Source organism: Hydrogenophaga sp. RAC07, assembly GCF_001713375.1.
Lineage (GTDB): Bacteria > Pseudomonadota > Gammaproteobacteria > Burkholderiales > Burkholderiaceae_C > Hydrogenophaga.
The window spans coordinates 1123314-1233631 of record NZ_CP016449.1 but is presented as its reverse complement, the minus strand read 5'-3'; the positions used below and the strand labels follow the sequence as shown (position 1 = coordinate 1233631).

Genomic DNA, 110318 nt, shown 5'->3' with positions numbered 1-110318 from the left:
CGCACCCGGGGCCCCGTTTCACGACCCGACGGCCGGCTGGCGAACCTAGGGTAAATACCGATCTTTAAAAACTAACCAGTTCGTACATTACTGACTCAAACGATCCAGGAGACGCGCGTGATCCAGACCCTCATCGACAAGTACTGTCAGGCCCTGTCCTGGTTGATGGTGCTGTTCCTCGCCCTGATGGTGGTGATGGTGTTTGGCAATGTGGTCATGCGCTACGGCTTCAACTCCGGCATCACCCTGTCGGAAGAGCTCTCGCGCTGGCTGTTCGTCTGGATGACCTTCCTCGGCGGCGTGGTGGCCCTCAATGAACGCGCCCACCTCGGCACCGATTCGCTGATCTCCCGCCTGCCGGTGGCCGGGCGCAAGCTCTGCCTCGCGGTCAGCCTGATGCTCATGCTCTTTGTGTGCTGGTTGATCTTCCAGGGTGCCTGGGAGCAGACAAAGATCAACTGGGACTCCACCAGCGCGGTGATGGAAACCTCCATGGGCTACTTCTACGCCAGCGGCCTGGTCTTCGCGGTGCTGGCCGCACCCATCCTGCTGCTGCACCTGTGGCGCCTGCTCGCGGGCCACATGTCCGAGAGCGAGCTCATCGGCATTCGCGAGTCGGAAGACATGCCGCACGGCAATCCCCATCCCTGACCCCAAGGCAGGCACGACATGACCATTGCCATCTTCCTGGGTTCCTTGCTGGCCGCCATGGCCATCGGCATCCCCATTTCCTTCTCGCTGATGCTCAGCGGGGCCGCGCTCATGTGGCACCTGGGCATGTTCGACGCGCAGATCCTGGCGCAGAACCTGATCGAAGGCTCCAACAGCTTTCCCTTGCTGGCCGTGCCCTTCTTCATGCTGGCTGGCGAAATCATGAACGCGGGGGGCCTGTCGCGCCGCATCGTGAACTTTGCGATGGCGCTGGTGGGCCATGTGCGCGGCGGCCTGGGCTATGTCGGCATCATGGCCGCCGTTTTCATGGCCGCGCTGTCGGGGTCTGCGGTGGCCGACGCGGCGGCACTCTCGGCATTGCTGCTACCGATGATGGTGCACGCCGGGCACGACAAGGCCCGCTCTGCTGGCCTGCTGGCCTCGGCCAGCATCATCGCGCCCATCATCCCGCCCAGCATCGGATTCGTGATCTTCGGCGTGGCTGCCAACGTGTCGATCTCCAAGCTGTTCCTGGCCGGCATCGCACCGGGTCTGCTGCTGGGTATGGCGCTGTGCTTCACCTGGTGGTACGTGGCACGCAAGGAAATGGTGACCCCGCCCGGACGCAAGAACCGGGGCGAGATCTTCGCGGCGCTGAAGGACGCGCTGTTCGCCCTGGGATTGCCGGTGATCGTGGTGGTGGGCCTGAAGTTCGGTGTGTTCACGCCCACCGAAGCGGCCGTGGTGGCGGCGGTGTACGCGCTGGTGATCTCGGTGTTCGTCTACCGTGAGCTGCGCCTCAACCAGTTGTTCGGATTGTTCCTGGCCGCAGCCAAGACCACCGCCGTGATCATGTTCCTGGTGGCCGCCGCCATGGTCTCGGCCTGGCTGATCACCGTGGCGCAGTTGCCCGACCAGCTGGTGTCCTTGCTGGAGCCGCTGCTCGAACACCCGCGCTTGCTCATGGCCGCCATCATGGTGCTGGTGATCGTGGTCGGCACGGCCATGGACATGACACCCACCATCCTGATCCTCACGCCGGTGCTGATGCCCATCGTCAAGGCCGCAGGCATCGACCCGGTCTATTTCGGTGTGCTCTTCATCATGAACAACGCGATCGGCCTGATCACGCCACCGGTGGGCACCGTGCTCAACACCGTGGCCGGCGTCGGCAAGATCAGCATGGACGACGTCACCAAGGGCGTGTGGCCCTTCATGCTGGCCCAGTTCGCGCTGATGTTCCTGATGGTGCTGTTCCCCCAGATCGTCATGGTCCCCGCCCGCTGGCTGGCGGGCTGAGTCCTCTGTTTCACACACGGCCTGTGCGTGGTGCGCCACAGGCTTTGGTTCACGCCCAGCGCACTGCCACCCTGTTCTTTGGAGACAACATGAAACGCCTGATGCTCAAAACCCTCGTCGCCGCCCTCGGAGTGACCGCTTTCGGCACTGTCCACGCCCAGGACAAGACCATCAAGTTCGCGACCCAGAACCCCAAGGGTCACCCGATCGTGATGGGTCTGGAAAAATTTGCCGAGATCGTGGCGGCCAAGTCGGGCGGCAAGATCAAGGTCAACCTGTTCCCCGGCGGCACGCTGGGCAGCGACCAGGCCAACGTCTCGGCCATTCAGGGCGGCACGCTGGAAATGGCCTCGATGAACTCGGGCATCTTCGCCAGCCAGGTGAAGGAATTCGCGATCTACGACTTCCCCTTCATGTTCGCGAACTCCAAGGAAGCCGACGCCGTGGTCGACGGCCCGTTCGGCAAGAAGCTGCACGACAAGCTGCAGGACAAGGGCCTGATCGGCCTGGCGTACTTTGAACTGGGCTTTCGCAACATCACCAACAGCAAGCGTCCCATCACCAAGCTCGAAGATCTGGAAGGCCTCAAGCTGCGCGTGATCCCCAACCCGATCAACGTGGACTGGGTGAAGGCCCTGGGCGCCAACCCCACGCCCCTGCCCTTCCCCGAGGTGTACGCCGCGCTGGAGCAGAAGGCCATCGACGGCCAGGAAAACCCGATCACGGTGATCAATGCCAACAAGTTCTACGAGGTGCAGAAGCACGTGGTGTTGAGCAACCACCAGTACAACCCGCAGTCCGTGGTCATCAGCAAGAAGTTCTGGGACACCCTGGACGCTGCGCAAAAGAAAATCATTGCCGACGCGGCGGTGGAAGCCGCCAAGTACCAGCGCGAGCAGGCACGCGGCCAGGTGGCCGCCGCGCTGGACAACATGAAAAAGGGCGGCATGCAGGTGAGCGAACTCTCGCCGGCCGAAACCGAAAGGCTGCGTGACCGCATGCGCCCGGTGATCGCCAAGTACTCGGTGGCCGTGGGCCAGGAAACCATGCAGAGCCTGCAGGCCGAGCTGACCAAGGTGCGCAGCAAATAATCGGCACTGCGCGCGGTCGTGTCGCCCATTGGCCTGGCGGTCCGCGCGTCCTCTCAACACCCTGGAGAAAAGATGAAAGTTCTCGTCCTGCACGGCATCAACCTCAACATGTTCGGCAAGCGCGACCCCAAGCAGTACGGCACGGTCACGCTCGACCAGATCAACGACCAGCTCGGTGTACTGGGAAAGGAACTGGGCGTGGCGGTGGAGAACTTTCAGACCAACTTTGAAGGCGCCCTGTGCGAACGCATCCACCAGGCCCACCATGACAAGGTGGACGCGGTGCTGATCAACGCGGGCGCGTGGACCCACTACAGCTACGGCATTCGTGATGCGCTGAGCATCCTGACCTGCCCGATCGTGGAGGTGCACATGTCCAACATCCACGCGCGCGAGGCGTTCCGCCACCACTCGGTGCTGGCCGACATCGTTCAGGGCCAGGTCGCCGGTTTCGGCGTCGACAGTTACCTGCTGGGCCTGCGCACCGCGGTGAACCACGCACGAGCACAAAAAGGCTGACGCGTTTGCGCCTCGAACCCGCACCACCATGATCAACGGCACCACCGAGCTCATCGCCCACATCGGCTACCCGACGCACAGCTTCAAGTCGCCCATGATCTACAACCCGTACTTCGAGCAGGCGGGTGTCAACGTGGTCGTGGTGCCCATGGGCTGCCAGACGCCCGACTACCCGGCCTTCCTCAGGTCGGTCTTCACGCTCACCAACATCCGCGGCGCGCTCATCACCATGCCGCACAAGGTGGTCACGGTCGGGTTGCTCGACGATGTCACGCCCACCGTGAGAGTGGCCGGTGCCTGCAACGCGGTAAAGCGCTTGCCCGACGGGCGCCTGGTCGGTGACCAGTTCGACGGCGCCGGCTTCGTGCGCGGGGTCCAGCGCAAGGGCCTGAACCTGACCGGCGCGCGCGTGCTGGTGGTGGGCAGCGGCGGCGTGGGTTGCGCCATTGCGGCCTCGCTGGCTGGTGCGGGCGTGGCGGCCATCAGCCTCTTCGACGTCAACACCGCGTCCGCCGAGACCCTGGGCCAGCGCATCCGCGACCATCACCCGGCCATCACCGTGAGCACTGGCAGCAACGACCCGGCCGGCTTTGACCTCGTGGTGAATGCGACGCCGATGGGCATGAACGAAGGCGACCCGCTGCCACTCGATGTCACGCGCCTGCAACCGCACACCTTCGTGGGCGAGGTGGTCATGCGCACCGAAACCACGGCCTTTCTCGCGGCGGCCCGCGCGCGGGGCTGCCAGGTGCAGGTGGGTTCGGACATGCTGTTTGAACAGATCCCCGCGTACCTCGAATTCTTCGGCCTGCCCAGCACCACCGCCGAGGTGCTGCGCTCGGTGGCGCGGCTGAGCTACTGAGCCGGCGTGAGCGACCAGGCTGCCACACAGCACTCCGTCCTGGGCATCGCCCTGGTGATCGGCGCCACGCTGTGCTTTGCCTTGCTCGACACCACATCGCAGTTTGTCGGCCCGGTCGTGCCCGTGGTCATGGCGGTCTGGCTGCGCTACCTCACCCAGACCGTGATGACCACGGCCCTGCTGATGCCGCAGCGCAGGGGCAGCCTGCTGCACACACGGGCGCCGGGCTGGCACCTCGGGCGCGGCGTGCTGATGGTGGGCTCCAGCGTGGCGGCCTTCATCAGCCTGCGCCATGTGCCGGTGGGCGAGTTCACCGCCATCATGATGCTGGTGCCCCTGGTGGTCACCCTGCTGGCCGCGCTGATGCTGCGCGAACGCGTGTCCGCCCTGTCATGGACCCTGGTGGCGGGGGGCCTGGTCGGCGCGCTGATCGTCATCCGGCCCAAAGGCAGCGACTTCCATGGCGCGATGCTGATGCCGCTGTTGCTGGTGCTGGTGAACGCCGCCTACCAGATCGTCACCAGCCGCATGGTGCGCACCGAAGACCCGGGCACCATGCACTTCTACACCGGGCTGCTCGGGCTGGTCTGCTGTTCGCTGGCGTTGCCCTGGGCCTGGGCGCCCATGGCCGACTGGCGGCTCTGGGTGCTCGCGGGATTGATGGGCGTGTTCGGCTCGATCGGCCACTACCTGCTGATCCAGGCCTACCACCATGCTCCGGCTTCGCGCCTCACGCCTTACATGTACGCGCAGATCGCTTTCGCCACGCTGGCCGGCTGGTGGGTCTTCGGCCACACGCCCGATGCCTGGTCGATGGCAGGCATTGCGCTCATTGCGCTGTGCGGCGGGCTGGGCGTGCGGGTGCGGCGGGGCTGAACTCAGGCGCGCGTTGGCTTCAGGCGCATCTGATTGGGCAGCGGCATCGACCGGCGCATCACGTCCTCGGCCAGCCACAGCGCCGAGCGGCGCGCGCGCTCGGCCACCATCGGCAGCGGCATCTGCTGGTAGTCGTCGTTGAACACCTCGAAGCTGTAGTCGCCTTCGTAGCCCAGCGCGTCAAGCTTGAGCACCAGCTCGACCAGCTGTTCGCTGTGCACACCCTCGCCGGGAAACACACGGAAGGTGCGCGCGGTGGTCATGCGCTCCTCGAAGGTTTTGGTCTCTTGCCACATGAAGTCGGCCAGCTGCACCAGGAAGATCTTGGAAGGATCGAGGTAGTCGATCTCGTCCAGCGGGGTCTTGGCCGCGAAGATGTGAAACGAATCGATGCCCAGACCGAGGTTGGGGCAATCGGCGCGGCAGACCACGTCCCACGCGGTGGTGAACTCGTTGATCGTTCGGCCCCAGGACAGGCCTTCGTAAGCGATGCGGATGCCGAAGGGAATCGCCAGCATCGCCAACTTGCGCAGGTCGCGTGCGATGTGATCCAGGTCTTGCGAAGCGTGCACCGAGGTCGAGGAACACGCCAGCAGCACCTTGCAGTCCAGCGCGGCACACATCTCGAGCATGCTCTTGGCGATGTCGACCTTGTAGAGGTGCAGGTGGCCCGAGAGGCCTTCGAAGTCGCGCAGTACCTGGAAGCCGGTGCCGCGCAGACCGCTGTCCTTCACCGCCTGCAACGCCGCACCCAGGCCGCCGGGGTGCCCCACCAGATCGTTGGCCTTGAGCATCACCTGCGTGAAGCCCGCGTCTTTCATGGCGGCGAGCTTGGCCTCCAGCGGGCCCGCCAGCGTGATGGTGTCCATGCCGAAGCCGCTGATGGCTTCGGTCGCAGCGCGGTGTGTGTTCATGGCCTCACGCCTTTTCACTGTGGACCAGCTCGAAAACCACCGAGCCCAGGTAGGTCTTGCTGATCGCACCCCGCTGCTCGGTGTGCGCCGCCTGGGTTTCAACAAACTCCACGCCCAGGGCGCGCAGCGCCCGCACCGCGGCCAGCACGTCGGGCACGCCCAGCCCGATGCGTTGCAGGCGCTCGTCGCTGTCGACCACGTTGAGTTCGGGTTCGATCAACTGCAGCATGAACCGGTTGGCCGGGTCTAGCGCAGGCACCCGCAACAACATGCCCTTGGGCATGATGCCGAAGCGCTGTTCATCGGGAATCAGCTCGGCGCCAAAGAGCTCGTTGTAGAACGCAATCCAGTCGTTGCTGCGCTCGGGCCCGATGTACTGCACGACGCCGAAAAAGTGGATGCCGGCGGTGGCCGGCGGGTGCTGGTCCACCGAGGGGATGGGCACAAAGTCCACGTTGTAGATGGAGAACTCCTTGTACCGGTCCACGAAGTAGATGCGGCTGCTGCCCGCGCCGTGGATGGCCGGAATGTTGAGCTCCATCACCTCGGCACGGGTGGTGACCGACCAGGCGCCTCGCTCCAGCACGCACTTGTAGGCCGCACCGGCGTCGCGCACCCGCAAGGCCATGGCCGAGAGCGTGGCCACACCGCTGCCGTGGCCGGCGCCCCGCGCGTCCACCGGATGGGCATTCACCACGATGTTGAGGTCGCCTTGCCGGTACAGCAACACCTCGCGCGAGCGGTGGCGTGCCACCGGTCGAAAGCCCATCATTTCCAGCACCTGGCCCAGGGCCTGCGGCTGCGAGGTGGCGTATTCGATGAACTCGATGCCATCCAGCCCCAACGGGTTGGCAGCGTCACTGAAAGAAGCTTGCAGGGGCTCTCGGCCCTCGGTGGGGTTGAGCAGCAGGTCACTCATGCGGGGTCTCCGGGTGGGGCGCAGGCGCACCCGCCCATGCAGGGGCCGCACTCTCTTGGCACTGTAGAAGCACCAGCCCTGAAAAAGGCAAACAAGCGGTTGCCTATGATCGATAATCGCGCATTCCAGTTCGATCATCGATCGAATTGCGGGTTTTCCACTGCCGCCCCACCCTTACCCCATGGACATCATCACGCCCTCGCCCACGCCGTCGCTGGACAAACGCGACTGGATCGCCGGCCTGGAAAAAGGCCTCGGCATCATCGAGGTGTTTGACGACCAGCACCCGCGCCTGACGGCCAGCCAGGCGGGCGCGCGCTGCGGGCTCACACGCACCGCGGCCCGGCGCTACCTCCTGACCTTGGCGCACCTGGGCTACGTGGGCACCGACGGCAAGCTGTTCTGGCTCACGCCACGCATCCTCCGTCTGGGCCACGCTTACCTGGAATCGGCGCGGTTCCCGCGCCTGGTTCACCCATTCCTCCAACGCATCGCCGGCGCCACGCAGGAAATCGCCTACCTGGGCGTGCTCGACGGCGAGGAGGTCGTCTACATCGCGCGCAGCGGTGCGCAGCGGCACATGAACACCGGCTACATCCTCGGCTCCCGCATGCCGGCCCAGTTGTCCACGGCGGGCATGGCCATCCTCGCCGGGCTGGGCGAGACAACCTCCGAAGCCTGGCTCGCCGCCCGCACCCTACAGGCATACACACCCTTCACCCTGGCCACACAACAGGCCTGGCGCGACGAACTGCAACGGTTCAGCCGCCAGGGTTGGGCCATCCTGGAGCAGCAGCTGGAGCTGAACACGCGCGGCATTGCGGTGCCGCTGCTGGACCGGCACAACGGCGTGCACGGCGCCATCAGCATCACTATGCTGATCAACCAGGAAAGCCAGGCCGACGCGCTGGCGCGGGTGTTGCCGGCGCTGCAAGAGGCCGCGCGCGGCCTGCGCCCCTTGCTCTGAGGCTCAGGCGCTCGCCACCGGACGGTTCAAACGCCACAGGCGCAGCGCACACACCATGGCCAGCAAGGCGCAAGCCGCGGACAGCCAGAACACGCTGGCCAGCCCCCAGGCGGAACTCACCACACCGCCCGCGATGCCCCCGATGACCCCCGACAGGCCATAACCGAGCACCGAATACAGCGCCTGCCCGCGCCCGCGCAAGCGGCCTGGAAAGTGGTGTGACACCAGCGCGATGCACACTGTGTGGTGCGCGGCAAAGGTGATGGCATGCAGGGCCTGCGCGAGCAGCAGCAGGGGCCACACCAGCGGCAAGCCGGCCGTGAGGCCCATGCGCAAGGTCATCAGCGCGGCGGCCAGCACCAGCCAGGCCGAGAGCGAGAGCCGCGGCAACCAGCGGCCCTGGGTGAAGAACCAGCCGATCTCGATCACCACCGACAACGCCCACAGCAAGCCGATCACCATCTTGCTGTAGCCCAGCGAGTCCAGGTAGAGCGAGAAGAAGATGTAGATGAAGATGTGCGCCAGCACATGGAAGAACACCGCCGCGAACAACCAGCGCACCGCTGGCTGGCGCAGCACCGGCCACACGCTGGGCTGCGCCTCGACGGCGTGGCCCGGTTCGCGAAAGTCGGGCAAGAGCCACACGCTGATCGTCACAGCCGCCAGCGTGGCAAGCGTCCAGGCGGGAAAGTGCACCAGGCCGAAGTGCTCGAACCAGAAACCCGCGGCCACCACCGTCACGAGAAAACCCAGCGAGCCCCACAGGCGGATGCGGCCATAACGTTTGGCGTCAAACGCGCCGCCATGGCTCACCAGGTGCGCCAGCGCGGCCTCGCTCATGGGCATCATGCCGCTGGTGTGGGTGAACGTGAGCAGCAGCACCACGAACAGGCCCACACCACCGAGGTCGAACCACAGGCCCAGCGAGAGCAGGAGTGCCGCCGTGGCGCCATAGCGCAGCAGCCGCACGCGCTCGCCGGTGCGGTCGCTCAGCGAGCCCCACAGGTACGGCGCAAACAGGCGCGAGGCCGACTGCACCGAGGTCAGCACGCTGATGGCCAGCAGGCTGAAGCCGAGCTCCTTGAGCCAGAGCGGCAGGTAGGGGTTGAAGAAACCGATGTGCGCGAAGTAGCTCGCGCTGAGCATGGCGAACGGAAACAGCTGTTTTTTCTGGCTCACAAGAGTTTCCGTTCGCCCTGAGCTTGTCGAAGGGCTCGCAAGGGCTTCGACAAGCTCAGCCCGAACGGCGTGGGGCTCAGCCGCGGGCCTTGGCTGCGATGTCGGGCGTGGGCAGTTGCACGTCGCCGCACTGCGCGCGGTGGCGCAGCGCGTGGTCCATCACCACCAGCGCCAGCAGCGCTTCGGCAATCGGCGTGGCGCGGATGCCCACGCAGGGGTCGTGGCGGCCCTTGGTGATGATCTCGGTGGACTCCCCCGCCACGTCGATGGTCTCGCGCGGAATGAGGATGGAGCTGGTCGGCTTGATCGCGATCGACACCTCCAGGTCCTGCCCGGTGCTGATGCCGCCCAGCACACCACCGGCCTTGTTGGCAGCGAAGCCTTCGGGCGTGAGGCTGTCGCCATGGGTGCTGCCCTTGTCGGAAACGCTCGCAAACCCGGCGCCGATCTCCACACCCTTGACGGCGTTGAGACCAAGCATGGCGTAGGCGATGTCGGCATCGAGCCGGTCGTACAGCGGCTGGCCCAGGCCCACCGGCATGCCTTGCGCGGTCACGCGGATGCGCGCGCCACACGAGTCGCCGCTCTTGCGCAGCGCGTTCATGTAGTCCTCGATCGCGGACACGTCGGCCACGGGCGCGAAGAACGGGTTGTGGGGCACGTGGTCCCAGCTCTCGAACGGTATGACCACGTCGCCCACCTGCGTCATGCAGCCGAGGAAGGTGGTGCCGAATTTCTCCTTGAGCCACTTGCGCGCCACGGCGCCGGCGGCCACGGTGGGCGCGGTCAGGCGCGCCGAGCTGCGACCCCCACCGCGCGGATCGCGGATGCCGTATTTCTGCCAGTAGGTGTAGTCGGCGTGACCGGGGCGGAAGGTCTGGGCGATGTTGCCGTAGTCCTTGCTGCGCTGGTCGGTGTTGCGGATCAGCAGGGCGATGGGTGTTCCGGTGGTCTTGCCCTCGTACACGCCGCTGAGGATCTCGACAGCGTCGGGTTCGTTGCGCTGGGTGACGAATTTGCTGGTGCCCGGTCGGCGGCGGTCCAGTTCGACCTGGATGTCGGCCTCGCTGAGTTGCATGCCCGGCGGACAGCCGTCGATCACACAGCCAATGGCCGGGCCGTGGGATTCACCAAAGTTGGTGACGCAAAACAGGGTGCCGAAGGTGTTGCCGCTCATGCGCTGGATTATCCCTGAGGCACGCTGGTGCGCCGATGGGCCAGTCTGGTGCGTGATCTGCCCGACATGCCGCGTCTGAGAGCCATCGGGAGACAGGAACATTTCGTGCTTCGCGCTGCAGTGCAGCAAATGATGGCTGTGCAGCCCCAGAAAGGAGCGTTCCATGCTCGACCGCACCAGCACCCTGTTCTCGCACGTCAAAGGCACCGACAACCCATGGGTCGGTGGTGGTTTGCGGGACTTTTTTCTCTACCGCGACCTCGGCATCGCCGCAGCCACGCACGGCCAGGTGATCGCGCACCTGGTCAAGGCCAACCTGCCGCCCGAGGAAGGCACGGGCTGGCACCGGCACGAAGCCGACTTCCAGATCGTGATCATGATCAAGGGCTGGGCCAAGTTCATGTACGAGGACCAGGTGACGCTGGTCGAAGCCGGCGACTGCGTGCACCAGCGCCCGGGGATTCGCCACTACCTGTTCGACTATTCGCCGGACATGGAGTACCTGGAGATCGTTTCTCCGGCGGATTTCAAGACGGTGGATGTGGAGCCGGTTTGCGAGATTCCGAAGCCGACCCCTTGGGAATGATGCAGGCGCGATTTGCCTTGGACCAGAGGTGCCGCGGAACCGGCGTTGCCGGGCCGCAGGCGCCGCCCCCTTGAGGGGGTCGCGCGCCGCGCGGCGGGGGTGGCTCAGAATTCAGCATCCAGTTCATCGATGTCATCCGGCTCAGCCTCCGCAGCCGCCACCCACTCCTTCATCGCCGGCAGCGCCATGATGGTGTCGCAGTAGGCCACACACACCTCGTCGATCGCCACCCCGTAGGTGATGAAACGCGTCACCACGGGCGCAAACATCGCGTCCGCCATGCAGGGTTTGGCACCGAACAGGTAGGGCCCGCCGTACGTTTCCAGACACTCCGTCCAGATCGCCTCGATGCGGTCGATGTCGGTGCGCGCACGCGACCAGAGTTTGAAATTCGGAAAGTGCGCCTTGATGTTCATCGGCAAGGACGAGCGCATGGAGCTGAAGCCCGAATGCATCTCGCCGCAGATCGCGCGGCAATGCGCACGCGCCGCGCGGTCGGCCGGCAGCAGGCCCGCCTTGGGTTTGATTTCGTTGAGGTATTCGCCAATCGCCAGCGTGTCCCACACGTGGATGCCGTCGTGCTCCAGCGCCGGCACGCGCATGGAAGCCGAGAGCAGCAACATCTCGGCTTTCATGGCCGGATCGTCGGGGGAAATGATCTTTTCGGTGAACTCCAGCTTGGCCAGGCGCGCCATCAACCAGCCGCGCAGGGCCCAGGCGCCGTAGTTCTTGCTGCTGATCGTGAGTACCGTTGTGGCCATGACTGCTCCTCGTTGACCCTGCGTCGTAGACCCTGCTCTCAGCAAGGGCTGTGCCACCAAAATGACACACCACGCACCGGGCCGGTGCAGTGCTGGTTGGCGCGTTCCTTGCCTGCAGGGCAACACCTTGTTTCGGGATCCCGACATGCTGTACCAGGCCTACCAGACCCAGTCCGACCTGCTTTCGCCGTTGCGACTCATGGCCCAGCACCTGAGTGCCTCGCTGTGGTTGCAGGACACCGAACGCAGCGTGGTGCGCAAGGTGGCGTCCGCCTGCGACGTGATCTCCCGACTGCGCCTCACCCACTCGCGTCCGCCCTACAACATCGGCGAGGTGATGGTGGGCGACAGGGCCGTACCCGTGACCGAAGAGGTCGTGCTCACCCTGCCCTTCGGCACGCTGCTGCACTTTCGCAAAGACGGTGTGGAGCCGCAGCCGCCGGTGTTGCTGGTGGCGCCGCTTTCCGGCCACTTTGCCACCCTGCTGCGCGAGACCGCGCGCACCCTGCTGCAGGACCACGACGTGTACATCACCGACTGGCACAACGCACGCGACGTGTCGCTGCTGCACGGTGGCTTTTCGCTCGACGACTACATCACCTACATGATCCGCTTCACCGAGGCCATTGGCCCGGGCAGCCACATGGTGGCGGTGTGCCAGCCCTGCGTGGCTGCCCTGGCCGCCACGGCCGTGATGGCCGAAGACGACAACCCCGCGCAGCCGCGCAGCCTCACGCTGATGGCCGGCCCGGTGGACTGCCGCGTGAACCCCACCGAAGTCAACCGGTTGGCCACGAGCAAGCCCATTGAATGGTTCGAAAAGAACCTGATCAACCACGTGCCGCTGCCGCACGCCGGTTTCATGCGCCGCGTCTACCCCGGCTTCATCCAGCTCTCGGCCTTCATGGCCATGAACCCCGAGCGTCACAAGCAGTCGTTCCGAAACATCTACGACCACCTGGAGCACGGCCGCACCGAAGAAGCACGGGCGATCCAGGATTTCTACGAGGAATACCTCGCTGTCAACGACCTGCCGGCCGAGTTTTACCTGGAGACCGTGGCCAAGGTGTTCCAGACCTACGACCTGCCGCGCGGTGAACTCACCTGGAACGGGCGCAAGGTCAACCCGGCCGCCATCCGCCGCACCGCGCTCATGACGGTCGAAGGCGAGCGCGACGACATCTGCGCGGTGGGCCAGACGGTGGCGGCGCAAGACCTGTGCAGCAGCGTGCGCCCTTACCTCAAGACGCACCATGTGCAGACCGGCGTGGGCCACTACGGCGTGTTCAGCGGGAGGCGCTGGAACCAGCAGATCTACCCACGCGTGCGCGACATGATCCACGCCACGATGGGTTGAACCCTTGGCCCTATGAGAAACGCCCCGGCTTGCGGGGCGTTTCTCATGGGGCCTGTGCGGTTCAGCGTGCGCGGGCGGCGGGTTGCGGCTCGTCTTCGGCCGGCCAGTCGCGGATGTAGGCCTTGAGCATCTGGTTCTCGAAGTTCTGGCTGTCCACCACCGCCTTGGCCACGTCGTAGAAGCTGATCACGCCCATCAGCATCTTGTTGTCCATCACCGGCATGTAGCGGGTATGCCGCTCCAGCATCATGGGGCGCACCTGCTCCAGCTCGGTCTCGGGCGTGCAGCTCATGGGGTGGTCGTCCATCACGGTGCGCACGGTCTTCTCGCCGAGTGCGCCGCCATTGCGTGCCAGGGTGTGGATGATCTCGCGGAAGGTGAGCATGCCCACCAGCTCGCCGTGGTCCATCACCGCGAGCGAACCAATGTCGAACTGCGACATGGTCTCCACCGCGCGCTGCAGGGTTTCCAGGGGGTGGGTGGTGTAGAGCGTGCCGCCCTTGACGCGAAGGATGTCGCTGACTTTCATGCCTGGTCTCCTGTTTTCGGTGGTGTCTCCAGCATGGCTGGCATGCCCGCAATATACCCCCACAATACCGCTCAAAACCAGTGCGCGCCAGCCCCCGTGCCGCGACACCGGCACACCCAGGAGACCTTTCCCATGTCCGGTTACTCAGACCCAGGCTTCGACACGCTCGCACTCCACGCGGGCGCCGCGCCCGACCCCGCCACCGGTGCGCGTGCCGTGCCGATCCACCTCACCACCTCCTTCGTCTTCGAGTCGAGTGACCACGCCGCCGCGCTGTTCAACCTGGAGCGCGCGGGCCACGTCTACAGCCGCATCAGCAACCCGACCAACGCGGTGTTCGAGCAGCGCATGGCCGCGCTCGAAGGCGGCATCGGCGCCATTGCCACCGCCAGCGGCCAGGCCGCGCTTCACCTGAGCGTGGCCACGCTCATGGGCGCGGGTTCGCACATCGTGGCGAGCACCGCGCTTTACGGTGGCAGCCAGAACCTGCTGCACTACACCATGCGCCGTTTCGGCATCGAGACCACGTTTGTCAAACCGGGCGACATCGACGGCTGGCGCGCCGCGGTGCGGCCGAACACCCGGCTCTTCTTCGGCGAGACCGTGGGCAACCCCGGCCTGGATGTGCTGGACATCCCCACCGTCTCGCAGATCGCTCACGAGGCCGGCGTGCCCCTGTTGGTCGACTCGACCCTGACCACGCCCTACCTGATCAAACCCTTCGAGCTCGGCGCCGATCTGGTCTACCACTCTGCCACCAAATTCCTGAGCGGCCACGGCACCGTGATCGGTGGTGTGGTGGTGGACGCGGGCAGCTTCGACTGGGAAAAGTCGGGGCGGTTTCCCGAGCTCACCGAAGCCTACGAAGGCTTCCACAACATGGTGTTCAGCGAAGAGAGCACGGTGGGCGCCTTCCTGCTGCGCGCGCGCCGCGAAGGTCTGCGCGATTTCGGCGCCTGCCTCTCGCCACACAGTGCCTGGTTGATCCTGCAAGGCATCGAAACGCTCTCTCTGCGCATGGACCGCCACATGAGCAACACCGAAAAGGTGGTGCAGTTTCTCGCCAGCCACCCGCTGGTGAGCCGCGTGGGCCACCCGCTGCTGGAAAGCCACCCCAGCCACACGCTCGCCGAGAAGCTGTTGCGCTTCGGCGCGAAGGGCGCAGGCTCGGTGTTCAGCTTCGACATCCGGGGCAGCCGCGAGCAGGGCAAGGCCTTCATCGAAGCGCTCAAGATCTTCAGCCACCTGGCCAACGTGGGCGACTGCCGCTCGCTGGTGATCCACCCGGCCAGCACCACGCACTTCCGCATGAGCGACGAGGCGCTGGCGGCCGGTGGCATCGGCCCGGGCACGATCCGGCTCTCGATCGGACTGGAGGACGCCGACGACCTGATCGACGATCTCAAGCGCGCTCTCAAGGCAGCGGAAAAGGCGGGGGTCTGACCATGTACCTGCAAGTCAACGGCGCCAACACCTACTGCTATACCGGCGGCAAGCCCTTCGATGCCGCCAAGCCCACGGTCGTCTTCGTCCACGGCGTGCTCAACGACCACAGCGTGTGGGCACTGCAAACCCGCTACCTCGCGCACCACGGATGGAACGTGCTGGCGGTGGACCTGCCTGGTCACTGCAAGAGCGAAGGCGAAGCGCCTGCGTCGGTGGAAGCCGCCGCCGACTTCGTGGCAGCGTTGCTGGACGCGGCGGGTGTGCAGAAAGCCGCGCTGGTCGGCCACAGCTGGGGCTCCCTCATCGCGCTGGAAGCGTCCGCGCGCTTGAAAGAACGTGTGAGCCACCTGGTGCTGGTGGGCACGGCCTACCCCATGAAGGTCTCGCCTGCGCTGATCGAGGCTGCACTGAACGAGCCCGAAAAGGGCATGAAGATGATCAACGTGTTTTCGCGCAGCACGCTGGCGGCACCACCCTCGGCGCTTGGTCCCGGCACCTGGGTGTACGGCTCCAGTCTTGCGTTGAACCGCCGGGTGTTGCGCAGCAATGCGAAGGTCAATGTGTTTCACCGCGGATTCGTGGCCTGCGACAGCTACGCAGGCGGTGAAGCGGCCATGGCGCGGATCACCTGCCCGGTGCTCTTTGTGCTGGGCGGGCAGGACCAGATGACGCAGCCCAAAGCCGCGCAGGGCCTGGTCGCCGCGGCCAAGGCCGCCGGCCACCGCGTTTCGGTGGTCAACGTGCCGGTGGGCCACCACCAGATGACCGAGGCGCCCGAAGAAACCCTGGCGGCCATGCGCGACTTTCTGCGCGCCACGCCATGAGTTTTGTGCTGCGGCCCGAGCACATCACGCCGCCCATGGCGCCCGATCGTGCGCGCGACATCGCTGCCCGGTTCGACCTGCGCGCGCTCCCGCCCGACTTTCTGGCCAACCCCTACCCGGTGTACGCCGCGCTGCGCGAGCACGAGCCCGTGCGCCGCATGCCCGACGGCTCGGTGTTCCTCACACGCTGCGCCGATTTGATGGCGGTGTACCGGGACGCGCAGGCCTTCAGCTCCGACAAACACGTCGAGTTCGCGCCCAAGTACGGCGCGGGCTCCGCGCTGTTCGAGCACCACACCACCAGCCTGGTGTTCAACGACCCGCCGCTGCACACGCGTGTGCGCCGCCTCATCATGGGAGCGCTCACGCGCCGGGCCATTGCCGACATGGAGCCGGGCCTCATTGCGTTGGTGGACTCGCTGCTGGACGACCTGGCCGAGCGCGGTGGTGGTGACCTGATCGAGGACTTCGCCTCGGCCATTCCGGTGGAGATCATCGGCAACCTGCTCGATGTGCCGCACGCAGACCGCGGCCCACTGCGCGACTGGTCACTCGCCATCCTGGGCGCGCTGGAGCCCACGCTCACACCGCAACAGCAGGCCCTGGGCAACCAGGCCGTGACGGACATGCTGGCCTACCTGCGCACGCTGGTGGTGCAGCGCCGCCAGCACCCTGGCGACCCGGAACGCGACGTGCTCACACGCTTGATCCAGGGCGAGGACGGCGGTGAACAGCTGAGTGAAGTCGAGCTGCTGCAGAACTGCATCTTCCTGCTCAACGCCGGCCACGAGACCACCACCAACCTGATCGGCAACGGCCTGATCGCGTTGCAGGAGCATCCGCAGGCGCGCCAGTTTCTGCACACCGCGCTGAAGCAAACGGAAGACGATGCAGCAGCGCAAGAGGCGGTGCTCACCCGTGCGGTGGACGAGTTCCTGCGCTTTGAATCGTCGAACCAGCTCGGCAACCGCCGCGCGGTGAAGGACACGCAGGTGGGCGGTGTGGCCCTGCCCGCCGGCACGCTGGTGACGCTGTGCATCGGCGCGGCCAACCGCGACCCGGCGCAGTTCCCCGACCCCGAGGTGCTCAAGCTCGCGCGTGAGAACAACAAACATCTGGCCTTCGGCTTCGGCATTCACCAGTGCGCAGGCCTGAGCCTGGCGCGGCTGGAAGGTCGCGTCGCGATCGGTCGCTTCCTGCAGCGCTTCCCCGATTTCAAGTTGACCGAAGCGCCGGTGCGCGGCGGCCGGGCCCGGTTTCGCGGTTTCCTGCGCGCGCCGTTTTCGGTGAGCTGAACCCGCGTCAGCCCGAGGCGACCGAAGGGCCTTCCGCCATTTCCTGCGCTGCCGTCGACAAAGGCGTGGACGCCAAGGCCTGCGCCAGGCTGAGCCCGGCCCAATGGCTCTCCGACCAGAAACGCGCGGTGTTGGGCTGCCGGGCGAGCAACAGACGTTCCACCAACGGCGCCATGGGCGTGCGCGACGGGTCGACCAGCATCACATACCGCTCGCCGTCTTCGTCGAGCCGGCCCAGCCAGTCCAGCGCGACCAGCGTGGCCACGGGTTCTTCCAGCTGCAAGGCATCCACCCGCAACACCTGGGCCAGGGCTTCCAGGCTCAGGCCCTTGGGCGACGTGTCGCGCGCGGTGTGCAACTGCTCCAGCACTTCCAGCGCGAGCTGAAAGCTCCAGCCCGGCGTGTCGCCGCGCCGTGCAATGCCCGAGAGCAGGCTGGGCAGGTAGGCGGCCACCACAGCGCCCAGCAGCACGATCACCCAGGCCACGTAAAACCACACCAGCAGGATCGGCACAGTGGCAAACGTACCGTAGACCACCGAGTAGGTGGGCACCTGCGCGAGGTACCAGGCCAGCAGCTTCTTGGCCAGCTCCAGCCCGGTGGCCACGAAAATGCTGCCGATGAGCGCATGGCTCCAGCGCACCCGCGTGTTGGGCACATACCGGTACAGCGCCGCAATGCCGCCGGTGACCAGTGCGAACTGGATCGTTTCCAGCAGAAAACGCACCCCACCCGGCAGGCCGGACACCACCCCGCGCGAGGCGGTGACGGCGTAGGTGGTCACCGTCAGGCTGCCCGCCAGCAGCAACGGCCCCAGCGTGAGCACCGCCCAGTACACCAGCACCCGCTGGGTGAACGAGCGCGGCTGGCGCACGCGCCAGATGTCGTTGAGCTTGCGGTCGATGGTGAGGATCAGCGCGAGCGCCGTGACCAGCAGCACCAACGCGCCGGCCCAGCCGATCTGCCCGGCCTTGCCGGCGAACTGGTTGAGGTAACTGAACACCTGCTTGGCGATGTCGGGCGGCACCAGGCTTTGCACCAGCCAGCGCTGCAGCGTGACCTGCAACCGGTCGAACATCGGGAACGCGCTGAAGATGGCCAGGGCCACGGTGAACAGCGGCACCAGCGAGATGGTGGTGGTGAAGGTCAGGCTGCTGGCGGTGATGCCCAGGCGGTCTTCGCGGAAGCGTTCGCGAAGAGTGATGGCGGTGTTGGCCCAGGGGAAATTCAGGGCATCGCGCCACAGGGCGCGAGCGAGGGTTTCCAGTGCACGCGCTCTCTCTTTGAAGGTCATCCCGGTATCATGCCACCTGCTCTTTCTCCCCCGCCATGCCCGACATCTCCTCCGCCCCCAGCCCCGATGCCCTCCTCCCCACTCAGGGAGATTCGGCACGCGCCGTCAACGCCACCCGCTGGCTGGCCGTGGGCAGCCTGCTGGGCCTGATCGTTCTCGGATTTCTGTGGGAGATGTGGCTGGCCCCGCTGCGCGAAGGCGGGTCCTGGCTGGTGCTCAAGGTGCTGCCGCTCACGATTCCACTGGCCGGTCTGCTGAAGAACCGCATGTACACCTACCGCTGGGTCAGCCTGATCGTGTGGCTGTACTTCACCGAAGGCGTGGTGCGCGCCACCAGCGACACCGGCCCTTCGGTGTGGCTGGCGCTCATCCAGACGCTGCTGTGCGTGGCCTTGTTCGTGGCCTGCGCCCTGCACGTGCGCATCCGCCTGCGCGCGGCCGGCAAGGAAGCCGTGGCGGCCGATGTGGCCAGCAACACCGCCGCAGCGCAGGGCACGGCGCCCGCTGCCCCCGCCCAGCCATGAGCGCGCAACACGCCGGGCTGCTGGCGCAACTGCGCCAGACCGTGGGTGACGCTCACGTGCTCACGCACGACGATCCCGCCACCGACCTCTCGGCCTGGGAACAGGACTGGCGCAAGCGCGCCCACGGCCGTGCACTCGCCGTGGTGCGGCCCGGCAGCACCGCCGAGGTGGCTGCGGTGGTGCGCGCGTGCGTCGCTGCAGGTGTCTCGCTCGTGCCGCAAGGCGGCAACACCGGCCTGGTGGTGGGCTCGGTGCCCGACGCTTCGGGCACGCAGGTGGTGCTGAGCCTCATGCGCCTGAATGCCGTGCGCGCCATCGACCCGGCCAACCTCACCATGACGGTGGAGGCCGGCTGCGTCTTGCAGACCTTGCAGGACACGGCGGAGAAGGCCGGCTTTCTGTTCCCCCTGAGCCTGGCGGCCGAAGGCAGCTGCAGCATCGGCGGCAACCTCGCCACCAACGCCGGTGGCACGCAGGTGGTGCGCTACGGCAACGCACGCGACCTCTGCCTGGGTCTGGAGGTGGTGACCGCGCAAGGCGAGGTCTGGCAAGGGCTGAGTGGTCTGCGCAAGGACAACACCGGTTACGACCTGCGCGACCTGTTCATCGGCAGCGAAGGCACGCTGGGTGTGATCACCGCCGCCACGCTCAAGCTGTATCCGCTGCCCGCCGCGCAGCTCACCGCCTGGGCCGCGCTGCCCACGCTGGACGCTGCGGTGGCCCTGCTCGGTCTCGCGCACCAGCACCTGGGCGCGGGGCTCACCGGCTTCGAGGTCATGGGGCAATTTGCGCTGAGCCTGGTGGACAAACACATGCCGCAGTTGCGGGTTCCGTTGTGGAAGGACACACCCTATTGTGTTCTCCTGGAGAACAGCGACAGTGAATCCGAAGCGCACGCGCGGGCCCAGTTCGAGCGTCTGCTGGAAACGGCCTTCGAGCAAGGCCTGGTGACCGACGCGGTGGTGGCCGAGAGCCTCGCGCAGGCCCATGCGCTCTGGCATATCCGCGAGAGCATTCCACTCGCGCAGGCCGAGGAAGGCCTGAACATCAAACACGACATCAGCATCCCGGTCTCGCACATCCCGGCCTTCTGCGCCGAGACCGACGCCTTGCTGCAGCGCGAGATCCCGGGCGTGCGGCTGGTGAACTTCGGCCACCTGGGTGACGGCAACCTGCACTACAACGTGCAGGCGCCCGAGGGCGGTGACGCCCGGAAATTCCTGAACGAGCAGGAAACGCGCGTGAACAGGCTGGTTTTTGACGCGGTGGCGCGCTACCATGGCTCGATCAGCGCCGAGCACGGCGTGGGCAGCCTCAAGGCCGACCACCTGCCCCATTACAAGGACCCGGTTGCCCTGGGTTTGATGCGGGCCGTCAAGCAGGCGCTGGACCCGCACAACCTCCTGAACCCCGGCCGCGTCCTCACACCATGATCTCCCGCCACCTGCTCCGCTGTCTGCTCACGCTGGCGCTCGCCGCCGCGGGTCAGGCGCACGCGGTCGACGCGGCGCAGCGCCAGGCCTGGCGCGAACAGGCGCAAGCCCTGGAGCACGGTGAGGGTGTGAAGCGCGACACCGAAGCCGCCATCCGCCTGTATTGCCAGGCCGCGCTGGCGGGCGATGCGGTGGCGGCCTACAACCTCGGCTGGCTCTACGCCAACGGCCGCGGCGTGGAACGCCACGACGGCTACGCCGCCCACTGGTTCGCCCGCGCGGCATTGCTGGGCGACACCCACGCCGAAGGCATGTTCAACCGCCTGTCCACCCCGGCCGACAAGCCCGAGTGTGTGCAGCAGGCCGAACGCACCGAACTGCAACGAGCCAACGAAGCCGAGCAGGCGGCCGAGGTCACCGCACAGGCCACGCGTTACCAGGACCTGGTGGACACGCCCGAAGAGCGGCGCATCATGAAGATCGTCTACAAGCTCGCGCCGCAGTTCGGCATCCAGCCCGGCCTGGCGTTTGCGGTGATCCGCGCCGAGTCCAACTTCAATGTGAACGCCCTGTCCGACAAGAACGCGCAGGGCCTGATGCAGCTCATTCCCGAAACGGCCGAGCGCTTCAACGTGCGCAAGCCTTTTGACGCCGAGCAGAACATCCGCGGCGGGCTGTTGTACCTGCGCTGGCTGCTGGCCTATTTCAGGGGCGACGTGCCCCTGGTGCTGGCCGCCTACAACGCGGGCGAAGGCACGGTCGACCGATTCCGTGGCGTGCCGCCCTACCCCGAGACCCAGGGCTACATCAAGCGCATCCAGCAGGTGTTTGCGCTGCAACACCACCCCTTCGACGCCCGCATCACCTCTCCTTCGCGGGCCCTGCCCCTGCGCAATCCATGACCCGTCCCATCCGTTCCCAGTACGAAGACTTCATGCGCCACGTGTTCACCACGGGCGTCCAGAAAACAGACCGCACCGGCACCGGCACCACCAGCGTGTTTGGCCACCAGATGCGCTTTGACCTCAACGAAGGTTTTCCGCTGGTGACCACCAAGAAGGTGTTCACCAAGGCCATCATCGTGGAGCTGCTGTGGTTCCTGCGCGGCGACAGCAACGTGAAATGGCTCCAGGAACGCGGCTGCACCATCTGGGACGAGTGGGCGCGTGACGACGGCGACCTGGGCCCGGTCTACGGCGTGCAGTGGCGCAGCTGGCCCACGCCCGATGGCGGCCACATCGACCAGATCGCCGAGGTGGTCAAGCAGCTCAAGACCAACCCGGATTCGCGCCGCATCATCGTGAGCGCATGGAACGTGGCCGACCTGAACAAGATGGCGCTCATGCCATGCCACGCGTTCTTCCAGTTCTACGTGGCGCCCGCCACCGAGCCGGGAGGTCGCGGCAAGCTCAGCTGCCAGCTCTACCAGCGAAGCGCCGACATCTTCCTCGGCGTGCCTTTCAACATCGCCAGCTACGCGCTGCTCACCCACATGCTCGCGCAGCAGTGTGACCTGGACGTGGGCGACTTCGTCTGGACCGGTGGCGACTGCCACATCTACAGCAACCACCACGAGCAGGTGCAGCTCCAGCTCTCACGCCAGCCCATGGCCTACCCGACGCTGCACATCAAGCGCCGCCCCGCCAGCATCTTCGAGTACGAGCTCGACGACTTCGAAGTGCAGGGCTACGAACACCACGCGGCCATCAAGGCACCGGTCGCGGTGTGATCAACCGCCGCCAACTGTGGGCGCTGCTCGCGCTCACGCTCATGTGGGGCGTGAACTGGCCCATGATGAAGCTCTCGCTGCAGGAGCTCTCGCCCCTGTACTTCCGCGCCAGCACCATGCTGCTGGGTGGTTTCTGGTTGTTTGTGTATGTGGCGCGGCGCGGTGAGCGCATGTGGCCGGCACGCGCCGAGTGGGCTACCATCGCCTGGCTTGGTCTGCCCAATGTGCTGGGCTGGCACACGCTGTCCATCTTCGGTGTGAAAGAGCTGGCCTCGGGCCGTGCCGCCATCCTCGGCTTCACCATGCCGATCTTCACCGTGCTGATCGGTGCGGCGTTCTTCGGTGAACGTATCACGCCGCGCGTGCGCGTGGCGGTGGTGTGCGCCGGCATCGCCATCGGCCTGTTGCTCTGGCACGAACTGCAAAGCCTGAGCGGGCGTCCCGTGGGCATTGCCTGGATGTTGGGTGCGGCCTTCTGCTGGGGCCTGGGCACGCTCATGTTTCGTCGCGCGAAGTTCACGCTGTCGCCCATGGTGGTCACGGTGTGGATGCTGCTGCTGGGCAGCGCGGTCGTTTGGGCGCTGGCCTTCGCGCTCGAGCCACTGCCCACGCCGTCAACCTTCTCCACCCCCATGTGGATCAGCCTGCTGTATGGCGTGTTCGTCAACTACGGCATCGCGCAGCTGATCTGGTTCGGCATGGCGCGCGACCTGCCGCCCGCCACCAGCGCCATGAGCATCATGGCCATCCCGCTGGTGGGCACCCTGAGCGCCACCCTCATCGTGGGCGAGGTGCCGCACTGGCAGGACTGGGTGGCCATCGGCTTTGTGATGATGGCGATTGCCAGCGTGCTGCTGCCTCCGCGCACGAGGCTGCCCAGCCCGGGGCCGGCGGCACAATAGCGGCATGCCCGCAACCTCCCCGCCCCGCCTCCACCTCATCTTTGCGCGCGCCGCCAACGGCGTGATCGGCAAGGACAACGCCCTGCCCTGGCACCTGCCGGAAGACATGGCGCACTTCAAACGCACCACGCTGGGGTGCCCGGTGATCATGGGTCGCAAGACCTGGGATTCGCTGCCGCCGAAATTCCGGCCGCTGCCGGGGAGGCTCAACATCGTGGTCACGCGCAACGCGCAATGGCAGGCAGAAGGTGCCGCGCGCGCCGGCTCGCTGAAAGAGGCCATGTCACTTTGCCCGCCCGACGTTGACGCGTGGGTGATCGGCGGGGCGCAGTTGTACGCAGCGGCCGAGCCGCTGGCCCAGCGGGCCGTGATCACCGACATCGACCAGGCTTTTGAAGGCGACGCCTGGGCACCCACCTTGGGGCCGGCCTGGGTGGAAACCGCGCGGGAAACCCATGTGGCTGCCAGCGGCCTGGGCTACGCCTTCGTCACCCTGGAACGCCGTCCATGAGCTACGCCGTCAAGGAAATGTTCTACACCTTGCAAGGCGAAGGCCTGCGCGCGGGCCGCCCTTCCGTGTTCTGCCGTTTTGCAGGCTGCAACCTCTGGAGTGGGCGCGAAGAAGACCGCGAACGCGCCGTTTGCCGGTTTTGCGATACCGACTTTGTGGGCACCGACGGCGTGCGGGGCGGCAAATTCTCAATGGCATCCACACTGGCAGAGCAGGCGGCTTCGTTGTGGCCGGCTGGCCAGGATCACCGCTACATCGTTCTCACCGGCGGCGAGCCGCTGCTGCAGGTGGACGCGGCGCTGATCGAAGCCCTGCACGCCGAAGGTTTCGAGATAGCCCTGGAGACCAACGGCACGCTGCCGGTTCCACCGGGGATCGACTGGATCTGCGTGAGTCCCAAGGCCGGCGCCGACTGGGTGCAGCGCAGCGGCCACGAACTCAAACTGGTGTGGCCACAGCCAGCCCTGCTGCCTCACGACGTGCAGGCACAGACGGACCTGCGCTTCGACCACTGGCTGCTGCAACCCATGGATGGCCCCGAACGTTCCGCCAACACCCGCAGCGCCATCGATCATTGCCAACAACAACCGCGCTGGCGCCTGTCGCTGCAGACGCACAAGATCCTCGACATCCCATGACTCTCCCGACCAACGCAGTGCACGAACTGTCCCAGCGTTTTTACTTCGAGGCCGCCCACACACTGCGCCGAGTGGTCGAAGCCGAAGGCAGCCGCCGCGTGCACGGCCACACCTACGAGGCCGAAGTGACCGTGCGCGGCACGCCGGATGCCCATGGCATGGTGATCGATCTGGGGCTGCTCAGAGCCGAGATTGCACAGGTGCGCGACCGGCTCGACCACCATTTGCTCGACGAGGTTGCGGACCTGGGCATTCCCACGCTCGAGAACCTCTGCAGCTACATCCGCAGCCACCTCGCGCCCTCGGTGCCGGGGCTGTGCGCCGTCATGATCGAACGCCGCGCCAGCGGTGACCGCTGCGCGTTGCGCTGGTAACGAGGACCCCGAGGAATCCCATGCAAATCGCCACCTGGAACATCAACTCACTCACCGTGCGCCTGCCCCAGGTGCTGGACTGGCTGGCCGCGAATCCTGTGGACGCGGTGGGCCTGCAAGAGCTCAAGCTGGTGGACGAGAAGTTTCCCTTCGAGGCCTTGAAGGAGATCGGCTACCACGCAGCCGCCTTCGGCCAGAAGACCTACAACGGCGTGGCCATTCTGAGCCGCACGCCGCTGCGCGATGTGGTGCGCAACATCCCTGGCCACAGCGATGAGCAGGCCCGCGTGATCGCCGCGACGCTGGACACGCCCGAAGGTCCGATGCGCCTGGTCAACTGCTATTTCGTCAATGGGCAGGAGCCCGGCAGCGAGAAGTTCGCCTACAAGCTGCAATGGTTGGCCGCGCTGCATCGCTGGATTGCCGAGGAGATGCAGGCCCACCCGCGGCTGGTGCTGGTGGGCGACTTCAACGTGGCCCCCGAAGACCGCGACTCCTACGACCCGGTGGGCCTGAAAGACACCATCCACCACACCGTGGAAGAACGCGCGCACTTCCAGGCGCTGCTGACGCTGGGCCTCACCGACGCCTACCGCATGTTCGAGCAGCCCGAGAAGAGCTACTCGTGGTGGGACTACCGCATGCTGGGCTTCCAGAAAAACCGAGGCCTGCGCATCGACCACATTCTGGTGAGCGAGGCGCTGCGCAACAGCGTGAAAGCCTGCACCATCGACCGCGCGCCCCGCAAGAACCCACAGCCCAGCGACCACGCGCCGGTGGTGGTGACGCTCGCCTGAGGGGATTTACCCAGAAGCGCCGCAGCGGGTCATTCCAGGTTCAGTTCCTGGATCTTCCGGGTGATCGTGTTGCGACCAATGCCCAGCTTGTGCGCCGCTTCGATGCGACGGCCCCGGGTGTTCACGAGAGCGGTCTGGATCAGTTTGGTCTCGAAGCGGCGGGTGAGCACGTCCCACACGTCGGTGCGACCTTCTTCCAGCAAGGCCAGCGCCTCGGCCTGCAGACCGACTTCCCAGCCCGACACCGAAGGCGCCGCCACAGGCTCCAGCACGGGCGCAAAGTCGGCTGCTGCGTGAGCGGGCGAGCCCATGTGCAAGGCTTCGGAGAGTGCCGCAGGCGCCGCGACGGGCGCGTACGCAGGCGCTGCTGCTGTGGGGGTATCTGGCAACGCTGCCAAAGCCGCCACGGAAGTCCCCGCCAAGGCCAGCACCTCCGGCGGCAGGTCTTTCAGTTCGATCACCTGAGCCGGCGCCATCACGGTGAGCCAGTGGCACACGTTTTCCAACTGGCGCACGTTGCCAGGAAAGTCAAACGTGCCGAGCAGGCGGATGGCCGGCTCGGAAATGCGCTTGGGCTCCACACCCAACTGCTTGGCACTTTGCTGCAGGAAAAAGCGCGTGAGCATGGGCACGTCTTCGCGGCGTTCGCGCAAGGCCGGCAGGCGCAGGCGGATCACGTTGAGGCGGTGGAACAAATCTTCGCGGAACACGCCTTCCTTGACGCGCTGTTCCAGGTTCTGGTGGGTCGCAGCGATCACGCGCACGTTGGCGCGCACCGCGCTGTGGCCACCCACGCGGTAAAAATTGCCGTCGGACAACACACGCAGCAGGCGCGTCTGCAGGTCAAACGGCATGTCGCCGATTTCGTCGAGGAACAGCGTACCGCCATCAGCCTGCTCGAAGCGGCCGCGGCGCATGGTCTGCGCGCCGGTGAAGGCGCCGCGCTCGTGGCCGAACAGTTCGGACTCCAGCAGATCTTTGGGAATGGCCGCGGTGTTGATGGCCACAAACGGGCCAGCCGCGCGGGGCGAATGTTTGTGCAGCGCACGCGCCACGAGCTCTTTGCCCGAACCCGATTCGCCGGTGATGAGAACCGTGACCTGGCTCTGGCTCAGCCGCCCGATGGCACGAAACACGTCCTGCATGGCCGGCGCCTGGCCGAGCATTTCGGGCGCTGCCGTCATGCGTTCTTCGGCCACCTCTTCGCGCTGGCTCTCTTCCACCGCACGGCGGATCAGTTCCACCGCCTTGGGCAGGTCAAACGGTTTGGGCAGGTACTCGAACGCGCCGCCCTGAAAGGCCGACACGGCACTGTCCAGATCGGAGAAGGCGGTCATGATGATCACCGGCAAGCCGGGCAACATCTCCTTGACCTTCTCCAGCAGCTCGAGGCCGGAGCCACCAGGCATGCGGATGTCGCTCACCAGGATCTGCGGGCCTTCGCTTTCGGGGGTGTCCGTCAGGGCCCTGAGCACGTCCTGCGGATTGGTGAAACTGCGCGTGGGCAGATTTTCGCGCAACAGCGCTTTTTCCAGCACGAAGCGGATCGATTGATCGTCGTCCACTATCCAGATCGGCTTCATGTGTGTGTCGTCCCTTCTTGTGGCGCAGCGCTCGGCAGTGGTTTGTCGGTTCTAAGGCAGGGGGATCAACAGCTTGAAGTCCGTGTATCCCGGCACGCTCTCACACTCGATCAAACCGTGGTGCTGCTGGACAAAAGTTTGTGCCAGCGTGAGCCCCAGGCCGGAGCCGCCATCGCGTCCCGACACGAGCGGGAAAAAGATGCGGTCCTTGATCGAGTCTGGAACGCCAGGCCCGTTGTCGATGACATGCAATTCCAATGCCAGCCGGTAGCGCTGTTTGCCAAACGTCACCTGGCGACCCACGCGCGTCTTGAACGTGATCTGCGCGTCGCCCGCCGAGACGCGTTCGGCCAGTGCCTGCGCCGCGTTGTGCGCGATGTTGAGCACGGCCTGTATCAGCTGCTCGCGGTCGCCACGAAACTCGGGAATCGATGCGTCGTAGTCGCGCACCACGCGCAGTCCCTTGGGAAACTCGGCCAGGATCAGCGAACGCACGCGTTCACACACCTCGTGGATGTTCACGTCCCCCACCACATGCGGGCGGCGGTGCGGCGCGAGCAATCGGTCCACCAGCGACTGCAGCCGGTCCGCCTCATGGATGATGACCTGCGTGTATTCGATGAGCTCACGCGACTCCAGCTCCATCTGCAACAGCTGAGCCGCACCCCGGATACCGCCCAGCGGGTTCTTGATCTCGTGCGCGAGGTTGCGGATGAGCTCCTTGTTGGCCTGTGCCTGGTCGATCAGCCGCTCTTCACGTTCCTGGCGGGCCTGCTGCTCCAGCGGCAGCAGCTCCACCACCACCTCGCCCTTGCTCTCGGTCTGCGCCACCACCACGTGCACCGGCAGAGCCTCGTGGTTCACGCGCTTGAGCCAGGCGTCGTAACGCAGCGCGGCAAACTCGTTGCCACGTGCACCGCTCAGCGCGCTCTCCAGCAAGGCGGGCTCGGTGAAGCAGTCTTGAAACAAGGTGTTGGCGATGCTGCGCCGCGACGTGCCCAAGGCGTCTTCCAATGCCGCGTTGGCGTACAGCACATGTCCGTCCGAGTCGACCACGGCCACCAAGGTGGCGAGCATGTCCAGCGACTGGAAACGCCCCGGCACAGCGGCGGATCGCTTCGCGCCTTCGGCGCCCACCGTGTCCGACGGTGCCCGGCGTTTGATGGGGGAAAGGGTCGGTGTCTTTTTCAAGCCGCTCATCTTGCGGCATTGCCCGAAGCAGCGGGCAGGCGACCGAGCTCCCGCTGCAGGCCAGCCACGTCGCTCTCGGCGCGGGCCACCGCGGCCTTGAGTTCTGCCACACGGTCCAGGTAACGCTGGTAGTTGCGCGACTCGATGCCCTGCTTTTCAGGCTCACCGTTGGCGTACTCCTTGCGCGCCTGCGCCAGCCGCTCTTCGGCCTTGCGCAGTTCGGTTTCCAGAATGGCCTTGGCATCGCTGTCGCGGGCGCGCTGGGCTGCGGGATCCACGCGGTCGTTACCGCTGCGAGGGGCCGCAGCAGGTGTGCTGCGGGCGGCGGGTGCGGGTTTGGTCCCTTCAACGATGGTGATGTTGCCGCCCTCCATGGGCGTGCAGTTGCGGCTCTTGGCCACCTGCGCGTTGTTGGTGTATTCGTTGCCGCAGCGGTAGATGCGCTCCTGGGCTTGCGCGGGCAGGCTGCACAACAGCACGACGCCTGCAACGAGGCCTGGAACAGATGAGAAATGCAGGGGGGACATGGGCACGAGGTCTCCGTTGGGTCGACACGGCAAGACTGCGCCGTTCATCGCGAATCAGTATGACGGAAAACCTTTTGAAAAGTGCCGCCGCCGACCCCGTTCACAGGGCCAGATGTCGCTCCGAAACAAAAAGGGACGGCTTGCGCCGTCCCTCGTCTGCAGGTTGACCCGGTCAGACCGGGCTGTCCATCACAGGCTGTAGTACATGTCGAATTCGACGGGGTGCGGCGCCATGCGGAAGCGCGTGACTTCGGCCATCTTCAATTCGATGTAGGCGTCGAGCATGGAGTCGGTGAACACACCACCCTTGGTCAGGAAGCTGCGGCCCTTGTCGAGATACTCCAGCGCCTGGTCGAGACTGTGGCACACGGTCGGCACCAACTTGTCTTCTTCGGGCGGCAGGTGGTACAGATCCTTGGTGGCGGCTTCGCCCGGGTGGATCTTGTTTTCCACGCCGTCCAGACCAGCCATCATCAGGGCCGAGAAGGCCAGGTAGGGGTTGGCCGAAGGATCGGGGAAACGCGCTTCGATGCGGCGACCCTTGGGGTTGGCCACGTACGGGATGCGGATCGAGGCCGAGCGGTTGCGGGCCGAGTAGGCCAGCTTCACCGGGGCTTCGAAGCCGGGCACCAGACGCTTGTACGAGTTCGTGCCGGGGTTGGTGATGGCGTTCAGCGCGCGGGCGTGCTTGATGATGCCGCCCACGTAGTACAGGGCAAATTCGCTCAGACCGGCATAGCCGTCGCCGGCGAACAGGTTCTTGCCGTCTTTCCAGATCGACTGGTGAACGTGCATGCCCGAGCCGTTGTCGCCGGCGTAGGGCTTGGGCATGAAGGTCGCGGTCTTGCCGTAGGCATTGGCCACGTTCCACACCACGTACTTGAGCACCTGCGTCCAGTCGGCGCGCTCCACGAGCGTGCTGAACTTGGTGCCGATTTCGTTCTGGCCAGCGCCCGCCACTTCGTGGTGGAACACTTCAACCGGAATGCCCAGCGATTCGAGAATCAGGGACATCTCGGCGCGCATGTCCTGCGTGCTGTCGACTGGGGGCACGGGGAAATAGCCGCCCTTGACGGTCGGACGGTGGCCGCGGTTGCCGCCTTCGAGCTTGGCGCCGCTGTTCCACGGGGCTTCGTATTCCTCGATCTCGCACATCACGCGGCCGGGTTCGTTGCTCCAGCGCACGCCGTCGAAGATGAAGAATTCGGGCTCTGGTCCAAAGTAGGCTGTGTCGCCCAGGCCGGAAGCCTTGAGGTAGGCCTCGGCGCGCTTGGCGATGGAGCGCGGATCGCGGTCGTAGGCCTTGCCGTCACCCGGCTCGATCACATCGCACTGCAGGAACAGCGTGGTTTCTTCAAAGAAGGGGTCGATGTTGGCGGTGTTGGAGTCGGGCATGAGCTGCATGTCCGAAGCTTCAATGCCTTTCCAGCCGGCCACCGACGAGCCGTCAAACGCGTGGCCCGAGGTGAACTTGTCTTCGTCGAAGTGGGACACCGGCACGGTCACGTGCTGTTCTTTGCCCCGGGTGTCGGTGAAACGGAAGTCAACGAACTTGACGTCGTTGTCCTTCACCATCTGCATCACGTCTGCGACGGTCTTGGCCATCAAATACTCCTGTAGCTGGGTGAGTGGAAATTGAAAATCGACATGGGAATGAAGCAGTATCTGTGCCAAACACCACCCAGGTTCACCTGAACGGGGCAGCCCTCTTCAAACGCCCGGCGATTATGGCGCAGGCCATGCGCCACAAAGGTTCACGGACCCCGGTATGACTGCGGTTTTCAGCCGCCAGCGACGGTGTGCGGCCGACAGACGGACAGTTTGCACGACTTTGGTGCGAACAGATGCGCTGCACCACGGTTGGGCGAACTAGCCGCGCACCATTTCGGGGCCCAACGGCGCTCCGCATTGATGCAGTCCCGCCAGCAAGCTCGCGAAGGCCTCGCCCACCGCTTCCGCACCGCCCTTGACGCCCAACTCGATGTGACGCCCGTACTCCGGGTGGTCCACGCTGGGCAGGCTGAACACCTTCACCGGGAATTCGCGCTCGACCTGCTCCATCAGCGGAGTCAGTGCGGCTTCCATGGCGCCCATGACGATCACCGATCGTTCCAGCCAACTGCCCCGGCTGTGCAGATGGGCACAGGCATGGTCCAGCACCCACTCGATCATGGGCCAGGCCATCACTGGAAAGCCGGGCACAAAGTGCACCTGACCACCACCCCCGCCCGTGCAACTGAAGCCAGGGATCTTGTTGTACGGGTTCTGGATGATCGTCGCGCCCACCGGGAACACGCCCATGTTGTAGCGGTGCACGTTGTCGGGGCGTTGGGGATCGAACTCCTGGCCTTGCTCGGCCGCCACATCGCGCATGCGCGACTCGATCAAGAGCCTGGCATCGGGATGCAGGGTCAGCTCGACCCCCAGTGCGGCGGCGGCGCACTGTCGGGTGTGGTCGTCTGGCGTGGCGCCGATGCCACCGCACGAAAAGACGATACCAGGCTGCGCGAATGCGTCCCGCAGATTGGCTGTGATGCTCTGGCGGTCGTCCCCGACAAAACGCGCCCACGACAAGGACATGCCCCGCGCGCCCAGCAGTTCGATGACCTTGGGCAGGTGTTTGTCCGAGCGTTTGCCCGAGAGGATTTCGTCGCCAATGATGATCAGGCCGATGGGGGTCGTCATGGCGTGCTCTCCGGTCCATTCAGTTGCCGGGTGTCGTCCCGCACACGTTCTGGATCGGCATCCAGCACCTCCACCGGCACCACCGCACGCATGCGCTGCAAGGCGGCCAGGGCGTAATGGGCGAACCAGAGCGAAGCGAATGCAAACACCAGCGTGTAAATCCAGATGGCCAGCGGCACGAGCAAGGGCGCCATGGCGATGAACATGGCACCCGATGCCCACAACAGGCTCGGCGCTGCGCCCAGGTAACCGCTGAGCACACCCATGAGCAGGAGGCTGCCACGGTGTTCCTTCAGGATCACTTTGCGCTCTTCGCTGCTGGCGTGCGTGGCCAGTGCGTCAAACGCAAACACACGGTAGGTGAGCCAACCCCAGATCAGGGGCGGCAGGATCAACACCAGAGGTGGCACCAGCCACAGCGGCATGGAAATCACCAGCGCGACGATGGCCAGCAGCGTGGAGCCCAGCGACCAGAGCACGCTGACCACCAGCGAGCCGCCGTGCTTGCGCTCCAGCGCGGCAAAGCGTCGCTGACCGACCAGGTCGACCATGGCGGGCGTCATGAACATCGCCACGAGCAACAGGCACAAGAGCACGATCACCGGCGTGGCCAGCACCAGCACCAGGAGCGGTGCAAACACACCGCGAAGGGCTCCCAGACCAATCTGGTCCATCCAGGCCATCAAGGTCTCGACCAATTCGAAGGACGCGATCCAGCCGCCCACCGATGCCACCGCACCTTCCCAAAAGAAGTACCCCAGGCCAAATGACAGCACGACCATCAGGATCAGCGGCAGGAAAGACAGCGCGATCACCCGGGGGTGGACGCAGTAGGCCACGGCGCGCCAGAAGGAATCGAACAACAAGGACATCGCACGAGAATACAGCCAATCTCCGGTCCTCATGGGGCAGCGGTCCCCCGTGCATTTAGCATCGGGCAGATGAACCGCATCGACATTTCCGGCGTTGGCATCGAGGTGGCCCACCTGCCCGGCGCCAGCGACCGCGCGCCCCTGGTTTTTTTGCACGAAGGCTTGGGCAGCATCTCGATGTGGCGACAAAGGGGACGACTCTGGCCAGCCGAACTCTGCGCTGCCACCGGCAGGGCCGGCTGGATGTACTCGCGGCGCGGCTACGGGCAATCCGATCCAGTGGCCGACGTGCGAGGCCCACCGCGACGTGACGGTGCCTGGCACATCGGGCGCCACGAACCCGACTACATGCACCTGGAAGCACACGACGTGCTTCCCCAAGTGCTCGATCGGCTCGGGATCTCGAATCCCGTTCTGGTGGGTCATTCCGACGGCGCCACGATCGCCCTGCTTCACGCCAGCCAGCACCCGGTGACCGCTTGCGTGGCCATGGCACCCCACGTATTTGTGGAACCGATGGCCGTGACCGCCATCGAGCAAGCAAAGCAACTGTTTGAGACAACGCCAGACGCCGCAGATGGCTTGCGGCAGCGGCTGGCCCGCCACCACCGGGACGTCGACAACGCTTTCTGGCAATGGAACGACGTCTGGCTCAGCGAAGCGTTCCAGGCCTTCGACATTCGAACCGAACTTCGCGGCCTGGCTGCGCACTTGTTGTTGGTCCAGGGCGTGGATGACGAATACGGCTCGTTGGAGCAACTCGCCGCCATCCGACGCGAAGTCCCCCAAGCCATCCACATCGAGCTGCAATCCTGCGGGCACACCCCCCACCGCGATCACCCAGACCAGCTTTTGGCCGGCGTTCGCGCATTTCTGGGCAGCATTGCCTGACGCGACAATCTACTGCGTTTGCAGCATGTACAAACATCCAGCTTGCAAGCACAGTTCCCCCCGATGGGGCTTGCTGAATGCGTGCCCCTGCCACATGATCGTTGACCGCAACGAACCCTATTGAGGTCGAACAGCTCACGGTTTGTGCCAGGGCTTGCCGCTTTCACCTGCCACTAGTCCGAGGTGTCTCGCCCGTGTGGGCCATCCAGGCAACGCGCGCGATGTGGTCCAAATGACCCATCAATCGCCGAGCAAACCCCAAGAAATTCACACCTTCTTCGTGTATCGAGACCGAACTTCACCCGTGGCTTGTGCGAACTGTCTACACTTTGATACATATTGACCGATTGCCCCCGATGCTCATGACCGACTGGACCAACCCATGGCTGCTTGCAGTGCTGGTACCCGCTTTGCTGGTGCTGGGCGCTTGGCTGCACCACGCCTGGGCAGAGCGGCGGGCCCGGGAGCGCCGCCGTATTCCGAAGCACTGGCCCCTGAGCACCCGTGCATTGGCCAACAGCGAGGAAGCCCGCGTCTGGCATTGGCTGGCTCGGGCCTTTTACGACCATCACGTGATGATCAAACTGCCAGTGACCCGCTTCACTTTGCCCAGAGACCGGGAGCAAGGCATGGAGTGGTACAAGTTGCTGGGCAGTGTTTACTGCACCTTCACCGTGTGCCGCTCTGACGGTCGTGTCCTGGGTTGTCTGGATGTTCCGGGCACCGCAGGCCTGCCGCGCAGCACGCGGGCTCTCAAACACTCGTTGCTGACCCAGTGCGGCCTGCCTTACTGGGTGGTGCGCTCCAACAGCCTGCCCACGGTGGCAGAAATCCGCGCGGAGTTCCTCGGTGAGTCGGCGCTGAACCAGTCCATGCGCGAACGCGAAATGGAAGAGCGCGCCATCATTGCCGCACAAGCCAACCTGCGCACTGTGCTGACCCGCCAGCGCAGCACCCGCGCCAGCGACTTCGCACCCCTCTCCACCTGGCCCAACAGCACCACCGGCGAACCGCGCAGCGATTTCAATTCTCAGTGGCAGGAAAACTCGTTCCTGATGCCGCTCGACAGCCGCAAGGGCGACTTGCTCTGACAGGGGCTCTGCCGCGCCGCCTTCAGCCCGGCACTTTTTGCGTCAACGACGTGACTTCGTCCGAGGTCAACCACCGCCAATGGCCGGGCGGCAGGTCGGGCGTGAGCGAAATCGCACCCACCGACGACCGGTGCAGACCCTCGACCCGATTGCCCACCGCAGCCACCATGCGCTTGACTTGGTGATATTTGCCCTCTGTCAGGGTCAGTTTCAGGTGCAGCTCACCCTCTGCCGAACAGGCTTGTGCCTTCACTGGTTTGGGGTCGTCGTCGAGCACCACGCCTTCCAGCAGCCGGTTCACCTGTTTCTCATCCAGCGGATGCTTGACAAGCACTTCGTACACTTTGGGCACATGATGGCGCGGCGATGTCAGGCGATGAATGAACTTGCCGTCATCGGACATCAACAACAGCCCCGTCGTGTCCTGATCCAGACGACCCACGGCTTGCACGCCCGCCGCCGCGCCGCCGCCCCGTGTTCGCAAGGGACCTGGCAGCAAGGTGTAGACGCTTGGGTAGGTACTCGGCTTTTGTGAACACTCGAAGCCCGCGGGCTTGTGGACCATGAGGTAGGCCCGCTCCTGGTATGTCCACGTGTCACCCTGGACTCGAAAAACGAGGCCGGCCTCGGCAAAACCTGCTGTGGGATCCAGGCACGTCTCCAATTCACTACCTGCACCCACTTGGACCAGACCCTGCTGGATCAACCCACAACAGATACGGCGTGTTCCGAAGCCCTGAGAAAAAAGAATGTCCTGCAACTGCATCATGATGCGTGGATTGTCGCCGCTCGCCCGGCGGGGAGTGGCGCGTTCAATGACAATCGTCTCGTGAGCGAAACTCCCTACCTCAGTCACGTCGAATGAAGAACCGCATCAAGGCATGGCTGCCCAAGCCGGAGGCACTGCAGAACAACCGGTGGTTGCGCTGGATGGGGCCGGTTCTGAATCATCCACGGCTCTGGCATTTCAGTCGAAAAGGCATTGCACTTGGCTTGGCCCTGGGCATCTTTTTCGGACTCCTGATCCCCGTGGCACAGATTCCGTTTGCCGCTGCACTCGCCGTGGCACTGCGGGCCAACGTTCCCATGGCAGTAGCGAGCACATTGATCACCAACCCCGTGACCTTTGGACCGGTCTATTACGGCGCTTACCGTCTGGGAAAGGCAGTGCTTGGGGAGAAGGCCCCCACAGATCGCGAGATCGAGTCTGAACTTCAGGCCGCGCAGGAAGCCCCTGCGGCCATTGAAGGCTTGGGCAACCGCGCGCGCCACGCCTTCAAGCAACTGTCCACCGTGGGAAAACCATTGGTAGTTGGCTTGGCCATTGTGGCCAGCCTGAGCGGAATTGTTGTGTACTTTCTGGTGAGTGGCATCTGGATCCTGAGGACCCGGTGGCAGCGCAGCAAACGGTTGCGATCCCGAACGCCACGGCCAGGCCACGAGACCTGAGGTCAAAAAACCATCAGACAAAAAAATGCCGCCCGGATGGAGTATCCGGGCGGCAGTTTTGCAGTTGGGTGGTGGAGCTGGGGGGATTTGAACCCCCGTCCGCAAGCCTTCTTCGAGCAGTTCTACATGTGTAGCCGTCTGATTTGGGTCTCGCCGCCCGAGTCGCGCAGTGGCACGCTAAACGGGAAGCCAGCATCCTTGAGTCTCGCCCTGCGTCAAGGTGCCCGACGCAAAGCCAGCCGATGAAATTATCCTTGCAGCCGGGAGGTCTTGCGACCCCCTTGCCCAGCCCATCGGCCTGCTGTTGCAAGGCTCACCGCTGATTAAGCGGCGAGTGCGAAACGTTCGTCGTTTGCAGTTGGTTTTTTTCTGTTGCTTTACGAGGTGACAGAACCTCGACATGCCCTGCTGCGCGTCCGAACCCACGTCGAAACCAGTGCAGCCCCAAGCTCGCTATTTTAAGACGGTTCGAGCAATTGCAAGACCTGCAGGGGAGAAGAAACTTCGGCGTCGGCTCCCCAACTCGCCACATTGGCACCTGCACCCAGGTAACCGTAGCAGGCAGCCACTGTGCCCATGCCGGCAGAACGGCCCGCGCGGACATCCCGCTCGTCATCGCCCACGTAGATGCACTGCCCCGGCAGCAACGCCATCCGCCGTGCGGCTTCCAGCAAGGGCTCCGGGTGCGGCTTGGCATGGGGCGTGGTGTCACCGCTGATGACTGTGGATGCCGAATCGAACAAGCCCATGGAACGGGTGAGGGGTGTTGTGAAGCGCTTCGCTTTGTTGGTTACCACCCCCCAGCGCAAACCCCGCTGCAGCAAAGCCGCCACCAGCAGATCAACTCCATCGAACGGGCGTGTGCGCTGCGTCAAGCAGCTTTCGTAATGGACGAAGAACTCTTCCTTGTAGTGCTCGTATTCCCCGTGTTGTGCATCCATGCCGAAAGCCACCTGCAACATGCCACGTGCACCGGATCCCACATGGGGCCGATACTCCGCCAACGGTAGGGACGCCAGGCCTCGCCGCAACCGCATGCCATCCGCGGCAGCGCCCAGATCGGGCGCGCTGTCGATCAGCGTGCCATCCAGATCGAACAACACGGCACGCACATTTCGAAAAACAGCCAGAGTCATGCCTTGCGGGTGGCAAACAGGTAGTTCACGCTGGTGTTGCCACTCAACCAGTAGCGACGCGTCAGCGGGTTGTATTCCATGCCTCGTGTGTCGGTCAGTTCAAGACCGACTTCACGCGCGTAGCGGGCCAGTTCACTCGGTTTGATGAACTTCGCGTACTCGTGCGTGCCCTTGGGCAGCAACTGCAACACGTATTCGGCACCGAGGATGGCGAACAGAAAAGCCTTAGGGTTGCGGTTGAGCGTCGAGAAGAACACCCAGCCGCCGGGCTTGACCAGTGCAGCGCAGGCCCTCACAACCGAGGAAGGATCGGGCACGTGCTCAAGCATTTCCATGCAGGTGACCACGTCAAAGGACGCCGGCTCCTGCTGGGCCATGGCCTCCGCACTGATTTCCTGGTAGTCGACGTTGGCGGTGCCCGCTTCCAGCGCGTGCAATTGCGCCACGCGAAGCGCCTTGGTGGACAAGTCAATGCCGGTCACCAATGCGCCCTTGCGCGCCATGGCGTCTGAAAGAATGCCGCCGCCACAACCAATGTCCAGCACCCGTTTGCCTTTGATCTCAGCCAAAGCATCAATCCAGGTCAAACGCAATGGATTGATCTGGTGCAAAGGCCGAAACTCGCTTTCGGGATCCCACCAACGATGAGCCAGTTCGGAAAACTTGGCCAACTCCGCAGGGTCGGCATTGATATGTGCATTCATGCGTCGATTATCGTCAGCCCATGAAAAAACCGCGCCGAGGCGCGGTTTTTCAGGAGCAAACCGAAGGTTTACTTGTTGGCGCGGGTGCCAACCACTTCAACTTCAACGCGGCGGTTCTTGGCGCGGCCTTCGCGGGTGGCGTTGTCGGCCACTGGCTGGGTCAGGCCCTTGCCTTCGGTGTAGATGCGGTTGCTTTCGATGCCCTTGCTCACCAAGTAGGCCTTCACGGCTTCAGCGCGGCGGTTCGACAGCGCCTGGTTGTAGCCAGCGGCACCGGTGGAGTCGGTGTGACCCACAGCGATCACCACTTCCAGGTTGATGCCGGACACTTTGCTGGCGAGGTCGTCCAGCTTGGCTTTGCCTTCGGGCTTGAGCACGGCTTTGTCGAAGTCAAAGAACGCATCAGCGGCGTAGGTGACTTTGGAGGCAGCAGGTGCTGGAGCAGCGGCAGGAGCGGGTGCAGGAGCTGGAGCAGCGGCAGGAGCGGGTGCAGGAGCTGGTGCGGGTGCAGGAGCGGCAACGGGAACGATCGCGCCATCGCAACCGACGGCTGCCGTGGCAGGCGTCCAGTTGGCATTGCGCCAGCACAGTTCATTGGTACCGTTTTTCCAAACGATGTCATTGGTGCCATTGCGCCAGTTGTCGATGGTTTGGGCGCCAGCGGCCGATGCCATGGCGACCGTTGCGATCAGCATTGCCACTTTGTTGAGTTTTTTCATGGTTTTCCTCTTGGTAAGCCGCAGACAAACTGCGTACAAAAAAAGACGCTTGAAGTGACCACCACTCAAAACGCTGGATTTCATTGTGCCACAAGCTCTATACGGCCGACCGGCGGCGCGGGCGCGTCGGCGACTGTATTCCGGTGACACCTTCAATCGTTGTGGTGTTACAACAAAGCATGCTCATGAATGCACGTCTGTGCGCCCCGTAAAATGGCGAGTTGCCTTTTGGCCCACCCGACGCATTCCAGCCCTGCTCATGACACAGTTCGCCAAAGAGACCCTGCCCATCAGTCTTGAAGAGGAAATGCGCCGCAGCTACCTCGACTACGCGATGAGCGTGATTGTCGGGCGAGCACTTCCTGACGCACGCGATGGCCTCAAGCCCGTGCACCGACGCGTGCTGTTTGCCATGCACGAGCTCAACAACGACTGGAACCGGCCTTACAAGAAGTCGGCCCGTATCGTCGGCGATGTGATCGGCAAGTACCACCCGCACGGCGACAGCGCGGTCTACGACACGATCGTGCGAATGGCGCAGGATTTTTCGCTTCGTCACATGCTGGTGGACGGCCAGGGCAACTTCGGTTCGGTGGACGGCGACAACGCCGCAGCCATGCGGTACACCGAAATCCGCTTGTCGAAGATCTCGCACGAGATGCTCGCCGACATCGACAAGGAAACCGTCAATTTCGGTCCCAACTACGACGGCTCTGAAAAGGAGCCTCTGGTACTCCCTTCGCGCCTGCCCAACCTGCTGGTCAACGGTTCCTCCGGCATCGCGGTCGGCATGGCCACCAACATTCCACCGCACAACCTCAATGAGGTGGTGGATGCGTGTCTGCATTTGCTGAAGAACCCGGAAGCGTCTATTGACGAATTGATGGAAATCATCCCGGCGCCCGACTTCCCCACCGCCGGCATCATTTACGGCATCAATGGCGTGAAGGATGGCTACCGCACCGGCCGAGGGCGCGTGGTGATGCGCGCGAAATGCCACTTCGAGGACATCGACCGCGGTCAACGCCAGTCCATCATCGTGGACGAGTTGCCCTACCAGGTGAACAAGAAGACGCTGCAGGAGCGCATTGCCGAGCTTGTCCACGAGAAAAAGATCGAGGGCATCAGCCACATCCAGGACGAGTCGGACAAATCGGGCATGCGCCTGGTGATCGAGCTCAAGCGTGGCGAAGTGCCCGAGGTGGTCCTGAACAACCTGTACAAGCAGACGCAACTGCAGGACACCTTCGGCATCAACATGGTGGCGCTGGTCGATGGGCAGCCCCGTCTGTGCAACCTGAAAGATCTGATCCAGGTGTTCCTGGAGCATCGCCGCGAGGTGGTGACGCGCCGCACGGTGTTCAATTTGCGCAAGGCGCGCGAGCGCGGCCACGTGCTCGAAGGCCTCGCCGTGGCGCTGGCCAACATCGACGACTTCATCCGCATCATCCGCGAATCGCCCACGCCTCCGGTGGCCAAGGCCGAACTGATGGCCCGCCCGTGGGACAGCCAGCTGGTGCGCGAGATGCTCACCCGCACGCGTGCCGACGGTGGCGTGATCAACGCCGACGACTACCGGCCCGACGGTCTGGAAAAGGCCTTCGGCATGGGCAGCGACGGTCTGTACCGACTGTCCGAAACGCAGGCGCAAGAAATCCTGCAAATGCGCCTGCAGCGCCTGACCGGACTGGAGCAGGACAAGATCGTGGCCGAGTACAAGGAAGTCATGGGCGAGATTGACGATCTGCTCGACATCCTTTCGAAGCCTGAACGCGTCTCCACCATCATTGGCGACGAGTTGGTCGTCGTGAAGCAGGAATTCGGTCAAACCAAGCTGGGCGCGCGCCGCAGCGAGATCGAGCACAACGCTCAAGACCTCGCTACCGAAGACCTGATCACGCCCACCGACATGGTGGTCACGCTCAGCCACAGCGGCTACATCAAAAGCCAACCGCTCTCGGAGTACCGGGCGCAAAAGCGCGGCGGTCGCGGCAAACAGGCCACCGCCACCAAGGAAGACGACTGGATCGACCAGCTCTTCATTGCCAACACGCACGACTACATCCTCTGTTTCTCCAACCGCGGCAGGCTCTACTGGCTCAAGGTCTGGGAAGTGCCGGCGGGTTCGCGAGGTTCCCGCGGCCGCCCCATCGTCAACATGTTCCCGTTGCAAGAAGGCGAAAAGATCAATGTGGTGCTGCCGCTCACCGGCGAGATGCGCACCTTTCCGTCGGACCGTTTTGTGTTCATGGCAACAAGCATGGGCACGGTCAAGAAAACCGCGCTGGATGAATTCAGCAACCCGCGCAAGGCCGGCATCATCGCGGTGGATCTGGACGAAAACGACTTCCTGATCGGCGCTGCGCTCACCGACGGCCAGCACGACGTGATGCTGTTCAGCGACGGTGGCAAGGCCGTGCGCTTTGACGAAAACGACGTGCGCCCCATGGGCCGCAACGCGCGTGGCGTGCGCGGCATGATGATCGAAGAGACGCAAAGCGTGATCGCCATGCTGGTGGCCGAGGACGAAGACCAGAGCGTGCTGACCGCCACCATCAACGGTTACGGCAAACGCACGCCGATTTCCGAATACACCCGCCACGGGCGCGGCACCAAAGGCATGATCGCCATCCAGCAAAGCGAGCGCAACGGCAAGGTCGTGGCGGCCACGCTGGTGCACACAGACGACGAGATCATGCTGATCACCGACAAGGGCGTGCTGGTGCGCACCCGCGTCTCGGAGATCCGCGAAATGGGCCGAGCCACGCAAGGTGTCACCCTGATCGCGCTGGACGAGGGCGCCGAGCTCTCGGGCCTGCAGCGCATCGTTGAAAACGACGCCAACGTGCCCGAGCTGGATGAGCCGAACGAGGCCGACGATCCAGGCCTTGAGGCGTGATGGCGCGGCCCTACAACTTCTCCGCCGGTCCGGCCGCCATGCCGGCTGAAGTGCTGCAACAGGCCGCTGACGAGATGCTCGACTGGCACGGCAGCGGCATGAGCGTGATGGAGATGAGCCACCGCGGCAAGGAGTTCGGCGAGATCATGGAAGCGGCGCAGGCCGACCTGCGCGAACTGCTCGCCATCCCGGACAACTTCCACATCCTGTTCATGCAGGGTGGTGGATTGGCCGAAAACGCCATCGTCCCACTGAACCTCTCGCGCGGCGGACAGGTCGATTTTGTGGTGACGGGCAGTTGGAGCCAGAAGTCCATCAAGGAAGCCGCCCGCTATGCCAAGGCAGCGTTGGCTGCCAGCAATGCAGAATCCAGCCACACCACCCTCCCAGCGCCCGGCTCGTGGCGGCTCAGCGCAGACGCCCAATACGTGCATATCTGCAGCAACGAAACGATCCACGGCATCGAGTTTCATGAGTTGCCCGACCTGAAGGCACTGGGCAGCAACGCGCCGCTGGTGATCGACTTCTCGTCACACGTGGCCTCGCGCACGGTCGACTGGTCGCGCGTTGGCCTGGCCTTTGGCGGTGCGCAGAAAAACCTGGGTCCGGCCGGCCTGACCTTGGTTGTCGTGCGAGAAGATCTGCTCGGCCACGCCCTGCCCGCCTGTCCGAGCGCCTTTGACTACACAACGGTGGCAGCGAACGGTTCGATGTACAACACGCCGCCCACGTACAGCATCTACATGGCGGGGCTGACGTTTCAGTGGCTCAAGCGCCAGACCGAGGGCGGTCTGAGTGGTGTGGCGGCGATGGAGCAGCGCAACATCGCCAAGGCCTCGCTGCTGTACGACTTCATCGACGGCTCTTCGCTTTACCTCAACAAGGTCGCGCGGGACTGCCGCTCGCGCATGAACGTACCGTTCTTCCTGCGCGACGAAGCCTTGAACGACGCTTTCCTGGCGGGCGCCAAAGCCGCCGGCCTGCTGCAACTCAAGGGACACAAATCGGTGGGCGGCATGCGCGCCAGCATCTACAACGCCATGCCGCTTGCAGGCGTTCAGGCGCTGGTGCAGTTCATGCGCGAATTTGAAAAGGCACGGGCCTGAACCCAGGCACCAGGACACCGAGACATGACCCAACCCACCCAGTCCGACGCCCTCGCGGCCTTGCGCGTGCAGATCGACTCACTTGATCAGCAGTTGCTGTCGTTGCTCAACCAGCGCGCACGCGTGGCTGAAGAAGTCGGCGTCATCAAACGCCACGAAGGCTCGCCGTTCTTCAGACCCGACCGCGTGGCCCAGGTCATTGAAAAGATCCAGGGCGCCAACCAGGGTCCGCTGCTGAACCAGCATGTGGCTGCCATCTGGCGCGAGATCATGTCGGCCTGCCTTGCACTCGAAGCGCCGCAACGTGTGGCCGTGCTGGGCCCACAAGGCACCTTCTGCGAACAGGCGGCCATCGAATTCTTCGGCAGCGCTGCCAACCTGATTTACTGCGCCGACTTCGACGAGGTCTTTCACGCCACCGCTGCCGGCACCGCGCAGTACGGCGTGGTCGGCATGGAAAATTCCACCGAAGGCGTGGTGGCGCGGTCGCTGGACTTGTTCCTGCGCTCGCCCGTGCATGTGGTCGGCGAGGTGAGCATGCTGATTCGCCACAACCTGCTGCGCCAGCTCAACACGCTGGACGGCATTGAAGTGGTGATGGCGCATCCGCAGGCCTTGGCCCAATGCCAGAACTGGTTGTCGCAGCACCTGCCCAGGGCCGAAAAGCGGGCAGTGTCCAGCAATGCAGAAGGCGCCCGTCTGGCCGCCACCAACCCCGCGTGGGCGGGCATCGCCAGCGAGCGCGCTGCGGCCCAGTTCGGCTTGCACATCGTCTCGCACGCCATCCAGGACGAGGCGTACAACCGCACGCGTTTTGCCGTGATCGCCCTGCCCCAGACCCTGGCCATGCCGCCCGCCTCGGGGCGCGATTGCACCAGCCTGGTGGTGTCGGTGCCGAACCGGCCCGGTGCGGTGCACGACCTGCTGGTGCCGCTGAAGAACAACGGCGTGTCGATGACACGTTTCGAGTCGCGTCCTGCGAAATCCGGTCAATGGGAGTACTACTTCTACATCGACATCGCCGGCCACCCATCGCAGCCTCACGTGGCTGCCGCACTGCAAGAGCTTCAGGGTCTGTGCGCTTTTTACAAGGTGCTGGGCGCATACCCGGTGAACGAATGATGTTTGAACAACTGGGATTGATCGGCTGCGGGATGATGGGCGGTTCGTTTGCGCTGGCCCTCAAGCGCGCCGGTCTGGTCAAGCGCGTGGTCGGCTACAGCAAGTCGCCGTCCACCACCGAGCGGGCGCGCCAACTCGGTGTGATCGACGTGGAAGCACCCTCTGCGCTGCTGGCCGTGTCGGGTGCCGATCTGGTGCTGCTGGCGGTGCCGGTCTCGGCCACGGAAGCCACCTTCAAGGCCATCCGCCATCTGGTGCGCGGCGACGTGCTGATCATGGACGTGGGATCGACCAAGCGCGAAGTGATCGACGCCGCGCGCCGCGTGCTGAAAGACCAGGTGGGGGTGTTCGTGCCCACGCACCCGATCGCGGGCAAGGAGCTCGCCGGCGTCGACCACGCCGACCCCGATCTGTACAAGGGTCGCCAGATCATCCTCACGCCCATCGAGCGCACGCTCACTTCGCAGTTGGAAAAAGCGCACAAGGTCTGGACCGCACTCGGCTGCCACGTCAAACAGATGTCGCCCGAGGCACACGACGCGGCCTACGCAGCGGTGAGCCACCTGCCGCACCTGGTGGCGTTTGCCTTGATGAACGGCATCCACAGCCAGCCGCAGGCCGAGGACTTCCTCTCACTCGCAGGTCCAGGTTTTCGCGATTTCACCCGCATCGCCGCCAGCGACCCGGTGGTCTGGCGCGACATCCTGATGTCCAACCGCGAAGAGCTGCTCGCGCAATCGCGCTTGTTCCAGCGCGCCTTGCACGCGCTGGAGACCGCGATCAACGCCGACAACCCGGATGCGCTGGAGGCCTTGATCGATCAAGCCAGCAGTGCCCGCGCCCATTGGCGCATGTCCGCCATCAAGCCCCAGGGCTGAGGCCGCTTCACGCGGCTTGTTCGCGTCACCGCGCATGTACTCCACTCCTTTCCTCGACCTCCCCCCGCTGGCCAGTGCCGGCGGCACCGTGCGCCTGCCGGGCTCCAAGAGCATTTCCAACCGGGTGCTGCTGCTCGCGGCCCTGAGCGAAGGCCACACCGACGTGGCCGATCTGCTGGACTCCGACGACACGCAGGTGATGCTGAATGCCTTGCGCCAGCTTGGCTGCCGCATTGAAACGCAACCGGATGGCGCCTTGCGCGTGCACGGTTTGGCCGGGGAACTTCCTGTGCGGCAGGCACGGCTGTTCCTGGGCAATGCCGGAACCGCCATGCGCCCGCTCACCGCGGCCCTGGCCCTGCTCGCGTCCACCCGTGGCGCGGCTTTCGAACTCAGCGGCGTGCCGCGCATGCACGAGCGGCCCATCGGCGACCTGGTGGATGCCTTGCGCCAACTTGGCTGCGCAGTGGACTGCCTGGGGCAGGAAGGCTACCCACCGCTCAAGCTCGGCACGGGTTCACCTCTGCCGCTGCAATTGGCGCAACCGATCCGCGTGCGGGGCGACGTCTCCAGTCAGTTCCTCACGGCCCTGCTGCTGGCGCTGCCGCTGGTGGCGCAACAGCAAGCCATCGTCATCGAGGTGGTGGGCGAACTGATTTCGCGGCCCTACATCGAGATCACGCTGAACCTGCTGTCGCGCTTCGGTGTGCAGGTACAACGCGACGGCTGGCAACGTTTCACCATCCCGGCCGGCAGCCGCTACCGTTCCCCCGGGCGCATCCCGGTGGAAGGCGACGCCTCGTCTGCCAGTTACTTCATCGCGCTGGGTGCCATCGCGCCCGGTACCCAAGGCATCACCATCGAAGGGGTCGGCCTCGCGTCCATGCAAGGCGACATCCGCTTTGTTGAAGCAGCCCGGCTCATGGGCGCCGAGATCACCGGCGAAGCCAACCGCCTTCACATCCGGCGCGGCGCGTGGCCACTCAAGGCCATCGACCTCGACTGCAACCACATCCCGGACGCGGCCATGACGCTGGCGGTGATGGCGCTCTATGCCGACGGCACCACCACGCTGCGCAACATCGCCAGTTGGCGCGTGAAGGAAACCGACCGCATCGCCGCCATGGCGAACGAATGCCGCAAGCTCGGCGCCACCGTCGAGGAAGGCGCGGATTTCATCCGCATCACGCCGCCCGACACTTGGCGAGCCGCCAGCATCCACACCTACGACGACCACCGCGTCGCGATGTGCTTCTCGCTCGCCGCTTTCAACCCGGCTGGTCTGCCGGTGCGCATTGAAGACCCGAAATGCGTGGGCAAGACCTTTCCCGACTATTTCGAGACCCTGTTCGAAGTCTGCAGCACGCCGGCGCAAGCCATCCCCGTCATCTGCATCGACGGCCCCACGGCCTCCGGGAAGGGGACCCTGGCCTCGGAAGTGGCGCAGCGCCTGGGTTATCACCTGCTCGATTCCGGTGCGCTCTACCGCGCCACGGCGCTCGCGGCACAGGACGCCGGCGTGTCGCTGGACGACGAGCCGGCCCTGGCCCGCCTCGCCGCACAGCTTCCACTGGCCTTCCGCGACCACAAGGTGTTTCTCGGCGGCCGCGACATCACCGATCCGCTGCGCCTGGAATCCACTGGCGGCATGGCGTCCCGGGTGTCGCAACACCTGGCGGTGCGAACCGCCCTGCACGCCTTGCAGCAGAGCTTCCGGAGACTGCCCGGCCTGGTGGCCGACGGGCGCGACATGGGCACGGTGATCTTCCCGGACGCGGTTTTGAAGGTCTTCCTGACCGCCACCGCCGAGCAACGCGCCCAACGGCGCCATAAGCAGTTGATTTCAAAGGGAATTGCTGCTAACATTGACAGTCTTTTGGCAGACTTGCGAGAACGTGATCTGAGGGACTCATCCCGCACACACGCGCCCCTCAAGCCCGCCGAAGATGCCTTGAAACTGGACAACTCCGAACTGGACATCGAGCAATCGGTGCAGGTGGTGATGAACTGGTGGCAGGGCAAAACGGCGTTCTCGGGGAACTGAGCGCGCTTGCACATTTGGCCCTGACGGCACAGCCGGGCGCTCCCAGCCCGCATGTCTGAAGGTTCTTTTCAACCAACCCCGCGGTGTTTCGCACCGCAATGTCAACGCCGCCCACACGTCGATCCCTGCGCAAACCGAGTCACCTTGGTTGAAGGCGCCGACGCTGAGTGGTTTTAGGAAATTCAATGTCTGAATCATTTGCCGCCCTGTTCGAAGAGTCCCTGAAACGCGCCGAAATGCGCTCGGGCGAAGTCATCACCGCTGAAGTCGTTCGCATCGAACACAGCCACGTGGTGGTCAACGCCGGTCTGAAGTCGGAAGCCTATGTGCCGCTGGCCGAATTCAAGAACGACCTGGGCGAACTCGAAGTGCAGGTGGGCGACTTCGTGTCGGTGGCCATCGACTCCGTTGAAAACGGTTTCGGCGACACCCTGCTGTCGCGCGACAAGGCCAAGCGCCTCGCCTCGTGGATGTCTCTGGAGAAAGCACTCGAGTCGGGCGAATTCGTCACCGGCACGACCTCCAGCAAGGTCAAGGGCGGCCTCAAGGTCATGGTCAACGGCATCAGCGCCTTCCTGCCAGGTTCGCTGGTCGACAGCCGTCCGACCAAGGATCTGACCCCCTACGAAAACAAGACCCTGGAATTCAAGGTCATCAAGCTCGACCGCAAGCGCAACAACGTGGTGCTGAGCCGCCGCGCCGTGGTGGAAGCCTCCATGGGCGAAGAGCGCGCCAAGCTGATGGACACCCTGAAAGAAGGCGCCATCGTTCACGGCGTGGTCAAGAACATCACCGAATACGGTGCGTTCGTGGACCTCGGCGGCATCGACGGCCTGCTGCACATCACCGACATGGCCTGGCGTCGTGTGCGCCACCCAAGCGAAGTGGTGCAGGCTGGCCAGGAAATCACCGCCAAGATTCTCAAGTTCGACACCGAGAAGCACCGCGTCTCGCTGGGTCTGAAGCAGATGGGCGATGACCCATGGATGGGCGTTGCCCGCCGCTACCCACAAAGCACCCGCATGTTCGGCAAGATCACCAACATCGCCGACTACGGCGCGTTCGTGGAACTCGAGCCAGGCATCGAAGGTTTGGTGCACGTGTCCGAAATGGACTGGACCAACAAGAACGTGGCCCCTTCCAAGCTGGTGTCGCTGGGCGACGAAGTCGAAGTCATGGTGCTCGACATCGACGAAGACAAGCGCCGCATCTCGCTGGGCATGAAGCAGTGCCGCGCCAACCCTTGGCACGAGTTTGCCGAAGCGACCAAGCGCGGTGACCGCGTCAAGGGCCCGATCAAGTCGATCACCGACTTCGGCGTGTTCGTGGGTCTGGCCGCCGGCATCGACGGTCTGGTTCACCTGTCCGACCTGTCCTGGAACGAAACCGGCGAAGCCGCCGTGCGCAACTACAAGAAGGGCCAGGAAGTCGAAGCGATCGTGCTGGCCATCGACGTGGAGCGCGAGCGCATCTCCCTGGGCATCAAGCAGCTCGACGGCGACCCGTTCACCACCTTCGCAGCGGTGAACGACAAGGGATCCATCGTGACCGGCAAGGTCAAGACCGTGGACGCCAAGGGCGCCGAGATCGACCTGGGTGAAGACGTGCTGGGCTACCTGCGCGCCAGCGAAATCAGCCGTGACCGTGTGGAAGACGCACGCAACATGCTGAAAGAAGGCGACGAAGTGACCACCGTGGTGGTGAACATCGACCGCAAGACGCGCAACATCCAGTTGTCCATCAAGGCCAAGGACGCCGCTGACCAGCAGGAAGCCATGGCAAGCCTGAGCCAGCAGTCCTCGCGCGAAAGCGCCGGCACCACCAGCCTGGGCGCCCTGCTGCGCGCCAAGCTGGACAACAACAACGGCTAAGCACGATTGCCGGCGCCTGGTCAGCCGCCCGCCTCACGGTGGGTGTCCTGACCAGGCGCCGGTTCTTGAATGCCCAAGTCCAAACCCGAACACATGACCCGCAGCGACCTCGTTGAAGCGTTGGCCAGCCGATTTGGTCAGCTGACGCACCGCGACGCCGAGTTTGCCGTCAAGGCCATCCTCGACGCCATGGGCGACGCCTTGGTCAAAGGCCACCGGATCGAGATCCGTGGTTTTGGCAGTTTTTCGGTCAATCGCCGATCGCCACGTGTGGGCCGCAACCCGCGTTCCGGCGAGAGCGTGATGATTCCCGAGAAGCGGGTGCCGCACTTCAAGCCGGGCAAAGCCCTGCGCGAGCAGGTGGACGCGAGGACGGCCGAGATTCTCGGGCTGGAACCGAAGAAACCGACGTGACGGCCGCTGCCCCGACAGCGACCTGATCGCTACAATCGCCCCACCACAAAGGGGACGATTTGAAATACCTGATGTGGCTGCTCAACGCAGCCATTTTTTTTGTGTTGTTCGCCTTCGCGCTGAACAACCAGGACAGCGTGACGCTCAACCTGTTCTTCGGCGCCAGCTGGCAGGCGCCACTGGTGCTTGTCATCCTGGTCGCGCTCGTGCTGGGCGTGTTTCTCGGTGTGCTGGTCATGCTGCCCCTGTGGCTGCGGGCCAAACGATCGCGGCGCCGCGCCGCCTCGGCCGCCGCAGCCAGCACCTCCTTCGACTCCGACTCCACCCTCTTTCCCGACCCCAGCGACCGCCGCCATGGACTTTGACTTCACCTGGCTGCTCTGGGGCCTCCCCCTGGCGTTCGCGGCGGGCTGGGCTGCGTCCCGCTTTGACCTGCGCCAGTTGCGCATGGAAAGCCGCCAAGCGCCGAAGGCCTACTTTCGCGGCCTCAACCACCTGCTCAACGAACAGCAGGACCAGGCGATCGACGCTTTCATTGAGGCCGTGCAGGGCGATCCCGACACCGCCGAACTGCACTTTGCGTTGGGCAACTTGTTTCGCCGCCGCGGCGACTACGACCGCGCGGTGCGTGTGCACGAGCACCTGCTCTCGCGCGCCGACCTGAGCAACAAGGACCGCGACCGCGCACAACACGCGCTGGCACTGGACTTCCTCAAGGCCGGCTTGCTGGACCGTGCCGAGGCCGCCCTCAACAAGTTGCAGGGCTCGGCGTTCGAGGGCGAAGCCTTGCTGGCGCTGTTGGGCATTTACGAGCGCTCGCGCGACTGGGCGCGGGCTCGGGAGATTGCAGAGCGCCTGGAAACGGCAGAGCAAGGCAGCTTCGCGCCGCGCCTTGCGCACTACCTGTGCGAACAGGCCGACATCGCCCAGCGCGCGGGTGACGCAGCGAGTGCCCTCACCTTGCTGAATGAAGCCGTGCAGCGCGCACCCCAGCTGGCCCGTGGCTGGATGGCGCTCTCGGCACTGCGCGCGCAGACGGGCGATGCCTCGGTGGCTTTCGACGCACTGGTTCAACTCAATCGCCACGCTCCGCAATACCTGCCCTTGGCTGCGCAGCAGTTTGCCGAGCTGGCGCGCCAGAGCGGGCGCGAAGCCGAGGCTGTGGCGCTGCTGCAAGCCAGCCACGATCGGGCCGCTTCGGTGGACGTGACAGAGGCACTGGCCTCGCTCAGTCCGGACCCGCAAGCAGCGAGGGCCCGATACCTGAACCATCTGGAACGCGAGCCGTCATTGGTGATCACGTCCCAATGGCTGGCGGGCGAAACCATGTCCGACGCTTCGGCTCAAGCCAGCGTGAAGCGGGCGCTGGAACAGGCCAGCGGGCCACTCAAGCGCTACCGCTGCGCGGCCTGCGGCTTCGAGGCGCGCCAGCATTTCTGGCAGTGTCCCGGTTGCCAGGCCTGGGACAGCTACCCGGCTCGGCGAGTCGAAGAGCTGTAACGCCGCTCAGACCTGTCCATAGCCGCCGCCACCCGGCGTGTGGATCTCGAAGATGTCGCCGGGTTTCATCTCGGCCTGGCCGATGTGGTCCAACGCTTCGACCGAGCCGTCTGAACGCACCACGCGGTTGATGCCCACCTGCCCGGCCTGCCCACCCGCCATGCCGAAGGCGCCATGCACGCGGCCGTTGGACAGGATGCTGGCGGTCATGTCTTCCAGAAAGCGCACGCGGCGCACGCCGCCGTGGCCACCCATCCAGTGGCCGGCACCGCCCGAGCCTTCGCGGATCTCGTAACTCTCCAGCCGCACCGGAAAACGGAACTCCAGCACCTCGGGGTCGGTCAGTCGCGAGTTGGTCATGTGGGTCTGCACCACGCTCGTGCCGTCGAAGCCATCGCCCGCCCCGCTGCCACCCGAGATTGTTTCGTAGTACTGGTGCTTCGCGTTGCCGAAGGTGAAGTTGTTCATGGTGCACTGGCTTGCCGCCATCACGCCGAGCGCGCCGTACAGCGCGTTGGTGATGCAGCTGGAGGTCTCCACGTTGCCCGCCACCACCGAGGCCGGTGGGTTGGGGTTGAGCATGGAGCCCGGCGGAATGATGACCTTGAGCGGCTTCAAACAACCCGCGTTGAGCGGGATGTCGTCGTCCACCAGCGTTCGGAACACGTACAGCACGGCCGCCATGCACACCGCGGTGGGCGCGTTGAAGTTGTTGGGTTGCTGGGCCGAGGTGCCCGTGAAGTCGATCTCGGCGCTGCGTTGCACCGCATTCACCCGCACCGCCACCTGGATCTGCGCGCCGTTGTCCAGCGGCAGCGTGAAGGCTCCGTCCTTCAGGCGCGTGATCACGCGGCGCACCGACTCCTCGGCGTTGTCCTGCACGTGGCGCATGTAAGCCTGCACCACGTCCAGGCCAAACTGCTCGACCATCTTGCGCAGCTCCTGCACGCCCTTCTCGTTCGCGGCAATCTGCGCCTTGAGATCGGCCATGTTCTGCTGTGGGTTGCGGCTGGGGAATTCACCACTCTGCAGCAGCGCCACCATCTCGACCTCGCGCAGCACGCCGCGGTCCACCAGTTTCACGTTGTTGATCTGCACGCCCTCCTCTTCGATGCGCGTGGAAAACGGCGGCATGGAGCCCGGCGTGGTGCCGCCGATGTCGGCGTGGTGACCACGTGACCCCACATAAAACGTCGGCTCGCCGCTCAGGTACACCGGCGTGATCACGGTCACGTCGGGCAGGTGCGTGCCGCCGTGGTACGGGTCGTTGAGCGCGTACACGTCGCCCGGCTGCATCTTTCCTGCGTTCTCGCGGATCACGGTCTTGATGCTCTCGCCCATGGAGCCCAGGTGCACCGGCATGTGCGGTGCGTTGGCGATCAGGTTGCCTTGCGCATCGAACAGCGCGCAGGAAAAGTCGAGCCGCTCCTTGATGTTGACCGAGTAGGCCGTGTTCTGCAGCTGCAGACCCATCTGTTCGGCGATGTTCATGAACAGGTTGTTGAACACTTCCAGCAGCACCGGATCGACCGTGGTGCCCACAGCGTAGGTCACGCTGCGCGGAATGCGTCGGTCGAGCACCAGATGGTCGAGTGCGGTGAGCACAGCTTCCCAGCCCGGCTCGACCACGGTGGTGGCGTTCTTCTCGGCAATGATGGCCGGGCCAGGGATCACGTCACCCGGGCGCAGGTCTTCGCGCACCACCAGCGCGGCCTCCAGCCACTGACCCCCCGAGTACATGCGCACGGTTTCGCGCCGGGGCACCTCGCGCGCTTCGTGTGTGTCGAAGCGCGGTTCCTTGGGTGCCACGCCCGGCACCACCGCTTCCACAGAAACGGCCTCCACCACCAGGCGCTTGCCCTGCATGAGGAACGCAAAGCGCTGTCGGTACGCAGCTTCAAAGCCGGCCTGAATCGCGTCCAGCGTGCCGTGCGGCACCACCAGGGCCGCGTCGCTTCCCTCGTAGCGCACATGCACCCGCTGGTGCACCGTGACCGCGCCCACGTTGACCTGCTGGCGTCCCAGCTCGGCCTGCGCGGCCTCGCCCAGCGCCTGCAACTTCTCGGCAATCGACGGCAGCGCCTCCTGCGACAAGGGCAGCTCCACCGCCTGCTCGCGAATCGCATTCTGGTCGGCCAGGCCCATGCCGTAGGCACTGAGCACACCCGCCAGCGGGTGCACGAACACGCGCGTCATGCCCAGCGCATCGGCCACCAGGCAGGCGTGTTGACCACCCGCGCCACCGAAGCACTGCAAGGTGTAGCGCGTCACGTCGTAGCCCCGCGCCACCGAGATCTTCTTGATCGCGTTGGCCATCTGCTGTACGGCGATGTTGATGAAACCCTCGGCCACGTCGGCGGCCTCGCGCCCGGTCTGCGTGGCCAGCGCGTTGAACTTCGCCTGCACGGCTTCAGCGCTCAGCGCTTCATCGGCCTTGGGGCCAAACACCTTGGGAAAGTGGCGCGGCTGGATCTTGCCGAGCATCACGTTGGCATCGGTCACGGCCAGCGGCCCGCCCCGGCGGTAGCTGGCCGGCCCGGGGTTCGCACCGGCGCTCTCGGGGCCCACGCGAAAGCGCGCGCCGTCGAAGGACAGCAGCGACCCGCCCCCCGCGGCCACCGTGTGGATGCTCATCATGGGCGCGCGCATGCGCACACCCGCCACCTGGGTTTCAAACTCGCGCTCGAACTGACCGGCGTAGTGCGACACGTCGGTGGAGGTGCCGCCCATGTCGAAGCCGATCACCTTGTCATGACCCGCCAGGCCGGCCGTGCGCGCCATGCCCACGATGCCACCGGCGGGGCCGGACAGGATGGCGTCCTTGCCCTGGAATGCGTGGGCATCGGTGAGACCACCCGAGGACTGCATGAAGAACAGCTTGACGCCCGGCATGTCGCCTGCCACCTGCTCCACGTAGCGGCGCAAGATGGGCGAGAGGTAAGCGTCGACCACGGTGGTGTCGCCCCGGCTCACGAACTTCATCATCGGGCTGGTCTCGTGCGAGGTGCTCACCTGCGTGAAACCCAGCTCGCGCGCGATGCGTGCCGCCGCCTGCTCGTACGCGGTGAAGCGGTAACCGTGCATGAACACAATGGCCACGCTGCGCAGGCCGCGAGCGTGCGCCGCCTGCAGATCGGCACGCAGAGCGGCCTCGTTCAGCGCCTGCAACACATCGCCCTGGGCACCGAGCCGCTCCTGCGCCTCGATCACCTCGCTGTAGAGCAATTCGGGCAACACGATGCGCCGATCAAACAGGCGCGGGCGGTTCTGGTAGGCGATGCGCAAGGCGTCGCGGAAACCGCGCGTGGTCACCAGCAGCGTGGGCTCGCCCTTGCGCTCCAGCAGCGCATTGGTGGCCACGGTGGTGCCCATCTTCACGCACTCCACCTGCTGCGGGGTGACCGGCTCACCCGGCTTCAGGCCCAGCAGGTGGCGGATGCCGGCCACCGCCGCGTCGCGGTACTGCTCGGGATTTTCGGACAGCAGCTTGTGCGTGATGAGCGTGCCGTCGGGACGCTTCGCCACGATGTCGGTGAAGGTGCCGCCGCGGTCGATCCAGAACTGCCAGCGGGGGTCGATGTGGGTGGTCGTCGTCATGGTGTTCACAAAGATGCGGCAGAGCGGGCTGCCTGGTCGTAGATGCCGGAGAGCACGCGCAGCAGGCGCGCTAGCTCTCCGATGTCGTGGTTGAGTGCGTCGTCGGCCTTGAGCGCATTGATCAGGCAGCTGTCGCGGATCTCGCGGTAGCGCGTCACATACGCCTTGCCAGCTTCGGTGGGACCGTAGGTGACTTCCTTGCCGTTCTTGCTGGAGATCACCACACCCAGGCCTTGCAACTTCTTCAAGGCGTAGTTGATGAGGTGGGTGTCTTCCACGTTCATGATGAAGGCGATGTCGGCCAGGCGCTTGTCGCGCGCACGGTGCGTCACGTGGTGCAGCACCAGCACGTCCAGCGCCGTGAGGTCCTTCAGACCGGCCGCACTCATGCAGTGCACCACCCAGCGGTGAAACGCGTTGCCCGAGACGATGAGACCGAATTCGAACTCGCTCATCTCCGCGCTGTGGGGCGACACCAGGTGCGCCGACGACACGATGGGCTGCGATGGTGCAGTGGCTGGCTTGGTGCTTGCTTTGGTACGGGCCATGGTTGGGATGCCTTGATGAGGTGCGGCGCAGTTTATGTTTTTTGCTGACGATTTGCCAATAATTTGTTGACATATAGGGAAAACACCGATCACACTTCGTCCGCTCGCCGATAGAGTCCATCCGCCGCCCTGTCCTTCAGTTCCCTTCAATCCAACGGAGCCTTCAACATGAAACGTCGCCTGTTCAGCGTCACCCTGGCCGCCTCTGCACTGGCCCTGAGCCTGCCCGCCACCGCCCAGACCAAATGGGATCTGCCGGCCGCCTACCCGGCCACCAACTTCCACTCCGTCAACCTCGCCACCTTCGCGGCCGACGTGGACAAAGCCACCGGCGGCAAGTTGCAGATCACCGTGCACCCCGGCGCATCGTTGTTCAAGGCGCCCGAGATCAAGCGCGCCGTGCAAGGCGGGCAAGCCCAGATCGGCGAGATCCTGCTGGCCGCCTACCAGAACGAATGGCAGATGTTCGGCGCCGACGGCCTGCCGTTCCTGGCCACCAGCTACGCCGACTCGATGAAGCTGTACCAGGCGCAAAAGCCCATTCTGGAAAAGAAGCTGGCCGAACAAGGCATGACCTTGCTCTACACCGTGGCCTGGCCACCGCAGGGCATCTACAGCAAGAAGCCCGTGACCAGCGCGGCCGACCTCAAGGGCAGCAAGTGGCGCGCGTACAGCCCGGCCACCTCACGCATCGCCGAACTGGTGGGCGCCCAGCCCGTCACCGTGCAGGCCGCCGAGCTGTCGCAAGCGCTGGCCACCGGTGCCGTCGAGGCCAACATGACCTCAGGCGCGACCGGCGTGGACAGCAAGCTGTATGAGCACCTGAAGTACTACTACGACGTGCAGGCCTGGCTGCCCAAGAACGCGATCATCGTGAACAAGCGCGCCTTCGATGCGCTGGACAAGCCCACGCAGGACGCGCTGCGCAAAGCCGGTGCCGACGCCGAAGCGCGCGGCTGGGCCGCTTCGCAAAAGGTCAACACCGACACGCTGGCCATCCTCAAGACCAACGGCATGGCGGTGGAGCCACCCTCGGCCGCGCTCAAGGCCGACATGCAGAAAGTGGGCGAGACCATGCTCAAGGAATGGCTGGACAAAGCCGGTCCTGACGGCCAGGCCATGCTCGACGCGTATAAAAAGTAACACCCCCGCCGCGCTCCGCGCGACCCCCTCCAGGGGGCGGCACCTGCGGCCTGGCAGAGCCAGTTCCGCGGTGCCCGCTGGGTTGGGCCCGGGCATGCGCAACGGGTCGTTCATCTGAAGTCATTCCCCCATGCGCAAATTCCTCGATTCCCTCTACCTCGGCGCGGCCTGGCTGGCCGCGCTGTTCATGATCGGCGTGCTGGTCATGGTGTTGCTCTCCATGCTGGGGCGCATGCTCCAGTTCTACGTGCCCGGCACCGACGCCTACGCCGGCTACGCGATGGCCGGCGCGGGCTTTCTGGCGCTGGCGCACACGCTCAAGAGCGGCGAACACATCCGCGTGACGCTGATCATCGGCAAGCTCACGGGCGGCGCCCGGCGCGGGCTGGAGCTGTGGTCGCTCTCGGTGGCGGTGTTGCTGGCCGGCCTGCTCGCGTTTTACGCCTGGCGCCTGTCGTGGCAATCGCATCAGTTCCACGACATCTCCACCTCGGCCGACGCCACGCCGTTGTGGATTCCGCAGATCCTCATGGCCGTGGGCACCACGGTAATGCTGATCGCCTTCATTGACGAGTGGGTGCTGGAATTCCAGCGCAAACGCTCACACGACAGCGTGGAGACCCGCCATGAATGAACTGCTCGTCACCTCGCTGCTGATCGTGGCGCTGTTTGCCCTGCTGGGCAGCGGCGTGTGGATCGGCCTCACGCTAGCGGGCGTGGCCTGGATCGGCATGGAGATGTTTTCGTCGCGCCCTGCGGGCGATGCCATGGCCATCACCATCTGGGGCTCGGCCAGCAGCTGGACGCTGACCGCCTTGCCGCTGTTCGTGTGGATGGGCGAGATCCTGTTCCGCACCAAGTTGTCGGAAAGCATGTTCCGGGGTCTCGCACCCTGGGTCAACGCATTGCCGGGCCGGCTGCTGCACACCAACATCCTGGGCAGCACCATCTTTGCGGCGGTCTCGGGCTCGTCGGCCGCCACCTGCGCCACCATCGGCAAGATGAGCATCCCCGAGCTCACCAAGCGGGGCTATCCGCCGGAGAAGATCGTCGGCTCGCTCGGTGGCGCCAGCACGCTGGGCCTGCTGATTCCGCCCTCGATCATCATGATCGTCTACGGCGTGGCGGCCGAGGTGTCGATCGCAAAGCTGTTCGTGGCAGGTGTCTTGCCCGGCCTCATGCTGGCGGGCCTGTTCAGCGGCCACCTGATGATCTGGGCCCTGCTCAACCCGAAACAGGTGCCCAAGAGCGACGTGAACATGACGCTGGCGCAGAAGCTGAGCGAGTCGCGCCACCTGATCCCCGTGATCCTGCTCATCGGCGGTGTCATCGGCACCATCTACACCGGCATCGCCACCGCCACCGAAGCGGCGGCCGTGGGCGTGGTGGGCGCACTCATCCTCTCGGGCGCGCAGGGCTCGCTCACCCGGGCCACGTTCGCCAGTTCGCTGCTGGGTGCCACGCGCCTGTATTGCATGATCGCGCTGATCCTCGCGGGTGCGGCCTTCCTCACGCTGGCCATGGGCTACATCGGACTGCCACGGCACCTGGCCGAGTTCGTCACCAGCCTGGGGCTCTCACCCGGGGTGCTGCTGCTGGCACTGGCGCTGTTCTACATCGTGCTGGGCTGTTTTCTGGACGGCATCTCCATGATCGTGCTGACCATGGGCGTGATCCTGCCCACGGTCACCGCCGCCGGCATCGACCTGATCTGGTTCGGCATCTTCGTGGTGATCGTGGTCGAGATGGCACAGATCACGCCGCCCGTGGGTTTCAACCTGTTTGTGCTGCAAGGCATGACCAAACGCGAGATCACCTGGATCGCCAAGGTCTGCATGCCCTACTTCTTCCTGATGGTGCTGGCCATCATGCTGTTGTGGTGGTTTCCGCAAATCGTGACCTGGCTGCCCTCCCGGATGTGACGCCGCCATCCCCTAAGATGCAAGGCCCGCCACGAACACCGTGGCGGGCCTTTTCTTTTCTGCAGATCAACAAGGATTTCCGTGTTCAAGAATGTGACGATCTACCGCATCGCGCCCGGCTGGAGCGCGACGGTGGCAGACATGGAGGCCGCGCTCGACGCGGCCCGCTTCAAGCCCTGCGGCGCCACGCAGGACAAATCGGTCGGTTGGGTGGAACCGCGCGGCGAGGCCCATGGCCCGCTGGTGGAGTCGGTGGCAGGGCAGCGCATCCTCAAGCTCCAGATCGAGACCAAGGGTGTGCCCGGCTCGGTGGTGAAAAAGAAGGCGCAGGAAGAAGCCGACCACATCGAGGCCACCACCGGCCGCAAGCCCGGCAAGAAGGAAACAAAAGCCCTGCGCGAAGACGCGCTGCTGTCTCTGCTGCCCCAGGCGTTTGCGCGGCAGATGAACGTGTGGGTGTGGATCGATCTGGAGAACGGCTGGCTGGTGACCGACGCCAGCAGCCAGGGCAAACTCGACGAGGTGGTAACGGCCCTGGTGCGCGCCTTTGACGGCCTCGTCATCACCCTGCTGCAGACCGCCGTGACGCCACAGACCGCCATGACGCAATGGTTGTCTGCCACCACGCCGGACGAATGGCCGGGCGGCTTCGCGGTGGAACGCGAATGCGAGCTGAAATCGGGCGACGAGGAAAAGTCGTCGGTGAAATTCACCCGCCACAACCTCGCCACCGACGAGGTGCGCCAGCACATCACCGAGGGCAAACTGCCCACGCGCCTGGCGCTGAGCTGGGAAGGCCGCATCGGCTTCCTGCTCACGGAATCGCTGCAGCTGAAAAAGATCAACTTCCTCGAAGGCGTGTTCGACGGCCGGCCCGACGAAGGTGAGAACGGTTTTGACGCCGACGTGGCCCTGTCCACCGGCGAGCTGCAGAAGCTGCTGCCCGAACTGGTGGAAGCGTTGGGTGGCGAGATGGCCTTTGGTGCCGCGCCCGCCGGTGACGCTGCGGCTGCGCCCCAACCCGCCGGCGTGACCGCCGACAGCGGCGACGAAGGCCCGCCCTTCTGAATCCCTGAGCGATGAACACCCTGCCCAGCGTCATCGCCATCTGCCTGGGCGCCTGCGTGGGCGCGCTGGCCCGCTGGCGGCTGGGCCTTTGGCTCAGCGCCCCCGGCGCATTGCTGCCCTGGGGAACGCTGGCGGCCAACTGGATCGGTGCCTACGCCATCGGCCTGGCTTTCGCGTTCTTCCACGCACTGCCGCAACTGGACCCGGTCTGGCGACTGGCCATCGTCACCGGGCTGCTGGGCGCGCTCACCACCTTCTCCACGTTTTCCATCGAAGTGATCACGCTGCTGCAACAAGGCCGCGTGCTGATGGCCGGCGGTGTGGCGGGGCTGCACCTGTTCGGCTCGCTGCTGCTGACCTGGCTCGGCCTGCGCACAGCCGCTCTCTGGTGGTCGCCCGCCTAGGGCCGGTACAAGGCCAGCACCGAGCCCGCCTGCTGCGCCATGCGTTCGAGCAGTGCGGGAGGCGCCAACACCTCGATTTCATCGCCTAAGGCGAGCAACTGCCGAGCGCCCTGCTCGATGGACTCCACGCGGATCGTGATTTCATCACCGGCCTGATCGGAGAAGGGGATTCGTGCATTGGCCAGCCATGTCATGCAACGCGCCGACGCGCGCACGCGCACGGCCAGGGATCGCAGCTCCGATTCGAAACGCGCGGCCGAAGCCAGCCAGACGCGGGCGAGATCAAAGTCCCTGGGGCGCCTGAAGCTGGCCCCCACGGTCAATCCGAGCACGCTGGCCAACCGGTAGGTGCGCACACCGTCCCCCCGGGTTGGGGTGTCCACCGCGCTTGCCACCAGGTACCAGGCGCCCGCCTTGAGCACCAGTCCCAAAGGCTCCAGCGTGCGCTGCGTCTTGCCACGCCAGCTCTCGTAACGCACCTCGATGCGCCGCGCGCGCCAGACCGCATCGGCCGCCTCGCGCAGGAAACGCGGCGCGTCCTGCGTGCGGTACCAGTCCACCGGGTCGATGTGCAGACGCTGGCCCACACGCTCGGCCTGTTCGCGCCACTCGCCGGGCAGGCTGGCCACCATTTTCAGGCGGGCCGACGCGGCAGCAGCACCCAGGCCCAGCTCGGTGGCCGCCCCGGGCAGGCCGGCGAGCAACAGCGCGTTGGCCTCGGGTTCGGTCATGCCGGTCAGTTGCGTGCTCCAGCCTTCGCGCAACTGAAAACCACCCTGGCGACCGCGCTCGCCCCAGATCGGCACGCCGGCCGCCGAGAGCTGGTCGATGTCGCGCAGCACCGTGCGTTCAGACACCTCCAGGTTCTGCGCCAAGGCACCCGCCGTCAAACGGCCGCGCGCCTGCAGCAGCATCAGGATGGAGAGCAGGCGGCTGGCTTTCATGCATCCAATTTAAACATGACAAGAGGTGTCAGGTAATGCGACGGATCATCGGCTCACCCTTTCAAGGAGCCTTGCACCATGACCTTCACACCCATCGAATCGCCGCTGGTTGAACTGCGCCGCTACAGGCTGCACCCCGGCCAGCGCGACACCTTGATCGATCTCTTCGATCGCGAATTCGTCGAACCCCAGGAGGCACTGGGCATGCGCGTGATCGGCCAGTTCCGCGAGCTGGACGACCCGGATCGTTTCGTCTGGCTGCGCGGTTTTGCGGACATGCCCGCACGGCGCGCCGCGCTGGAAGCGTTCTACGGCGGTCCCGTCTGGCTCGATCACCGCAACGCGGCCAACGCCACCATGGTCGACTGGCGCGATGTGTTCCTGCTGCGCCCGGCCTGGCCCGGAGCGGGCATCGACAACTGGCCCGGCGAACGCGCAACGCCGGGGGCCACCGGCATCTCGCCCGGCCTGCTGGATGCCACTGTGTTCCCCCTGCGCCAGCCCGCCAGCGACGAGCTCCTGGCCGTGTGCCGGGACGTGCTCTCGCCCGTGCTGCGACAGGGTGGTGCGCGCCGCATGGCCTGGTACGTCAACGAGACGCGGCCCAACGACTTTGCGCAACTGCCGGTGCGCGAAAGCGAGCCGGTGCTGGTGGGCCTGGCACTGTTCGACGACCTCGCCAGCTTCGAGGCCTTTGCCCGCAGCGGTGCCTGGACGCGCGACGCACAACCGGCGCTGACACCCTGGCTGGCGGGCTCCGCTGAAAGCCACCGCCTCGTTCCCACCGCACGCTCGGCCCTGCACGCATGAAGGATCACCATGACCCACTCCAGCCAACACGACTTCGACTTCCTGCACGGCAGCTGGCAGGTGACCCACCGTCGCCTGCGCGAGCGCCTGTGCGGCAGTGACGACTGGCAGACCTTTGACGGCACCTGCCATGCATCCCCCGTGCTGGGCGGCCAGGGCAACGTCGACGACAACCTGTTGCACCTGCCCGGCGGCAGCTACCGCGCCGCCACCTTGCGCGCGCACGATCCCCAAACCGGCCGCTGGTCCATTTGGTGGCTCGACGGCCGCCACCCGCACCGGCTCGACGTGCCCGTGGTCGGCTCGTTCGACCAGGGCATCGGCACCTTCTTCGCCGACGATGTGCTGGACGGGCGCGCCATCCGCGTGCGCTTCCGCTGGGCCGACACCGACACCGGGTCACCGCTGTGGGAGCAGGCGTTCTCAAGCGACGCAGGCGCCACCTGGGAACCCAACTGGACCATGCATTTCCATCGCCAGAGCGTGGGAGAGAAGCCTTGGTTGGGTGGCGAACAGACGCAGGCCCATCCCCCGTCCACAGTGGATGGCCTCATCCCACCCGACGGCACCGCACCATGACCGACATCCGCAAAGGACAGGCCCCCGCCACGCTGGAGCGCGCGTCGTTCGCCGAGCGCTTTCGCGCCCTCTTCCTCGACCCGGCGTTCCGCGCCGAAGACAGCGGCATCGCGCGTCTGGAGACGATCGCCTGGGACGCCTACCAAGAAGGCCGCAAGGCGCCTTTCACAGAAAAGGCGGGAGCGGGCTACGCCGATCCGGCGTACGACCTGTCCGTCGAATGGGTGGCCACCAAAGCCCGCATCGACGCCGCGCAGGCGCGCTGGGCGCTGGCCGACACACCCACCCGCGCGCTGCTGGTCTGCGGCTCGGCGCGCAACGACGGCACCTGCCCCGGCGAGATTTCCAAGAGCTTTCGACTCACGCAGATCGCACGCGAAGCCTTGGAAGCCACCGGCGTGGAATGCGATGTGCTCGACCTGAGCCTGCTCACCTCCGAATACCGCCTGCACATCCATCCCTGCAAGGGCTGCGTGTCCACCGCCATGCCGCTGTGCCACTGGCCCTGCAGCTGCTACCCCAACCATGCGCTGGGCCAGACGCACGACTGGATGGCAGAGATCTACGAACGCTGGACCGCCGCGCACGCGGTGCTCATCGTCACGCCGGTGTACTGGTATCAGAGCCCGAGCCCGCTCAAGCTGATGATCGACCGCCTGGTGTGTGCCGACGGCGGCAACCCGGACCCGACTTCCACCGGCGGCAAGAAGGCCGAACTGGCCAAGACGCTGGAGATGGCGGGTTGGGACTACCCCAAGCACCTGGCAGGCCGGGCCTACGGCGTGGTGGTGCATGGCGACGTGGCGGGCATCGAGGGTTCACGCCGTTCGCTGTGCGACTGGCTCGATTGGATGGGTTTTGTCGATGCCGGCGCGGTGGCCCGGCTGGACCGTTACATCGGCTACTACGAACCCTACGCCACCAGCCACGAAGCGCTGGACCGCGACCTCGACGTTCAGGAGGAAACGCGCCAGGCGGCCCAGGCACTGGCTGCGGTGACGGCCGATTTGCGCGCCGGCCGGCTGCAGGCCTTGCAGCCTGAACGCGCCAGACCCAGGCCCAAGTGAGCCCACGCGGAAGTCCCGCGCCTCAACCCCCGCCGCGCTGCATGTAGAGGTCGAAGCGCTTCATGAAGGTGTAGCGCTGAGCAGCGTCCAGCCCACTGAATTCAAAGTTGACCCGCAGCACCGGCATGCGCATGAGGGCGATCACACGCTGTGGCCGCTGCTCCCAACGCAAGGCGAGCCGACCGGGTGGTATTTCAACCATGGCTTGCGTGCCATCGCGGCGCCACACGCAGGTACCCACCGCCGCCGGCAACCAGCCCAGCCACTCCGTTTCGGTGCAGCCCATGTCGCGCTCGAAGCGCTCGTCGTAGCTCGACTGCACGGGACTCAGCCTCCCGCAATCGGCGGCCAGATGGCCAGCACGTCGCCTTCGACCAGCGTGGCCCTCATGCGCTCTTCGGGCTGGACGTACTTGCCGTTGACCAGCACCAGATGCACCAGCTTGGGCGGCAGGCCGAAGGGTTCGATGATCTGGCTGATGGGCGTGGCCGGATCGATGTCCAGCGACACCTGGTTGCTGCGCCGGGCTTCGGGGGGCAGGTAGTCGGTGAGCGTGGCAAACAGTTTGAAGGTGATGTTCATGAGCACGTTTTTACTTCAGCGGCGGCGTTCATCGCCGGCGCCCGCCCATTGACCTTGACCCTGTGCACTCGCCAGGTAGGCATCCATCAACTTCGTCGGGTCGTGCATCAGGCGGTCCTTCCACTCGCCCAGCTTCACCTGGCCTTCGACCAGACCGCGCATCACGCCCACGTGTTCGGTCCACCCCACCGAGTTGCAGCCCACCATCACGTCGTCCTTGAATTGCAGACTCAGGTGGCGGCCACTGACCTTGTCGGTGAGTTCGGCGTGTTCGCCACCGGGCACACCTTCCCAGTTGCCGAAGCTGGTGGAAATCAGCCCCAGCGTGTCGAGCACGTTGATCTGCGTCACGCCCTTGAGGTCGGCCTTCTGCCCCACCATGTTGAGCGCGGCCACGCGCGCCTGCTCGGCCGCGTTGGGCTGGATCGCGCTCACGATGGTCTTGCCGCTGACCTTGTCGAAGGCCTCTGCACAGTCACCGGCGGCATAGACGCCGGGCACATTGGTCTGCAGGTGTTCATCGGTGAGCACACCCTGCAGGCAGGTGATGCCGGAGTCCTTCAGGAAGCCGATGGCCGGACGCACGCCGGTGGCACTGATCACCAGATCGGCCTCCACCGTCTGTCCGCCCGAGAGCTTCACACGCAGGCCCGTGGCGGGCTCCGACGAGCTCAGGCCCATGGCACTGGCCAGCTTGCCGACGATGCTGCTGGACTCGTTGCTGGCGGGCTCGATCGCCTCGACCTTGGTGCCGGTGTAGACCTTCACGCCCTTTTTTTCGCACCAGTCGCGGATCATGCCGCCGGCCGTGGGCCCCATCATGCGCGGCACCATGCGGTCGCCCATTTCCACCACGCTCAGCTCCACGCCGCGCGCGGCCAGGGCTTCCATGATGATGCAGCCGATGAAGCCTGCGCCCATCTGCAGCACACGTGCACCCGGCTTGGCCAGGGCCATGATGGCGCGCGCGTCTTCCAGCGTCCAGCAAGGGTGAACGCCCGGAGAGTCCATGCCGGGAATGGGTGGACGCACCGGGTGCGAGCCGGTGGCGATCAGCAGTTTGTCAAAGCCCAGCTTCTCACCGTTGTCCAGCGTCACCGTGCGCGCGGTCGTGTCCACCGCCGTGGCGCGACCGGGCACCTGGTCGATGCGCAGGTCGGTGTAGTGGGTGAGGCTCTTGCGCAGGTAGGTGCCGGTTTCCTTCACGTTGCCGATCAGCAAGTAAGGAATGGCCATGCGCGAATACGGCGGCTCACCTTCGTCACCCACCAGGGTGATGGTGTCGGCGGGGGCATGCTTGCGGATGGTCTCGGCGGCAATGACCCCGGCGGGTCCGGCGCCCAGGATGACGTGGTGCATGTCTTGTCTCCTCGAAAAAAAGAAAGGGGGCAGCGTGGTGACTGCCCCCTGGGTTCAGGCCAAAGGCGGTTCGGGGCCGAGTCTTACAGGCTCAAGCGCGCGCGGGTCTCGGCGGTGGGGCGGCCTTCGGTGTCCCAGCCGCGTGCGGCGTAGTACTTGGGCAGCATCTCGGGCAGCTTGCTGACCATGCCTTTGGAAGCACCGGTCTTGGCCGCTTCGGTCAGCAGGCGCTTGGGCAGGCTGTCGTCTTTGGACGTGAAGCCCGCGGCGTTGTTGAATTCGCGCTCCATGTTCCAGATGCGCTCACCGATCTTCTCCAGCTCTTCGGTGGTGAACTCTTCGTTGCACGCGGCTTGCAGCTGCGGTGCCAGATCGGCCACGCCCCAGGCGAAGGTGGTGAACACGCACAGGCCCGAGGAGTCGAACGCGGCGGTGGCGTCCTGGAACGCCTTCACCAGCTCCGGCTTGCCTTCGCTCTCGACCGGATCGGTCTTGACCGGAATGCCCAGCACTTCAGACGCGATGGTGTAGCCGCGCAGGTGGCAGGCGCCGCGGTTGCTCGTGGCGTACGCCAGGCCGATGCCCTGGATCGCGCGACCGTCGTAGGCCGGGAACTCCTGGCCCTTCACGCTCATGGACAGGTCGGGGTGGCCGTATTTTTCGGTCAGGCGCTTGGAGCCCATGCCGATCTCCTTGCCGAAGCCTTCGCCGCGCGCGGTGATCTCGGCAAAGTGGGCCAAGGCTTGCGCCGAACCGAACTTGGCGTCGATGCCGAGCTGCTCGGCGGTGAGCACGCCCATTTCGTAGAGCTCCATCACCGCGCCCACGGTGGCACCGAAGCTGATGGGATCAAACCCTTCTTCGTTGCACAACAGGTTGGCGTATTGCAGTGCTTCCAGATCGTTCACGCCGTTGGCAGCACCCAGCGCCCAGGCCGCTTCGTACTCCAGGCCGCCGTTGGCGCCCCAGTACTGCGGCTTGTTCTTCACGGTGAAGTGGTTCTCGTCCATCTTGCTGATGCGACCGCACGCAATGGTGCAACCGAAGCAGGCCTGGTTGGTCACCAGGTGCTTCTTGCCGTCGCTCTCGCGCGGGGTGACCATGGCTTCGGCCGAGATGTCCTTCGCGCCTTCGAACTGCACGTCGCGGTGATTGCGCGTGGGCAGTGCGCCCATCTCGTTGATCACGTTCATGAGCACCTGCGTGCCGTAGGCCGGCAGGCCCTGACCCGTCACCGCGTTCTCGGCCAGGATCTTCTTCTTCTCGAAGGTGGTCTTCATGAAGGCCTTGGGGTCGCGGATGTTGCCCACGCCCTTGGTGCCGCGCACGGCAATGGCCTTCAGGTTCTTGCTGCCCATGACGGCGCCCACGCCGGAACGGCCGGCCGCTCGGTGCAGGTCGTTCACCACCGCCGCGTACAGCACGCCGTTTTCACCGGCCTTGCCGATGCTCGACACGCGCACCAGCGGGTCCTGCAGGCTGGACTTGAGAACCTCTTCGGTCTTCCACACGCTCTGACCCCAGAGGTGGCCGGCGTCGCGCAGCTCGGCCTCGTCGTCGTTGATGTAGAGATAGACCGGCTTCGGAGACTTGCCCTCGAAGATGATCATGTCCCAGCCGGCCATCTTGAGCTCGGCGCCCCAGTAGCCGCCCGAGTTCGAACACGCAATGGCCCCGGTCAGCGGGCCCTTGGTGATCACGGTGTAACGGCCGCCGGTGGAGGCCATGGTGCCGGTCAAGGGGCCGGTGGCCCAGATGATCTTGTTCTCGGGCGACAGCGGGTCGACCTTGGGGTCAACCTCGCTCACCAGGTACTTGCTGCCCAGCCCACGCGAGCCGATGTAGGAACGTGCCCACTCGGTGTTCAGCGGTTCGGATTTAACGGTGCCCGCGGTCAGGTTGACGCGGAGGATTTTTCCAGCCCATGACATATTGATTCTCCTGTGAGGGTGGGTCGGATCAGGCGGCGGTGGACGGCTGGTTGCCCAGCTTGTCGGCCCACTGCTTCATCTTGTCCATGCCGGTCCAGTTCGCATCGATGAACGTGATGGCGGCCGTGGGGCAGGCTTCGGCGCAGGCCGGCTCGCCACCGCACAGGTCGCACTTCTGGACCTTGCCGGTTTCCTGCACGTAGTTGATGGTGCCGAACGGGCAGGCAATGGTGCAGACCTTGCAACCCACGCAGGTGGTCTCGTTCACCACCTTGGCGCCGGTCATCTTGTCCACGGTGATCGCTTCCACCGGGCAGGCGTGCAGGCACCAGGCCTCGTCGCACTGCGTGCAGGTGTAGGGCACTTTCTTGCCGGTGTGGTGGAAGTCAAAAACCTTGATGCGCGACTTCGACGTGGCGTAGGTCCCGTAGTTCTCGAACGAACAGGCCATTTCGCACTGCAGGCAGCCGGTGCATTTATCGGGGTTGATGTGAAGGACTTTTTGCATCGTTGTGTCTCCGTGTGGGTAACAGACGCATTGCACTTGAGGAGCGCCTATGCACATCTGCTCATACGATTTTTTGTGTCTGGCGGCATTTCGGGTTGAGGGTTTACCCGGGTTTGCGGGGCTCTCGGCGAAAAAGTCTCAGATTGAGACGGCCCGTTGCACGTTGCGCCCGGTACGCTTCGTGGCATGCTGCTTCCGCCCTTGCGCAAGCGTTCTCGCCAAGACCTCCCGATCCCCCCACAGCAACCCAAGCCCGCCATGGAAAACCTCGACGTCACCGTCCTGCGCACGCTGCACGGCTGGCGCTCCCAGGGGCAACGCGCCCTGCTCGCCACCGTGGTGCGCACCTGGGGTTCGTCGCCGCGCCCAGTGGGCTCGATCATGGCCTTGTGCGAGAGCGGCGCGGTGGTCGGTTCGGTCTCCGGCGGGTGCATCGAAGACGACCTGATCTACCGCTACAGCCGCGCCCACCAGACCGGGGCCAGCGCGGGTGTGGCCGGCATCACGCACGACATCCCCGACAGCACACCACAGCGCGTGCAGTACGGCGTGAGCGCGGACGACGCACACCGCTTCGGCCTGCCCTGCGGCGGCACGCTGGAACTGGTGCTCGAATTCAACCCCGACACGGCCTCGCTGCTCGCGCTGGTGCAGACCCTGGCTGATGGCCAGATGGTGCAGCGCCGTACCGAGCTGGCGAGCGGCCGCGTGGAGCTGCGCGCGGTCACCGCACCGTCGCCGCTGATCGACGACGATGCGGTGCTGGCCAACACCTTCGGCCCCGAGTACCGCATGCTGCTGATCGGCGCCGGCCAGCTCACCGAGTACCTCGCCACCATGGCGCTGTTCAGCGGCTTCGCGGTCACCGTGTGCGACCCGCGCGAGGAGTACCGCACGGCCTGGGCGGTGCCCGGCGTGGCCTTGCTCACCGACATGCCCGACGACGTGGTTCGCGACTTCAAGGTGGATCGCCGCAGCTGCGTGATCGCGCTCACGCACGACCCCAAGCTCGACGACCTCGCCCTGCTCGAAGCGCTGGACACCGAGGCCTTTTACGTGGGCGCCATCGGTTCAAGGCGCAACAACGAAGCGCGCCACGCCCGATTGATTGAACACTTCGAGCAGACCGCCGAAAGCCTGGCGCGACTGCGTGGCCCGATCGGGATCTACATCGGCAGCAAGACGCCGCCCGAGATCGCGGTGAGCATCATGGCCGAGGTGCTGGCCGTGAAAAACGGCGTGCCGCTGCCGCGCGACATGGACGTGACACACGCCAAAAACGCATTGACCGATGGCACCGCCGAGCCCTCCGGCCCGGCCTGCTTCTCACCCACCAGCTCGCGTTGAACACCGCAACGCCACAGCCCCTTCGCACCGGCGTGCTCATCCTGGCCGCGGGTGCCGGGCGGCGCATGGGCGGGCGGGCCAAGTGTCTGCTGGAGGTGCAAGGCCAGAGCCTGCTGGAGCGGCTGGTGCGCGCGGTGCGCGGCGTCGGGCTTCCCACGCCGGTGCTGGTGCTCGGCCACCACGCCGCCGAGATCCAGGCGCACCTGGCGCAATGGCCTGCGCACCTCGCACCACGCCAGGTGATCAACCCCATGCCCGAGGACGACCCGGCCCCGTCGCTGCACATCGGCTTGCGCGCGCTGGGCAACGACGTTCATGCCGTGATGGTGCTGCTGGCCGACCAGCCCCTGATCAACGCGGCCGACATCGGCGCGGTGCTGCATGCGTTTCAGCGCCGCCCCAGCGATTGCCAGCTGGTGGTGCCCATGGTGAACGGTGTGCCCGGCCATCCGGTGGTGTTCGACGTCGCGGTGCGCGCCGATCTGCTCGGCGCTCCCGGCACCAGCCTGCGGCAGTGGCGCGCGGCGCACCCGCAGGCCACCTTGCCGTGGGTGGTGGACAACCCACACCACACGCGCGACCTCGACACGCCCGATGACGTGCACACCCTGGCCCGCGACACCGGCTGGGTCTGCCGCTGGCCCGAGCCTGCGACGGGGGTTAACACCGATCCCGCGAACACCTGACGACCACACCAGGGCGTTCAAACGCTGCTTTAATTCTGTTGTGACTTCCCACCCGCAGTCTCCCCCCGCCCACCCGCACCGCCTGGCCCTGATCGAACAGGCGCGCAAGTCGGTGCTGGACACGCGCGACCCGAACGCGCCGGCGGCGCTCTCACCGTGGATCGACCGCTCCTGGCGGCGCTGCCTCGGCATGGGCTTCAACCCGCACCAGCCGATCACCTTCGACGCCGTGACCCACAGCGCGGTGCGCAACGCCATCGACGCGAACCAGCCGTTGCTGCGGGCTGCGGCGCCGGTGATCCAGTCGCTCACGCGGGCCATGGCCAACACGCGCTACTTCGCCATCCTCACCGACGCCAGCGGCCTGGTCATCGACGTCAACGGCCCGGTGGACCGACACAACCCGCAGGCCTCGACCATCGCACGCGTGGGCGTGGACCTCTCCGAACGCGCCGTGGGCACCACCGCCATCGGCGCCACGCTGGCCGAGCTGCAGCCGGTGTGGCTGCACCGCGGCGAGCACTTCTTCGATGCCACCAGTGTCTACAGCTGCGCCGGCGCGCCCATCTGGGGGCCCGACGGGCAGTGCGTGGGCATGCTCGACCTCACGGGCGTGAATGTGGTGGAGCAACCCGCGCTCAAGCACCTGGTCACGCAGTCGGCTCGCAGCATTGAAAACGCGCTCGCGCTGGCCCGACCGCACCGCCTGCTGCTGAGCCTGAACTGGCCCGGTCAAACGCTGGGCGGGGACAGCGACGGTCTGGTGTGTGTCGACGCCGACGGTCACATCACCGGCCTGAACCGCCCCGCGGCCGACATGCTGGGCATCGCCCCGCTGAGCCACGCGGGCCATTGCACCGACGTGTTTGCCGCGCCGCTCGAGAGCCTGTTCGATGCCGCGCGCGCGCAGCGCAATGCCGCGGAAGTGCCGCTGTGGTCGGGCCTGCGGCTCAATGTGCATGCGCGCCTCAATGCGGGCGGCGAGCGCGCACCCATGCACGGCACGGGCACAGCGGTGCCGCTGAAAGACGTGGAGACCGCCCTCATCCGCAAGGCGGTGGACGATGCACGCGGCAATGTGATGGAAGCCGCGCGCGTCCTGGGCATCAGCCGCGCCACGGTCTACCGCAAGCTCGGCGCCCAGCGCGATCGCAGCTGAATCGCCAGGCGTCCTCTCCGGCCAACCCGCAACATCGGCAGTCGTTCTGCAAGCTGCAGCACTTGCAGGTGGCGGGTGCCGCCATGGTCGCGCCGCGCAGGAGCCGCGGGCCTCAGGGCGCGGTAAGCGTCATGCCGTGCTGCTTGAAGATCGCCAGCAGTTCGCCGCTGGCGCGGATGGACTGCAAGGCTGTCTCCAGCGCCTGGCCCAGCTCCTTGTGCTCGGCCTTGATCGCCATGCCCACCGGCCAACCGTTGTCCGGCAAGCCGCTGAGCGCCAGCGAGGTGAGGCGGTACCGCCCGGGCTTGACCTCGGCACGTGAAAGCACCGACTCGGCCTGGGCGCGTGTCACGTACGCGGCTGCGGCCTTGCCATCGAGCAGGGCCTGCACGGCCAGTGTGCCGGTGTTGTGGATGCCGACCTGGTTGCGCAGCAGGCCCCCGCTGTAACCCATGAGCGCGCTGGTCGCACCGGCGCCGCGTTCGGCCGCGAGCTGAAACCCCTTGAGGTCGTCCGGGCTGGTCACATCGGCCAGGCGCGTGGTGTCGAACACCAGCACCAGCGACTGGCGCATGTAGGGCGCGAGGATGAGCACCTGGCGGTTGCGCGCCATGAGGTATTTGTCGCCCGGCACCTGCAGCATCACGTCGGCCGGGCCATAGCCCAGGTAGTGACCGCGCCAGACCATGTTGCGCAGGTCGTCGTTCATGTTCTCGCCCGCGTCGAACGGCAGCAGCGAGAGCTTGAGGTTGAGCTGTCTGGCCAACGCGGTGGCGATCGACACATCGAGCCCCTGCACGTCGTTGGCCGGGCCGTCGGAGAACGGAGCGTTGTCCTTGTAGACCGCCACCTTGAGCACGCCACTGGCGCGGATCTTCGCCAGGTCCGTCAGTTCGGTCTGCGCCTGGGCCAGCAGCGGCAGGCCGGCCAGCAGGCCAACCAGCAACTGGCGGCGATCGAGGTGGGTGTGTTGTTCTGTCATGTCTTGTCTCCTGTGGGGGCGGGCCGCCAGCGGCCTGCGGGCACATCACTTCTCGCGTCGGGTTTCCAGGTAGGTCTTGATCGACCAGATGGCTTCCTGTGTGAGCGTGGCCTCGAAGGGCGGCATGTAGACGCGGCCATCGCGCACACGGCCTCGGCGCACGGTGGCCACATAGAACTCATCCATCTCCTTGTAGCAAGCCGCCTTCTTGGCCGCGTCGGCCATGCCGGTGCAGTCGCTGTCGAACTTGCGCAGGTCGGGCGACATGCCGCCCGAGATGGCCTCCAGGCCATGGCAGCGCGCGCAGTTCTGGTTGTAGGCCGAAGTGCCGATGCGCAACGCTTCCTTGTGGGCCGGGCCAGCGCTGAACGGATTGGCGTCAAGCCACTTGGCGCCGAGCTGCGGCAAGGTGCTGGTGTCCACCGATTGGGGTGTCACGTCGCCGTGCGCCAGGACAGCGGCCACACCGCAGGTCACGGCCGCGGCCAGCAGCGCGCGTGCTGCGCGTTTCGAGAGCGAAAAGGATGGTGTTTTCATCGAAAGGTCTCCAATGGCAAAAGCTTGAATGCCCTGGAGTTCAGCAAGAAGCAGGCCCTCCACCAAACCCCGGATCAACAACGCCAACCTGTTCCAAATTGAATCAGTTGCGCATCCGTTCATCGCTTCGCGTGTCACATCCCCATGCACAACTGGTGTCTTCTGGACCACCTTTTCACCGCGCAAAGTAGTGCAAAAGCAGGCAGGTTAATTGCTATCGACACACGGGTACACCCGGTGTGGGCTGTTGCACACCGGGATTACCAGTGTTGTTCCCCGAGACACATATGAAGAGAATTGCATGAGACAACCAGACAGCGAAAACACCGGAGCCACCGGACCCGCAGCCGACGACACGCTCTGGTCGGCGGACTGCTGGGGAGTCCTTCCCCCGGACCCTGGAGACCACATGAATTCCGCCCTCTTCACGAGCCCTGCCGCGGGTCGTCGGGTTGAATCCCCGTCGGCGGGCCTGTCGACGCACGATCACCACGACCGGATCGGGCAGTCGCACCGACGCTCGCAGTCGTACGGCATCACCGTCACCGACACCCCCGATTTTTCGAGCCCGTCGCACGGTGTGCTGCCCGATGCGCTGGAAGAAAACCGCTTCCTGTTCCAGCACGCCGCCCCCGTGATGGAAACGCTCTACGACCAGATCGTCAACACCCACAGCATGGTGCTGCTCACGTCGGCCAAAGGCCTCGTCCTGCACTCGCTGGGCGACATGGATTTTCTGGAGCGGGCCTCCCAGGTGGCGCTCACACCCGGCATGGACTGGTCGGAAAGAAGCAAGGGCACCAACGCGATCGGAACCGCGCTGAGTGAAGAGGAAGCGCTCACCGTGCACGGTGGTCAGCACTACATGAACGCCAACAAGTTCCTCACCTGTTCGGCCTCGCCCATCTTCGATCCGTACGGCCAGGTGATCGGCGCACTCGACGTGACCGGGGACCACCGCAGCTACCACCAGCACACGCTGGCGCTGGTGCGCATGTCGGCGCAGATGATCGAGAACCACATGTTCGCCGACATCTTTCCCAAGGCGATCCGCATCCACTTCCACACACGCTCCGAGTTTCTGGGCACGCTGGTCGAAGGCATCGCGGTGTTCTCACCCGAGGGCCGTTTTCTCTCGGCCAACCGCAGCGCGCAGTTCCAGATCGGCCTGCCGTTTTCCGCGCTCAAGGCACACACCTTCTCCTCGTTGTTCGGCCTGCCGGTTTCGGCCCTGTTCGAAATGTTCAGCGGCGCCACACCCAACCCCAAACAGCTGTGCATGCACAACGGTGTGTCGGTGTGGTGCCGGGTCAAGCTGAAGGTTTCCAACATGTGGGCCGCCAAGCCCACCGGCACCACCAGCGAGGCGTCCGCACAGCCCACGCCCGCTGCTGCCCAGCCCGGGCCCGAGCCGCTGAAGCAGACCGGCAAGAAGATGCAGTTTTCCTCGCTGCACTACCTGGACACCGGGGACCCGCAGGTGACCTCGGTGATCCACAAGCTGCGCATGGTGAGCGGGCGCGACATTCCCATCATGATCCTGGGCGAAACCGGCACCGGCAAGGACCTGCTCGCGCAAGCCATCCACGGCGATTCCTCACGCGCGACGCAGCCCTTTGTGTCGGTCAACTGCGCGTCCATCCCCGACACACTGATCGAATCCGAGCTCTTCGGCTACGAAGAAGGCGCCTTCACCGGCGCGCGCAAGAAGGGCTCCATCGGCAAGATCCTGCAGGCCCACGGCGGCACGCTCTTCCTCGACGAGATTGGCGACATGCCCAAGCACCTGCAGGCGCGGCTGCTGCGGGTGTTGCAGGAGCGCAAGGTCAGCCCGCTGGGAGCAGGCAAGGAGGTCGAGGTCGACGTGGCGGTGGTGAGCGCCACCCACAAGAACCTCAAGGACATGATCGCGCGCGGTGATTTCCGCGAAGACCTCTACTACCGCCTCAACGGGCTGGTGGTGCGCCTGCCCGCGTTGCGCGAGCGCAGCGATTTCGAACTCGTGGTGCAAAAGATCCTGCTTGCGCTCAGCGAAGGCAGTCAGCCGGTGGGCGTGTCGGCCCAGGTGATGGACCTGTTCAAGCGCTACGCCTGGCCCGGCAACTTCCGACAGCTGCACAACCTGCTGCGCACGGCGGTGGTGATGGTCGGCCACGGCGGCGTGATCGACATGGGCCACCTGCCCGACGATTTCCTCGAAGAACTGGAGCACGACCAGGTGCTGGTGCAGCGCCCGGCCGCCTTTGCCGCCACGGCGGCGACCGCCGCGCCTGCAGAGGCCGCGCCCGCGTGCAGCCTGCCCGAACCGGCGGTGGAGGTGGCCGTCGAAGGCCAGAAGCTGCAGGACGTGGCGCTGAGCGCCATGGCGCAGATGCTGCGCCTGCACAAGGGCAATGTGTCGGCGGCGGCCAAGGCGCTGGGGGTGTCGCGCAACACCATCTACCGCAAGAAAGACCAGCTGCCGCCGGATCTGCTCAGCTGAGCTAGCGCTCCATCCACACCGCCTCCAGCTCGCGCCACGCCCGCTGCACGTTGAAGCCCTGGCGCTCACCATAGCCCGCCCAGGCGGCGTACGCGGGCATGGTGATCACACCTCCTTCACCGGCGTGGCGGCCTTCGTCCATGGCCTTGAGAACGAGCGCGCGCAGCTCGGTCAGGTAGGCGCGGGTGGCCACCATCGCAGGCGGCAACTCGCCGTCCTTCGGGCTGCTGGACACCGCATGGCCGATCACGTGGCGCGGCTGAAGCGCGGCGATGCGGTCCAACACCAGCAACCACGCGTCCACCCCGCCCTGCGCCAGCTCGGGCAGGCGCTGGTTGTAGACCAGCCCCCCGGCCCACACCACACGGCTGGCTTCGTCCCACAGCACCAGATCGCTCTCGGTGTGGCCGGGCGCAGGTGGCAACACGCGCAGCCGGTGCGGCCCGACGCGCACGACCTCGCCCGCCCGCAGCACGCGGCTGGGCCACACGATGCGTGTACCCGCCATGGCGCGCTCGCCCACGCGCTCCCCCAGGCTGGCGAGGCAGGCGGGGCAGCGCTGTTGCATGGCGCTTCGCGTGCCTTCGGTGGCCAGGATTTCCAACCCGTCCCGCTCCAGCAGATCGGCAAACGCCGAGTTCGCCAGTACGTTCTCGGCGTGGGCATGGGTGTTGACCACCTGGCGCACCTGCGCGCCGAAGCGGCAGGCCAGCGAGTCGCGCACCCGCAGGCCGTGGCGGTGGCTCGGGCCGGGGTCGATCACCAGCGCATCCGCGCCCGAGACCACGACGGAGGTGGGCACCACATGGCCCGCGTTGGCGGCTGACACGTCGGCCTGTGCATCGGGTTGCCACACCCACACGCCGGGCACCACCGCCTGCCAGGGCACGGCGTTGGCGGCGCTGCAGTCGGGCTTGTGCGCGGTCGAGGCGCAGCCCGCCAGCAGCGTGAGCAAGCCCACCCCCAACGCGCAGCACAGGCTGTTCATGCCAGCGTCCTGCGCACGCTCTGGCGCAGCGCCGGCAGCATGGCGGGCTCATGCCCCAGGTGGCCGCTGTGCGGCTCCACATGCAAGACACCACCCCCTGCCGCGCGCCCCAGCGCAGCCCAGCGACGGCTGTTGGCCGGTGGGCAGATCGCATCGAAACGTCCATGCACCCAGTCCACCGGTGTGCCATGGCGAGCGGTTTGCAGCACACCGCGGTCCAGCTGGCCTGCGCGCATGAAACCGCCGTGGCGCAGGTAGTGCGCCTGGATGCGGAATTTGGCGAAGGCCTTGCGGTCGGCGCGGGTTTTCCCGGGCTGCTTCAAACGGGCGACGGCACGCTTCTCGGCCTTGCGCAACGACGCCCATTCCCGCCGGATGGAGGCCGCCAGGCGCGGTGAGCTCAGGGCCGCGTGCAACAGGCTGCGCCGCTGGCTGCGCGCCGCCGACGCGGTTTCCAGCAAACCCCAGCCGCGCGCGGCGCGCAGCGATGCAACACCGGGTGTCCCACTTTGAATCAGTTGTGTCAGCCGCTGCAACGCCACGGGCAACACCGCGCCGGAAACAACGGGCCACAACGCCCCCCAGCCGAGCGACTGTCGCACGCGCGACGACGGCAACAGCAGCCCACCGACCTCGCGCCGGCTCAACGCAAACGCGCCGCGCAACACCAGACGCTGCACACGTTGCGGATGCGCCAGCGTGTAAGCCAAAGCCACCACCGTGCCCCACGAACCGGCCAGCAACGACCACCGCTCCAGACCCAGGTGTTCGCGCAGCGCTTCCATGTCGGCCACCAGCGCAGCCGTGTGGTTGCCCGCCGTACGCCCCTTCGGCAACGAGGCGCCACAACCGCGCTGGTCGGGTGCCACCACGCGTTGCCGCGAGAGGTCAAAGGGCCTCAGCATGCCGGGCTGGCAACTGCTGCCCGGGCCTCCATGCAACAGCAGCCAGGGTTCACCCGAAGGTGCACCGACCTCACGCCAGGCCATGCGGTGCAGGCGACCCAAAGACAGGTGTTGCGCGCGTGGCCATGCCGGGCTGGTCACCCGCGCGGATGGAACAGTTTTCGTGGCATCGATATTGCTATTCATGGGAGGCGGCTTGTGGCAATGGTGCTGGCGAGCTTGCAGACATGTTTCGTGCCAACCCATTATTGGAGACCTTCTATGCAATGGACGACCCCCGCCTTCACCGACCTTCGTTTCGGCTTTGAAATCACCATGTACATCGCCAACCGCTGATCAGCAGCGTTGGGTTCGAGGCGCACGGGTGAACAACGCGTGCGCCTTTTTCTTGGTCTTTCAGTTGTCCTGACATGAAACAGCTCCCACGCTCACTTCGTTCACTGCCCCCCGAGGGGGTGCGTCAGCGCCTTCGGGCGGCCGGGCGCCACTGACATGCGCATCCGGGTTCTCGGTTCTTCGGCTGGTGGCGGCTTCCCGCAGTGGAACTGCAACTGCGCCAATTGCGACGGCCTGCGCAACGGTCGCATCCGGGCCACTGCGCGCACGCAGTCGTCGATCGCCGTCACCGCCAACGGGCAGGACTGGCTGCTGGTCAACGCCTCGCCCGACATCCTCACCCAGATCCGCGACACGCCCGACCTGCAACCCGCCCGCGCGGTGCGCGACAGCGGCATTGCCGCGGTTCTGCTCATGGACGCGCAGATCGACCACGTGACCGGTCTCATCATGCTGCGCGAGCGCGGCTCCAGGCTGCCGCTGCTGGCCACTCCCGAGGTGCTGTCCGACATCGCCAGCGGTTTCCCCATCACCGGGATCCTTGCGCATTACTGCGGCGTGGCCACCACCGAGCTGCCGTCGGACGGTCGCACCATCACCATCGAGGGCCTGCCCGGCATCGAGGTGCAGACCGTGGCCATCGCCTCCAAGCCGCCGCCGTATTCACCCTTTCGCGGCAACCCGCGCGCCGGCGACAACCTCGGCCTGGTGATTCAGAACCCGGCCACCGGTGGGCGCGTGTTCTACGCGCCCGGCCTGGGCGCCGTGACACCCGAGCTGTTGACGCTCATGGCCAGCTGCTCGGTGCTGCTGGTGGACGGCACCTTCTGGACCGAAGACGAAATGATCACGCAGGGCCTCTCGAAAAAGAAGGCCGCGGAGATGGGCCACCTGCCGCAAAGCGGCGCGGGCGGAATGATCGAACAGCTGGACCAGTTGCCGCGCTCCATCCGCAAGATCCTCATCCACATCAACAACACGAACCCGATGCTGGTCGAGGATTCCGCCGAACACGCCGAGCTCACCCGCCACGGCATCGAGGTGGCGCGCGACGGCATGGACATCGTCTTCTGACCCGGCAAACCGCATGGACATCGCCACCACCCCCCGTCCCCTCGAAGGCTTGCCCGCCTGGACGCGCGAGCAATTCGAAGCGCAGCTGCGCGACCAGGGTCGCTCGTACCACATCCACCACCCGTTCAATGTGCGCATGAACGCCGGCGGCTGCACTCCTGACGAGCTGCGCTGCTGGGTGGCCAACCGCTTCTATTACCAGGTCTGCATTCCGCGCAAGGACGCCGCCATACTGGCCAACATGCCCGACCGCGCGCACCGCCGCCTGTGGGTGGAACGCATCCTCGATCACGATGGCTATGGCGACTTCGAAGGCTCGGCCAGCGGTGGCCTGGAGGCCTGGATTCGCCTGGGCGAAGCGGTGGGCATTGCACGCGACGACCTGTTGTCGCTGCAAGGCGTGGTGCCCGCTGTGCGCTTCGCCTGCGACGCGTATGTGAACTTCGCGGCCAAGGCCCCGTGGCAGGAGGCCGTGTGTTCTTCGCTCACCGAGATGTTTGCGCCACAGATCCACAAGGACCGCCTGGCCAGCTGGCCTCTGCACTACCCCTGGATCGACGCCGACGGACTGGGCTATTTCCGCAAGCGCATTCCGCTGGCCGGGCGCGATGTGGAGCACGGCCTGCGCGTGACGCTGGATCACTTCACCACCCGCGCGGCGCAACACCGTGCACTCGACATCCTGCAGTTCAAGCTCGACATCCTCTGGACCATGCTCGACGCCATCGAGAAAGCCTGTCAATGATCCCTTCCCGTCCCAAGCTTTCGCGCCGCTTCCGATTGCAATACGAAGAAGCACAGTCGCGCTGGGTGCTGCTGTACCCCGAGGGCATGGTGCAACTCAACGACAGTGCTGCCGAGATCCTCAAGCGCTGCGATGGCGAACGCACGGTGCCCGGGATCGTGAGCGAGCTGGAGGCCGCGTTTTCGGTCCAGGGCCTCACACCGCAGGTGGAATCGTTGCTGGAAGAAGGAGGCCGCCGTGGCTGGATCGACTGAGTTCGCACCGGTCTCCGAAGCACTCTCGCTGCTGGCCGCCAAGACGCACCCCGCCGGCCCACCGCTGTGGCTGCTGGCCGAGCTCACCTACCAGTGCCCGCTGCACTGCGTTTTTTGCTACAACCCCACGCAGCACGCGCGCATCAAGGACGAACTCACCACCGCGCAATGGGTCGACGTGATGCGCCAGGCGCGCAAGCTCGGCGCCGCGCAGCTCGGGTTCTCGGGCGGTGAACCCCTGGTGCGCGACGACCTGGAAGAACTGGTGCAGGAAGCGCACGCGCTGGGTTACTACACCAACCTCATCACCTCGGGCGTGGGCCTCACCGAGACGCGCGCGCAGCGGCTGAAAGACGCCGGGCTCGACCATGTGCAGCTGTCGTTTCAGGACAGCACGCGCGAACTCAACGACTTTCTGAGCCACACCAAGACCTTCGAACTCAAGCAGAAGGTGGCGCGTCTGATCAAGGCACACGACTGGCCGATGGTGATGAACTGCGTGCTGCACCGGCACAACCTGCCGCATGTGGGCCAGATCATCGAGATGGCGCTCGCGCTCGACGCGGAATACCTCGAACTCGCCAACACACAGTACTACGGCTGGGCCTGGGTCAACCGCGACCACCTGATGCCCACGCACGAGCAGCTGATCGAAGCCGAGGCCGTGGTCAACCGTTACCGCGAAAAAATCGGCCAGCGCTGCAAGCTGCTGTTTGTGGTGCCCGACTATTTCGAACAACGGCCCAAAGCCTGCATGAACGGCTGGGGCTCGGTGTTTCTTTCGGTCGCCCCCGACGGCGTGGCCATGCCCTGCCACAACGCACGCGACCTGCCGGGCTTGAAGCTGCCCAACGTGCGCGACATGGCGCTGGCCGACATCTGGCAAAAGAGCCAGGCCTTCAACGCCTTCCGTGGCGAAGACTGGATGAAGCCGCCCTGCCGCAGCTGCGACGAGCGCCACAACGACTTTGGCGGTTGCCACTGCCAGGCCTTCCTGATCACCGGCGACGCCACGCAGGCCGACCCGGTGTGCAGCAAGTCGCCACACCACGAGAAGGTGGTGCAACTCGTCAAACAGGCGCCCGCAATGCGCCACATCCCCATCGTGTTTCGAAGCGACGCCGAGTCGCGTGTGCTGCACCCGCAGGCTTGACCATGGCCGACGCCACACCCGCCACGCCATCGCACCACCGCATTCTCGGCGCCGCGCTGGTGAGCCACTTGCCCGGCGCGCGGCGAAGCCCGCTGGCGCTGGAGCAGGCGCCCAACGGCCTGTTCCTCCTGTGGCTGGCCTACATGGGCTTGCTGGCCTTTGGCGCCCTGCTTTTGTGGCGAGCCGGTGCCTGGCACCGGCTGGTGGCGGCCGACCCGACGGGCCTCACGGTGATCATCGTGCTGCTGTTCACCGGTTGCTCGCTGTGGGCCGGGCGGCGCGCCTGGACTCTGGGCCTGCAGCGCCAGCAGCTGGACGGGTTGCTCGCGCGTCCCGGTCTGGTGAGTCCCAACAAAGAACACTGGAGCGCCGAGTACATGCATGGCTGCGCCCAGCCCGGCGCCGACCAGAACACCTGGATGCAGATCCTGGGCGAGCGCGCGCACGGCCCGCACGAAATGGCCTGGTGGCTCAACGGCATCCAGCTCAAGCTCGGCCTGCTCGGCAAGGTGATCGGCTTCTCCATCCTCGCGCTGCAGCTCGGGCAGATGGAGAGCTTCGATGCGAGCCAGTCGGCGCAGTTGCTGAAGAACCTCACAGGGGGTCTGGGCATCGCGCTGCTGACCACCGTGACCGGGCTCACCGGCAACATCCTCCTGGGTCTGCAGCTCATGCGGCTGGACCGCTTTGCCGACGCGCTGGTGGCCGACACGCTGGCCGCCACACCGCCTGCCACACAGGCGCTTGCAGGAGCGCCGCATGGCGATCGGCCGCCCGGTCCGTGACACGGAGACCGATCCGTTCTACGACATGTTGTTCAACATGTTGATCGCCTTCGTCTTCTGCTTCGTCATCGCCCTGCTCTCGTTCAACCCCAAGTCGCGCAAGGCCGGCGACATCCCGGCCAAGGCCGAGTTCATCGTCACCATCTCCTGGCCCGACAACAACCCCAACGACATCGACGCCTGGGTCAACGAGCCCGGCGGCAAGACGCTGTGGTTTCGCGCGCGCGACGCCGGCATGCTGCACCTGGACCGCGACGACCGCGGCGCGAAGAACAACACCGTGATCGTCAACGGTCGCGAGATCAGCAGCCCGGTGCGCCAGGAGATCGTCACGCTGCGCGGCCTCGTGCCCGGCGAATACGTGGTGAACGCGCACTACTACGACACGCGCGACCAGCAGCCGGTGGACGTGTCGGTGGCGGTGGTCAAGGTCAACCCGCAGGCCGAGATCGTCTTCACCGGCACACAGCAGATTCCCCGCAAGGGCGACGAACGCACGCTGGTGCGCTTCAGCATCAACGACACCGGCGCGGTGACCGACATCAACACCCGACCGCTCACCATCGTTCAGCGAACCGGACTCTGACACCACCTCCATGATCCCCACCGTCTCTTCCCAATTGCTGCTGCTGGTGCTCGTGTACGCACTGCTCGCCTTCCTGCTCGTGTGCCTGCTGCTGGCCACACGCTGGCACTGGGGCGTGAAAGGGGCAGCGGTGCTGCTCGTCTCGGGTTTCTATGCACTGAGCCACAACACCCTGCAAGGCATCGCCGGCTGGCCGAGCGACGACGCCCTGCCCCCGCGCTTCGTGCTGCTGTCGGCGGTGTTCGACGAACCCCGCCCGGGACGCAACCACCCCGGCGCCATCTTCATCTGGGTCAACCCCATGAAGGACAACAAGCCGCTGGAGATGCCGCGCGTGCACCGCCTGCCGTACGAGAAGGACCTGGCGCGCATCCTGGGCGACGGCATCAAAAAGGCGCGCGACGGCAACACCCAGATGGGCAGCACCGAACCCGTCCGCGGCCAGGGCGGCTTCGCCTGGTTGCGCCCCACCGGCAACGACAAGCTGCAACTCAAACTGAGCGACCTGCCCCGCGCGCAGTTGCCTGAAAAATGAAGCGCCTCAGCGCCATCGGCCTGACCACCCTGCTCGCGGCCTGCCAGGGCACCCAGAGCGACAGCTGGTTCCCGCTGGTTGAAGGCAGCTCTCAGGTGTACGAGGTGAAAGTCAACAGCGAAGAAGCGCCACCCGTGGACGAATGGACATTGCGCGTGGAAGGCCCGCGCGCGCTTGAGGACCAACCCGTGATGGTGCGCCACCACTCGGCCGGCGTGGGCTACTTCCTCAAGAGCGACGAGACCGGTGTGAAGCGTGTGGCCACCCAGATGGACATCGACGACGAACCCACCCCGGACAAGGAGCCGATGTGGGTGCTGAAGGCGCCGTATGCGGTGGGCACAGAGTGGACCACCACCACCGTGCCCTACCTGATCCTGCGGCGCAACGAACACCCGCGCGAACTGCGCTACAGCCACAAGGCGCTGATGTACTGGCGCATCGAGGCGGTGGACGACAGCGTGACCACCCCCACCGGCACCCACCAGCCCTGCCTGCGCGTGGTGGGCCGCGCCAACCTCAACCTCTTCACCGATCCGGTGAACGGCTTCACCGACGTGCCCCTGACCAGCCGCGAGTGGTACTGCCGGGGCAAGGGGCTGGTGAAGTTCGAGCGCGACGAACCGGTGCCCAACGGGTTTCTGGTGGGTGGGAGCCTGCAGGCCGAATGGGTGCGGTGAATCCCGTCGGTTCACAGAACACGACGGGGCGGACCCGTCACCGCCTCACTGCTTCGGGCCCTCGCCCAGGCGTCGACCCATCGACACCGCGTAGGGTGCAGCCCGTGCAGCGAGCATGGGATCGGTGGATGGCTCCACGCCCTTGGGCAAGACCATCGGGTTGAAGTTGATGGTGACGCAGGGACCGGTGGCATCGGCGGCCACCGACTTGATGGTGAGGCGGCCCAGCGTCACCTTCTTGCGCTCTGCGGGCAGCGGGCTCACGGCGCTGTCGAGCTTGTCGCCCGGCTGTGCCAGTTGCAGGTTGAAATCAAAGGCCACACCACCCGCCGCCACGCGCTGGCGCAGCTCGGCTTGCAGAAAATCGGGTCCCTTGGCCTGGGCTTCTTCGTCGGTCAGGCTCTGCGTGCCGCCCACCGGCTCGAAGATCCATTTGCCGTACTGCTTCTTGCCGCTGGCGTCGACAAACGCGAACGCGTGCACACCCCAGTAGTTCACACCACCAAAGCTCGCCGGCACGGGCTGGCTGGCGAAGTACTTGCCTTGCAGCAGGGTGTCGGGGTTGGCGTCGTTGAAGGCCTTGACCTTGTCGGGGTTCGGCTTTTTGGTGTCAGGGTCGGGTGCGACCGCCTCCAGGCGTGCCAGCATCTGTTCGGGCGACGACGCGCCGAAGATCGGCGCCGAGATGTTGCCCATCTGCCAGGTCTCGTTGCCGGGCAGGTCGAACTGCAGCGCCAGGTTGCGCTGGCTCTTGCCGTTGTCGGGTGCCTTGGGGTTGCCACCGCCCATCGAGAAGCGCGCCACCACCGGCACCGGCCGGCCACTAAAGGCCGACGAGACCGACAGCTCCCGGCCTTGCGCGCTGCCCACAAACTCGGCGGTGGCGCAGACGCCCTTGGCACCCGAGCGGCGGAAGCCTTCGAACTTGCCGCCGGCGCGCTCGAAGGCGTCGACCATGCGGGTGGGATCGACCTGGGCGAAGGTGGGCGTGCTCAGCGCGGCGGCCGCACATGCAACGACCGACATCAGGGAGGGAACGGAGAAAGCAGTGTTCATGTGGGGCTCTCAGGATGGTTGGTGGGGGGGTCTGAAAAACGGATGTTCTAAAAAACCCTTATGGATTCTGGGTGAAGTCGGTCCACGCGGCCCGCAGAAGCGTCAAAGCCCCACGCCCGCACTCTGGCTCGATGCCAGCGCCGCCACCGCTGGCGGGTAGCTCTGCCCGGCGGCCTGGCGCAGCCACACCAGGCTTTGCGCCACATCGCGCTCACGGCCTTTGCCGGTGCGGTACATCACGGCGAGCGCGTACTGCGCCTCGGCCTCGCCAGCCACGGCCGCGCTCTCGAAGCGAAGCGCGGCCTCGGACAAGTCGCGCGGCACACCACGGCCGGCTTCAAACATCCAGGCCAGGCGCGTCTGCGCGCGGCGGTCGCCGGCCTCGGCGAGCTGGCGGTAGAGCGCGGCCGCCTTCGTGTGCTCGCCGCTGGCGCCCAGGAATTCGGCGCGCTGGTAAGGCGTGAGGCTGGCCGCGGGCTGGCCCAGCGTGGCCAGCGTGGCGATGGCGTCCCTGTCGCCGCCGTGCGCCGCCAGCGTGAGGAAGACGCGCGCCTTCTCCACATCGCGCGGCAGCAGGGTGCCCGCGCTGTACAACATGCCCAGGCGGTACTGCGCCTTGAAGTTGCCGGCCTGCGCGGCGCTGGTGTAGAGCGTCTCGGCCTTCTTCATGTTCCTGGGCTCGCCGAGACCGTCTTCGGCCAGGATGCCGAGGTTGAACAGCGCGTCGCCGTTGCCCACCTCGGCCAGGGTTTCCCACACCTCGCGCGCCTCGGCGTAGTGGGCCATCTTGAATTCCGCATAGGCCTTGTAGTTGCCCATGGCGGGGTTGCGCAGCCAGTCGCCGCGGTGGCTGTCTTGCGCCTGTGAAACACTGGTGAGCACCACCAGCGCAGCGCCGAGCAGGGTGCGCGGATGGATCATTTCACGTTCTCCAGTCATGGTCACGGGGACTCGATGCGCAGCTCGGTGAGCCAGCGTGCGCCGGGGGTGAAGGGGTCGCGGTCCGTGGCGCCATAGGGCGGCACGGAGAGGTCGTCGGGCGGCACACCGATGCGGTTGAGGTCCACCGCCTGTGGCACGCCCACCAGCGCGGTGGGTGTGGCGGTGAACTGGAAAACGATGCCGTTCCACAGCTTGGCGCCAAAGTCCTTGGGCTGTTTGTAGAAGAACAACAGGCTGTGCTCCAGCCACGCGAGCCGGGTGGCGGAGGCCGTGCCGGGTTGCGCGTACGGATAGGGCACAAAGCACGAGATCTCCTGCTCGGCCGGCAGACACTTGAACTCGCGCATGGAGAGAAAATGGTCGCGCATCACGGCGTGATCCATCTGCACCTTGAAGACGCTCACGCCTCCAGCGGCGGGGCTGAACACCACGCGGCCGATCTTCGTTCGGGCGCCGTCCTTGGTCACGGCGATCAGTGCTTTCTCGCCGTTGAAATCAAACGCGTGCGCACCGCCCCCGCTCAACAGCAAGGACAAGGCGACCGCGCGCAGAGCCGTCATGGCTTGACGGTCAGCACCCAGGTCGAGAGGGTCTTGAGATCGGCCGTGCTCAGGCTGGGATGCCCAGGCATGGGAATGCGGCCCCACTTGCCTTTGGAGCCGTTCTGGATCGATTGCGCGAGCGACGCAGCGGCGTCTTTCTCCGTCGCATATTTGTCGGCAATGGCTGAGAAAGCCGGGCCCACCACTTTTTCGCCATTGGCATGGCATGAATAACAGCCGCTGGCCTTGGCCAGGTCGGGTGCGCCGGCGAGATCGGCTTGCGCAAACGCGCTGGCGCTGGTGATCAGGGTCGCGATGAAAAGGGTCGAGCGCATGTCAGGTCCGCCTGAAGAGGAGTCATAAAAAGGAACAGGCGCCGGCCCGGTGCGTGCTGCACACCCGGCCGGCGCCTCGGAGATCACTTCATGAGCTTGAAGGTCCAGACGGAACCGCCCTGCTCCAGGAAGTTGACCTTCTTGGCCACTTCACCGCCCCACAGCGGCACCGCACCGCCCCAGCCGGAAACCACGCTCACGTACTGCTCGCCGCCTTCGGTCCAGGTGATGGGAGGCGCCACCACGCCGGAGCCGGTCTGGAACTGCCACACGACCTTGCCGGTCTTGGCGTCTGCGGCCTTGAGGTAACCCTCGGGCGTGCCCCAGAACACCAGGTCACCCGCGGTCAGCACACCGCCCCACAGCGGCGCGTTGTTCTTGACTTCCCAGGCGACCTTGCCGGTCTTGGGATCGATCGCGCGCAGCGAGCCGATGTGGTCATCAAACAGCGGCTTGATGGTGAAGCCGGCACCCAGGAAGGCAGCGCCCTTCTTGTAGGTGATCGGCTCGTTCCAGATCTCCATGCCCCATTCGTTGGTGGGCACGTAGAACAATCCGGTGCGCGGGCTGTAGGCCATGGGCATCTGGTTCTTGCCACCCAGGAAGCCCGGTGCCGAGAAGACCGACTTGCCCTTGGCGCCGTCACCACCGGCGGCGGTCGGGTCGCCGGGGCGGTTGGTGTCGTCAAAGTTCGGGCGTCCGGTCTTCAGGTCGATGCCGGTGGCCCAGGTCACCTTCTTGACGAACGGGAAGGCGTTGACCAGCTTGCCGGTGGTGGCGTCGTTCACATAGAAGAAGCCGTTGCGGTCCGCCTTGGCGCCCATGCGCTTGCCGTCCATGTCGAAGGTGATGAACTCGTTCACACCGTCGTAGTCCCAGCCGTCGTTCGGGGTGTTCTGGTAGTGCCACACGATCTTGCCGGTTTTGGGGTCGATCGCGACGGTGGAGGCCGAGTACAGGTTGTCGCCCTTGCGCACATGGCTGTTCCACGGGCCGGGGTTGCCGGTGCCGAAGTAGGCCAGACCGGTCTGCGGGTCGTAGGTGCCGCCCAGCCATGGGGTGGAACCGCCGGTTTTCCAGGTCTCGCCGGGCCACGATGCGTTGGTGGTGCCGGAGATGCCGTTTTCCTTGCCGTCCTTGTAGCCCATGTGGCCCTCGACCACGGGGCGTGACCAGACCATCTTGCCGGTCTTGGGGTCGCGTGCTTCCACGCGGCCGACCACGCCGAACTCACCACCGGAAACACCGGTCATGAGCAGGCCCTGGGCGATCAACGGGGCGGCGGTGTAGCTGTAGCCGGCAGCGTAGTCGTCGATCTTCTCGCGCCACACCACCTTGCCGGTGTCCTGGTCCAGGGCCACCAGCTGCGCATCGAGCGTGCCGAAGATCACCAGGTTGTCGTAGAGCGCGGCGCCGCGGTTGATCACGTCGCAGCAGGGCATGATGCCTTCGGGCAGGCGGTGCTCGTACTTCCAGAGCTTCTCGCCGGTCTTGGTGTCCACCGCGTAGATGCGCGAGTAGGACGCCGTCACGAACATCTTGCCCTTGTTGACCAGCGGCTGCGACTGCTGGCCGCGCTGCTTTTCACCACCGAAGGACATGGACCACACCGGCACCAGCTTGCCGATGTTCTTGGCGGTGATGCCGTTGAGGTCGGAGTGACGCTGACCCTGGGTGCCGAGTCCCCAGCTCAACACGTTCTCGGGCGACTTGGCGTCGTTGGCGATCATCGCGTCGGTGACGCCCTGGGCGCCAACGTGGGCCGTGGCGGCCATGATCATGAGGCTCAGTAGGGTGCGTTTCACAGTGTGTCTCCTGCTCGTTCGTGGGTTGGATGGCCGCGTCCAGGCAACATGCCCGACCGCTTGTGATGCCCTGCGCGACAGGTCAGTCGTGGGCTGCACGCGACTTGAATGGCAACATCTGTGCCAACACCTGTGGTGTGGCGTGCGCCTGTCTTTTCAAGGGTTTTCGAGCACTCGACGCACGACAGGCGGCCGCAACTGCGCCATGTCGCACGCGACACTTGTCACGCCGTGGTGACAGTGTTCAGAAATGAATCAACGGCGCACAGGCCTGCAACAGTCGGCGATCAGCGCCGGGTCGCCGGGCCGCCGAGCACCTGCTGTTCGTAACGCGGGTACCACTGCGTGATGCTGCGGTGCAGCTCGGCCGGCTGCGCGGCCCAGGCCTTGAAACGTTCGGGCACGGGCAGGCGCAGCACCTCGCTCAGATCCAGCCCGCGCTCGGCGCTCTCGCGCATGTGCGCGGTGAGCCAGCGCAGCCAGTCGCGCGTCTGATCCAGTCCGCCCACACCGCTGTGCAGCGGGCCGTGGCTGGGCAGGACCTGGCGGATCCTGTCGTCTTCGATCCACTGCGAGAGCTTCGCCAGGCTCGCTTGCCAGGCGTCAAAGTCGGCGTGCGGTGTGGTGGGCACCCGGTCGGCAAAGACCAGCCCCCCCGCAAACAACACGCCGGTGGTGTGGTCGATCAGCACCAGGTCGTCGCTGGTGTGACCGCTGAGGCGGCGCAACTCCAGCTTGTGGCTGCCGATCTGCAGCACCCCGGGCTCCACGACGTCGCGCGAGGGCGTGGACTCGGTGCCTTTCATCCAGTCGCCACAAAGCCGGTAGAGGTTGTCCGCATACGCGCGGCCCTCGGCCTGCATGCCACCGATGCTGCCGGCCAACGCCTGCGTGGGCCGGTCGGCCCAGGCCTGGTTGCCGAAGAAGTAGTCGGGGTGCAGGTTGAGGCTGAGCACGCGCACCACCGGCTCGCGCGTGATGCGTTCGATGGCGCGGCGCTGCTGCTCGCCATAGGCGCGCGAGGGGCCGGTGTTGACCACCACCACGCCCGCACCGGTGGCGATGAACGCGGTGTTGATGATGTTGCAGCCGTTGGCGCGCGAGAAGTCTTCCACCGCGCCCTCGATGACCCAGGTGCGCTCGGCGATCGGGCGCGGGCGCAGGTCGTAGTCCAGCCGCGCCAGGTCGGGCCTGGCCTGCGCCATCGCGGCGCTGGTGAACACCGCCACCATGCAGAGCAACAGGCCTCTCAAGCGCCCACCTCGGCATCGATCCGGTTGCCGTTGTTGTCGCGCCCCAGCAGCCGGAAACCGTTGCCGTTTTGCGGCGGGAGCTCGAATGTGATGAGCGGATTTTCCGACACCGGCTCGTGCAGCGCCAGGCGCCACCACGGCGCACCCGCGCCGTCCACCAGCTGCAACTGCTCGATGTAGAAGGCCGGGATGCCGGCGACCAGACCGGTGTCCATGGGATGCATCACGCGCACACGCAGGCGCCGGCTGCCTTCGAGCACGTTGTTGAAAAAGCGCGCCTGCACCTGGTTGAGCGTGCGGCTCCACGAACCATCGGCGCGTGTGGCACCGGGCACCGTGCAGCCGCCACCGGCGGCCTGCACCCAGGTGCTGCCCACGTGCCAGGCGCCGTCGCGCGTCTGCACCAGCGCGCGCACCGGCGAGGCCTGTTCCAGGCGGATGCGAAAGGCGAGCATGGGCAAGGCCTTGAGTGGCTCGAACGTCAACACCTCACGCACCGGGTTGCGGTCCACCACCACCTGGATGCGCGCCACGCCACCGCCCGTGTTGCCAAGTCCCCGCGCGTCCACCAGCAGCGGCACGTTCATGGCGTCGTCGGCAAAGACCGGGCCGCTCACCACCACCGCGCTGGAGAAGCGCATCGGCGCGTCGCCCAGGTACTGCTTGCGCAAGCCGGGCCACTGCATGGACCCCAGCGGGTCACCACCGGTGTGATCCACCGCAGCCCACAGCGGCGCGCTGGCTGCGCCCAGCGTGGCGCCCAGCAGCAGGCGGCGCGTGTTGTCATGCGTCATGAAAACCTTTCAAGCGCCGCCTTTTTGGCGGATCCAGCCGCGCTGGGGGTCGTAACCCCACAAGGCGAGCACAAAGAACACGATGCTGCAGCCCACCACCACCGTCCACGACAGCGCGTTGAACTGCCCGTACATCGCATAGCGCATGGCCTCCACCGCGTGGGTGAAGGGGTTGAATTCGGCCAGCCTGAGCAGCCACACCGCGCCCGACTCTTCGAGCTTCCACAAGGGGTAGAGCGCGGGGCTGATGAAGAACATCGGGAAGATCACGAAGTTCATGGTGCCGGCGAAGTTCTCCAGTTGCTTCACATACACCGACAGCATGAGACCGAGCGCGGCCAGCAGCGTGGCACCGCACGCCATGGCCACCAGCAGCCCCGGCACATGCATCAGCGGAATCTCCACCCCGAAGGCCCACGAAATGGCCAGGAACACCACCATCTGCAGCACCGAGAGACAGGTGCCCGCGAGCAGCTTGAATGCCAGCAGCCAGCCGCGCGCCAGCGGCGCGGTGAGCAGCAGGCGCATCACACCCATCTCGCGGTCGTACACCATGGAGAGCGAACTCTGCATGCCGTTGAACAGGGCCACCATGCCCAGCAGGCCGGGCACCATGTAGACCTTGTATTCGATGTAGGTTTCGTACGGGGGGACGATGGCAACGCCGAACACGTTGTGAAAGCCCGCGGAGAACACCACGAACCACAGCAGCGGGCGCACCAGCGCCGAGCCCAGGCGCGAGGGCTGGCGCACAAAGCGGCCGATCTCCCGGCCCACCACCGCCCGCAGTGCGCGCGCCAGATGCATCGGCAACGAAGGCCGACCCGCCGGCGGGATCAGGGTCGCTGTCTGCATGCGCTCTCCTGTTCGTCCACGCCGAGCGTGTCCAGCACTTCCCTGGGATGCAACACGCCCTCCAGCGGAGCCAGGCCAACCACGCCGTCCACATGGCTCACGAACATGGGCTGGCGCAGCTGGCCGTCCCACGCGCGAAAGGTCAGGCGCGGGCCCTTGAAGCCGTCGATCACCACCGAGCCGCCGCGCAGCTTCTTGAGCTGTTGCGGCACGGCCGCCTTGGGGTCGTCCACCAGCACCGCGGCGACCGCCTTGCCGGCGGCCCAGGCGGCCCAGTCGTGGCTCTGCATGGGGCGCCGAGCAGATTTCTGGAACCGCCGCGTGAGCTGCGGGCCGCCGTTGCGCTCCCACTGCGGGTGCCAGGCCAGTGCCACCAGACCGCTGGCGCCCACCACGGGGCGCGGCCACTGGGTGGCGTAGGGCACGGTGCGGGCGAACTCGCCGTTGGCGTCCATCACCGCCACCACCTCGTGCTCGCGTTCACCGGTGAGCAGCCGCGTGTTGGCCAGATCGCGCTCGCGCGGGTCGCCGCTGAGCTTGAAGGCTTTGGTCTGCGTGATCTTCAGGCCATAGCGTTTGGCGGCGCGGTTGAATGCCTCGCCCATCAACACATCGGCCGGCTCCGGGCCTTGCAGCAGCAGCACCTTGCGCCAGTTGCGCGCGGCCAGGTACTGGGCCAGCGTGTCGGCGCGCATGGCAGCACTCGGCAGCGTGTGCAGCAGGTGCGCAGCGCAGTGCTGCGCGCGCAGGCTGTCGTCGTCCAGCCCGGTGTTGAAGACCACCGCCCCGCCAAGTGCGATCGGTGCGGTCTGCACCAGCTGGCGCAGCTCGGCCAGCGGCAGATCGGCCACCAGGTGCTGCACCTTGGCGGCCTTCAAGTCGGCCAGGGCTTTGGGCAGTGCAGCCATGTCGGGCAGCACCACATCGCGCACGGTCAGCGCGATGCCGGCCGTGTCGAGCTCGAACGCCGCTTCTTCCAGCGCCAACTGCACGCCCTGCAGCGCCCGGCCCTGAGGGTGGCCGGGGTAGCCGCGTTCCATGCGGCGGCTGGCGTGGCGGGCGTCGCCGGCCAGCGAGATCACCGCCATCGTCATCTGCGTGGTGGCGGCCTGCACCGTCGGCCAGGCCAGCACGGCGGCCAGCATGAGCACAGACGCCACGTGACGCACGAAGTGCACCGGCATCAGGGCTGCACCAGCACACTGTGGGGCACGCGGCCCACGGCCACGGTTTTGACGGCCTTCGCGCTCGCCGTGTCCACCAATGTCATGTCGTCCGACAGGCCGTTGGTCACGTACAGCGTCTTGCCATCGGGGTGCAGGGTGAGACCCCAGGCGCGTTTGCCCACCAGCACCTGGCGGCCAGCTTTCTTCGTCGCCACGTCCACTTCGACCACGTGGTTGGCCTTGCCCAGGCCCACCCACATGGTCTTGCCGTCGGGGCTCAGCGTCATGCCCACGGGCGTGATGTCGGCCTCGCGCATGCCCTTCACCGCGAACTTCACCGTGGCCTTGACGCTGTGGTCTTTGGTGTTGACCACACTCACGGTGGCGTCGAGTTCGTTGGTGACCCACAGCTCGGCGCCGCCCTCGGCCAGCACGAAGCGGCGCGGACGTTTGCCCACCTTGATGTTCTTGACCACCTTCTTCTGACCCAGGTCGATGACGTGGACCACGTTGGCCACCTCGGAGGTGACGTAGGCGAACCGGCCATCCGCCGTGACCAGCACACCTTCGGGCTCACCCCCGGTCTTCACCTCGAACAGCGGCTTTTTTGTGGCCAGGTCGTAGGCGGCCATCACGTTCTCGTCCTCGATCGACACATAGGCTGTTCTGCCGTCGGGACTGAGGTCAAAAATTTCCGGACTGTCCCCCAATGGAACAGTCCCGGTCATCTTGCCGGTGGCGGTGTCCACCACGCCGAGCTGGTTGCTGTCGCCACAGCACACATAAATCTGGCTGCGGGTGGCGTTGAACATCATGTGGCGCGGACGCTCGCAGGTGTCGATGACCGATAGCCGTTCGCCCTTGGCATCGAACACATGGATCTTGTTGTCCTTCTCGCTGGACACATACACCTTGCCCTGGGCCAGTGCGGTCAGCGGCGAGGCCAATGCGAGGCCCATCACGCCGGCCCAGACGATGTGGCGAAAGCGTTGCGGGACGGGCGCGCCAGGCGCGGACCGGGCGGAACGAAGCATCGTTGTGTCTCCTGATTGTTTGGGTTGCCCGGTCATGGGCTGCAAAAACAGTGCCAGCGCAACAGGCGTGGAAATTGCCTGCAAACCCCTGAAAAAGCGGGTTTCCGGCTCAGCCAGTCCCACCGCTAAGGACAAACCCTGAGACAAAACGGCACACCCCGATGACACACCGCTCTCCGACACCCTGCCCTGCGCAGCCCCTTGCTTCGCGCAGACAGTTCCTGGGGTGGGGGGCCGGCTGTGCGTTCGGTGTGTCGGGCCTGGCAAGCAGCGCGCTCGCGCAGGCCGCAGGCGCGTTCCCGCTGCGCCCCATCCAGCTCATCGTGCCCTGGCCCGCCGGTGGCGCGACCGACCTCACGCTGCGCATCCTCTGCGAAGAAGCCGCGCCGCTGCTGGGCCAGCCCATCGTGGTGATCAACAAGCCCGGTGCTGCCGGCACGCAGGTGGCGCCGTTGCTGAAAGCCGCCGAGCCCGACGGCCACACCATCGGCCAGGTACCCATCACCGTGTACCGCCACGCGCTCATGAACAAGGTGCCCTGGGACCCGGTGACCGACCTCAGCCCCATCGTGCAGGTCTCGGGCACCACCTTTGGTGTGCTGGTGCCCGCCAGCAGCGCCTGGAAGAGCTTCAACGACCTGCTGGCCTGGGCCAAGGCCCACCCGGGCCAGCTCATCCTCGGCTCCACCGGCATCGGCACCACCGCCCACCTGGCCACCGAAGAGATCCTGTTGCAGAACAACATTCGCTATGTGCACGTGCCCTACCGCGGCACCGCCGACCAGATGATCGGCGTGGCCGGTGGCCAGGTGATGGCGGGTGTGAACTCCACCGGCTTCGCCCCTTGGGTCGACCAGGGCAAGGTCCGCGTGCTGGCGATCTTCAGTGCGCAACGCAGCCCACGCTGGCCCGACGCGCCCACGCTGCGTGAACTGGGCTACGAGCAGTCTGTCTACACCTCACCCTGGGGACTGGCCGCACCGCACGGCACACCCGAGGTGGCGGTGCAGCGCCTGCACGACGCGTTTGCCAAAGCCATGCACAGCGAGCGCCACCTGCAGGAACTGGCCCGCTACGATCAAACGCTGGACTACCTCAACACCCGCGACTACCGCCAGGCTGTGCTCGATACGGTGGAGCGCGAGAAGCGCCTGCTGCAACGCATGAACCTGCTGGCCAGGACCCACGGCGCCTGACACAGTGATGACCACCATCGACACCACCGCCACCCTGCTCCAGGCCAGCCAGCTGCACAAAAGCTATGGCGCCAAACCCGCACTCAAAGGCGTGGACGTGACCCTGCGCGCTGGCGAAATGGTGGCCCTGCTCGGTCCCAACGGCGCGGGCAAGTCCACCCTGCTGCAGTTGCTCACCGGCCTCTTCACGCCCGACCAGGGCAGCATCGAAGTGCTCGGCCACGACATGCGCCAACACCCCAGCCGCGCACTCGCCGGCCTGGGCGTGGTGTTCCAGCAAAGCGCGCTCGACATGGACCTGAGCGTCATGGCCAACCTGCACTTCCACACCGACCTGCACGGCATGCCGCGCCAGCTGGCCAACTCACGCATCACCACGCTGCTGGAGACCATGGGCCTGAGCGATCAGGCCAGGGCCGTGGTGCGCAGTCTCTCGGGTGGCACACGCCGCAAGATCGAATTGATCCGCGCGCTGCTGCACGAGCCCCGCGTGCTGCTCATGGACGAAGCCACCGTGGGCCTGGATCCGGCTTCACGCCAGCAACTTCTGGAGACCGTGCGCGGCCTGTGCCACAGCCGGGGCATGGGCGTGCTGTGGGCCACCCACCTGATTGAAGAAACCCGGCACGCCGACCGACTGATGCTGCTGCACCAGGGCGCGCTGCGGTTTGAGGGATCGGCCGCCGAGTTCATGGCACAAAGCGGGAGCGGGGATTTTCAGGCGGAGGTGTTGAAACAATTGGGGAAAGGCGCGGTGTAGCCCGCTCGGGCAGGAGCATTCGGGCCACCGAAAAGCCACACAAAGGCGGTGCATTTGTGCCCTTGGGGTGACTCAACAAACCGCCGGCGCGACCGATATACCGGACAAGCCGCGCCCATTTCGGGCTCGGCGCTTCACAAAACCGGTCGGAATCCCCATGTTCAAGAACCTCAAGATTTCAACGCGCCTGGTGGGCGCTTTCACGCTGCTGGTGGCCATGTTGCTGGCCATCGGTGCGCTCAGCGTCGCGCGCACGGTGGCGGTGGAGAAAGATCTGGTCGACATCACCGAGCGGCGCATGACCGTGATCTCGAACATGGAGCTGATCCGTGATGAGGCCAACTTCCAGGCCCGTGCGATCCGCAACATCGCGCTGTTCACCGACTCGGCCAAAATTACCGGGGAAAAACAGGCCATCGCCGAATCGCGCACCCGGATCAACGACATCTCGGCCAAGATCGACGCGCTGACCGAGTCGGCTCGCGGGCGCGAGCTAAACACCGCAGTGACCGAGGCGCGCAAGCCCTTCCGTGACGGCGTGGACAAATTCATGGCCCTGATCGCCAACGGTGAACGCGAAGCGGCCATTGCACTGCTGTTCGATGTCGTTCGCCCGGTCCAGCTGAGCTACCTCAAGACCATCGACGACGCGGTGGTGTTCCAGACCGAGGGCGCACAAACCGCCAGCCAGGCGGCGCAGGACACGGTCAAGAACCTCATCATCACCATCGTGGCCGCCGTGCTGTTCGCGGCGGTCATTGCCGCCGTGGTGGCCACCTGGATCATCCGTTCCATCACCGGCCCCATCACGAGCGCGGTGGAGTTGGCCCGAGCGGTGGCCGCTGGCGACCTGACCCACGTGGTCGAAGTGAAGTCCACCGACGAGACTGGTGTGCTGATGAAGGCCCTGGCCGACATGCAGACCGGTCTGGTGCAGGTGGTGGGCCGCGTGCGCAGTGGTTCCGAGTCGGTGTCCAGCGCCAGCGAACAGATTGCACAGGGCAACCAGGACCTGAGCTCACGCACCGAGAGCCAGGCCAGCGCGCTGGAAGAAACCGCGGCATCGATGGAAGAGCTCTCGTCCACCGTGCGCCAGAACGCCGACAACGCCTTGCAGGCCAACCAGTTGGCGCAAAGCGCGTCCAAGGTCGCGGAGGAAGGCGGTCAGGTGGTGAGCCAGGTGGTGGACACCATGAAGGGCATCAACGAGAGCAGCCGAAAGATCAGCGACATCATCTCGGTGATCGACGGCATCGCCTTCCAGACCAACATCCTCGCGCTCAACGCCGCGGTGGAAGCGGCGCGCGCCGGTGAACAAGGCCGCGGCTTTGCGGTGGTGGCGGGCGAAGTGCGCAACCTGGCGCAGCGCAGTGCAGCGGCCGCCAAGGAAATCAAACAACTCATCAACGACAGCGTGGAACGCGTGGAGAGCGGCACGGCGCTGGTGGACAAGGCCGGCGCCACCATGAACGAGGTGGTGGACAGCGTGAAGCGCGTCACCGACATCATGGGCGAAATCAGCTCGGCCAGCAAAGAACAGAGCGACGGCGTGGCCCAGATCGGCGAAGCCGTGACCCAGATGGACCAAGCCACGCAGCAGAACGCCGCGCTGGTGGAAGAAATGGCCGCCGCTGCCAGCAGCCTGCGCTCCCAGGCCACCGATCTGGTGCAGGCGGTGGCGGTGTTCCGCCTGTCGGGCAACGCCGTGGCCTTCAGCGCCGTGACGCCGGTGGTGCGCACCCACACACCCGTGGTTGCACCGAAAAAGGCGCTGCCACCCGTGACACAGAAGAAACCCGCAAGCCGCCCGGCACTGCCAGCGGTCAAGCAGCCGGTTGCGCAAGCCCCGGCAAGGCGAGAGCCGGCAAAGGCCAACGCCGATGCAGCTGGCGACTGGGAATCCTTCTGAGCGAATCCACGACGTTCTGAAACACATCAGCCGCCCGAGGGCGGCTGATGTCATTGGGGAAAGGGTGCGAACGGATCAGCGCTTGCCGCCACCGCCGCCGTTTCCGCCGCCGTTTCCACCCCCGTTGCCGCCACCATTGCCACCTCCCTTGCCACTGCCTTTACCGCCCTCGCCGCCAAGGCCACCCTGAGAGACACCCAAGCCCAGCGAAGCCGAAGCAACCGTGGAGCGGCTCTTGTCGGTGGTGCTCTTGGCAGACTTCTGCGATTTTTCCGAGGTGGCGGCACGGGCCTCGTCGGCCTTCTTCGCCTGGTTGGCCGCACTCACCACGTCACCGAGGCGCAGGCCCAATGAATTGGCGATGGCGCCCCAGCCCATGCCGGCGTCGCGCATGCCCTGCACATTGCTGGTCGCCGCGCCGAGCTCGGCGCCGGTGGGGTTGGCGATGCCCTGCTTGGCCAGATCGGCCTTGGCGATGTTGGTCGCGAAATCCTGCTTCGGAGCAACCGCGGTGGTGGTCGTCGGCGCGGTGTCGACCGAAACGGCCACGGTGGTCTGGGCGAATGCTGCAGACGACGCGAACAAGGCCGCGCACAAGCCGGACTTGAGCAAAAGTGGATGGGTGAATTTCATGGGGAGCTCCTGGGTTGTTGTGTCACGCACCATGCTAGCGCCGCCTTGTTGCGCGCAGCACATTCAAAGGTTACCAACGGTGCATTGAACCGCCAGACGTACAACGGGTGTGCGCCAGCGCACGGTGGCGGGTTCACAGCGGGCTGCGGGAGGGTGGGCGTGAACGGGCCGAAGCAACTCCGAGCACGCCGTGCGCGTCATCCCGCCAACCCGATCACCAGCGCCGCCGGCATCAAGGCCGCCACCGCCGCATCCCCGACCCGCCCCGTGAACGGGTGCCGCGCAAAGCCCACCCAGTGACCGCCACCATCGAGGGCCAGCACCACCTCGTCTTGCCGGGCGCCGGGCGAGCAGCGCTCGATGCGGCCGGTAAGCGCGCCCGATGCTGCGTGTGAAGCGGTCAACGACACCTCCACTGCGGTGGCCTTGCACAAGGCCAGAACGGCCAGTCCGGGCGCCAGCCCCAGCAAATCCGCGCTTTCCTGTGTGATGCTGGACACCAGCTGTGCGCCACCCGGCGTGGCCAGCGTCACCACCACCATCGGGTCGCCGGGCGACAGCGGTGCGCAGCGCAGCACGCGGCAGCGCAGCTGGTTGCGCATGCTGGTGCGCAGGCCCAGGCCGGCTTCGCCGATGGCGCCACCGGCAAAACGGGCCAGCACCTGCCGGCGCGCGCGCGCCAGCTCGGCCGCGAGCGCGAGCAGCTGCAAACCGTCCGCGGTGATGCGCGCTCCACCCCCGCCCACGCCACCCACGGTGCGCTCCACCAGCGGCACGCCGCTGAGGTTGCTGAGCGTGTCGATGGCCTGCCACGCGGCCTTGTAGCTGATGCCGACCTGACGCGCCGCCTGCGAGATGGAGCAGCCGGCGGCCACGTGGCGCAGCACGTCCAGGCGCTTGTCGGCGCTGGCGTCGGCCAGTGCCTGGGGCAGATCGGTGGGCGTGGGGGACGTGATCTTTTGGGTGGCCATGGGTGCTGTGGTGCCGTCTATACTTACCGCTATTCTGAATTGGAATAGCGGTATTTGTGAGAGGAACGCTCCGATGTTCGCACGTTCACTGTTGTCCGCATGCCTGTTGGTCATGGCCGGCGCGCTGCACGCTGCCGAGGCCCAGGTGGCGGTGGCGGCCAACTTCGCCGAGCCCGTCAAGGCCATTGCTGCCCTGCTGCAGAAGACCACCGGCCACACACTCAAGATCACGGTGGGCTCCACTGGCCGGCTGTATGCGCAGATCAGGAACGGCGCACCGTTCGACGTGCTGCTTTCGGCCGACACCCACGCGCCCGCGCAGCTGGAGGCCGATGGCCTGGCACAGCCGGGCAGCCGCTTCACCTACGCCGCCGGCAAGCTGGTGCTGTGGTCGGCGGACGCCACCCAGGTGGACAGCCAGGGCGCCGTCCTCAAGCACGGTGGCTTTCGCAAGCTGGCGATTGCCAACCCCAAGACGGCGCCGTATGGAGCGGCCTCCATCGAGGTGATCGACAAGCTCGGCCTCACAGCCGCGCTCAAGCCCAGGCTGGTGCAGGGCGAGAGCATCGGCCAGACCTACAACTTCGCGTTCACCGGCAACGCCGAGATTGCCTTTGTGGCCATGTCGCAGGTGCTCGAAGGTGGCCGGCTCAAGAGCGGATCGGTGTGGGTGGTGCCGCAGCACCTGTACGCGCCCATCCGGCAGGACGCGGTGCTGCTGAAGTCCGGTGCGACCAATGAAGCCGCCCAGGCGCTCATGCAGTTGCTGAAGAGCCCGGACGTCAAATCCCTCATCCGCTCCCACGGCTACGACCTCTAGGCCATGCTGCTGACACCGTCCGACTTCCAGGCCATCGGCCTCACGCTGCAGGTGGCGGCGCTCACCACCGCCATCCTGCTGGTGCTGGGTGTGCCGCTGGCATGGTGGCTGGCGCGCAGCCGCTCATTGTGGAGCCGGCCGGTGGGCGCGCTGGTGTCGGTGCCGCTGGTGTTGCCGCCCTCGGTGCTGGGCTTCTATTTGCTGGTGCTGATGGGGCCCAACGGCCCGGTGGGCGGGCTCACGCAGGCGCTGGGCCTGGGCGTGCTCACCTTCAGTTTTGCCGGGCTTGTGATCGCCTCGGTGTTCTATTCGCTGCCGTTCATGGTGCAGCCGGTGTTGAACTCGATGCAGCAGCTGGGCGAGCGCCCGCTGGAAGCCGCGGCCAGCCTGCGCGCGTCCAGGCTCGACACCTTCTTTTCGGTGGTGCTGCCGCTGTGCCGGCCAGGGCTGGTCACCGGGATCGTCATGAGTTTTGCGCACACGGTGGGCGAGTTCGGTGTGGTGCTCATGGTGGGGGGCAACATCCCGGGCGTCACACGCGTGGTTTCGGTGCAGATCTACGACCACGTGGAAGCGCTGGAGTACAACGATGCCCATCGTCTGGCCGCGGTGATGCTCGGCTTCTCGTTCGTGGTGCTGCTCACACTGCAGTTCTACAACCACCGGCAACGCAGGAGCCTTGCATGAGCGAGGGTCTGCAGCTCACCGCCCGCCTGCAGCGCTCCGGCTTCCTGCTCGACGTCGATCTGCGCCTGCCGGGGCGCGGCGTCACGGTGTTGTTCGGCCCCTCGGGCTCGGGCAAAACATCGTGCCTGCGCGTGCTCGCGGGGCTGGAGCCCATGGCCCAGGGTGTGGTGCGTGTGGGTGGCGAGCTGTGGCAAGACAGTGCACAGCGTGTGATGCGGCCGGTGCACCAGCGCGCGTTGGGTTATGTGTTCCAAGAGGCCAGCCTGTTCGACCACCTGAGCGTGCGCGACAACCTCATGTTCGGCTTCAAGCGCACGCCACCCGCCCAACGCCGCCACGCCTGGGACCACGGCCTGGCGCTGCTGGGCATTGCCCACCTGCTGCAACGCAGGCCCCACGAACTCTCGGGCGGCGAGCGCCAGCGCGTGGCGATCGCACGCGCCCTGGCCACCAGCCCGCGTGTGCTCTTGATGGACGAGCCCTTGGCCTCCATCGACGCGGCGCGCAAGAACGAGATCCTGCCGTGGCTGGAGCAGCTGCACGCCCAGCTGGACATCCCCGTGGTCTACGTGACCCACTCCAGCGACGAGCTGGCACGCCTGGCCGACCATGTGGTGCTGCTCAACGAGGGCCGGGCGTTGGGCAGCGGGCCGGTCATGGAACTCATGACGCGGCTTGATCTGCCGCTGGCGCGCGGCGACGCGGCGGCCGCGCTGATCGAGGCACATGCAGTCGGCCACACACCCGCCGACAGTCTGAGCGAGTTGGCGTTCGGCGGCGGTCGCCTGCTGCTGCCGCAAGCCAGCAGCGCGGCGCTGCCCCAAGGCACACCGGTGCGCGTGCGCATCCAGGCGCGCGACGTGAGCCTGTCGCTGGAATCACCCGAGCACAGCAGCGTGCTCAACGTGCTCGGCGCCACGGTGGTCGATGTGGTGGACGAATCGTCCGGCCAGGTGCTGGTGGGCCTGCAACTGGGCACCGGACCGCAGCCGGTGCGGCTGCTCTCACGCATCAGCCAGGTCTCGGCGCAACGCCTGGGCATCACGCCGGGTCAGGCGGTGTTTGCGCAGATCAAGGGTGTGGCCATGGTGCGCTGAGGCCTCAGCCCGCCGCGCCCACAGCGTCCTTCACGCATTTTTTGGTGAAGCTGTTCTTGGCGGCGCCAAAGATCTTCTTCTCCACCGCGGCCGCATCGCAGGTCGCAGCGGCGTCTTTCTCGCACTTTTTCATGAACGAGTTTTTGGCGGCACCCGCGAGTTTCCTGTCGGTGGCCGACGCTGTGCAGCTCGGGCCTTCGGCCATGGCGGACAGAGGCATCAACACGGCCAGAACGATCGAGCCCAAGCAGATTGCGCGCATTCCACTCTCCATCAATGAAAAATTTCATTGAAGGTCAGCGCCGTGTCACTGTCAATGCACCGAGGCCGGTTTCATGGCCCGCCTCGGGTTCATCCCAGCATCGAAAGTATCAATCGATGAGTTCTTTGGGGATGTTGCCGCCGTTGGCAGCGATGTGGGCCAGCACGTTCTTGTGCAGCCACATGTTCATCTTGGCCGAGTCGCCCATGAGCTCGTCGGGGCAATAGAGCTCTTTGGCCAGTTCCTTGCGTGCGGCCAGGCTGCTGTCCAGGTCGAGCAGCTTGAGCAGGTCGACGATGGAGGTTTTCCAGTTGAGCTTTTGCGGGTTGGCCGCGGCCTTCTGCTCCATGAGGGCGACCACGTCGACCATGGTGATGGAGGCCACAGGTGCGGGCGACGGTGCTGCAGCGGGCGCCGGGGCAGGCGCGGCCGAAGGCGCGGGTGCTGCTGCCGGTGGCTGCGGCACCACCTTGGGCGAACCCATGCCGAGTTTTTCGAGGATGTTGCTGAAGAGACCCATGGTGTGTTCCTTGTGGTGATGAACGAAAAGAGTGTTCGAGGCCAGTATTGCCTCATTCCGCTCGACGGGGCAAGCGGTTGGCTCACATGGGCCGTCTGTGCCTCAAGCCGTCGAACGAGGCGCGCCAGAGCCACCACGCGGCCATCAGCACCAGCAGCGGCAACACCACCGTCTGCATGACGAACAGCACGATGAGGTCGATGACGTGGGCGACCACGCGGTCAGCGTCGGCCCGGAGTTCGTCGATCTTCTCGGCCAGCTTTTCGCGCAGTTCCCACCAGCGCTTGGTGGAGTCCGCACCGCTGCCCCCGCCGCCCAGCGCTGCTGTGGACGAAGCAATGGCCTGCTGGCTCACCGCAAACTGCTCGCTCATGAAGGCCTGGTAACTGAGTTCGCTGGTGACGGCGGCCACCGGCACCACGAAACGCACCAGCAGCAAGGCCACCAGCAAACGGCCCAGCCAGGGCGAGGGCCGCTCAAGCCGCCAGCGCTGCCACAACCAGACAGCCACCAGCGCTGTGAGCACCAGCGACACCCCCCAGGTGGCGCCCATTTTCAAGAGCAGCAGCTGCGCACCGAACACCACACTCACCACCAGCATGAGCCGGGCGAACTGCTCGATCAGATCGTTCACCGGATCGAGCACCTGACCGAGCGCCAGCGTCACGTTGACGAACGCACCCCCGGTGACTTCGGTGCCCTGGATCACGGAGATCACCGCGTTGAACCCGCGCGCCGCGGCGAACGCGGCGAGCGAGCGTTTCAGCCCCGCTTCGGAATGCGCCTGAGCGAGCTGGTCCAGCGGCTGCAGCCACGTGAGGCCGACCAGCAGAACGAGCAGGAGGGGAAGCAGGTAGCGCTGGGTCGGGTGCATGCGGATGAAGGTAGCACAGTGCGTCTCACTTCAAGGCATTGGGGAAGAACAGCTGTTCGCCACCGATCTTGTAGCTGGCGATGGCCGCCTGGCCCGCAGCGCCGGTGACCCAGTCCACAAACTTCTGGCCGTCGGCCGACTTCACTTGCGGGTGTTTGGTTGCGCTGACCAGCATCACGCCGTACTGGTTGAACAGGCGTTTGTCGCCTTCGACCAGCACCACGAGATCACCGCGGTTCTTGAAATTGAGCCAGGTGCCGCGGTCGGCCAGCACGTAACCACCGGCGCTGGAGCCGATGTTGAGCGCAGGGCCCATGCCGCAGCCGCATTCCCTGTAACCGGAGCCCTTGTTCGCGTCCGCCCCGGTCATCTTCCAGAAACGCAGCTCGGCGGCGTGCGTGCCGCTCTTGTCGCCGCGCGAGATGAAGGGCGCGTTGGCGGCCGTCACCTTTTTCATCGCGGCCACGATGTCGCTGCCTTTGGTGCCGGCGGGGTCTGCCTTGGGGCCGATCAGCACGAAGTCGTTGTACATGACCTCCTCGCGCCTGGCCGAGAAGCCATCGGCCACGAACTTCTCTTCGGCCACCTTGTCGTGCACGAAGAGCACGTCGGCGTCACCGCGGCGCGCCATGTCGATGGCCTGACCGGTGCCCAGGGCCACCACCTTCACATCGATGCCGCTGACCTTCTTGAATTCGGGAAGCAGGTACGAGAACAGCCCCGACTGCTCGGTGGACGTGGTGGAAGCCACCACGATGCTTTGGGCCATGGCGCCGGCGCTGGCCAACAAAGAGGTGCCGAGGGCAGCGACAAGGGCCAAACGGCGGAAGGCATTCACAAACTTTCTCCTTGCACAAACAGATGGGCCTGCGGACACAAGGCCCGCAGCAGGTCGTGGTTGAAAAAATCGGCCACGGGCAGGTCGGCCAGCAGCCGCCCTTGCTCCAGGTAGATCACGCGGCTGGCCAGGCGCTTGACCTGGCCCAGGTTGTGGCTGCTGAAGACCAGCGTGGGCGGGCGCTCGCCCGATGGGTGTGGATGCCCCAGGGTGAACTCGGCGATCTGTGCCTCCACCTCGCGCTTGGCGTGCGGGTCCAGGCTGGCGGTGGGCTCGTCGAGCAACCACACGTCGGGGCGCAAGGCCCAGGCGCGGGCCAGCGCCACGCGCTGCTGCTGCCCACCCGAGAGCGCTCGCGCATTGCGTTCGGCAATGTGGCGCAGTTCCACCCGGTCGAGCGCGGCCAGCGCCAGCGCACGGGTCTCGCCCCAGGCCACGCCCTTGAGCCAGAGCCCGAGCTGGATGTTCTTCCGCACGCTGATGCGCAGCATGTGCGGCCGCTGGAACAGCATGGCCACGCGCTGCTCGCTGGCTGCGTGCAGCTCGCCGCCGCTGGTGCGCTGCAGACCGTGCAGCGTGCGCAACAGCGTGCTCTTGCCGCTGCCGTTGGCCCCCACCAGCGCCACGCGCTCGCCCGCCTGGATGCGCAGGTAAATGTCGGTCAGGGCGTGCAGCCTTCCGGCGGAGCCGAGGTGCACCTGCACGTTGCGCAGGTCAAAACACACCGCGGGCACCACCGCATTCACGGGCAGGCCGGTCATGTCGTCACCAGCGTCAGGCGGCTGGCATCTGCGCTGTCGGCGCGCTCGCGCCAGCGGCTGATGAGCGACACCAGGGCGTTGAGCACCAGCACCACAGCCAGCAACATCAGGCCCAGGCCGAGCGCCAGCGGCAGATCACCCTTGCTGGTCTCCAGCGCGATCGCGGTGGTCATGACGCGGGTGAAACCTTCGATGTTGCCGCCCACGATCATCACCGCGCCCACTTCAGACACCGCGCGGCCAAACGCCGTGAGCAACACAGTGATCAGCGCGTAACGATCGTCCCAGGCCAGCAACAGGCTGCGCAGCACCGGCCCCGCGCCCATGGACGAGAGTTGCTCGCCATGGTCACGGTCAGCGTCTTCCACCACCTGACGTGTGAGCGCGGTCACCAGCGGCAGCACCAGGCAGGCCTGCGCCAGCACCATGGCCTGGAAACTGAACAACCAGCCGAGAAAGCCCAGCGGGCCCGAGCGTGACAGCAGGAGATAGATGACCAGGCCCACCACCACCGATGGCACGGCCAGAAAGGTGTTGAGCAGCGTGAGCACCAGGCCCCGCCCCGCAAACCGCGCCACCGCCAGCCAGGCACCGAGCACAAGGCCCAGGCCGCAGGCCAGCAGACAGGCCATGGCGCTCACGGCGAGTGACCGGCCGACCACCGCCCACAGGCCTGGATCGCCTGAAAGCACCAGCTGCAATGCGGTGGTGACGCTGTCTGAAAAGGTGTTCATGTGGGCGCAGAGCATAGGTGCACCCCCCGACTTTTCAGCTACGTAATGACGCGGTATGAAACCTTGTGCATAGGCAGGCCGGTTCATACGTCGAGACCGATCGGCGGCGGCCCGGCACGCGCTTGGGGCACACTCGCGCTCCATGAAACAGATCGAGTTGTCATACGCGTTCGCCGCCCGCGCACCGGGCCGCTCCAGCGGCCAGGCGCTGCTGCGCAATCCGATGATGGACGTGCTGCAGGCGGTGCACACCAGCGGCTCCATCTCGGCGGCGGCGCGCCAGCTCGACCTGTCGTACCGCCACGTGTGGGGCCAGCTCAAGGACTGGGAGGCCGATCTGGGCGAGGCGCTGTTGTTCTGGGAACGCGGTCAGGCCGCGCGCCTCACGCCGTTTGGCGAGCGCCTGCTGATGGCCGAACGCCTCGCGCAGGCGCGCCTGGGGCCGCAGATCGAAGGCCTGCGCGCCGAACTCGAACGCGCGTTTGCCCGCGCCTTCGACGACGCAGGTGACGAAGGCGAGAGCGAGGTGCTGACGCTCTACGCCAGCCACGACCACGCCTTGAGCGCCCTGCAGGACTTCGCTGCCAACGACGCATCTTCCCGCAAGGACGCCGGTCGGCTGCATCTGGACATCCGCTTCTGCGGCAGCGTGGACGCGATCCGCGCGCTCAACGAAGGCCGCTGTGCCCTGGCCGGGTTTCACACCCAGCCGTTCACCGCCTCGGGCAGCCAGAGCGCGCGCACCTACCGCCCGCTGCTCAAGCCCGGGTTGCACAAGATCATCGGCTTCGCGCGCCGTGTCCAAGGCTTGATGGTGGCGCCCGGCAACCCGCTGCGCCTGGGCGACATGAAGGACGTGGCGCGCCTGCAGGCCCGTTTTGTCAACCGCGCGCTGGGCACCGGCACCCGTTTGCTGCTGGACGAGCTCCTCACGCAGGCGCTGTTGATGCCCGAAGACATCAACGGCTTCGATCACGCGGAAACCTCACATGCGGCGGTGGCCCAGGCGGTGGCCAGCGGCACGGCCGACGTGGGCCTGGGCACCGAGTACGCCGCGCGCACCCAGGGACTGGGTTTTGTGCCACTCACCGAAGAGCGCTATCTGCTGGTGTGCCTGAAAACCGCGCTGGAGCAACCCGCCGTGCAGCGCCTGCTGCAGCGCCTGCGCAGCCGTGCGTGGCACGACCAACTGTCAAGCCTGCCGGGCTATGTGCCGGACCACTGCGGTGAGGTGGCGGCCATGAAGCGCCTGCTCCCCTGGTGGGACTGAAGCACCCTCAGTTCTGGATGCGCCGCGCGATCTCTGCGATGAGCTGACGCGCCAGCACCAGCTTCGAAGCCCGCGGCAACTCCAGCGTGCCGTCCTCATCCACCAGCAGCAGCGCGTTGTCGTCCTGGCCAAAGGTGTCGGGCCCGATGTTGCCCACCAGCAGCGGCACACCTTTGCGCGCCCGTTTGGCCTGGGCGTGGGCCAGCAGGTCGTGGCTCTCGGCGGCAAAACCCACGCAATACAGCGCCCCGCTCTGCGCGCGCGGGCTGGCCGCAATGCCGGCCAGGATGTCGGGGTTCTCCACGAACGACAGCGTGGGCACCTCGCCCGAGCCGTCTTTCTTGATCTTCTGGTCCAGCATCTGGGCCGGGCGCCAGTCGGCCACGGCCGCGGCCGAGACGAACACGGTGGCGGCCTGGGCCAGGTGGTCCAGTGACTTCTGCATGTTCAGCGCCGACTTCACGTTGACCCGGCCCACACCGCGCGGCGTGGGCAGGCCCACCGGGCCGGCCACCAGCGTGACCTGGGCACCGGCCTCGTGCGCGGCCCGTGCAATGGCAAAGCCCATCTTGCCGCTGGAGAGGTTGGTGAGGCCGCGCACCGGGTCGATCGCCTCAAAGGTGGGGCCGGCGCTCACCAGCACGTGCTGGCCAGCCAGCACCTTGGGTGTGAAAAAGCGGATCAGGTCGTACAGCAGCTCATCGGGCTCGAGCATGCGGCCATCGCCGGTTTCGCCGCAGGCCTGCTCGCCCGCGCCCACGTCCAGCACGGTGGCGCCATCGGCGCGCAACTGTTCGATGTTGCGCTGCGTGGCCGGGTGCGACCACATTTCGCGGTTCATGGCCGGCGCGAGGATGAGCGGCACACTCTCGATGGGACGGGCCAGGCACATCAGCGAGAGCAGCTCGTCGGCCCGGCCGTGCACCAGCTTGGCCATGAAATCGGCGCTGGCCGGGGCCACCACGATCGCGTCGGCCTCGCGGCTGAGGTTGATGTGGGGCATGTTGTTGTCGGCGCCACCCGAGGTGCGCGCGTCCCACTGGGAGGTGAAAACCGGGCGGCCCGAGAGTGCCTGCATCGTGACCGCCGTCATGAACTGCTCGGCCGCTTCGGTCATGACCACCTGCACCGTGGCCCCGGCCTTCACCAGCGCCCGGCAGAGTTCGGCGGCCTTGTAGCAGGCAATGCCGCCCGACAGGCCCAGGACGATGTGTTTTCCAGCGAGTTCGTTCATGGGCGCAATGTAGCAGTTGGGCCCGGTCCACGTGCCCGGCCGGCTGGGGTGATGGGGGCGGCATTTATAATCGCCATTTCCACCTCCTGCGAGCAACTGGCTCGCCCGAGACATGACCAAATTTGTGTTCGTCACCGGCGGTGTGGTGTCCTCTCTGGGCAAAGGCATCGCCTCCGCATCCCTGGCCGCGATTCTTGAGTCCCGCGGCCTCAAAGTCACCCTCATCAAGCTCGACCCGTACATCAACGTGGACCCGGGCACCATGTCCCCCTTCCAGCACGGCGAGGTGTTTGTCACCGACGACGGCGCCGAAACCGACCTGGACCTGGGCCACTACGAGCGTTTCATCGAAACGCGGATGAAGAAGACCAACAACTTCACCACCGGCAAGATCTACCAGTCGGTGCTGGAGAAAGAGCGCCGGGGTGACTACCTGGGCAAGACGGTGCAGGTGATCCCGCACGTCACCAATGAAATCCAGGAGTTCATCCAGCGAGGCGCCGGCATCGGCACACCCGACGCGGTGGACGTGGCGATTGTTGAAATCGGCGGTACCGTGGGCGACATCGAATCGCTGCCGTTCCTGGAAGCGGTGCGCCAGATGAGCCTGCGCATGGGCCCGAACAATTCGGCCTTTGTGCACCTGAGCTACGTGCCCTGGATCGCCGCCGCCGGCGAGCTGAAAACCAAGCCCACGCAGCACACCGCCAAGGAGCTGCGCGCCATCGGCATCCAGGCCGACGCGCTGCTCTGCCGCGCCGACCGCCGCATTCCCGACGAAGAGCGCGCCAAGATCAGCCTGTTCTCCAACGTGCCCGAGTGGGGCGTGATTTCCATGTGGGACGTCGACACCATCTACAAGGTGCCGCGCATCCTGCACGAGCAGGGCCTGGACGGCCTGATCTGCGACAAGCTGCGCCTGAACACACCACCGGCCAGCCTCAAGCGCTGGGACGATCTGGTCTACGAGGTCGAGCACCCCAAGGCCACGGTGCACATTGCCATGGTCGGCAAATACGTCGACCTGTCGGACAGCTACAAGTCGCTCAACGAAGCGCTGCGCCACGCCGGCATGAAGAACCACGCCAAGGTGCAGATCGAGTACATCGACTCCGAAACCATCAGCCCGGCCAACGTGGCCAAGGTGCTGGGCCACTTTGACGCCATCCTCGTGCCCGGCGGCTTCGGCAAGCGCGGCATCGAGGGCAAGATCTGCGCGGCGCGTTTCGCCCGCGAGCACAAGGTGCCCTACCTCGGCATTTGCCTGGGCATGCAGGTCGCCACCATCGAATACGCACGCCATGTGGCCGGCCTCAAAGACGCCAACAGCACCGAGTTCGAGGCCGACACGCCGCATCCCGTCATTGCCCTCATCACCGAGTGGAAAGACGCCGACGGCAGCATCAAACAACGCGACGCCAACTCCGATCTGGGCGGCACCATGCGCCTGGGCGCACAGAGCTCCGACGTGGCGCCCGGCACGCTGGCCCACCAGATCTACGGCCCGGTCGTCACCGAGCGCCACCGCCACCGGTACGAAGCCAACGTGAACTACCTCGACCAGCTGCGCAAGGCGGGCCTGGTGATCTCCGCGCTGACGCAGCGCGAGCAGCTCACCGAAATGGTGGAGCTGCCCCAGAGCGTGCACCCCTGGTACGTGGGCGTGCAGTTCCACCCCGAGTTCAAATCCACCCCCTGGGCCGGGCACCCGCTGTTCAACGCCTATGTGAAAGCCGCGCTGGCCCAGCAGGCGCAGACCACACCGGCTGCGGCCACCGCCTGAACGAGCACACGCCATGAAACTCTGCGGCTTCGACATCGGCCTGAACCGGCCCTTCTTCCTGATCGCCGGCCCCTGCGTGATCGAGTCCGAGCAGCTGCAGATGGACGTCGCAGGTCAGCTCAAGGAAATCACCGGCGGCCTCGGTATTCCCTTCATCTTCAAGAGCAGCTTCGACAAGGCCAACCGCAGCAGCGGCACCACCTACCGCGGCCCGGGCCGCGAGAAAGGCCTGGAGATTCTGGCCAAGGTGAAACGTGAACTGGGTGTGCCGGTGCTCACCGACGTGCACAGCGAAGACGACATCGCTGAAGCGGCCAAGGTCTGCGACGTGCTGCAGACGCCCGCCTTCCTGTGCCGCCAGACCGACTTCATCCGCGCCGTGGCGCAGAGCGGCAAGCCGGTGAACATCAAGAAGGGCCAGTTCCTCGCGCCGCACGACATGAAGAACGTGATCGACAAGGCACGAGCCGCAGCCAAGGAAGCGGGCCTGAATGAAGACAACTTCATGGCCTGCGAGCGCGGCGCGAGCTTTGGCTACAACAACCTCGTGAGCGACATGCGTTCGCTGGCCATCATGCGGGAGACCGGCGCCCCCGTGGTGTTTGACGCCACGCACAGCGTGCAGCTGCCCGGCGGACAAGGCACCAGCAGCGGCGGCCAGCGCGAGATGGTGCCAGTGCTGGCGCGCGCGGCCGTGGCCGTGGGCGTGGCCGGCCTTTTCATGGAAACCCACCCCGATCCCGCCAAGGCCATGAGCGACGGCCCAAACGCCGTGCCGCTCAAGCACATGAAAGCGCTGCTGGAAACACTGCTGGCGCTGGACGCGGTGACCAAGAAGAACGGTTTTCTCGAAGACCGTTTCAACGCCTGAACCCATTCATTTTTTTGTTTTTGACCCAGAGGTAATGAACCCATGAGCGCAATCGTTGACATCGTTGGCCGCGAAATCCTGGACAGCCGCGGCAATCCCACCGTCGAGTGCGATGTGTTGCTGGAAAGCGGCGTGATGGGCCGCGCGGCCGTGCCCTCGGGCGCGTCCACCGGCTCGCGCGAAGCCATCGAGCTGCGCGACGGTGACAAGAGCCGTTACCTCGGCAAGGGCGTGCTCAAGGCGGTGGAACACATCAACACCGAAATCAGCGAAGCCGTGCTGGGCCTGGACGCTTCCGAGCAGGCCTTTCTGGACAAGACCCTGATCGACCTCGACGGCACCGACAACAAGGGCCGCCTGGGTGCCAACGCGATGCTGGCCGTGTCCATGGCCGTGGCGCGCGCCGCAGCCGAAGAGGCCGGCTTGCCGCTTTACCGCTACTTCGGCGGCATGAGCGCGGTGCAGATGCCCGTGCCCATGATGAACGTGGTCAACGGTGGTGCGCACGCCAACAACAACCTGGACCTGCAGGAGCTGATGATCATTCCGGTGGGTGCGCCGAGTTTCCGCGAAGCCGTGCGCTGGGGTGCCGAGGTGTTCCACGCGCTCAAGAAAATCATCCACGACAAGGGCATGAGCATTGCCGTGGGCGACGAAGGTGGCTTTGCGCCCAACGTGGCCAACCACGAAGCCGCGATCCAGATGATCCTGGAAGCCATCAGCAACGCCGGCTACACCGCGGGCGAGCAGATCGCCCTGGGCCTGGACTGCGCGGCCAGTGAGTTCTACAAGGATGGCAAGTACCACCTGGACGCTGAAGGCCTGGTGCTGAGCGCCGAAGACTGGACGAACATCCTGGCGACCTGGGTCGACAAGTACCCCATCATCAGCATCGAGGACGGCATGGCCGAAGGCGACTGGGACGGCTGGAAGGTGCTGACCGAGCGCCTGGGCAGCAAGGTGCAGCTGGTCGGTGACGATTTGTTCGTCACCAACACCAAGATCCTGAAAGAAGGCATCGACAAGCGCATCGGCAACTCGATCCTCATCAAGATCAACCAGATCGGCACACTGACCGAAACCTTCGCCGCCATCGAAATGGCCAAGCGCGCGGGCTACACCGCCGTCATCTCGCACCGCTCGGGCGAGACCGAAGACAGCACCATCGCCGACATCGCCGTGGGCACCAACGCCGGCCAGATCAAGACCGGCTCGCTCTCGCGCTCGGACCGCATGGCCAAGTACAACCAGCTGCTGCGCATCGAGGAAGACCTGGGTGAAGTGGCCGTGTACCCAGGCCGCGCTGCCTTCTACAACCTCAGGTAAACATGGCCCCCACGCTCCGCCGCTCCGCGGGTCGCTGCCCCCCAGGGGGGCTGGCCTTGCTTGGGGCGGCCCTGCGCGGCGGCCGGTCGCTTCGGTAACAATCCCAGTCCATGGCCAACCGCTTCATCCCTGCCTTGCTGATCGCGCTGCTGCTGGTG

Annotated in this window: 114 protein-coding genes and 1 other RNA gene (1 of these 115 only partly in view); 66 read left to right on the top strand and 49 right to left on the bottom strand. The window is 65.7% G+C overall.

The annotated features are described in order from the left end of the window. Positions 1–117 precede the first annotated feature (117 nt). The 6 genes from BSY239_RS05750 to BSY239_RS05725 all read left to right on the top strand — a co-directional run bounded on the left by BSY239_RS05750 (position 118) and on the right by BSY239_RS05725 (position 5298). Positions 118–651, top strand: coding sequence for a TRAP transporter small permease (locus BSY239_RS05750; protein WP_172823081.1), 534 nt, complete (start codon positions 118–120; stop codon positions 649–651). Between the two features lie 18 nt (positions 652–669). Beyond that, positions 670–1950, top strand: a complete 1281-nt coding sequence (locus tag BSY239_RS05745; protein ID WP_069046002.1) for a TRAP transporter large permease subunit — start codon at positions 670–672, stop codon at positions 1948–1950. An 89-nt stretch (positions 1951–2039) separates the two neighbouring features. Continuing rightward, positions 2040–3041, top strand: coding sequence for a TRAP transporter substrate-binding protein (locus BSY239_RS05740; RefSeq protein ID WP_069048805.1), 1002 nt, complete (start codon positions 2040–2042; stop codon positions 3039–3041). A gap of 72 nt (positions 3042–3113) precedes the next feature. Beyond that, entirely contained in the window at positions 3114–3560 is a 447-nt protein-coding gene (aroQ, locus tag BSY239_RS05735; RefSeq protein ID WP_069046001.1) for a type II 3-dehydroquinate dehydratase, read from the top strand. A 28-nt stretch (positions 3561–3588) separates the two neighbouring features. Continuing rightward, complete coding sequence (locus BSY239_RS05730) at positions 3589–4422, top strand: shikimate dehydrogenase family protein (RefSeq protein ID WP_069046000.1); 834 nt, start codon at positions 3589–3591, stop codon at positions 4420–4422. Between the two features lie 6 nt (positions 4423–4428). Further along, positions 4429–5298, top strand: a complete 870-nt coding sequence (locus tag BSY239_RS05725) for a DMT family transporter (protein ID WP_069045999.1) — start codon at positions 4429–4431, stop codon at positions 5296–5298. 2 nt (positions 5299–5300) lie between these two features. Here BSY239_RS05725 and BSY239_RS05720 read toward each other — a convergent pair whose 3' ends face one another. Together BSY239_RS05720 and BSY239_RS05715 are read right to left on the bottom strand one after the other, a co-directional pair. Further along, on the bottom strand, positions 5301–6212 hold the full coding sequence (locus tag BSY239_RS05720; protein ID WP_069045998.1) for a sugar phosphate isomerase/epimerase family protein: 912 nt from the start codon (positions 6210–6212) through the stop codon (positions 5301–5303). A gap of 4 nt (positions 6213–6216) precedes the next feature. After that, positions 6217–7131 carry a 4-hydroxyphenylpyruvate dioxygenase gene (locus BSY239_RS05715; RefSeq protein WP_069045997.1) on the bottom strand — a complete coding sequence of 305 codons (915 nt, stop codon included), beginning with the start codon at positions 7129–7131 and terminating at the stop codon, positions 6217–6219. Between the two features lie 181 nt (positions 7132–7312). Between BSY239_RS05715 and BSY239_RS05710 the strand changes: the two genes are divergently transcribed. After that, on the top strand, positions 7313–8098 hold the full coding sequence (locus tag BSY239_RS05710; protein WP_069045996.1) for an IclR family transcriptional regulator domain-containing protein: 786 nt from the start codon (positions 7313–7315) through the stop codon (positions 8096–8098). Between the two features lie 3 nt (positions 8099–8101). On the opposite strand, the gene BSY239_RS05705 is transcribed toward BSY239_RS05710, so the two are convergent. Beyond that, positions 8102–9277: an MFS transporter gene (locus BSY239_RS05705; protein ID WP_236944138.1), complete on the bottom strand. Its 1176-nt coding sequence runs from the start codon at positions 9275–9277 to the stop codon at positions 8102–8104. Between the two features lie 76 nt (positions 9278–9353). Continuing rightward, positions 9354–10454 (bottom strand): chorismate synthase, encoded by a 1101-nt coding sequence (aroC, locus tag BSY239_RS05700; RefSeq protein ID WP_069045995.1) that lies wholly within the window; start codon positions 10452–10454, stop codon positions 9354–9356. Between the two features lie 163 nt (positions 10455–10617). On the opposite strand from aroC, the gene BSY239_RS05695 reads away from it, so the two are divergent. Beyond that, on the top strand, positions 10618–11040 hold the full coding sequence (locus BSY239_RS05695; RefSeq protein ID WP_069045994.1) for a cupin domain-containing protein: 423 nt from the start codon (positions 10618–10620) through the stop codon (positions 11038–11040). A 104-nt stretch (positions 11041–11144) separates the two neighbouring features. On the opposite strand, the gene BSY239_RS05690 is transcribed toward BSY239_RS05695, so the two are convergent. After that, positions 11145–11801, bottom strand: a complete 657-nt coding sequence (locus BSY239_RS05690) for a glutathione S-transferase (protein ID WP_069045993.1) — start codon at positions 11799–11801, stop codon at positions 11145–11147. Positions 11802–11946: 145 nt separating this feature from the next. Between BSY239_RS05690 and BSY239_RS05685 the strand changes: the two genes are divergently transcribed. After that, positions 11947–13158 (top strand): polyhydroxyalkanoate depolymerase, encoded by a 1212-nt coding sequence (locus BSY239_RS05685; protein ID WP_069045992.1) that lies wholly within the window; start codon positions 11947–11949, stop codon positions 13156–13158. 61 nt (positions 13159–13219) lie between these two features. On the opposite strand, the gene BSY239_RS05680 is transcribed toward BSY239_RS05685, so the two are convergent. Then, positions 13220–13687 carry a CBS domain-containing protein gene (locus BSY239_RS05680; RefSeq protein ID WP_069045991.1) on the bottom strand — a complete coding sequence of 156 codons (468 nt, stop codon included), beginning with the start codon at positions 13685–13687 and terminating at the stop codon, positions 13220–13222. 132 nt (positions 13688–13819) lie between these two features. Here BSY239_RS05680 and BSY239_RS05675 point away from each other — a divergent pair, with 132 nt between their 5' ends. From BSY239_RS05675 to BSY239_RS05665, 3 genes are read left to right on the top strand one after another with little or no spacing between them, the layout of a single operon-like run. After that, positions 13820–15130: an O-acetylhomoserine aminocarboxypropyltransferase gene (locus tag BSY239_RS05675; RefSeq protein WP_069045990.1), complete on the top strand. Its 1311-nt coding sequence runs from the start codon at positions 13820–13822 to the stop codon at positions 15128–15130. A gap of 2 nt (positions 15131–15132) precedes the next feature. Further along, on the top strand, positions 15133–15957 hold the full coding sequence (locus BSY239_RS05670) for an alpha/beta fold hydrolase (protein WP_069045989.1): 825 nt from the start codon (positions 15133–15135) through the stop codon (positions 15955–15957). A gap of 35 nt (positions 15958–15992) precedes the next feature. Next, the gene (locus BSY239_RS05665) at positions 15993–17252 is read left to right on the top strand and encodes a cytochrome P450 (RefSeq protein WP_069048803.1); all 1260 of its coding nucleotides are present in this window, start codon (positions 15993–15995) and stop codon (positions 17250–17252) included. Positions 17253–17259: 7 nt separating this feature from the next. On the opposite strand, the gene BSY239_RS05660 is transcribed toward BSY239_RS05665, so the two are convergent. Further along, entirely contained in the window at positions 17260–18546 is a 1287-nt protein-coding gene (locus BSY239_RS05660; protein WP_069045988.1) for a YihY family inner membrane protein, read from the bottom strand. Positions 18547–18581: 35 nt separating this feature from the next. Here BSY239_RS05660 and BSY239_RS05655 point away from each other — a divergent pair, with 35 nt between their 5' ends. The 9 genes from BSY239_RS05655 to xth are packed head-to-tail and all read left to right on the top strand — an operon-like array spanning position 18582 to position 25454. After that, positions 18582–19070, top strand: coding sequence for a DUF2069 domain-containing protein (locus BSY239_RS05655; protein ID WP_069045987.1), 489 nt, complete (start codon positions 18582–18584; stop codon positions 19068–19070). Continuing rightward, positions 19067–20503, top strand: coding sequence for an FAD-binding oxidoreductase (locus BSY239_RS05650; RefSeq protein ID WP_069045986.1), 1437 nt, complete (start codon positions 19067–19069; stop codon positions 20501–20503). Before BSY239_RS05655 ends, BSY239_RS05650 begins: the two co-directional genes overlap by 4 nt. Continuing rightward, positions 20500–21405, top strand: a complete 906-nt coding sequence (locus tag BSY239_RS05645) for a lytic transglycosylase domain-containing protein (protein WP_069045985.1) — start codon at positions 20500–20502, stop codon at positions 21403–21405. The genes BSY239_RS05650 and BSY239_RS05645 overlap by 4 nt, the downstream gene beginning before the upstream one ends. Continuing rightward, a complete protein-coding gene (locus BSY239_RS05640) occupies positions 21402–22232 on the top strand; it encodes a thymidylate synthase (RefSeq protein WP_069045984.1) in 831 nt (276 codons plus the stop codon). The genes BSY239_RS05645 and BSY239_RS05640 overlap by 4 nt, the downstream gene beginning before the upstream one ends. Then, positions 22229–23134: a DMT family transporter gene (locus BSY239_RS05635; protein ID WP_236944137.1), complete on the top strand. Its 906-nt coding sequence runs from the start codon at positions 22229–22231 to the stop codon at positions 23132–23134. The genes BSY239_RS05640 and BSY239_RS05635 overlap by 4 nt, the downstream gene beginning before the upstream one ends. 4 nt (positions 23135–23138) lie before the next feature. Further along, on the top strand, positions 23139–23645 hold the full coding sequence (locus BSY239_RS05630) for a dihydrofolate reductase (protein ID WP_069045983.1): 507 nt from the start codon (positions 23139–23141) through the stop codon (positions 23643–23645). Next, complete coding sequence (queE, locus tag BSY239_RS05625; protein ID WP_069045982.1) at positions 23642–24283, top strand: 7-carboxy-7-deazaguanine synthase; 642 nt, start codon at positions 23642–23644, stop codon at positions 24281–24283. Before BSY239_RS05630 ends, queE begins: the two co-directional genes overlap by 4 nt. Then, positions 24280–24657 carry a 6-pyruvoyl trahydropterin synthase family protein gene (locus BSY239_RS05620; protein ID WP_069045981.1) on the top strand — a complete coding sequence of 126 codons (378 nt, stop codon included), beginning with the start codon at positions 24280–24282 and terminating at the stop codon, positions 24655–24657. Before queE ends, BSY239_RS05620 begins: the two co-directional genes overlap by 4 nt. Before the next feature lie 20 nt (positions 24658–24677). Beyond that, entirely contained in the window at positions 24678–25454 is a 777-nt protein-coding gene (gene xth / locus BSY239_RS05615) for an exodeoxyribonuclease III (protein ID WP_069045980.1), read from the top strand. A 29-nt stretch (positions 25455–25483) separates the two neighbouring features. Here xth and ntrC read toward each other — a convergent pair whose 3' ends face one another. The 6 genes from ntrC to BSY239_RS05585 form a co-directional block, all read right to left on the bottom strand. Continuing rightward, complete coding sequence (gene ntrC / locus BSY239_RS05610; protein WP_069045979.1) at positions 25484–27037, bottom strand: nitrogen regulation protein NR(I); 1554 nt, start codon at positions 27035–27037, stop codon at positions 25484–25486. A 51-nt stretch (positions 27038–27088) separates the two neighbouring features. After that, positions 27089–28174 carry a nitrogen regulation protein NR(II) gene (gene glnL / locus BSY239_RS05605; RefSeq protein ID WP_442905796.1) on the bottom strand — a complete coding sequence of 362 codons (1086 nt, stop codon included), beginning with the start codon at positions 28172–28174 and terminating at the stop codon, positions 27089–27091. Positions 28175–28233: 59 nt separating this feature from the next. Continuing rightward, positions 28234–28755 carry a hypothetical protein gene (locus BSY239_RS05600; RefSeq protein WP_069048801.1) on the bottom strand — a complete coding sequence of 174 codons (522 nt, stop codon included), beginning with the start codon at positions 28753–28755 and terminating at the stop codon, positions 28234–28236. A 189-nt stretch (positions 28756–28944) separates the two neighbouring features. Next, positions 28945–30360 (bottom strand): type I glutamate--ammonia ligase, encoded by a 1416-nt coding sequence (gene glnA, locus BSY239_RS05595; RefSeq protein ID WP_069045978.1) that lies wholly within the window; start codon positions 30358–30360, stop codon positions 28945–28947. A 264-nt stretch (positions 30361–30624) separates the two neighbouring features. After that, a complete protein-coding gene (locus BSY239_RS05590) occupies positions 30625–31440 on the bottom strand; it encodes a competence/damage-inducible protein A (protein ID WP_069045977.1) in 816 nt (271 codons plus the stop codon). Further along, positions 31437–32312: an EI24 domain-containing protein gene (locus BSY239_RS05585; RefSeq protein ID WP_069045976.1), complete on the bottom strand. Its 876-nt coding sequence runs from the start codon at positions 32310–32312 to the stop codon at positions 31437–31439. Before BSY239_RS05585 ends, BSY239_RS05590 begins: the two co-directional genes overlap by 4 nt. 69 nt (positions 32313–32381) lie before the next feature. Here BSY239_RS05585 and BSY239_RS05580 point away from each other — a divergent pair, with 69 nt between their 5' ends. Both BSY239_RS05580 and BSY239_RS05575 read left to right on the top strand, forming a co-directional pair. Continuing rightward, complete coding sequence (locus BSY239_RS05580) at positions 32382–33203, top strand: alpha/beta fold hydrolase (protein WP_069045975.1); 822 nt, start codon at positions 32382–32384, stop codon at positions 33201–33203. A gap of 362 nt (positions 33204–33565) precedes the next feature. Then, positions 33566–34294 carry a DUF2726 domain-containing protein gene (locus tag BSY239_RS05575; RefSeq protein WP_172823080.1) on the top strand — a complete coding sequence of 243 codons (729 nt, stop codon included), beginning with the start codon at positions 33566–33568 and terminating at the stop codon, positions 34292–34294. A gap of 22 nt (positions 34295–34316) precedes the next feature. Here BSY239_RS05575 and BSY239_RS05570 read toward each other — a convergent pair whose 3' ends face one another. Then, positions 34317–35060: a pseudouridine synthase gene (locus BSY239_RS05570; RefSeq protein ID WP_069048799.1), complete on the bottom strand. Its 744-nt coding sequence runs from the start codon at positions 35058–35060 to the stop codon at positions 34317–34319. Between BSY239_RS05570 and BSY239_RS22690 the strand changes: the two genes are divergently transcribed. Both BSY239_RS22690 and BSY239_RS05565 read left to right on the top strand, forming a co-directional pair. Further along, entirely contained in the window at positions 34977–35159 is a 183-nt protein-coding gene (locus BSY239_RS22690) for a hypothetical protein (protein ID WP_216637542.1), read from the top strand. The two genes, BSY239_RS05570 and BSY239_RS22690, sit on opposite strands and share 84 nt — an antisense overlap. Further along, positions 35156–35743 carry a DUF2062 domain-containing protein gene (locus tag BSY239_RS05565; protein WP_069045973.1) on the top strand — a complete coding sequence of 196 codons (588 nt, stop codon included), beginning with the start codon at positions 35156–35158 and terminating at the stop codon, positions 35741–35743. Before BSY239_RS22690 ends, BSY239_RS05565 begins: the two co-directional genes overlap by 4 nt. Before the next feature lie 69 nt (positions 35744–35812). Here BSY239_RS05565 and ssrA read toward each other — a convergent pair. From ssrA to ompA, 4 genes are all read right to left on the bottom strand, one after another. Beyond that, positions 35813–36189, bottom strand: a transfer-messenger RNA (tmRNA) gene (gene ssrA, locus BSY239_RS05560). A 12-nt stretch (positions 36190–36201) separates the two neighbouring features. After that, complete coding sequence (locus tag BSY239_RS05555; RefSeq protein ID WP_069045972.1) at positions 36202–36879, bottom strand: HAD-IA family hydrolase; 678 nt, start codon at positions 36877–36879, stop codon at positions 36202–36204. Continuing rightward, entirely contained in the window at positions 36876–37583 is a 708-nt protein-coding gene (gene ubiG, locus BSY239_RS05550; protein ID WP_069045971.1) for a bifunctional 2-polyprenyl-6-hydroxyphenol methylase/3-demethylubiquinol 3-O-methyltransferase UbiG, read from the bottom strand. The genes BSY239_RS05555 and ubiG overlap by 4 nt, the downstream gene beginning before the upstream one ends. Before the next feature lie 68 nt (positions 37584–37651). After that, the gene (gene ompA / locus BSY239_RS05545) at positions 37652–38302 is read right to left on the bottom strand and encodes an outer membrane protein OmpA (protein WP_069045970.1); all 651 of its coding nucleotides are present in this window, start codon (positions 38300–38302) and stop codon (positions 37652–37654) included. A gap of 259 nt (positions 38303–38561) precedes the next feature. Here ompA and gyrA point away from each other — a divergent pair, with 259 nt between their 5' ends. From gyrA to lapB, 9 genes are all read left to right on the top strand, one after another. Then, positions 38562–41201: a DNA gyrase subunit A gene (gene gyrA, locus BSY239_RS05540; RefSeq protein ID WP_069045969.1), complete on the top strand. Its 2640-nt coding sequence runs from the start codon at positions 38562–38564 to the stop codon at positions 41199–41201. Continuing rightward, the gene (serC, locus tag BSY239_RS05535; protein WP_069045968.1) at positions 41201–42307 is read left to right on the top strand and encodes a 3-phosphoserine/phosphohydroxythreonine transaminase; all 1107 of its coding nucleotides are present in this window, start codon (positions 41201–41203) and stop codon (positions 42305–42307) included. The genes gyrA and serC overlap by 1 nt, the downstream gene beginning before the upstream one ends. A gap of 24 nt (positions 42308–42331) precedes the next feature. Next, entirely contained in the window at positions 42332–43429 is a 1098-nt protein-coding gene (pheA, locus tag BSY239_RS05530; protein WP_069045967.1) for a prephenate dehydratase, read from the top strand. Further along, a complete protein-coding gene (locus tag BSY239_RS05525; protein ID WP_069045966.1) occupies positions 43429–44307 on the top strand; it encodes a prephenate dehydrogenase in 879 nt (292 codons plus the stop codon). The genes pheA and BSY239_RS05525 overlap by 1 nt, the downstream gene beginning before the upstream one ends. A gap of 34 nt (positions 44308–44341) precedes the next feature. After that, positions 44342–46351 (top strand): bifunctional 3-phosphoshikimate 1-carboxyvinyltransferase/cytidylate kinase, encoded by a 2010-nt coding sequence (locus BSY239_RS05520; RefSeq protein WP_069045965.1) that lies wholly within the window; start codon positions 44342–44344, stop codon positions 46349–46351. Between the two features lie 185 nt (positions 46352–46536). Beyond that, positions 46537–48222, top strand: coding sequence for a 30S ribosomal protein S1 (rpsA, locus tag BSY239_RS05515; RefSeq protein ID WP_069045964.1), 1686 nt, complete (start codon positions 46537–46539; stop codon positions 48220–48222). A 93-nt stretch (positions 48223–48315) separates the two neighbouring features. Further along, complete coding sequence (locus BSY239_RS05510; protein ID WP_069048798.1) at positions 48316–48636, top strand: integration host factor subunit beta; 321 nt, start codon at positions 48316–48318, stop codon at positions 48634–48636. Between the two features lie 59 nt (positions 48637–48695). Next, positions 48696–49001 (top strand): lipopolysaccharide assembly protein LapA domain-containing protein, encoded by a 306-nt coding sequence (locus BSY239_RS05505; protein ID WP_069045963.1) that lies wholly within the window; start codon positions 48696–48698, stop codon positions 48999–49001. Continuing rightward, positions 48991–50136, top strand: a complete 1146-nt coding sequence (gene lapB, locus BSY239_RS05500) for a lipopolysaccharide assembly protein LapB (RefSeq protein ID WP_069045962.1) — start codon at positions 48991–48993, stop codon at positions 50134–50136. Before BSY239_RS05505 ends, lapB begins: the two co-directional genes overlap by 11 nt. 6 nt (positions 50137–50142) lie before the next feature. Here lapB and BSY239_RS05495 read toward each other — a convergent pair whose 3' ends face one another. Continuing rightward, positions 50143–53733, bottom strand: coding sequence for a hydantoinase B/oxoprolinase family protein (locus BSY239_RS05495; protein ID WP_069048797.1), 3591 nt, complete (start codon positions 53731–53733; stop codon positions 50143–50145). A gap of 5 nt (positions 53734–53738) precedes the next feature. Continuing rightward, positions 53739–54281, bottom strand: coding sequence for a winged helix DNA-binding protein (locus BSY239_RS05490; RefSeq protein ID WP_069045961.1), 543 nt, complete (start codon positions 54279–54281; stop codon positions 53739–53741). Between the two features lie 168 nt (positions 54282–54449). Here BSY239_RS05490 and BSY239_RS05485 point away from each other — a divergent pair, with 168 nt between their 5' ends. The 5 genes from BSY239_RS05485 (at position 54450) to crcB (ending at position 58818) form a co-directional block, all read left to right on the top strand. Beyond that, positions 54450–55424, top strand: coding sequence for a TRAP transporter substrate-binding protein (locus BSY239_RS05485; RefSeq protein ID WP_069045960.1), 975 nt, complete (start codon positions 54450–54452; stop codon positions 55422–55424). Positions 55425–55554: 130 nt separating this feature from the next. Continuing rightward, a complete protein-coding gene (locus BSY239_RS05480; RefSeq protein ID WP_069045959.1) occupies positions 55555–56058 on the top strand; it encodes a TRAP transporter small permease in 504 nt (167 codons plus the stop codon). Continuing rightward, entirely contained in the window at positions 56051–57346 is a 1296-nt protein-coding gene (locus tag BSY239_RS05475) for a TRAP transporter large permease (protein ID WP_069045958.1), read from the top strand. The genes BSY239_RS05480 and BSY239_RS05475 overlap by 8 nt, the downstream gene beginning before the upstream one ends. A gap of 81 nt (positions 57347–57427) precedes the next feature. Beyond that, on the top strand, positions 57428–58414 hold the full coding sequence (locus BSY239_RS05470) for a recombination-associated protein RdgC (protein ID WP_069045957.1): 987 nt from the start codon (positions 57428–57430) through the stop codon (positions 58412–58414). Between the two features lie 11 nt (positions 58415–58425). Further along, positions 58426–58818: a fluoride efflux transporter CrcB gene (gene crcB / locus BSY239_RS05465; protein WP_442905766.1), complete on the top strand. Its 393-nt coding sequence runs from the start codon at positions 58426–58428 to the stop codon at positions 58816–58818. Here crcB and BSY239_RS05460 read toward each other — a convergent pair. Beyond that, on the bottom strand, positions 58815–59762 hold the full coding sequence (locus BSY239_RS05460) for a helix-turn-helix transcriptional regulator (RefSeq protein WP_069045956.1): 948 nt from the start codon (positions 59760–59762) through the stop codon (positions 58815–58817). The genes crcB and BSY239_RS05460 overlap by 4 nt on opposite strands. A 78-nt stretch (positions 59763–59840) precedes the next feature. Between BSY239_RS05460 and BSY239_RS05455 the strand changes: the two genes are divergently transcribed. The 3 genes from BSY239_RS05455 to BSY239_RS05445 are packed head-to-tail and all read left to right on the top strand — an operon-like array spanning position 59841 to position 62218. After that, entirely contained in the window at positions 59841–60572 is a 732-nt protein-coding gene (locus tag BSY239_RS05455; protein WP_069045955.1) for an NIPSNAP family protein, read from the top strand. 9 nt (positions 60573–60581) lie between these two features. Continuing rightward, the gene (locus tag BSY239_RS05450; protein ID WP_069045954.1) at positions 60582–61151 is read left to right on the top strand and encodes a hypothetical protein; all 570 of its coding nucleotides are present in this window, start codon (positions 60582–60584) and stop codon (positions 61149–61151) included. Next, positions 61148–62218: a flavodoxin family protein gene (locus tag BSY239_RS05445; RefSeq protein ID WP_069045953.1), complete on the top strand. Its 1071-nt coding sequence runs from the start codon at positions 61148–61150 to the stop codon at positions 62216–62218. The genes BSY239_RS05450 and BSY239_RS05445 overlap by 4 nt, the downstream gene beginning before the upstream one ends. Positions 62219–62240: 22 nt before the next feature. On the opposite strand, the gene BSY239_RS05440 is transcribed toward BSY239_RS05445, so the two are convergent. From BSY239_RS05440 to BSY239_RS05420, 5 genes are all read right to left on the bottom strand, one after another. Next, positions 62241–62540, bottom strand: a complete 300-nt coding sequence (locus BSY239_RS05440; protein WP_069045952.1) for a hypothetical protein — start codon at positions 62538–62540, stop codon at positions 62241–62243. A 5-nt stretch (positions 62541–62545) separates the two neighbouring features. After that, entirely contained in the window at positions 62546–62800 is a 255-nt protein-coding gene (thiS, locus tag BSY239_RS05435) for a sulfur carrier protein ThiS (protein ID WP_069045951.1), read from the bottom strand. A 15-nt stretch (positions 62801–62815) separates the two neighbouring features. Then, entirely contained in the window at positions 62816–64159 is a 1344-nt protein-coding gene (locus tag BSY239_RS05430) for an NAD(P)/FAD-dependent oxidoreductase (RefSeq protein WP_069045950.1), read from the bottom strand. Positions 64160–64242: 83 nt separating this feature from the next. Continuing rightward, positions 64243–66090, bottom strand: a complete 1848-nt coding sequence (locus BSY239_RS05425) for an aldehyde ferredoxin oxidoreductase family protein (protein ID WP_069045949.1) — start codon at positions 66088–66090, stop codon at positions 64243–64245. Between the two features lie 28 nt (positions 66091–66118). After that, positions 66119–66598 carry a 4Fe-4S dicluster domain-containing protein gene (locus BSY239_RS05420; protein WP_069045948.1) on the bottom strand — a complete coding sequence of 160 codons (480 nt, stop codon included), beginning with the start codon at positions 66596–66598 and terminating at the stop codon, positions 66119–66121. 258 nt (positions 66599–66856) lie between these two features. Between BSY239_RS05420 and BSY239_RS05415 the strand changes: the two genes are divergently transcribed. Genes BSY239_RS05415 through BSY239_RS05405 form a run of 3 tightly spaced genes read left to right on the top strand, consistent with a single transcriptional unit; the run spans position 66857 to position 69790 of the window. Next, positions 66857–67945: an XdhC family protein gene (locus BSY239_RS05415; protein WP_069048795.1), complete on the top strand. Its 1089-nt coding sequence runs from the start codon at positions 66857–66859 to the stop codon at positions 67943–67945. Next, positions 67942–68631: a nucleotidyltransferase family protein gene (locus tag BSY239_RS05410; RefSeq protein WP_156775418.1), complete on the top strand. Its 690-nt coding sequence runs from the start codon at positions 67942–67944 to the stop codon at positions 68629–68631. Before BSY239_RS05415 ends, BSY239_RS05410 begins: the two co-directional genes overlap by 4 nt. A gap of 40 nt (positions 68632–68671) precedes the next feature. Beyond that, on the top strand, positions 68672–69790 hold the full coding sequence (locus BSY239_RS05405; protein WP_069045947.1) for a helix-turn-helix domain-containing protein: 1119 nt from the start codon (positions 68672–68674) through the stop codon (positions 69788–69790). 112 nt (positions 69791–69902) lie between these two features. Here the strand turns inward: BSY239_RS05405 and BSY239_RS05400 are convergent, their stop codons facing one another. Further along, positions 69903–70772, bottom strand: a complete 870-nt coding sequence (locus tag BSY239_RS05400; RefSeq protein ID WP_069045946.1) for a substrate-binding periplasmic protein — start codon at positions 70770–70772, stop codon at positions 69903–69905. Between the two features lie 45 nt (positions 70773–70817). After that, positions 70818–71309 carry a cytochrome c-550 PedF gene (pedF, locus tag BSY239_RS05395; RefSeq protein WP_083240158.1) on the bottom strand — a complete coding sequence of 164 codons (492 nt, stop codon included), beginning with the start codon at positions 71307–71309 and terminating at the stop codon, positions 70818–70820. Between the two features lie 409 nt (positions 71310–71718). Between pedF and BSY239_RS05390 the strand changes: the two genes are divergently transcribed. After that, positions 71719–73791 (top strand): sigma-54-dependent Fis family transcriptional regulator, encoded by a 2073-nt coding sequence (locus BSY239_RS05390; RefSeq protein ID WP_069045945.1) that lies wholly within the window; start codon positions 71719–71721, stop codon positions 73789–73791. Between the two features lies 1 nt (position 73792). Here the strand turns inward: BSY239_RS05390 and BSY239_RS05385 are convergent, their stop codons facing one another. Continuing rightward, the gene (locus BSY239_RS05385) at positions 73793–74779 is read right to left on the bottom strand and encodes an MBL fold metallo-hydrolase (RefSeq protein WP_069045944.1); all 987 of its coding nucleotides are present in this window, start codon (positions 74777–74779) and stop codon (positions 73793–73795) included. Then, positions 74776–75870 carry an alpha/beta fold hydrolase gene (locus BSY239_RS05380; protein ID WP_172823079.1) on the bottom strand — a complete coding sequence of 365 codons (1095 nt, stop codon included), beginning with the start codon at positions 75868–75870 and terminating at the stop codon, positions 74776–74778. The genes BSY239_RS05385 and BSY239_RS05380 overlap by 4 nt, the downstream gene beginning before the upstream one ends. A gap of 75 nt (positions 75871–75945) precedes the next feature. Between BSY239_RS05380 and pqqA the strand changes: the two genes are divergently transcribed. From pqqA to BSY239_RS05340, 9 genes are all read left to right on the top strand, one after another. Next, on the top strand, positions 75946–76020 hold the full coding sequence (gene pqqA / locus BSY239_RS22000; protein WP_068167214.1) for a pyrroloquinoline quinone precursor peptide PqqA: 75 nt from the start codon (positions 75946–75948) through the stop codon (positions 76018–76020). 156 nt (positions 76021–76176) lie between these two features. After that, entirely contained in the window at positions 76177–77094 is a 918-nt protein-coding gene (pqqB, locus tag BSY239_RS05375) for a pyrroloquinoline quinone biosynthesis protein PqqB (protein WP_069045942.1), read from the top strand. 13 nt (positions 77095–77107) lie between these two features. Beyond that, positions 77108–77839, top strand: coding sequence for a pyrroloquinoline-quinone synthase PqqC (pqqC, locus tag BSY239_RS05370; protein ID WP_069045941.1), 732 nt, complete (start codon positions 77108–77110; stop codon positions 77837–77839). Further along, positions 77836–78093: a pyrroloquinoline quinone biosynthesis peptide chaperone PqqD gene (gene pqqD, locus BSY239_RS05365; RefSeq protein ID WP_069045940.1), complete on the top strand. Its 258-nt coding sequence runs from the start codon at positions 77836–77838 to the stop codon at positions 78091–78093. Before pqqC ends, pqqD begins: the two co-directional genes overlap by 4 nt. A 28-nt stretch (positions 78094–78121) precedes the next feature. After that, positions 78122–79246: a pyrroloquinoline quinone biosynthesis protein PqqE gene (gene pqqE, locus BSY239_RS05360; protein ID WP_156775597.1), complete on the top strand. Its 1125-nt coding sequence runs from the start codon at positions 78122–78124 to the stop codon at positions 79244–79246. Positions 79247–79248: 2 nt separating this feature from the next. Beyond that, positions 79249–80031, top strand: coding sequence for a hypothetical protein (locus BSY239_RS05355; RefSeq protein WP_069045939.1), 783 nt, complete (start codon positions 79249–79251; stop codon positions 80029–80031). Next, on the top strand, positions 80006–80617 hold the full coding sequence (locus tag BSY239_RS05350; RefSeq protein ID WP_069045938.1) for a hypothetical protein: 612 nt from the start codon (positions 80006–80008) through the stop codon (positions 80615–80617). The genes BSY239_RS05355 and BSY239_RS05350 overlap by 26 nt, the downstream gene beginning before the upstream one ends. Before the next feature lie 10 nt (positions 80618–80627). Then, a complete protein-coding gene (locus tag BSY239_RS05345) occupies positions 80628–81152 on the top strand; it encodes a hypothetical protein (protein ID WP_069045937.1) in 525 nt (174 codons plus the stop codon). Beyond that, entirely contained in the window at positions 81149–81832 is a 684-nt protein-coding gene (locus tag BSY239_RS05340; RefSeq protein WP_069045936.1) for a hypothetical protein, read from the top strand. Before BSY239_RS05345 ends, BSY239_RS05340 begins: the two co-directional genes overlap by 4 nt. Before the next feature lie 45 nt (positions 81833–81877). Here the strand turns inward: BSY239_RS05340 and BSY239_RS05335 are convergent, their stop codons facing one another. From BSY239_RS05335 to BSY239_RS05290, 10 genes are all read right to left on the bottom strand, one after another. Next, positions 81878–82888, bottom strand: a complete 1011-nt coding sequence (locus tag BSY239_RS05335; protein WP_069045935.1) for a catalase family peroxidase — start codon at positions 82886–82888, stop codon at positions 81878–81880. A 102-nt stretch (positions 82889–82990) separates the two neighbouring features. Next, entirely contained in the window at positions 82991–83827 is an 837-nt protein-coding gene (locus BSY239_RS05330; protein ID WP_216637501.1) for a tetratricopeptide repeat protein, read from the bottom strand. Positions 83828–83829: 2 nt separating this feature from the next. Then, positions 83830–84390, bottom strand: a complete 561-nt coding sequence (locus tag BSY239_RS05325; RefSeq protein WP_069045934.1) for a hypothetical protein — start codon at positions 84388–84390, stop codon at positions 83830–83832. Further along, entirely contained in the window at positions 84387–84707 is a 321-nt protein-coding gene (locus tag BSY239_RS05320) for a c-type cytochrome (protein ID WP_069045933.1), read from the bottom strand. Before BSY239_RS05320 ends, BSY239_RS05325 begins: the two co-directional genes overlap by 4 nt. Positions 84708–84790: 83 nt before the next feature. Further along, positions 84791–86488: a PQQ-dependent methanol/ethanol family dehydrogenase gene (locus BSY239_RS05315; RefSeq protein WP_069045932.1), complete on the bottom strand. Its 1698-nt coding sequence runs from the start codon at positions 86486–86488 to the stop codon at positions 84791–84793. A 311-nt stretch (positions 86489–86799) separates the two neighbouring features. Continuing rightward, complete coding sequence (locus BSY239_RS05310; RefSeq protein ID WP_069045931.1) at positions 86800–87744, bottom strand: quinoprotein relay system zinc metallohydrolase 1; 945 nt, start codon at positions 87742–87744, stop codon at positions 86800–86802. 17 nt (positions 87745–87761) lie between these two features. Next, the gene (locus BSY239_RS05305; protein WP_069045930.1) at positions 87762–88559 is read right to left on the bottom strand and encodes a quinoprotein dehydrogenase-associated SoxYZ-like carrier; all 798 of its coding nucleotides are present in this window, start codon (positions 88557–88559) and stop codon (positions 87762–87764) included. 9 nt (positions 88560–88568) lie between these two features. Next, a complete protein-coding gene (locus BSY239_RS05300) occupies positions 88569–89414 on the bottom strand; it encodes an ABC transporter permease (RefSeq protein WP_216637500.1) in 846 nt (281 codons plus the stop codon). Then, complete coding sequence (locus BSY239_RS05295; protein WP_069045928.1) at positions 89396–90598, bottom strand: branched-chain amino acid ABC transporter substrate-binding protein; 1203 nt, start codon at positions 90596–90598, stop codon at positions 89396–89398. Before BSY239_RS05295 ends, BSY239_RS05300 begins: the two co-directional genes overlap by 19 nt. Continuing rightward, entirely contained in the window at positions 90598–91614 is a 1017-nt protein-coding gene (locus BSY239_RS05290) for a YVTN family beta-propeller repeat protein (protein ID WP_069045927.1), read from the bottom strand. The genes BSY239_RS05295 and BSY239_RS05290 overlap by 1 nt, the downstream gene beginning before the upstream one ends. A gap of 161 nt (positions 91615–91775) precedes the next feature. Here BSY239_RS05290 and BSY239_RS05285 point away from each other — a divergent pair, with 161 nt between their 5' ends. The 3 genes from BSY239_RS05285 to BSY239_RS23005 all read left to right on the top strand — a co-directional run bounded on the left by BSY239_RS05285 (position 91776) and on the right by BSY239_RS23005 (position 95479). Continuing rightward, complete coding sequence (locus tag BSY239_RS05285; RefSeq protein ID WP_069045926.1) at positions 91776–92810, top strand: tripartite tricarboxylate transporter substrate binding protein; 1035 nt, start codon at positions 91776–91778, stop codon at positions 92808–92810. A 7-nt stretch (positions 92811–92817) separates the two neighbouring features. Next, positions 92818–93570 carry an ABC transporter ATP-binding protein gene (locus BSY239_RS05280; RefSeq protein WP_069045925.1) on the top strand — a complete coding sequence of 251 codons (753 nt, stop codon included), beginning with the start codon at positions 92818–92820 and terminating at the stop codon, positions 93568–93570. Between the two features lie 157 nt (positions 93571–93727). Further along, positions 93728–95479 carry a methyl-accepting chemotaxis protein gene (locus tag BSY239_RS23005; protein ID WP_069045924.1) on the top strand — a complete coding sequence of 584 codons (1752 nt, stop codon included), beginning with the start codon at positions 93728–93730 and terminating at the stop codon, positions 95477–95479. Positions 95480–95554: 75 nt separating this feature from the next. On the opposite strand, the gene BSY239_RS05270 is transcribed toward BSY239_RS23005, so the two are convergent. After that, the gene (locus BSY239_RS05270; RefSeq protein ID WP_156775417.1) at positions 95555–96112 is read right to left on the bottom strand and encodes a hypothetical protein; all 558 of its coding nucleotides are present in this window, start codon (positions 96110–96112) and stop codon (positions 95555–95557) included. 197 nt (positions 96113–96309) lie between these two features. Beyond that, positions 96310–97083 (bottom strand): TOBE domain-containing protein, encoded by a 774-nt coding sequence (locus BSY239_RS05265; protein ID WP_069045922.1) that lies wholly within the window; start codon positions 97081–97083, stop codon positions 96310–96312. A 73-nt stretch (positions 97084–97156) separates the two neighbouring features. Between BSY239_RS05265 and modA the strand changes: the two genes are divergently transcribed. From modA to modC, 3 genes are read left to right on the top strand one after another with little or no spacing between them, the layout of a single operon-like run. Then, positions 97157–97903: a molybdate ABC transporter substrate-binding protein gene (gene modA / locus BSY239_RS05260; protein WP_069045921.1), complete on the top strand. Its 747-nt coding sequence runs from the start codon at positions 97157–97159 to the stop codon at positions 97901–97903. Positions 97904–97906: 3 nt separating this feature from the next. Next, entirely contained in the window at positions 97907–98590 is a 684-nt protein-coding gene (gene modB, locus BSY239_RS05255) for a molybdate ABC transporter permease subunit (RefSeq protein WP_069045920.1), read from the top strand. Beyond that, a complete protein-coding gene (gene modC / locus BSY239_RS05250; RefSeq protein ID WP_069045919.1) occupies positions 98587–99687 on the top strand; it encodes a molybdenum ABC transporter ATP-binding protein in 1101 nt (366 codons plus the stop codon). The genes modB and modC overlap by 4 nt, the downstream gene beginning before the upstream one ends. Positions 99688–99691: 4 nt before the next feature. On the opposite strand, the gene BSY239_RS05245 is transcribed toward modC, so the two are convergent. The 6 genes from BSY239_RS05245 to BSY239_RS05220 all read right to left on the bottom strand — a co-directional run bounded on the left by BSY239_RS05245 (position 99692) and on the right by BSY239_RS05220 (position 103676). Further along, entirely contained in the window at positions 99692–99949 is a 258-nt protein-coding gene (locus tag BSY239_RS05245) for a hypothetical protein (protein ID WP_069045918.1), read from the bottom strand. Positions 99950–100058: 109 nt separating this feature from the next. Then, the gene (locus tag BSY239_RS05240; RefSeq protein WP_069045917.1) at positions 100059–100469 is read right to left on the bottom strand and encodes a DUF3597 domain-containing protein; all 411 of its coding nucleotides are present in this window, start codon (positions 100467–100469) and stop codon (positions 100059–100061) included. Positions 100470–100551: 82 nt separating this feature from the next. Then, on the bottom strand, positions 100552–101343 hold the full coding sequence (locus BSY239_RS05235; protein ID WP_216637499.1) for a hypothetical protein: 792 nt from the start codon (positions 101341–101343) through the stop codon (positions 100552–100554). Between the two features lie 25 nt (positions 101344–101368). Continuing rightward, positions 101369–102112, bottom strand: coding sequence for an extracellular solute-binding protein (locus BSY239_RS05230; RefSeq protein WP_083240156.1), 744 nt, complete (start codon positions 102110–102112; stop codon positions 101369–101371). Between the two features lie 65 nt (positions 102113–102177). Then, complete coding sequence (locus BSY239_RS05225; protein ID WP_069045915.1) at positions 102178–102942, bottom strand: ATP-binding cassette domain-containing protein; 765 nt, start codon at positions 102940–102942, stop codon at positions 102178–102180. Then, on the bottom strand, positions 102939–103676 hold the full coding sequence (locus tag BSY239_RS05220) for an ABC transporter permease (RefSeq protein WP_069048789.1): 738 nt from the start codon (positions 103674–103676) through the stop codon (positions 102939–102941). The genes BSY239_RS05225 and BSY239_RS05220 overlap by 4 nt, the downstream gene beginning before the upstream one ends. A gap of 142 nt (positions 103677–103818) precedes the next feature. Here BSY239_RS05220 and BSY239_RS05215 point away from each other — a divergent pair, with 142 nt between their 5' ends. After that, positions 103819–104946 carry a substrate-binding domain-containing protein gene (locus BSY239_RS05215; protein ID WP_069045914.1) on the top strand — a complete coding sequence of 376 codons (1128 nt, stop codon included), beginning with the start codon at positions 103819–103821 and terminating at the stop codon, positions 104944–104946. 7 nt (positions 104947–104953) lie between these two features. On the opposite strand, the gene coaBC is transcribed toward BSY239_RS05215, so the two are convergent. Further along, entirely contained in the window at positions 104954–106180 is a 1227-nt protein-coding gene (gene coaBC / locus BSY239_RS05210) for a bifunctional phosphopantothenoylcysteine decarboxylase/phosphopantothenate--cysteine ligase CoaBC (RefSeq protein ID WP_069045913.1), read from the bottom strand. Positions 106181–106292: 112 nt separating this feature from the next. Between coaBC and BSY239_RS05205 the strand changes: the two genes are divergently transcribed. The 4 genes from BSY239_RS05205 to BSY239_RS05190 form a co-directional block, all read left to right on the top strand. After that, positions 106293–107963, top strand: a complete 1671-nt coding sequence (locus BSY239_RS05205) for a CTP synthase (RefSeq protein WP_069045912.1) — start codon at positions 106293–106295, stop codon at positions 107961–107963. 13 nt (positions 107964–107976) lie between these two features. Next, on the top strand, positions 107977–108834 hold the full coding sequence (gene kdsA / locus BSY239_RS05200) for a 3-deoxy-8-phosphooctulonate synthase (RefSeq protein WP_069045911.1): 858 nt from the start codon (positions 107977–107979) through the stop codon (positions 108832–108834). Between the two features lie 42 nt (positions 108835–108876). Then, positions 108877–110160 (top strand): phosphopyruvate hydratase, encoded by a 1284-nt coding sequence (eno, locus tag BSY239_RS05195; RefSeq protein WP_056275954.1) that lies wholly within the window; start codon positions 108877–108879, stop codon positions 110158–110160. A 110-nt stretch (positions 110161–110270) separates the two neighbouring features. Beyond that, a protein-coding gene (locus tag BSY239_RS05190; RefSeq protein ID WP_069045910.1) for a septum formation initiator family protein crosses the window boundary here: on the top strand, positions 110271–110318 show its 5' end (the start). 237 nt of this gene lie beyond the right edge of the window; only the first 48 of its 285 coding nucleotides appear in the window; it begins with the start codon at positions 110271–110273; its stop codon lies beyond the right edge, outside the window.

Excerpts from the sequence above, each read along its gene's own strand:
- ntrC (WP_069045979.1), bottom strand. The coding sequence starts at position 27,037 with ATGAAGCCGATCTGGATAGTGGACGACGATCAATCGATCCGCTTCGTG.
- BSY239_RS05285 (WP_069045926.1), top strand. The coding sequence starts at position 91,776 with ATGACACACCGCTCTCCGACACCCTGCCCTGCGCAGCCCCTTGCTTCG.
- BSY239_RS05310 (WP_069045931.1), bottom strand. The coding sequence starts at position 87,744 with ATGGTGGCGGTGTTCACCAGCGCCGCGATGGCGCAGGCCAGGCCCGAC.
- BSY239_RS05330 (WP_216637501.1), bottom strand. The coding sequence starts at position 83,827 with ATGACTGGAGAACGTGAAATGATCCATCCGCGCACCCTGCTCGGCGCT.
- BSY239_RS05230 (WP_083240156.1), bottom strand. The coding sequence starts at position 102,112 with ATGGCCCAAAGCATCGTGGTGGCTTCCACCACGTCCACCGAGCAGTCG.
- BSY239_RS05570 (WP_069048799.1), bottom strand. The coding sequence starts at position 35,060 with ATGCAGTTGCAGGACATTCTTTTTTCTCAGGGCTTCGGAACACGCCGT.
- BSY239_RS05340 (WP_069045936.1), top strand. The coding sequence starts at position 81,149 with ATGAAGCGCCTCAGCGCCATCGGCCTGACCACCCTGCTCGCGGCCTGC.
- BSY239_RS05235 (WP_216637499.1), bottom strand. The coding sequence starts at position 101,343 with ATGCACCCGACCCAGCGCTACCTGCTTCCCCTCCTGCTCGTTCTGCTG.
- BSY239_RS05510 (WP_069048798.1), top strand. The coding sequence starts at position 48,316 with ATGACCCGCAGCGACCTCGTTGAAGCGTTGGCCAGCCGATTTGGTCAG.
- ubiG (WP_069045971.1), bottom strand. The coding sequence starts at position 37,583 with ATGAATGCACATATCAATGCCGACCCTGCGGAGTTGGCCAAGTTTTCC.
- BSY239_RS05720 (WP_069045998.1), bottom strand. The coding sequence starts at position 6,212 with ATGAACACACACCGCGCTGCGACCGAAGCCATCAGCGGCTTCGGCATG.
- gyrA (WP_069045969.1), top strand. The coding sequence starts at position 38,562 with ATGACACAGTTCGCCAAAGAGACCCTGCCCATCAGTCTTGAAGAGGAA.
- BSY239_RS05565 (WP_069045973.1), top strand. The coding sequence starts at position 35,156 with ATGAAGAACCGCATCAAGGCATGGCTGCCCAAGCCGGAGGCACTGCAG.
- ompA (WP_069045970.1), bottom strand. The coding sequence starts at position 38,302 with ATGAAAAAACTCAACAAAGTGGCAATGCTGATCGCAACGGTCGCCATG.
- BSY239_RS05270 (WP_156775417.1), bottom strand. The coding sequence starts at position 96,112 with ATGAAATTCACCCATCCACTTTTGCTCAAGTCCGGCTTGTGCGCGGCC.
- BSY239_RS05345 (WP_069045937.1), top strand. The coding sequence starts at position 80,628 with ATGATCCCCACCGTCTCTTCCCAATTGCTGCTGCTGGTGCTCGTGTAC.
- BSY239_RS05425 (WP_069045949.1), bottom strand. The coding sequence starts at position 66,090 with ATGTCATGGGCTGGAAAAATCCTCCGCGTCAACCTGACCGCGGGCACC.
- BSY239_RS05290 (WP_069045927.1), bottom strand. The coding sequence starts at position 91,614 with ATGCTTCGTTCCGCCCGGTCCGCGCCTGGCGCGCCCGTCCCGCAACGC.
- BSY239_RS05315 (WP_069045932.1), bottom strand. The coding sequence starts at position 86,488 with ATGATCATGGCCGCCACGGCCCACGTTGGCGCCCAGGGCGTCACCGAC.
- serC (WP_069045968.1), top strand. The coding sequence starts at position 41,201 with ATGGCGCGGCCCTACAACTTCTCCGCCGGTCCGGCCGCCATGCCGGCT.
- BSY239_RS05355 (WP_069045939.1), top strand. The coding sequence starts at position 79,249 with ATGGCCGACGCCACACCCGCCACGCCATCGCACCACCGCATTCTCGGC.
- BSY239_RS05280 (WP_069045925.1), top strand. The coding sequence starts at position 92,818 with ATGACCACCATCGACACCACCGCCACCCTGCTCCAGGCCAGCCAGCTG.
- BSY239_RS05325 (WP_069045934.1), bottom strand. The coding sequence starts at position 84,390 with ATGACGGCTCTGCGCGCGGTCGCCTTGTCCTTGCTGTTGAGCGGGGGC.
- BSY239_RS05590 (WP_069045977.1), bottom strand. The coding sequence starts at position 31,440 with ATGACGACCCCCATCGGCCTGATCATCATTGGCGACGAAATCCTCTCG.
- BSY239_RS05265 (WP_069045922.1), bottom strand. The coding sequence starts at position 97,083 with ATGGCCACCCAAAAGATCACGTCCCCCACGCCCACCGATCTGCCCCAG.
- BSY239_RS05320 (WP_069045933.1), bottom strand. The coding sequence starts at position 84,707 with ATGCGCTCGACCCTTTTCATCGCGACCCTGATCACCAGCGCCAGCGCG.
- BSY239_RS05675 (WP_069045990.1), top strand. The coding sequence starts at position 13,820 with ATGTCCGGTTACTCAGACCCAGGCTTCGACACGCTCGCACTCCACGCG.
- BSY239_RS05685 (WP_069045992.1), top strand. The coding sequence starts at position 11,947 with ATGCTGTACCAGGCCTACCAGACCCAGTCCGACCTGCTTTCGCCGTTG.
- xth (WP_069045980.1), top strand. The coding sequence starts at position 24,678 with ATGCAAATCGCCACCTGGAACATCAACTCACTCACCGTGCGCCTGCCC.
- BSY239_RS05630 (WP_069045983.1), top strand. The coding sequence starts at position 23,139 with ATGCCCGCAACCTCCCCGCCCCGCCTCCACCTCATCTTTGCGCGCGCC.
- BSY239_RS05295 (WP_069045928.1), bottom strand. The coding sequence starts at position 90,598 with ATGCCGGTGCACTTCGTGCGTCACGTGGCGTCTGTGCTCATGCTGGCC.
- BSY239_RS05385 (WP_069045944.1), bottom strand. The coding sequence starts at position 74,779 with ATGAACAGCCTGTGCTGCGCGTTGGGGGTGGGCTTGCTCACGCTGCTG.
- BSY239_RS05575 (WP_172823080.1), top strand. The coding sequence starts at position 33,566 with ATGACCGACTGGACCAACCCATGGCTGCTTGCAGTGCTGGTACCCGCT.
- BSY239_RS05450 (WP_069045954.1), top strand. The coding sequence starts at position 60,582 with ATGACCCACTCCAGCCAACACGACTTCGACTTCCTGCACGGCAGCTGG.
- BSY239_RS05730 (WP_069046000.1), top strand. The coding sequence starts at position 3,589 with ATGATCAACGGCACCACCGAGCTCATCGCCCACATCGGCTACCCGACG.
- BSY239_RS05390 (WP_069045945.1), top strand. The coding sequence starts at position 71,719 with ATGAATTCCGCCCTCTTCACGAGCCCTGCCGCGGGTCGTCGGGTTGAA.
- BSY239_RS05245 (WP_069045918.1), bottom strand. The coding sequence starts at position 99,949 with ATGCGCGCAATCTGCTTGGGCTCGATCGTTCTGGCCGTGTTGATGCCT.
- queE (WP_069045982.1), top strand. The coding sequence starts at position 23,642 with ATGAGCTACGCCGTCAAGGAAATGTTCTACACCTTGCAAGGCGAAGGC.
- pheA (WP_069045967.1), top strand. The coding sequence starts at position 42,332 with ATGACCCAACCCACCCAGTCCGACGCCCTCGCGGCCTTGCGCGTGCAG.
- aroC (WP_069045995.1), bottom strand. The coding sequence starts at position 10,454 with ATGAGCGGCAACACCTTCGGCACCCTGTTTTGCGTCACCAACTTTGGT.
- BSY239_RS05430 (WP_069045950.1), bottom strand. The coding sequence starts at position 64,159 with ATGCACCACGTCATCCTGGGCGCCGGACCCGCCGGGGTCATTGCCGCC.
- crcB (WP_442905766.1), top strand. The coding sequence starts at position 58,426 with ATGAACACCCTGCCCAGCGTCATCGCCATCTGCCTGGGCGCCTGCGTG.
- BSY239_RS05710 (WP_069045996.1), top strand. The coding sequence starts at position 7,313 with ATGGACATCATCACGCCCTCGCCCACGCCGTCGCTGGACAAACGCGAC.
- thiS (WP_069045951.1), bottom strand. The coding sequence starts at position 62,800 with ATGAACATCACCTTCAAACTGTTTGCCACGCTCACCGACTACCTGCCC.
- BSY239_RS05380 (WP_172823079.1), bottom strand. The coding sequence starts at position 75,870 with ATGAATAGCAATATCGATGCCACGAAAACTGTTCCATCCGCGCGGGTG.
- BSY239_RS05445 (WP_069045953.1), top strand. The coding sequence starts at position 61,148 with ATGACCGACATCCGCAAAGGACAGGCCCCCGCCACGCTGGAGCGCGCG.
- modA (WP_069045921.1), top strand. The coding sequence starts at position 97,157 with ATGTTCGCACGTTCACTGTTGTCCGCATGCCTGTTGGTCATGGCCGGC.
- BSY239_RS05600 (WP_069048801.1), bottom strand. The coding sequence starts at position 28,755 with ATGTCCCCCCTGCATTTCTCATCTGTTCCAGGCCTCGTTGCAGGCGTC.
- coaBC (WP_069045913.1), bottom strand. The coding sequence starts at position 106,180 with ATGAACGAACTCGCTGGAAAACACATCGTCCTGGGCCTGTCGGGCGGC.
- BSY239_RS05665 (WP_069048803.1), top strand. The coding sequence starts at position 15,993 with ATGGCGCCCGATCGTGCGCGCGACATCGCTGCCCGGTTCGACCTGCGC.
- BSY239_RS05525 (WP_069045966.1), top strand. The coding sequence starts at position 43,429 with ATGTTTGAACAACTGGGATTGATCGGCTGCGGGATGATGGGCGGTTCG.
- pqqB (WP_069045942.1), top strand. The coding sequence starts at position 76,177 with ATGCGCATCCGGGTTCTCGGTTCTTCGGCTGGTGGCGGCTTCCCGCAG.
- kdsA (WP_069045911.1), top strand. The coding sequence starts at position 107,977 with ATGAAACTCTGCGGCTTCGACATCGGCCTGAACCGGCCCTTCTTCCTG.
- BSY239_RS05655 (WP_069045987.1), top strand. The coding sequence starts at position 18,582 with ATGCCCGACATCTCCTCCGCCCCCAGCCCCGATGCCCTCCTCCCCACT.
- BSY239_RS05645 (WP_069045985.1), top strand. The coding sequence starts at position 20,500 with ATGATCTCCCGCCACCTGCTCCGCTGTCTGCTCACGCTGGCGCTCGCC.
- BSY239_RS05585 (WP_069045976.1), bottom strand. The coding sequence starts at position 32,312 with ATGTCCTTGTTGTTCGATTCCTTCTGGCGCGCCGTGGCCTACTGCGTC.
- rpsA (WP_069045964.1), top strand. The coding sequence starts at position 46,537 with ATGTCTGAATCATTTGCCGCCCTGTTCGAAGAGTCCCTGAAACGCGCC.
- BSY239_RS05455 (WP_069045955.1), top strand. The coding sequence starts at position 59,841 with ATGACCTTCACACCCATCGAATCGCCGCTGGTTGAACTGCGCCGCTAC.
- modC (WP_069045919.1), top strand. The coding sequence starts at position 98,587 with ATGAGCGAGGGTCTGCAGCTCACCGCCCGCCTGCAGCGCTCCGGCTTC.
- BSY239_RS05205 (WP_069045912.1), top strand. The coding sequence starts at position 106,293 with ATGACCAAATTTGTGTTCGTCACCGGCGGTGTGGTGTCCTCTCTGGGC.
- BSY239_RS05415 (WP_069048795.1), top strand. The coding sequence starts at position 66,857 with ATGGAAAACCTCGACGTCACCGTCCTGCGCACGCTGCACGGCTGGCGC.
- BSY239_RS05400 (WP_069045946.1), bottom strand. The coding sequence starts at position 70,772 with ATGACAGAACAACACACCCACCTCGATCGCCGCCAGTTGCTGGTTGGC.
- BSY239_RS05215 (WP_069045914.1), top strand. The coding sequence starts at position 103,819 with ATGAAACAGATCGAGTTGTCATACGCGTTCGCCGCCCGCGCACCGGGC.
- BSY239_RS05485 (WP_069045960.1), top strand. The coding sequence starts at position 54,450 with ATGAAACGTCGCCTGTTCAGCGTCACCCTGGCCGCCTCTGCACTGGCC.
- BSY239_RS05420 (WP_069045948.1), bottom strand. The coding sequence starts at position 66,598 with ATGCAAAAAGTCCTTCACATCAACCCCGATAAATGCACCGGCTGCCTG.
- modB (WP_069045920.1), top strand. The coding sequence starts at position 97,907 with ATGCTGCTGACACCGTCCGACTTCCAGGCCATCGGCCTCACGCTGCAG.
- pedF (WP_083240158.1), bottom strand. The coding sequence starts at position 71,309 with ATGAAAACACCATCCTTTTCGCTCTCGAAACGCGCAGCACGCGCGCTG.
- BSY239_RS05475 (WP_069045958.1), top strand. The coding sequence starts at position 56,051 with ATGAATGAACTGCTCGTCACCTCGCTGCTGATCGTGGCGCTGTTTGCC.
- BSY239_RS05240 (WP_069045917.1), bottom strand. The coding sequence starts at position 100,469 with ATGGGTCTCTTCAGCAACATCCTCGAAAAACTCGGCATGGGTTCGCCC.
- pqqC (WP_069045941.1), top strand. The coding sequence starts at position 77,108 with ATGGACATCGCCACCACCCCCCGTCCCCTCGAAGGCTTGCCCGCCTGG.
- BSY239_RS05580 (WP_069045975.1), top strand. The coding sequence starts at position 32,382 with ATGAACCGCATCGACATTTCCGGCGTTGGCATCGAGGTGGCCCACCTG.
- BSY239_RS05745 (WP_069046002.1), top strand. The coding sequence starts at position 670 with ATGACCATTGCCATCTTCCTGGGTTCCTTGCTGGCCGCCATGGCCATC.
- BSY239_RS05495 (WP_069048797.1), bottom strand. The coding sequence starts at position 53,733 with ATGACGACGACCACCCACATCGACCCCCGCTGGCAGTTCTGGATCGAC.
- pqqD (WP_069045940.1), top strand. The coding sequence starts at position 77,836 with ATGATCCCTTCCCGTCCCAAGCTTTCGCGCCGCTTCCGATTGCAATAC.
- BSY239_RS05300 (WP_216637500.1), bottom strand. The coding sequence starts at position 89,414 with ATGCAGACAGCGACCCTGATCCCGCCGGCGGGTCGGCCTTCGTTGCCG.
- BSY239_RS05555 (WP_069045972.1), bottom strand. The coding sequence starts at position 36,879 with ATGACTCTGGCTGTTTTTCGAAATGTGCGTGCCGTGTTGTTCGATCTG.
- glnA (WP_069045978.1), bottom strand. The coding sequence starts at position 30,360 with ATGGCCAAGACCGTCGCAGACGTGATGCAGATGGTGAAGGACAACGAC.
- BSY239_RS05680 (WP_069045991.1), bottom strand. The coding sequence starts at position 13,687 with ATGAAAGTCAGCGACATCCTTCGCGTCAAGGGCGGCACGCTCTACACC.
- BSY239_RS23005 (WP_069045924.1), top strand. The coding sequence starts at position 93,728 with ATGTTCAAGAACCTCAAGATTTCAACGCGCCTGGTGGGCGCTTTCACG.
- BSY239_RS05490 (WP_069045961.1), bottom strand. The coding sequence starts at position 54,281 with ATGGCCCGTACCAAAGCAAGCACCAAGCCAGCCACTGCACCATCGCAG.
- BSY239_RS05460 (WP_069045956.1), bottom strand. The coding sequence starts at position 59,762 with ATGAAAGCCAGCCGCCTGCTCTCCATCCTGATGCTGCTGCAGGCGCGC.
- eno (WP_056275954.1), top strand. The coding sequence starts at position 108,877 with ATGAGCGCAATCGTTGACATCGTTGGCCGCGAAATCCTGGACAGCCGC.
- BSY239_RS05660 (WP_069045988.1), bottom strand. The coding sequence starts at position 18,546 with ATGACCTTCAAAGAGAGAGCGCGTGCACTGGAAACCCTCGCTCGCGCC.
- BSY239_RS05715 (WP_069045997.1), bottom strand. The coding sequence starts at position 7,131 with ATGAGTGACCTGCTGCTCAACCCCACCGAGGGCCGAGAGCCCCTGCAA.
- BSY239_RS05350 (WP_069045938.1), top strand. The coding sequence starts at position 80,006 with ATGGCGATCGGCCGCCCGGTCCGTGACACGGAGACCGATCCGTTCTAC.
- lapB (WP_069045962.1), top strand. The coding sequence starts at position 48,991 with ATGGACTTTGACTTCACCTGGCTGCTCTGGGGCCTCCCCCTGGCGTTC.
- BSY239_RS05520 (WP_069045965.1), top strand. The coding sequence starts at position 44,342 with ATGTACTCCACTCCTTTCCTCGACCTCCCCCCGCTGGCCAGTGCCGGC.
- BSY239_RS05670 (WP_069045989.1), top strand. The coding sequence starts at position 15,133 with ATGTACCTGCAAGTCAACGGCGCCAACACCTACTGCTATACCGGCGGC.
- BSY239_RS05305 (WP_069045930.1), bottom strand. The coding sequence starts at position 88,559 with ATGACGCATGACAACACGCGCCGCCTGCTGCTGGGCGCCACGCTGGGC.
- BSY239_RS05225 (WP_069045915.1), bottom strand. The coding sequence starts at position 102,942 with ATGACCGGCCTGCCCGTGAATGCGGTGGTGCCCGCGGTGTGTTTTGAC.
- BSY239_RS05480 (WP_069045959.1), top strand. The coding sequence starts at position 55,555 with ATGCGCAAATTCCTCGATTCCCTCTACCTCGGCGCGGCCTGGCTGGCC.
- BSY239_RS05695 (WP_069045994.1), top strand. The coding sequence starts at position 10,618 with ATGCTCGACCGCACCAGCACCCTGTTCTCGCACGTCAAAGGCACCGAC.
- BSY239_RS05620 (WP_069045981.1), top strand. The coding sequence starts at position 24,280 with ATGACTCTCCCGACCAACGCAGTGCACGAACTGTCCCAGCGTTTTTAC.
- aroQ (WP_069046001.1), top strand. The coding sequence starts at position 3,114 with ATGAAAGTTCTCGTCCTGCACGGCATCAACCTCAACATGTTCGGCAAG.
- BSY239_RS05690 (WP_069045993.1), bottom strand. The coding sequence starts at position 11,801 with ATGGCCACAACGGTACTCACGATCAGCAGCAAGAACTACGGCGCCTGG.
- BSY239_RS05335 (WP_069045935.1), bottom strand. The coding sequence starts at position 82,888 with ATGAACACTGCTTTCTCCGTTCCCTCCCTGATGTCGGTCGTTGCATGT.
- BSY239_RS05650 (WP_069045986.1), top strand. The coding sequence starts at position 19,067 with ATGAGCGCGCAACACGCCGGGCTGCTGGCGCAACTGCGCCAGACCGTG.
- BSY239_RS05740 (WP_069048805.1), top strand. The coding sequence starts at position 2,040 with ATGAAACGCCTGATGCTCAAAACCCTCGTCGCCGCCCTCGGAGTGACC.
- BSY239_RS05640 (WP_069045984.1), top strand. The coding sequence starts at position 21,402 with ATGACCCGTCCCATCCGTTCCCAGTACGAAGACTTCATGCGCCACGTG.
- BSY239_RS05220 (WP_069048789.1), bottom strand. The coding sequence starts at position 103,676 with ATGAACACCTTTTCAGACAGCGTCACCACCGCATTGCAGCTGGTGCTT.